The following is a 100,386-nucleotide window of genomic DNA, read 5'->3' on the forward strand; positions in this document are numbered from 1 at the left end:
GAGGAGGTGAACGACGAGCCCGGGTTGCAGTCCGTCGACAGGGCCACGGTGGCGCCCGCGTCCAGCAGCCGGCGGGCGTCGGGCCACGCGGCGCGGGTGGAGAACTCGGCGCCGGGCAGCAGGGTCGCGACCGTGTCGCTGTGGGCGAGGGCGTCGACGTCCGCGTCGGTGAGGTGGGTGCAGTGGTCGGCGCTGGCCGCGTCCAGTTCGACGGCGAGCTGGACGCCGGGGCCGTAGGAGAGCTGGTTGGCGTGGATGCGGGGGTGCAGGCCCTTCGCCCTGCCCGCGGTGAGGATGGCGCGGGCCTGGTCGCCGTCGAAGGCGCCCTTCTCGCAGAAGACGTCGATCCAGCGGGCGTGCGGCGCGCAGGCGTCCAGCATCTCGCCGGTGACCAGGGCGACGTAGGCCGCCGGGTCGTCGGCGCTCTCGGGGGCGACGATGTGGGCGCCGAGGAACGTCACCTCGTCGGTGTGCCGGGCCGCGATGCGCAGGGCGCGGGCCTCGTCGTCGACGGTGAGGCCGTAGCCCGACTTCGTCTCGAAGGTGGTGGTGCCCTGGCGGAGGGCTTCGGTGAGGTAGCGGGTGAGGTTCGCCTCCAGCTCCGCGTCGGTGGCGGCGCGGGTGGCCGCGACCGTGGTGCGGATGCCGCCCGCGCTGTAGGAGCGGCCGGACATCCGGGCGTTGAACTCCTGGGTGCGGTCACCGGCGAAGACCAGGTGGGAGTGGGAGTCCACGAAGCCCGGCAGCACCGCCCGGCCGCCCGCGTCGACCCGGTTGTCAGTGGCGGGTGCTTTCCTTGATTCACCGGTCCACGCGACGCGGTCGCCGTCGATGACGACGGCCGCGTCCTGGATCAGGCCGAGGGGGGAGTTGTCACCGAGGGAGGGGTCGTTGGTGACCAGCGTGGCGATGTTGGTGATGACGGTGCTGCTGCTCATGGTGTCCTCGTGGGTGGCCGGTCGGGGGTCGGCGGAACGCGGCGGCGCGGGCGTCAGCCGCGCAGGGCTTCGATGGCGTCCGCGAGCGCTTTCGGCACGTCGGGGACGAGCGCGTGGACCCCGTCCCGTACGACGTGACGACCGCCCACGATCGTGTGCCGCACGTCCGCCGCGGTCGCCGCGAATACGGCCGTCTCGGCGCCCAGCCGGGGCAGCGGCCCTGCCGTCCTGACCGAGTCGAGCGCGATCGTCGTCAGGTCGGCGAGCGCGCCCGCCTCGATGGCGCCGGCGTCCTGCCAGCCGAGGGCCGCGTGGCCGTCGGCGGTGGCGGCCCGCAGCAGTGCCGCGGCCGTCCAGTGGCCGCGGGTGCGGGTGCGCAGCCGCTCGTTCAGCTCCATGGCGCGCGCCTCTTCGAACAGGTCGATGACCGCGTGGCTGTCGGAGCCCAGGGAGAGCGGGGAGCCCGCCCGCTGCAGGGCGACGGCGGGGCCGATGCCGTCCGCCAGGTCGCGTTCGGTGGTGGGGCACATGCAGGTGCCGGTGGCCGAGCCGCCGAGCAGCGCGATGTCCTCGTCGGTGAGGTGGGTGCTGTGCACACCCGTGGTGCGCGGTCCGAGGACGCCGTGGTCGGCGAGCAGCCGGGTGGGGGTGCGGCCGTGCGCGGTCAGGCAGGCCTCGTTCTCGGCGGTCTGCTCGGACAGGTGCACGTGCAGCGGGGCCCGCCGCTCCTCGGCCCACTGCGCCACGGTCGCCATCTGGCCCGCGGGCACGGCCCGTACGGAGTGGATCGCCGCCCCGATCCGCGCGTGGTCCCGTTCCTTGAGAACTGAACAGCGTTCGGCCCAGGCCTCCGCGGTGCCGTCGGAGAAGCGCAGCTGGTGGGTGTTGGGCGGCTCGCCGCTGTGCTCGTTCCGGATACCGGAGGACAGGTAGGCGGTGTCCAGCAGGGTGATGCGGATGCCGGCTTCGGCGGCGGCCGCGATCAGCGCCTCGCCCATGGCGTTGGGCTCGGCGTAGGGGACGCCGCCGGGCGCGTGGTGCACGTAGTGGAACTCGCCCACGCAGGTGACGCCGGCCAGGGCCATCTCGGCGTACACCGCGCGGGCCAGGGCGTGGTAGGTCTCCGGGGTCAGCCGGTCGGCGACGGAGTACATCACCTCGCGCCAGGTCCAGAAGGTGCCGGTACCGACCTGGACGGTGCCGCGCAGCGCCCGGTGGAAGGCGTGCGAGTGGGCGTTCGCCAGGCCGGGCAGGGTCAGGCCGCGCAGCACCTCGGCGCCGGGCGGCGGCGTGGGCACGCCGGTGCGGACGGCGGTGACACGGCCGTCCGCGGCCGTCACCACCACTCCGGGTTCGACGTGGTCGCCGAGCCAGGCGTGCTCCAGCCAGTAGGTCGCGTCGGTCACGTGCAGGCCAGCCCTTCCAGTACGTCGGCGAGCGCGCGCACCCCGGCCAGGCAGTCGTCCTCGGCCGCGTGTTCGGCCGGGGAGTGCGAGACGCCGGTGGGGTTGCGCACGAACAGCATGGCGGTCGGGATGCGCCCGGAGAGGATTCCGGCGTCGTGTCCGGCGCCGGTTCCCAGCACGGGCACCGTGAGGCCGGTGTCCTTCCCGAGGAGGCGGCCGAGTTCGTCGCGCAGCGCGTGGTCGAACTCGACCACGGGGGTGAAGGACTCCCGGACGACGTCCAGGTCGATGCCGTGGGCGTCGGCGTACTCCCGCGCGGCCTTCTCGACGCCGCCGACGACGGTGTCCAGGGTCGCCTGGTCGGCGGCGCGGGAGTCGAGCCAGCCGCGCACCAGGGAGGGAATGGCGTTGACGCCGTTCGGCTCGACGGAGATCTTGCCGAAGGTGGCGACGGCGCCGGCGAGTTCGGCCTCGCGGCGGGCGGCGAGCACCGTCTCGGCGTACGACAGCATCGGGTCGCGCCGGTCCACCAGGCGGGTGGTGCCCGCGTGGTTGGCCTCGCCGCGGAAGTCGAAGCGCCAGCGGCCGTGCGGCCAGATGGCGCTGGCGATGCCGACCCGGTCGCCGGACAGGTCCAGCGCGCGGCCCTGTTCGACGTGGAGTTCCACGAAGGCGCCGATCCGGGCCAGCCGTTCCGGGTCGGCCCCGATGGCCCCGGGGTCGTAGCCGGCCGCCTCCATGGCCCTCGGGAGGGTGACACCGTCCGCGTCGGTGAGGCGGTGGGCCTGCTCGACGGTCAGCTGCCCGGCGGTGAGCCGGGAGCCGACGCAGGCGAGACCGAACCGGGCGCCCTCCTCGTCGCCGAAGTTGACGATGGCGAGGGGCTTGGTGAAACGCGCTCCCCTGGCCCGCAGTTCGTCGAGAGCCGCGAAGGAGGACACGACGCCGAGGGGGCCGTCGAAGGCGCCCCCGTCCGGCACCGAGTCCAGGTGCGACCCGGTGACGACGGCGTCCCCGGCGGCCGGGTCGCCCAGCCAGGCCCACTGGTTCCCGTTCCGGTCCACCTCGTGGGCCAGCCCGCGGGCCACGGCCTGCTCCTCGAACCAGGCCCGGCACTCCCCGTCGGCCCCGCTCCAGGCATACCGCCGGTACCCCCCGGAGTCGGGGTGCCGGCCGATGGGCAGCAGCTCCGCCCACATCTCCTGGAAGGAGGGTGGCCGGGGAGCGGCGGGTGCGGCCGCGGCCGCACCCGGGGACGGCGCCCCGGCCCCCGCCGAGGCGGCGCCGCCCCCGCCGCGAACGGAACTCACGCCTCGTCACCCTCACGCATCGGCACCCGCACGCCCCGCTCGTCCGCGACGGACTCCGCGATGTCGTAGCCGGCGTCGACGTGCCGGATGACACCCATGCCGGGGTCGTTGGTCAGCACGCGGCGGATCTTCTCCCCGCCCAGCTTCGTGCCGTCGGCCACCGTCACCTGGCCGGCGTGGATGGAGCGCCCCATGCCCACGCCGCCGCCGTGGTGGAGGGAGACCCACGACGCTCCGGACGCCACGTTGACCATGGCGTTCAGCAGCGGCCAGTCGGCGATCGCGTCGGAGCCGTCGAGCATGGCCTCGGTCTCGCGGTACGGGGAGGCGACGGAACCGCAGTCGAGATGGTCGCGGCCGATGGCGAGCGGAGCGGCCAGCTCGCCGGAGGCCACCATGTCGTTGAAGCGCTCGCCGGCCTTGTCGCGCTCGCCGTAGCCGAGCCAGCAGATGCGCGCGGGCAGGCCCTGGAAGTGGACGCGCTCGCCGGCCATCTTGATCCAGCGGGCCAGAGACTCGTTCTCCGGGAAGAGATCGAGGATGGCCTTGTCGGTCTTGGCGATGTCGGCGGGGTCGCCGGACAGGGCGGCCCAGCGGAACGGGCCCTTGCCCTCGCAGAACAGGGGCCGGATGTAGGCGGGGACGAAGCCGGGGAAGGCGAACGCGCGGTCGTAGCCGGCGAGCTGGGCCTCGCCCCGGATGGAGTTGCCGTAGTCGAAGACCTCGGCGCCGGCGTCCATGAAGCCGACCATGGCCTCCACGTGCCTGGCCATGGACTCGCGGGCCCGCGTGGTGAAGCCGGCCGGGTCCTTCGCGGCGGCGTCCGCCATGTCCTCGAAGGCGATGCCCACGGGGAGGTAGGCCAGCGGGTCGTGGGCGGAGGTCTGGTCGGTGACGATGTCGATCGGCGCGTCCATCGCCAGGAGCTGCGGGACCAGTTCGGCCGCGTTGCCGAGGACGCCGATGGACAGCGGGCGCCGGGCGTCGCGGGCCTCGGTGGCCAGCTGGAGCGCGTGGTCGAGGGAGTCGGCCCGCACGTCCAGGTACCGGTGCTCGATGCGGCGCTCGATGGCGCGCGGGTCGCAGTCGATGCAGATGGCGACGCCGTCGTTCATGGTGACGGCGAGGGGCTGGGCGCCGCCCATGCCGCCGAGGCCGGCGGTGAGGGTGATGGTCCCGGCGAGGGTGCCGCCGAACTTCTTCGCGGCGACGGCGGCGAAGGTCTCGTAGGTGCCCTGGAGGATGCCCTGGGTGCCGATGTAGATCCAGGAGCCGGCGGTCATCTGGCCGTACATGGTCAGGCCGAGGGCCTCCAGGCGGCGGAACTCCTCCCAGTTGGCCCAGTCGCCGACGAGGTTGGAGTTGGCGATGAGGACGCGCGGGGCCCACTCGTGGGTCTGCATCACGCCGACCGGGCGGCCGGACTGGACCAGCATGGTCTCGTCCTGCTTGAGCGTCCGCAGCGTGCGCACCATGGCGTCGAAGGAACGCCAGTCACGGGCGGCCTTGCCGGTGCCGCCGTAGACGACGAGCTTGTCGGGATGCTCGGCCACCTCGGGGTCGAGGTTGTTCTGCAGCATCCGCAGGGCGGCTTCCTGCTGCCATCCCAGGGTGCTCAGTTCCGTGCCGCGCGGTGCTCGAACGGGGCGGGGTCCCGACATCGTCTGCCTCCTCCTGTTACTACGTCTATTCACATCCTGACCTTCTGAATAGAACTAGTCAACACCTCCCCGCCCGTACACCGGTGCGCGCCGGATGTTTGGCTGGAAGCACACGAAGGCCGACAGGAGGGGAGAGGTCGTGGACCACGACACCGACGCAGAGGCCCGGGAGCGGGCCGCCCGGCGCGACGAGGCGGTACGCGCGGCGGTGGAGCGGGGCCTGCTGGGCCCGGACGCGGCCGTGGTGGGACTGCTCGACGTCACCGGCATCCGGGAGTCGGCGGCCGCGCTGCGCGCGGCCTTCGACGCGGTCGTGGCGCCGGGGACACCGGTGCTGCACGCCTTCGCGGTGAAGGCGAGCCCGCTGGTGCCGGTGCTGCGGCTGCTGCACGAGGAGGGCATCGGCGCCGAGGTGGCGAGCCCGGGCGAACTGGCGCTGGCCCGGGCGGCGGGACTGCCGCCGGAGCACACCGTCCTCGACTCCCCCGCCAAGACGCCGGCCGAACTGCGCGAGGCGCTGGCCCTGGGCGTCGCCGTGAACGCGGACAACCCGCAGGAGCTGGACCGGCTCGACGCGCTGGTGGGGCCGGCGGCCCCCCGGTCACCGCTCGGCATCCGGGTCAACCCGCAGATCGGCGGCGGCACCATCGGGGCGACCTCGACCGCGACCGAGACCTCGAAGTTCGGGGTGGCGCTGCGCGACGAGGGGGCCCGCGAGTGGGTCGTCCGGGCGTACGCCGAGCGGCCGTGGCTGACCCGGCTGCACGCGCACACCGGCTCCCAGGGCATCCCGCTGTCGCTGCTGGCGCGGGGCGTGGCGGAGACCTACGCGCTGGCCGAGGAGATCAACGCGCGGATCGGGCGGCGGCAGATCGACACGCTCGACATCGGCGGCGGGCTGCCGGTCAACTTCGACGGCGAGGCGACCGCGCCGACGTACGCGCAGTACGCGCGCACCCTCGCGGCGGAGGTGCCGGGGCTGTTCGACGGGCGGTACGGGATCGTCACCGAGTTCGGGCGGTCCCTGCTGGCCAAGCACGGCACGGTGGTGGCGCGGGTGGAGTACGCGAAGAGCTCCGGCGGGCGGCGGATCGCGGTGACGCACGCGGGCGTGCAGGTGGCGACGCGCACGGTGTACGCGCCGGGGGCCTGGCCGCTGCGGATCGCCGCCTACGACGCCAAGGGCCGGCCGAAGCCGGGCCCCGAGGTGACGCAGGACGTGGCCGGCCCGGCCTGCTTCTCCGGCGACCTGCTCGCCGAGGGGCGCGCGCTGCCGCTGCTGGAGCAGGGCGACTACGCGGCGGCGCTGGACACGGGCGCGTACTACTTCGCGCACCACTACGCCTACAACTCCCTGGTCCGGCCCGGGATCTACGGTTTCGCGCCGGACGGCTCCGGTGACCTGGCCTTCGCGACCGTGCGGGAACCGCAGACGGTGGCGGAGGTCGTGGCCGAGTCCGGAGGGGCGCACGCGTCCGCGCTCACCACCCTGCGCACACCCGGGAGCCGTTGACACACTCCCGCGCCGCATCGAACAAATGGACCAACTGGCGCGGAGTAGCCGTCAGTTGACCCACCCTAGTACGCCGGGCGCACGTTCCAACGGAAAATGCCAAAGCCCTCACTCGCCACGCACACGTTGCGTAGTGTCGCTGTCACTCAACCGGAGTACAGGCGGGGAGGGGAACCGGCGTGCCCGGAATCGACGAGTGCCTACTGGATGCGATGCGGCTGCCCGGCGCCCGGGGAGCCGCGCTGGTGGACTGGACGAGCGGACTGGCCCTGGGATCCGTCGGGGAAGCCCCGGGCGGCGACCACGAGACCACCGCCGCCGAGGCGGCCGAACTGGCGAGGCTGGCCGCCGAGCACGGCGCCTTCACGGCCGGCGACGCCGAGGACGGACGCCCGCCCGTCGAGGACGTGATCATCAGCAACCGCGACAGCTACCACCTGCTGCGGTTCGTGGTCACGTCCTTCGACAGCAGCGTCTTCCTCCACCTGTGGCTGGGCCGCGAGGAGGGCAACCTGGCCCTCGCCCGCATCCGGCTCGGCGAGATGGCCGACCGGCTGGTGCTGGGATGACCATGGTCAGCACACCTCCGCCGCTGCCGGTGCGGGACAGGTCGGTCGCGGCCGACCGGACCGCGGGCGCGCTGTCGCCGATGCTCAGGCGGCTCGCCGAGGAGCAGGCGACCGGCGTGCTCGTCCGGGAGCACGGCACCCTGCACCTCGCCCGGGGCCGGGTCGTGCACGCCGAGAGCCCCCTCGCGCCCGGCCTGAACGTGCTGCTCACCGCCCACGGCACCCTCGCGGCGGCCGCGTGGCAGCGAGCGGCCGAGCGGGCCGGCGGTCCGGCGGACGCCGCCCGGCTGCTGCTCGACGCCGGGCTGCTGCCCTCGGGCGCGCTGGAACTGTGCCACCTGGACGCGCTGTACGACGCCGGGTACTTCGCCCTGGCGCCGAGCAGCACCCCGGGCCGGTTCCGGTACGACGCCACGCCCCGGATCGGCCCGCTGCCCTCGGTCCCCGTCATCGCGCTGGAGCGGGAGACGCTGCGCCGCCGGCTGCTGCTGCACCGGCTGTGGCCGGACCCGGCCACCGACAGCGCCCCGCTGATCCGCGCCGACCCGGCCTCGGGGGCGCAGGTCCCACCGCGCCGACGGGCCGTCCTGGACCGGGTGGACGGCGTCCGCACGGCCCCGGAGATCGCCCGTGACCTGGGCCGGCAGGCATTCCACACGCTGGTGGACGTACGCCGGCTCACTGCGGCCGGGCTCGTCCGGCCGGTGCCCACGGCACCCGGCCCGCCGCTCCCGCCGGCTCCCCCGCTCACGGTCACCGACCCCGACATCGCGCTGCTGAAGAGGCTCAGGGATGCGCTGGAGGCGCTTTGAACGGCACCACCCCGCCGCCGAGAGGAGAGAGCTGATGGTGCCCGAACAGGACCTGGAGAGCGTGCTGGACGAGCTGCGCCGGCTGCGCACCCGCGTCCCGCAGCTCACCGGCGCCCTCGCGGCCGGCGTCGACGGACTCGTCGTCGCCCATGACACCCCCGGCGTCGACCCGGAGGGCCTGGCGGCCCTCACCGCGGCCGCCCTCGGCGTGGCCGTACGGGTCGCCGACGCCACCGGCAACGGCGGCTTCCGGGAGCTGCTGGTGCGCGGCGAACGCGGCTACGTCGCCACCTACGCGGCCGGCCGCACCGCCGTGCTGACCCTGCTCACCCAGGACCGGGTGAACGTCGGCCGGCTCCACCTGGAGGGCCGCCGGTCCGGCGCCCGCATCGGGGAGCTGCTCGACGCCGCCGAGGCCGCCGCCCGGGCCGCGGCGCCCGTCGCACGACCGCCCGCCAGAACCGCACCCGTACGTACTCGCACCCCGCGCGCGCCACGCACCACGGCCACCGAAGCGCGCACCACAACCGACAACTGAGAGGACCACCATGGCCAACACCGAGACCGCCCTGAAAGAGGCGCTGACCTCCATCGAGGGCGCCACCGGCGTCGCACTCGTCGACTACACCAGCGGCATGGCGCTGGGCACGATGGGCGGCGGCAAGACCTTCGACCTCAACGTGGCCGCGGCGGGCAACACGGACGTGATCCGCGCCAAGATGCGCACGATGGAGATGCTGGGCCTCAAGGCCGAGATCGACGACATCCTGATCACGCTGACGGACCAGTACCACCTGATCCGCCTGCTCAAGGGCCGCGGCGGGAACGGTCTGTTCCTCTACCTCGTCCTGGAGCAGAACCGGGCCAACCTGGCGATGGCCCGGCACCAGCTCAAGCGGATCGAGGAGGAGCTGGAGGTCTAGGCCGGGCCGTTCGAGGTCACACCAGTGCCGCGGTACGGCGGCGGGACCCGCCGGGGGTCGCGTCGCCGGCCGCGACGCCCGTGGCGCGCAGGCCCTTCACGGCCTTGCCCGCCGGGCCGCCGCCCCGCCGGTCGAGCCAGTCGACCCGCACCCACAGCAGCGTCTCCGCGGACCGCTCCCGGCGTCCCAGCCACGCCGCCTTCAGCCTGAGCCCGGTGCCGGCCCCGGCCAGCAGCATGCCCCCGGCCGCGGGCACCGCGAACGAGCTGCCGAGCGCCGCCGCGAACGCCAGCAGCAGCCACCACCGGTGTCCCCGGCGCCAGTTGCGCACGGTCACCGCCCGGTCCTGCAGCACGTCGTACTTGCTCGCCCGCGCGGCCCCTCGGGCGAGCGCGTCGTACCGCTTCCTGCGCACCAGCGCCACGACGGCCAGGGCGGCCACGAACAGCGCGGCCCCCGCCGTCACCCCGATCCGCCGCCCGGTCATCCCGGGCGGCAGCACTCCTACACCCGCGGCCACCGCCCCGCACCACCACAACGGTGCGGCGCCCGCCCGTACGACGACGGCCACCCGGGCCAGTCCCTGCCCTCCGCGCGCCACGTCAGCCTCCCGTGTCACGTCCGCGTGTCCACCCAGCACCTGGGTCCGGGCACCACGCTAACGGCGGAACGTGAGACGAGTCTGAGAGCGCGTCGGGTCACTCCACGAACAGCCCCCGGGCGGCGGCGTTCGCGTCGAACTGCTCCAACCGGGCCTGCGCGTCCGGCAGATCGTCGCACAGCGCCTCCAGCAGCACCCGCCCGAGCAGCATCGGCGCGCACGCGGTGTCGAAGGCGAGCCCGGTGCCGACCGCGGCGGGCAGCAGCAGGTCGGAGTGGCGGGCGACGGGCGCGAACGCGGAGTCGGCGACGGTGACGACGGTCAGGCCCGCCTCCTGGGCGTAGGCGAGGGTGTCGACCACCTCGCGCGGATGCCGGGGCAGCGCGAAGCACAGCAGGGCCGTGGCGCCCGCGCGGACGGCCGCGTCGATGCGGTCCTGGATCATCGTGCCGCCCTCGTTGAGCAGCCGGACGTCCGGGTGGACCTTGGCGGCGAAGTACGCGAAGCCGTACGCCTGGGAGGCGGCGGCGCGCAGCCCGAGCACCGGCAGCGGGCGCGAGGCGGCGAGGACGCGGCCCGCCTTCTGCACCGGCCGGGGGTCGGCGAGCAGCTCCGCGAGGTGCCTGAGGTTCTCGATCTCGGCCTCGACGGCCTGCTGGTACTCGTTGTACGAGCCCGGCCCGGCGGCGGCCTGCTCGGCGGGCACGACCTCGCGCAGGTGCCGGCGCAGGGCGGGGTACCCGTCGAAGCCCAGGGCGACCGCGAACCGGGTCACGGAGGGCTGGCTGACCCCGGCCAGTTCGGCCAGCTCCACGCTGGACAGGAAGGGGACGTCGGCGGCCCGCCGGACCATGCTGTGCGCGATGCGGCGCTGGGTCGGCGTGAGCCGGTGCCCCTCGAAGAGCGCCTGCAGACGGGTCGCCGCGGTGTCCGTGACGCCCGTGCTCCGGTCGACGCTCATGCTGTGCTCCCCCTCCGGATGTGAACCCATGGTCTATTCAGACATCTAGAACTCTGCATGAGCCTATACAGCCGGGCAAGGCCCGTCTCGTGATCCGGCCGGTCCTGGTCCCCGGGCGCCGAAGAGGGGGGTTTACCCCAGTGCGCGGGGCGCCGGCGCTCCCTACCGTGAAGCGCATGAGCGCACTGGACTCGCGGGACACCGACCTCAAGAAGGATCTGGACGCCACCGTACGGGCGCGTGGGGAACTGGGCGAGGAGTACGACTCCGCGCTCGTGGACTCCTTCCTGGAGAAGGTCGAGCAGCGGATCGACGACACCGTGGACCGCCGGGTGCGGCGGCACCTGGCCGAGCAGCGGATGGCGGACGCGCGCGGCGCCCGGCGGCCCGGGCCGGCCGGCTCCTGGGCGGACCGCTACGGCCTCGCGATCGTGTCGCTGGTGCTGGCCGTCCCGCTGTCCGCGATCTCCGGGGCCCTGGCCGGGATGGCCGGGATCGTGGCCACCTGGATCGGGATCGTGGGTGTGAACGCGGCCCAGGCGGTGCGTCTCAACCCGGAGCTGGTCACCGGCCGGCGCGATGCGGGGCGGTCCGGCCGGGACGACTGAGGCCGGGAAGAGGGGTTGTGCGCGGGGACCGCCGCACCCCCGTTTCCGGGGGGCGGGACGACGGCGGTCCCCGCGAGGGACGCGGGCCGGGTCAGGACCGGGCTTGCGCGTCCTGGGCGTCCATGGAGGTCCGGGAGCCGCTCCGGAGGTTCCTTGGCGCCGCACGGCGCCGGCCCGGGCGGGGAGCCGCTCCCGCCCCTGCCGACACCACCAATGTGCCCGACCCGTGTTAAGCGGGTGCTGCGCGCACGTGACACGCTCGTACCAGTTGCGGAACGGCCCGACCGGCCCAGGTCATCCCCGGTTCGCCGCCGTTGCCGGCGGTTCACCGCGGGTTCGGCTACTTGTTGCCGCCCTTGGCCAGGAAGGCCAGCAGGTCCTGCCGGCTGACCACGCCGGTCGGCTTGCCCTCGACCAGGACGATCGCGGCGTCCGCGGAGCCCAGCACCGACATCAGGTCGCCGACCGGCTCACCGGAGCCGACCTGGGGCAGCGGGGCGCTCATGTGCTTCTCCAGCGGGTCCTCCAGCGAGGCCCGCTGGGAGAACAGCGCGTCCAGCAGTTCGCGTTCCACCACGGAGCCGACGACCTCGGCGGCCATCACGTCCGGGTGGCCGGCGCCCGGCTTGACGACCGGCATCTGCGAGACGCCGTACTCGCGGAGCACCTCGATGGCCTCGCCCACGGTCTCCTCGGGGTGCATGTGCACCAGGGAGGGGATGGTGCCGGCCACCTTGTCCTGCAGGACGTCGCCGACGCGGGCGCTGGGGCCCTCGTCCTCGAGGAAGCCGTAGTCGGCCATCCACTCGTCGTTGAAGATCTTCGAGAGGTAGCCGCGGCCGCTGTCCGGGAGCAGCACGACCACGACGTCGTCCGGGCCGAGCCGTTCGGCGACGCGCAGCGCGGCGACGACGGCCATGCCGCAGGAGCCGCCGACCAGCAGACCCTCCTCCTTGGCCAGGCGGCGGGTCATCTGGAAGGCGTCCTTGTCGGAGACGGCCACGATCTCGTCGGCCACGGTGCGGTCGTACGCGGTCGGCCAGAAGTCCTCGCCGACACCCTCGATCAGGTACGGCCGGCCGGAGCCGCCGGAGTACACCGAGCCCTCGGGGTCGGCGCCGATGACCTTGACCGCGCCGTCGGAGGCGTCCTTCAGGTAGCGGCCGGTGCCGGAGATGGTGCCGCCGGTGCCGACGCCCGCCACGAAGTGGGTGATCTTCCCCTCGGTCTGCTCCCACAGCTCGGGGCCGGTCGAGTGATAGTGCGAGAGGGGGTTGTTGGGGTTGGAGTACTGGTCGGGCTTCCAGGCGCCCGGGGTCTCGCGGACGAGGCGGTCGGAGACGTTGTAGTACGAGTCCGGGTGCTCGGGGTCCACGGCGGTCGGGCAGACCACGACCTCGGCGCCGTAGGCCCGCAGTACGTTGATCTTGTCGGTGGAGACCTTGTCAGGGCAGACGAAGATGCACTTGTAGCCCTTCTGCTGGGCCACGATCGCCAGGCCCACGCCGGTGTTGCCGCTGGTCGGCTCGACGATCGTGCCGCCCGGCTTGAGCTCCCCGCTCTGCTCGGCCGCCTCGATCATGCGCAGGGCGATGCGGTCCTTCACGGAACCGCCCGGGTTGAAGTACTCCACCTTGGCCAGGACGGTCGCCTGGATGCCCTTGGTCACGTTGTTGAGCCGCACCAGCGGGGTGTCGCCGACGAGGCTGATCATCGAGTCGTGGAATCGCACCGTTGTCTCCGGTTGCTTGCAAAAACATTGGTCTTAGTGGTTCCGCCAGCCTACGGCCCCGCCGGCGGGGCCGGCCGGGCGTTCACTCCCCGTCGAGATTGGCACACGGGCTGTACGGGGCAAGGAGTGGGTGTACGGCTACGAGGAGGTGGCGGCGACGCATGACGAGCATGTCGAGGGCGAGAGTGGCCCGGCGCATCGCGGCCGGAGCGGCCTACGGCGGCGGCGGGGTGGGGCTCGTCGGGGCGGCGGCCGTCGGCCTGCTGCTGGCGGAGATGCAACTGGCCCGGCGCCATGTGGGCAACGGCAGCGTGGGCCGGGTGCCGGTGGCCGACGGGGTGTACGGCCACGCGTACGACGTCCCCGGTGAGCCGCCGCTGCGGCTGGCCCTGCTCGGCGACTCCACGGCCGCGGGGCAGGGCGTGCACCGGGCGGGCCAGACACCGGGCGCGCTGCTGGCGTCGGGGCTGGCCGCGGTGGCGGAACGGCCGGTGGAACTGCGCAACGTGGCGCTGCCGGGCGCCCAGTCGGACGATCTGGACCGGCAGGTGGCGCTGATCCTGTCGGCCGCCGGTCCCGTCCCGGACGTCTGCGTGATCATGATCGGCGCGAACGACGTGACCCACCGGATGCCGCCGACGCGTTCGGTACGGCACCTGTCGGCGGCGGTCCGCCGGCTGCGCACGGCCGGCGCGGAGGTGGTCGTCGGCACCTGCCCCGACCTCGGCACCATCGAGCCGGTGCAGCAGCCGCTGCGCTGGCTGGCCCGGCGGACCTCGCGGCAGCTGGCGGCGGCGCAGACGATCGGGGTGGTGGAGCAGGGCGGGCGGACGGTGTCGCTGGGCGACCTGCTGGGCCCGGAGTTCGAGGCGAACCCCCGGGAGCTGTTCGGCCCCGACAACTACCACCCGTCGGCGGAGGGCTACGCGACGGCGGCGATGGCGGTCCTGCCCACGGTGTGCGCGGCGCTCGGCCTGTGGCCGGCCGAGGAGGAACGGCCGGACGCGTCCCGGCGCGAGGGCTTCCTGCCGGTGGCGCGGGCGGCCGCGGAGGCCGCCTCGGAGCCGGGCACCGAGGTCACGGCGGCCATGCCCACGGGGCCCCGCGGCCCCTGGGCGCTCCTGAAGCGCCGCCGCCGGCGGCGCGTGAGCGAGGCGGAACCGGCCCGCCCCACGGCATGACGCACCACCCGCGGAGATCCGCCGACCCCCGGAGGCCCAAGCAAGCGCTTAGTAAATTGCGGCCAGTGTCACACCGCGACACCGGTGACCTGAACCATACGGCCGGGTAACTTCCCAACCGGCCCTGCCCAACTCCGTCCTCTGGAGCCGTGATGCCCGAAGCCGTCATCGTCTCGACCGCCCGCTCCCCCATCGGCCGCGCCTTCAAGGGCTCCCTCAAGGACCTGCGCCCGGACGACCTGACCGCCACGATCATCCAGGCGGCGCTGGCCAAGGTCCCGGAGCTGGACCCCCGGGACATCGACGACCTGATGCTCGGCTGCGGTCTGCCGGGCGGCGAGCAGGGCAACAACCTCGGCCGCATCGTGGCCGTGCAGATGGGCATGGACCACCTGCCCGGCTGCACGATCACCCGCTACTGCTCCTCCTCGCTGCAGACCAGCCGCATGGCCCTGCACGCCATCAAGGCCGGCGAGGGCGACGTCTTCATCTCGGCCGGCGTCGAGATGGTGTCCAGCTTCGCCAAGGGCAACTCCGACAGCCTGCCGGACACGCACAACCCGTTCTTCGCGGAAGCCGAGGCCCGCACCGCCGCCGTGGCCGCGCAGGAGGGCACCACCTGGCACGACCCGCGCGAGGACGGCCTGGTCCCGGACGCCTACATCGCGATGGGCCAGACCGCGGAGAACCTGGCCCGCTGGAAGGGCATCACCCGCGAGGACATGGACGAGTTCGGCGTCCGCTCGCAGAACCTCGCCGAGGAGGCCATCAAGAACGGCTTCTGGGAGCGCGAGATCACCCCGGTGACCCTCCCGGACGGCACCGTCGTCTCCAAGGACGACGGCCCGCGCGCCGGCGTCACGCTGGAGGGCGTCTCCGGCCTCAAGCCGGTCTTCCGCCCCGACGGCCTCGTCACCGCCGGCAATTGCTGCCCGCTGAACGACGGCGCCGCCGCCGTCGTGATCATGTCCGACACCAAGGCCCGCGAGCTCGGCCTCACCCCGCTCGCCCGCATCGTCTCCACCGGCGTCTCCGGCCTCTCCCCGGAGATCATGGGCCTCGGCCCGGTCGAGGCGTCCCAGCAGGCCCTGCGCCGCGCGGGCCTGACCGTGGACGACATCGACCTGGTCGAGATCAACGAGGCCTTCGCCGCCCAGGTGATCCCCTCCTACCGCGAACTCGGCTTCGACCTGGACAAGGTGAACGTCAACGGCGGCGCCATCGCCGTCGGCCACCCCTTCGGCATGACCGGCGCGCGCATCACCGGCACCCTGATCAACTCGCTCCAGTTCCACGACAAGCAGTTCGGCCTGGAGACGATGTGCGTCGGCGGCGGCCAGGGCATGGCGATGGTCATCGAGCGCCTGAGCTGACGCACCCTCGGTAGCGGGAGCGGCACCCTACGTCAGGAAGCGGCCCGGAACCCGGAAAAGCCCCGGGTTCTGGGCCGTTTTGTGATCCAATCTCCCTCAGGATGTGACCTATGTCCCTCGCGGAGGTTTCGTTGCAGGTCAGCGTGGTCAGTCGGGAAACGACGCCATGAAAGTCCTGTCCGTTTCGTGACGTTACGCACTGACAGCTGGTTAGTCCGCCCTTCAAGCTGATGTAGGAAGTCGGGGGTCGACTTTGAACCTGGGAGTACGTCAGTGAGCGCCATGCCTTTCGCCCTGCTGCTCACCACGGCCGCCACGGGCGCCGTGGGCGTCGCCGTCCTGCGGACCGTTCTCAAGCTGCGCCGCCAGCTCACCGAGCTGCAGGCGCAGCTCGCCGAGAATCAGGTCTCCGCCAGGCGCGCGCTGCTGCCCGCCGCCCGCGCCGCCGACGCGGACGAGATACGCGCGGCCGTGGCCGAGGCACTGGCCGAGGAACGGGAGCGGGAGCTGGCCGAGGCCCGGGCGTTCTGGGCCGCGCAGGAGGCCCGCGACGCCTCCGACGCGCCGTCCCTGCTGAACCTCGCCGAGAACGACCTGTTCCTGCCCCGGCAGACCGACTTCGCGGGTCTGGACTCGCTGGAGCCGGTCGCCGAGCCGGCCACGGAGACCGACGAGTTCTCCGGCGGCGAGTCCCCCGAGCTGGCCGCGGCCCGCCGCCGTCACCCCTCGCACCCGGACTTCGTGCCGGTGCAGTCGCCGGTGGTCAACGACCACGAGCGCACGGTGACCACCCTGGAGCAGCTCGCCGCCGACCAGGTCGAGCTGTCCGACGTCCGGCCCGGCCCCCTGGGCACCCTGGACGTCTACGTCTTCGCCGACGGCACCACCCTGTGCATGACCCCCGGCCACCGGGAGACGGCGGAGCGGCTGGCCGCGGCCGTGCGGGAGGGCGAGACGCCCTTCCTGCTCGGCGGCTCGGGCGTCTCCGGCGCCTACACGCTGACGTTCGCGTGCGGCGGCGACATGGTCTACATCCTGGCGGACCGGGTCATCGCGTCCCTGTGACGGCGGCGGAAGCCGTGGCGGCGCCTCAGACGCCCGCCCGCTTCCGCGCCTCCTCCACCAGCCCGACCGCCTCGCCGACCTCGTCGTCGGTGCGCAGCACCAGCGACAAGTCGTGCGCGGCCACCAGGATTTGGTCGGCGGCGGCGAACATTCCGGCATCCGGCATCTGCCGGGGTTCGGCGGCCGGCTCCTCCACGCGCTGCGCCCACTGGGCCAGTTCGTTGGCGAGGGCCAGCGCCTCGGCCGCGGCTCCCCGCTGCAGCCGGCTCTGCGGAGCCGCCCGCAACCGGTCGGCGAAGTGCTCCACTGCTCGGGTCAAGGGCGTCGTATCAACCACGGGCTGAGCGTAACGCGCCGCACTGTTGCCAATACGCGAACGCTCAGGCACGGTGACGTGAAGGACCGGCTTACATCCCCTTTGCGTCCGGAGGCGCCGATGTCCCAACTCTTCTCCGAGGAGACCCACCGCAACCTGCTCGCCCGCATCCCCCATTGCACCGGTCGTGAAGTCTCCGACTGGCTGCGCACCGTCGAAGAAGGCCCCGCCCTGTTCCGCTTCGAGGAGAAGGTCAGCTGGCTCCGGCACGAGTACGACCTCGCGTACGGCCACGCCAAGGCGATCGTTCATGAGTACGACCTGAGGAGGGCCGCCCGCAAGCTGCTCTGAGCACGCGCGGCGACCCGGTCACGGCAAAGGGCCCCTGCGATCCGCCTGCGACGGATCCGGGGCCCTTTCCCACGACTTCACCCGAACGGCGGCCCGGTCGGGGGCCGGCCGCTAGTCGTTGCTGCTGAAGATCGCCACCAGTCGCAGCATCTCGACGTAGATCCACACCAGGGTGAGGGTGAGACCGAACGCGGCGAGCCAGGACTCGCTGCGCGGGGCGCCGTAGGCGATGCCGTCCTCGATCTGCTTGAAGTCGAGGGTGAGGAAGAAGGCGCCGAGCACGATGGCGATGATGCCGACGATCGCGCCGAGCGGGCCGAAGCTGCGCAGGCCGCCGTCCTCGGCGACACCGAACGCGACCAGCAGCAGGTTGACTGCCATCACCAGGATGAAGGCCATGGCGATGGCCATGCCGATGCGGGCGTAGCGGGCCGTGACGCGGATCCAGCCGGCCTTGTAGACCAGCAGGGTCGCGGCCGAGACGGCCATGGTGCCGAGCACCGCCTGGAAGGGCGCACCGCTCCAGCGGCTGTTGTACATCTCGCTGATGACGCCGAGGAAGACGCCCTCGAAGGCCGCGTAGCCCAGGATCAGGGCGGGCGACGGCGTGCGCTTGAAGCTCTGCACGAGCGCCAGGACCATCGCGATGATGGCGGCGCCGAAGGCCAGGCCGTAGCTGGTCGTGGAGACCGGCAGCAGAACCCAGGCGAGTGCGGCGCCGACGGCGACCGTGCCCAGCGTGAGGGCCGAACGCATGACGACGTCGTCCATCGTCATCCGGCCGGTGGCGGCCGGGGCCTGCGGCGGGGCGCCCTGCTGCACGTCCTGCTGGGCGTAGGGGTTCTGCGCGTACGGGTTCTGCGCGTACGGGTTGCCCTGTGCGTACCCGGCCTGCGCTGCGGTGTTGAAGCCGGCGTAGCCGTTGTCGCGGCTGAACCCCCGTCGCGAGAAGACCGGGTTACTGCTCCTCATTTCACTCCTCCATGGCCACCGTGCGCGGCCTTGGCTCAAGAGTAATGGATTGGCAAAAGAACGGCCGTACTACTTGAGGGGGATCTTTCCCCTGCGGGTTGCCCAACACGCCACGCGATCCCCTGATTCCCCCGGCGGAACCGCTCACTCCAGCGGGAAGCCGGTGTAGGCCTCCGCCAGATCGGTCTCGGCCGCGCGGGAGGAGGTGACGCGTTCCAGCCGGGCCCGCTGGAGGCGGGCGTCGAAGGCGGTCGCGCCGGGCGCGCTGTGCAGCATGGTGGTCATGTCGTACGAGAACCGCTCGGCCTGCCAGATCCGGCGCAGACAGGTGGCGGAGTAGGCGTCGAGGGCTTCCGGCGACCCGGTGCGCCGCTCGTGGACGAGCGCGCGGGCGAACGTCACGACGTCGCCCACGGCGAGGTTCAGCCCCTTGGCGCCGGTCGGCGGCACGATGTGGGCGGCGTCACCGGCCAGGAAGAGCCGGCCGTGACGCATCGGCTCGTGCACGAAGGACCGCATGGGGGTGACCGACTTCTGGGTGATCGGACCGCGCTCCAGCTTCCAGCCGTCGTCGGTCTCCAGGCGCCGGTCCAGTTCCGCCCAGATCCGCTCGTCGCTCCACTCGCCGGCCTCGGTTCCGGCGGGCACCTGGAGGTAGAGGCGGGACACGGAGGGGGAGCGCATGGACAGCAGGGCGAAGCCGCGGTCGTGCCGGGCGTAGACGAGTTCGTCGTGCGAGGGCGCGACGTCGGCGAGGATGCCGAGCCACGCATAGGGGTAGGTCCGTTCGAACACCTGGGAGGCGTCGTCCGGGAAGGCCTTGCGGGCGACGCCCCAGAACCCGTCGCACCCGACGACGTAGTCGCACTCCAGGACGTCCTCGCGCCCCTGGTGCCGGAACGGCACCCGCGGCCGGTCGCCGTCCGCGCCCTCGACGGCCAGCGCCTCCGCCTCGAACAGCAGCGGGCCCCCCTCGGCCAGCTGGAGGGCGATGAGGTCCTTGCACACCTCCGTCTGGGCGTAGACGGTCACGGACCGCCCGCCGGTGAGCCCGGGGAAGTCGACGCGGTGCCGGCGCCGGTCGAAGCGCAGTTCGATCCCGTCGTGCCGCAGCCCCTCGCGGTCCATCCGGGCGCCGGCTCCGGCCTCGCGCAGCACGTCCACGGTGCCCTGCTCCAGGATCCCGGCCCGCTGCCGCTGCTCGACGTAGGCGCGGTCGCGGCTCTCCAGGACGACCGAGTCGATGCCGGCGCGGTGCAGCAGCCGCGCCAGGAGCAGCCCGGCCGGACCGGCTCCGATGATCCCGACGGTGGTGCGCATCGGTCGCTCCCTCTCCTCTGCCCCCGCGCCTGCGTTCGCGTGGTGAAGTTTCTTTCACTCTCTTGGCAGGTGAGTCTCCGCCGCACACATGCCGCTGTCAACGGTCACGGGGCAGAACATGGGGAACGAGGGAGCGGGCCGGAAAAGAGGGAATTGGTGCCCGGAGCCGGACTTGAACCGGCACGCCCGCGAAGGGGCAGCGAGGTTTAAGCTCGCCGTGTCTGCATTCCACCATCCGGGCAGGCCATGGGCACCGCTGCGAGGTCCTGAGCCTATCGGGGCACCTCCCTCGAACAGACGAGGAGCTGGCCCGATGTTGTCTTATTTTATTGATGTCTGAGGGTGCATCAGCACCCGGAACTCGCCATCCGCACTTACCACCAGCGTGACGGGGCGTGGGTGCGCACGTACGCGGAATGACGGAATTTCACCTACTGAACGAGGGCGCCCGTCCTGTTCTGACCGGCCGCCCGGGTCAGGGTCTTCCGTCCTCCCCAGGTATGACACGGGCCCGCTCCGTCCGACCGGAGTCGCCCCCAGGAACCGGAACAGCGGCTGACTACACGTGCGCCGGCGGCCGGGACGATGGATCAAGTCCCCGAAACAGACGCCGTCCCGACAGGAGCACCCTCCCGTGACCACCACACCCACCGCCGGCCGGACCACGGCCGTGGCCGCACGCGCCACCGAGCTGTCGAAGATCTACGGGCAGGGTGAGACCCAGGTGGTCGCCCTGGACCGGGTCTCGGTCGACTTCCGGCAGGCGGAGTTCACCGCGATCATGGGACCGTCCGGTTCCGGCAAGTCCACGCTGATGCACTGCGTGGCGGGGCTGGACACCTTCTCCTCGGGATCCGCGCGGATCGGCGAGACCGAGCTGGGCTCCCTGAAGGACAAGCAGCTCACCAAGCTCCGCCGGGACAAGATCGGCTTCATCTTCCAGGCCTTCAACCTGCTGCCGACGCTGACCGCCCTGGAGAACATCACCCTGCCGATGGACATCGCCGGGCGGAAGCCGGACAAGGCGTGGCTGGACCGGGTCATCCAGATGGTCGGGCTGTCCGGGCGGCTCGGCCACCGGCCCTCGCAGCTCTCCGGCGGTCAGCAGCAGCGCGTCGCCGTCGCCCGTGCGCTCGCCTCGAGGCCGGAGATCATCTTCGGCGACGAGCCGACCGGAAACCTCGACTCGCGCTCCGGCGCCGAGGTGCTGGGCTTCCTGCGCAACTCGGTGCGCGAGCTGGGCCAGACGGTGGTCATGGTGACCCACGACCCGGTGGCGGCGGCGTACGCGGACCGGGTGGTCTTTCTCGCCGACGGCCGGATCGTCGACGAGATCCACGGCCCCACGGCCGACTCCGTCCTGGACCTGATGAAGCAGTTCGACGCGAAGGGCCGTACCAGCTGATGTTCCGCACCGCCCTGCGCAACGTCTCCGCGCACAAGGCCCGGCTTCTGATGACCGTGCTCGCCGTCATGCTCGGCGTGGCCTTCGTGTCCGGGACCCTCGTCTTCACCAACACCATCTCCGACGCCTACCAGAAGAGCTCCGCCAAGGGCTTCGACCGGGTCGACGTCGCCGTACGGCCCGAGTACCAGGACTCCAAGGGTGACCGGGTCGGCAAGACCCCCGAGCTGACCCGGGCCCTGCTCGACCGGGCCGCCGAGGCGCCCGGCGCCGCCTCCGCGACCGGTGTCGTCACCGGCTTCACCGCGATCGCCGGCAAGGACGGCAAGCTGCTCGGCGACGGGTGGCAGTCCGAGGGCGGCAACTACTGGGGCGCCAAGGATGCCCGCTACCCCCTGGTCGCCGGGCACGCGCCCAGCGGCCGGGGCGAGATGCTCATCGACGCCAGGACCGCCGAGCGGGCCGGTTTCAAGGTCGGCGACACCGTCCGGCTCTCGGTGGACGGCCCCGTCCTCACCCCGCGCGTCAGCGGCATCTTCAGCACCGACGACGGCAACGTGGCCGCCGGCGGCAGCCTGGCCCTCTTCGACACCCCCACCGCACAGGCCCTGTTCGGCAAGAAGGGCACGTACGACGAGATCGACGTGCTGGCGAAGCCGGGAACCAGCCAGAGCGCGCTCAAGGCCTCCCTGGACAAGGCACTGCCCTCGCACCTGGTGGAGACCACCACCGGCAAGCGGCTCGCCGACGACCAGGCGGAGACGATCTCCGCCTCGATGAGCGGCCTGAAGCAGAGCCTGCTGGTGTTCGCCGGCATCGCCCTGTTCGTCGGCACGTTCATCATCGCCAACACCTTCACCATGCTGGTCGCCCAGCGCACCAGGGAACTGGCCCTGCTGCGGGCGGTCGGCGCGTCCCGCCGGCAGGTCACCCGCTCGGTGCTGGTCGAGGCGCTGGTGGTCGGCACGGTCGCCGGGGTGACCGGACTTGCCGCGGGCGTCGGCATCGGCGCGGGCCTGCGGTCCCTGCTGGGCTCGTTCGGCGCGAGCGTGCCGGACGGGCCGCTGGTGATCACGCCGGGCACCGTGCTGACCGCCCTCGCCGTCGGCGTCGTCGTGACCGTGCTGGCCGCCTGGCTGCCGGGCCGCCGCGCGGCGAAGATCCCGCCGGTGGCGGCGATGAGCAGCGTGCACGCCAAGGCGACCACCAAGTCGCTGGTGCTGCGCAACACGCTCGGCGCGCTGTTCTCGGCGGCCGGCGTCGCCGTGGTCCTCGCGGCCACGACGATGGACACCGACTCCGCCCAGGGCCCCATGGGGCTCGGCGCGGTGCTGCTCATCATCGGCGTGTTCATCCTGACCCCGCTGCTGTCCCGTCCGCTGATCGCTGCGGCCTCGCCCGTGCTGCGCGTGTTCGGCGTCTCGGGCAAGCTGGCCCGGCAGAACTCGGTGCGCAACCCGCGCCGTACGGCCGCCACGGCGTCCGCGCTGATGATCGGCCTGACGCTGATCACCGGCATGACGGTGATGGCGGGCAGCTTGCAGACGTCGATCGACCGGATGGCCAGTTCGGCGATCCGCGCGGACTACGTCGTGTCGATGGCCAACCGCGGCCCGCTCTCCCCGGACGTGGCGCGCCGGCTCGCCGGCGCCGACGGCGTCACCGCCAGCAGCCCGCTGCGCAACGGGGCGTCCCGGATCGGCGGCAAGACGGAGTACCTGACCGGTGTCGACGGCTCGGCGATCGGCAGGCTGACGGATCTGAAGGTGGACGACGGCTCCTTCACCGTGGGCGGCTCGCGGATCGTCGTGGACAAGGACCGGGCCGAGGAGCACGGCTGGCGGGTCGGCTCGCGGTTCACCGCGCACTTCGAGGACGGCGCGGCGCGCGGCCTCACGGTCGCCGGGATCTACGAGGGCAACGACATGCTCAACGGGATCATGCTCGACAACAAGGTCCTCACCCCGCACCTGACCGAACCGGCCGACATGCAGGTGATGGTCAGGACCGAGGGCGGCGCGTCCGACCGCGCGAAGGACGGGCTGGAGAAGGCCCTGGGCTCCAACCCGGCGATCCTGGTCCAGGACAAGAAGGACATCTCCAACGACATCGCGAAGATGTTCACGCTGATGCTGAACATGGTCTACGGCCTGCTCGGCATGGCGGTGATCGTCGCGGTCCTCGGCGTCATCAACACCCTGGCCATGTCGGTCTTCGAGCGCTCCCAGGAGATCGGCATGCTGCGCGCGATCGGCCTCGACCGCAGGTCGGTCAAGCGGATGGTCCGTCTGGAGTCGCTGGTGATCTCCCTGTTCGGCGGGGTGCTCGGCATCGGCCTCGGGGTGTTCTTCGGCTGGGCGGCCGGTGAGCTGCTGGGCACGAAGATGCCGACGTACGAACTGGTCCTGCCCTGGGGCCGGATGGCGCTGTTCCTGCTGCTGGCCGGGGTGGTCGGGGTGCTGGCAGCCCTGTGGCCGGCCCGGCGCGCGGCGCGGCTGAACATGCTGACGGCGATCAAGGCCGAGTAGCCGCACCGACGGCAGGGGCCCCGTTCCGCGTACCGGAACGGGGCCCCTCGTCGTGTCCCTCCGGGTCACGTGTTCCAGGTGCGGGTGCGCAGGGGGAGGCCGGAGTCGCCCGAGTCGGGGGTGCGGACGGCCAGGACCTGGTTGACGCCGATGCGGTTGCGTTCGAAGGCGAGCGCGCAGGCGGCCATGTACAGCAGCCAGACACGGGTCCGGCCGGGGCTGGTGAGGCGCATGGCGCGGTCCCGGCCGGCCTCCAGGCGGCTGACCCACTGGCGCAGGGTGCGGGCGTAGTGCTCGCGGATCGACTCCACGTCCCGGACCTCGAAGCCGGCCCGCTCGAGCTGGGTGACGGTGGTGCCGATCGGGGCGAGTTCCCCGTCGGGGAAGACGTAGGCGTCGATGAACGCGTCGACCTCGTACGAGGATTCGTCGCGCTGCGGGCGGCGGGCGATCTGGTGGTTGAGCAGCCGTCCGCCGGGCCTCAGCAGGGCGTACAGGTCGCTCGCGTACTCCAGGTAGCGCTCGGCGCCGACGTGTTCGGCCATGCCGATGGAGGAGATCGCGTCGTAGGGGCCGTCCGCGACGTCCCGGTAGTCCTGGACGCGGATCTCCACGCGGTCGGTCAGCCCCTCGTCGGCGACGCGCTTGCGGGCGTAGGCCGCCTGTTCCTGGGAGAGGGTGACGCCGACGACGCGCACGCCGTGCTCACGGGCCGCGTGGATGGCCATCGAGCCCCAGCCGCAGCCGACGTCCAGCAGCCGCTGCCCCGGCGTCAGGCCGAGCTTGGCGCAGACGAGTTCGAGCTTGTCGCGCTGGGCGGACTCCAGGGTGCCGCCGTCCTGCCAGTAGGCGCACGAGTAGACCATCGACGGGCCGAGGACGAGTTCGTAGAAGTCGTTGCCGACGTCGTAGTGGTGGCTGATGGCCCGCCGGTCGCTGTGCCGTGTGTGCAGGTGACGGCGTCTGCGGACCTCCTCGCGGGGCGGGGCGGGCGGGATCGGCGGCCCGGCGAGCCTCAGCAGTTCGCGCCCGGCGGCCCGCACCTCGGGGTCGCGCAGCGCCTCGGCGAGGCCGCGGGCGTCCTCGTCGCGCTCCCACACCTGCCCCGCGATGACCTCGAGGACCCGGTAGAGGTCGCCCTCCACGTCCAGGTCCCCGGAGACCCAGGCCCGGGCCAGGCCCAACTCGCCGGGCTTGAAGAGGAGCCGGCGCAGGGCCCGGCGGTTGCGGACGATGAGGGCCGGGGCGTCCGGCGGGCCGTCCTGTGAACCGTCCCAGGCGCGGATCCGCACCGGCAGCGGTGCTCCCAGCAGTTGCTCGGCAAGTTTCCTCAGCCGCGACGCGGCGTCGGCCATGGCGCACACCTCCAAGACGACGATCCCGGATGTCCGATACCACGTAAACACCGCGAGGCCCCCGGCGCAGTCCCGCAAAGGAGTTACAGGTGCGCGAACTCCCTCTCGCCGTGCGCCCGCCGGAACGCCGGAAGACCTCCCGCACCACGGATGGCGGGAGGTCTTCCAGGTGGTCCCCCCAACGGTGCGGCGACCGGTGGGGGACCGTGGGTCAGGAGGCCTTGGCCTTCTCGCCGGTCTTGGCGGCGGCGACCGGGGCCGGCTTGGCGGCCTCGTAGAACTCCTCGCGCGGGTTCTCCATGGCGCCCAGGGAGACGACCTCGCGCTTGAGGAACATCCCGAGGGTCCAGTCGGCGAAGACGCGGATCTTGCGGTTCCAGGTCGGCATCGCCATGCCGTGGTAGCCGCGGTGCATGTACCAGGCGAGGCGGCCCTTGAGCTTGATCTTCATCTTGCCCATGACGATCATCGCCACGCCCTTGTGCAGACCGAGACCGGCCACCGCACCCTTGTTGGCGTGCTCGTACTCCTTCTGCGGGAAGCCCCGCATGCCGGAGATCACGTTGTCGCCGAGGGCACGGGCCTGGCGCAGCGCGTGCTGGGCGTTCGGCGGGCACCAGGCGTTCTCGTTGCCCGCCTTGCGGCCGACGAGGTCGGGCACCTGGGCGTTGTCGCCGGCGGCCCAGATGTAGTCGGTGCCCTTGACCTGGAGCGTGGGCTCGCAGTCGACGTGGCCGCGCGGGCCGAGGGGCAGGCCGAAGCGGGCGAGGGCCGGGTTCGGCTTGACGCCGGCGGTCCAGACGATCGTGTTGGAGTCGACCTCAAGGCCGTTCTTCAGCACGACGTGGCCGTCCACGCAGGAGTCCATGGAGGTGGAGAGGTAGATCTCCACACCGCGGCTCTCCAGGTGCTCCTTGCCGTACTGGCCGAGCTTGGGGCCGACCTCGGGGAGGATCTTGTCGGCGGCGTCGACGAGGACGAACCGCATGTCCTCGCGGGAGACGTTCTTGTAGTACTTGGCCGCGTCCCGGGCCATGTCCTCGACCTCGCCGATGGTCTCCGCACCCGCGAAGCCGCCGCCGATGAAGACGAAGGTGAGCGCCTTGCGGCGGATCTCCTCGTCGGTCGTGGAGTCGGCCTTGTCCAGCTGCTCCAGCACGTGGTTGCGCAGGCCGATGGACTCCTCGATGCCCTTCATGCCGATGCCCTGCTCGGCGAGGCCGGGGATCGGGAAGGTGCGGGAGACCGCGCCCATCGCGATGACCAGGTAGTCGAAGGGCAGCTCGTACGCCTCGCCCACGAGGGGGGCGATCGTGGCGACCTTGCGGTCCTGGTCGATGGTGGTGACCCGGCCGGTGAGGACCTCCGCCTTCGGCAGGACGCGTCGCAGAGGGACGACGACGTGCCGAGGGGAGATGCTGCCGGCGGCGGCTTCGGGGAGGAAGGGCTGGTAGGTCATGTACGACCGGGGGTCGACGACCGTGACGGTCGCCTCGCCGTAGCGCATCTTCTTGAGGATGCGCCGAGCTGCGTACAGGCCTACGTACCCACCGCCTACTACGAGGATCCTGGGACGCTCCGTGGTGCTCATGGCATCGAGTATCCACCCGGCTCAGGGGGGTTGCTCGTGCGCCCCTTCACAAGCTCTTGCATGCCCTGTGCTAAACTCCGCGGCCCGCGTGACGCAGGTCATGCCGCGGAACCGGAACCGCTGGGCGGTCTGCCCCGTTGTCAAGGCCGCGTGAGCTGCCTCTCTGTCGATTCGGGTCGCTCGTGAGGAGTCGGAAACAGCCTCCGGGCGTCGCCCTCGGGCGCTTCGTGCGACCACCGCCTGAACATGTTCAAACGGCGGAAGAACCCCCGGAAGGGCCAACCGGCCCCTTTTCCCGGCCGTCCGGGACGGAATTCCTTGTGAAGAAGTTCACGAACTTTCCCGACGGGATGTCGCCGAGGGCGCCGAACGGCTCGCTCACACGTTATCCGAGCTGCTCAACAGAGGCTACTCATCAGTAGCATCCGACCGGAAAGCGCCCCCGGAGACGGGGTGTTGGCGCAGGACGCCGACGGTCTCCCGTTACGGCGCCGCGCTCCGGGCCGCGCTGAAGGCGATGCCGTCGAGGATGTCGTGCTCGCTGACGACCACCTCCTCGGCGCCGATCCGCTCCATGATCGCGAGCAGCACGAGGGCGCCCGCGCCGATCACGTCGACCCGGCCCGGGTGCATGGAGGGGATCCGCGCGCGCTCGGCGTGCGTGGAGTGCAGCAGCTCCCGGGTGATCTCGCGGACGCGCTCCCGGCTGACGCGGGAGTGGTGGATGCGCGCGGAGTCGTACTCGGGCAGTTCCTGGGCGATGGCCGACACGGTGGTGACCGAGCCGGCGAGGCCGACCAGGGTGCGCGCCTCGCGCAGCGGGACCGTCCGCTCGGCGAGGTCGAGGGCGGCCTCGACGTCCGCCCGTATGGCGGCGATCCGCTCCTCGGTCGGCGGATCGACGACCTCGCCCTCGTGCACCAGGTGCCGTTCGGTCATCCGCACGCAGCCGACGTCCACGGACCGCGCGGCCCGTACGTGGTCGTCGCCGACGACGAACTCGGTGGAGCCGCCGCCGATGTCCACGACGAGATAGGGGCGGCGCAGGTCGTCGCGGCCCCGGAGCTCGTTGGTCGCGCCGGTGAAGGAGAACTCGGCCTCCTGGTCGCCTGTGATGACCTCGGGTTCGACACCGAGGATGTCCACGACGCCGCGCACGAAGTCGTCCCGGTTCTCGGCGTCCCGGGAGGCGGAGGTGGCCACGAAGCGGATCCGCTCCGCGCCGTGCTCCTTGATGACCTCGGCGTACTCGCGGCAGGCCGCGAAGGTCCGCTCCAGCGCCTCGGGGGCGAGCCGGCCGGTGCGGTCGACGCCCTGGCCGAGCCGCACGATGGTCATCCGCCGGTCCAGCTCGACGAGCTCACCGGTCGCCGGATCGGCGTCGGCGACCAGCAGGCGGATGGAGTTCGTGCCGCAGTCGACGGCGGCCACGCGGGTCACTTCCCGTCCTCCCCGGCCGGCTCGCACGGCGTCACGCACGGTCCCTTGCTCCACCACTCGGGGAGCATCGCGATCGCCTCGTCGCCGAGCGGGTTCACGCCCGGTCCGGCGGCCAGCGAGTGGGCCACCAGCACGTGCAGGCACTTCACCCGGTCCGGCATGCCGCCGGCGCTCGGGAAGCCCGCCAGCACCTCGATCTCGTCGCGGCGCCGGATGTAGTCCTCGTGGGCGGCGCGGTACGCGGCGGCCAGCTCCGGGTCGGTCCCGAGCCGCTCGGTCATCTCCTTCATGACGCCGTCCGCCTCCAGCGTGCCGATCGCCGAGTTGGCGCGCGGGCACGTCAGGTAGTACGTCGTCGGGAAGGGCGTGCCGTCGGGCAGCCGGGGCGCCGTCTCCACGACGTCCGGCTGTCCGCAGGGGCAGCGGTGCGCGATGGCCCGCAGACCGCGCGGCGGGCGGCCCAGCTGCTGCTTGAAGGCCTCGACGTCCGCGTCGGTGGGCTCGGTGCGCGGAGTGGGCGGCGGAGGCGTTTCCATGACTGCTTTCAGGGTGGCTTTCTGTCGGTGGCCGGCCCGCGGGCCGGTTACTGGTGGCGGCCGGCTCCCGGCCGGGGTCCGGTCACTGGTCGGAGGCGTCGGCCTTGTCGACCCCGTCCCAGACGTTCGCGTACCAGGGCCGGTGGGCGGCCCCGAGGTCGGCGCGGGACTGCTTCGCCGCGCCCGGGTCGACGACCACGTAGCCAGTCTCCCCCGGCATCACGTAGTGCAGCCGGCGCCGGATCTGCTGCTCGGCGTAGGCGTCGTCCTGCCAGCGCGCCTTGAGGTCACGCAGCTGTTCGACGCGCTGCCGGGCCTCTCCCCGCTCCCGCTGGAGGTCGGAGATCTCGGCGCGCTGGGAGACGTACTGCCGCATCGGGTAGGCGAGGGCGACGATCAGCGAGCACAGCACCAGCGCCAGCAGGGCCGCGCGGCCGGTGAGCCGGGAGCGGCGGGCCTGCCGTTTGGTCTGGGAGCGGTAGACCCTGGCCGCTGTCTGCTCGCCGAGGGCGCGCAGCCTGGTGGCGGTGGAGAAACGGTCCCGGTCCTTGACGGCCATCTGGCTCTCCGCCTCCCCTTCCACGTGCGTACGTCCCCGCACACGGTACGGGACCGGGTACGGGGACGTACGTACGACTGGCTGATACCCGGGCCGTCCCGTTCGGATCGGCCCGGCCGGGGTCAGCCCTTGGAGACCCCGGTGTGGCCGCGGAAGCGCGGGAAGGCGCTGCGGCCGGCGTACACCGCGGCGTCGTCGAGGATCTCCTCGATGCGCAGCAGCTGGTTGTACTTGGCGACGCGCTCGGAGCGGGCCGGGGCGCCGGTCTTGATCTGGCCGCAGTTGGTGGCGACGGCCAGGTCGGCGATGGTGACGTCCTCGGTCTCGCCGGAGCGGTGGGACATCATGCACTTGAAGCCGTTGCGCTGGGCCAGCTCGACGGCGTCCAGGGTCTCGGTGAGCGAGCCGATCTGGTTCACCTTGACCAGCAGGGCGTTGGCGGCGCCCTCGTCGATGCCGCGGGCGAGGCGCTCGGGGTTGGTGACGAACAGGTCGTCGCCGACGAGCTGGACCTTGTCGCCGAGCTTGTCGGTGATGATCTTCCAGCCGGCCCAGTCGTCCTCGAACAGCGGGTCCTCGATGGAGACGAGCGGGTAGGCCGCGACGAGCTCCTCGTAGTACTCCGTCATCTCGGCGGCGGAGCGCTCCTTGCCCTCGAAGAGGTACTTGCCGTCCTTGTAGAACTCGGAGGCGGCGACGTCGAGCGCGAGGGCGATCTGCTCGCCGGGCGCGTAGCCGGCTTCCTTGACGGCCTCGAGGATGAGGTCGAGGGCCTCGCGGTTGGAGCCGAGGTTCGGGGCGAAGCCGCCCTCGTCGCCGAGGCCGGTGGACAGGCCCTTGCTCTTCAGGACCTTCTTCAGGGTGTGGTAGACCTCGGTGCCCCAGCGCAGGGCCTCGGAAAAGGACTCCGCGCCGATCGGCGCGATCATGAACTCCTGGATGTCCACGTTGGAGTCGGCGTGCGAGCCGCCGTTCAGGATGTTCATCATCGGCACCGGCAGCAGGTGCGCGTTCGGGCCGCCCAGGTAGCGGAACAGCGGCAGGTCGCTGGCCTCGGAGGCGGCGTGCGCGACGGCGAGGGAGACGCCCAGGATGGCGTTGGCGCCGAGCGAGCCCTTGTTGTCGGTGGCGTCCAGGTCGAACATGGCCTGGTCGATCAGGCGCTGCTCGGTGGCGTCGTAGCCGACCAGCTCCGGGCCGATCTGCTCGATGACGGCGAGGACGGCCTTCTCGACGCCCTTGCCCTGGTAGCGGTTGGGGTCGCCGTCACGGAGCTCGATGGCCTCGAAGGCACCGGTGGAGGCACCGGACGGAACGGCGGCACGACCCGTGCTGCCGTCGTCGAGGCCGACCTCGACCTCGACCGTGGGGTTGCCTCGGGAGTCCAGGATTTCCCGGGCTACGACGACGTCGATGGACGGCACGAGCATCTCCTTCTTGGATGTGACGCTGGAAGTGCGGGGCGGGGTGCCTTGCGGCTCTGCCTTGCGACTAGAGCCTAACCGTCCAAGGGGCGTCGGCCACCGACCGACCGTCCCGTGGACAGGGAGACGGTACCCATTGTTCCCGCCCGGAACAAAGGGGTTCGGTCAAGGTCCCGCCGACGAGGCGGGGAAGAGCCGGCGAAGAGCCGGGAAAAACACAGCCCCGCCCCGGTGCGTACGGGGGAACACGCACCGGGGCGGGGAGCCCGTGGGGGACGGGGGGAATGGCCCTCACGAGGCCTTCGGCTTGGGGGACGGCCTGGTGAGGGCACTGTGGTTCCGGTCGGAGCCAGGTGTCACTTCAGGTGAAGCTGCTGGCCCGGGTAGATGAGGTCGGCGTTCTCGACGATGTCCTTGTTCAGCTTGTAGAGCTTCTGCCAGCCGCCGTCGACCTTCTGCTTCTCGGCGATGGTGCCGAGGGTGTCGCCCTTGACCACCTTGTACTCGCCGTCGCCCTTCTTGACCTTCTTGCCGGTCGGGGTGGTGACGGTCTTCTTCGCGCTCGCGGCCGGACGCTCGCTGGAGCGGGAGGCGGCCTGCTGGTCGGTGGAGCGGGTGGCGGTGCTGCCCGAGGAGGTGTTCCCGGAGGAGGTGCTCGGGGCGGAGCCGTTGTTGGGGGTGCTCGACAGGCCCTTGCCGCACACCGGCCAGGCGCCCTTGCCCTGGGCGGCGAGGACCTTCTCGGCGACGGCTATCTGCTGGGCCTTGGAGGCCTGGTTGGCCTGGCCGGCGTACTGCGTACCGCCGTAGGCGGCCCAGGTGGAGGCGGAGAACTGCAGACCGCCGTAGTAGCCGTTGCCGGTGTTGATGGACCAGTTGCCGCCGGACTCGCACTGGGCGACCGCGTCCCACTCGGAGGTGGTGGCGGCGGAGGCGTTGCCGGCCGCCATGAGCGGGGCGGCGACGGCGGCGCCGGTGACACCGGCGAGCGCGATGGCACGGGTGGCCTTGGACGGACGACGGTGCTTGCCCTTGCTGGAGAACAGCATGGATGGATCCCCTCACCGACGCCTGCGAGGTGAGCTGTCGGGTTCGGGCCGAATGAGTTGCCCGGCCGCGGGCCCGCTTTCACGGGCCGCGGCTCCACCCCTAGCCGGTTCCAGCGCGTGCGCTGGTTCCGGCACTTACCTTGGGTCCCCCGCTCCTGCCTACGGCGCATTACGCGACGACTGTTCCCGGGCGGCCACTGGCAGGATTCGGCGTTGCGGCAGCCGGGGCTCGTGGTGACGAGCGGTCACGACCGTAGACACGCGATCGAGGGAATTTCAAAGACGATCAGGGCTTCTGAGACTCATCCCACACTTTCACCGAAAGGGACATCGGTGATCAATCCGGGCGTCAACTGCCGCTGCTTTTGGCCCGTTTAGCTACCGACTTCGAGGGTCTGACCGGCGGAGATGTGGTTCGGGTCGGCGCCGATGGCCTTCTTGTTCAGGGCGTACAGCTCATGCCATCCGCCGTCCACGTCAAGGGAGTCGGCGATGGAGGCGAGGGTGTCGCCTTCGTGGACCGTGTAGGCGTCCGCCCCGCGGGAGGCGTGCTTGCCGGACACGGTGGCGTTCTGACCGTTTGTCACGCTTTCGTCCGCACTGTCGCCGCGGTGACGTCCGCCACTGCCGAGCGCTCCGGTGTCGACGAGGCTCCAAGAACCGCCGGTCTGCCATGAATTGTCCGAGTCCTCCACGACAGGATCCGGAGTCGCGGACTCGCTCCCCTCCGACTCCTCGGCGCGAGGCGAGGCGGACTTGTCGGACTTGGGAGCTTCCGCACCCTTGTCCGTAGCCTTGGAGTCGGCGCCCTTGCCCGTGCCCGAGGACGGCTTGCCGGCCGAGTCCGAGGAGGAGTCGGACGACGGTGAGGAATCCGGCAGACCGGACGAGTCGGAATCGTCCGTGGAACCGGACGACGGGTCCGTGGAGCCGGAGGCGTCGCCGGACTGGTCGTGCCCCGAGTCGGACTTGCCCGGGCCCCCGACGCCCGTGTCGACGTCCAGGGAGCCGGAGTCCGAGGTCAGACCGGAGAGCAGGGCACAGGTCGTCCAGGGCGTGGTGCCCTTGTCGGCGAGGATCTTCTCGGCGACGGCGATCTGCTGCGAACGGCTGGCCAGGTCGGCGGTGGCGGCGTACTTGGTGCCGCCGTACGCGGCCCAGTCGTCCTGGGAGATCTGCAGCCCGCCGTAGTACCCGTTGCCCGTGTCGGCGCTCCAGGAGCCGCCGCTCTCGCACTCGGCGACCTTGTCCCAGGTGGTGCCGTCGGCCGCGTTGGCGCTCGCGGCGCCGAGGAGCGGGATGGCGATGGCGGAGCCGGTCACTCCGGCCGCGACGAGAAGTGCCGGAGCCTGACGGGGGCGACGGTGACGACCGTTCCCGGAGAGCATGCGGAAGCCTTTCGTGCGACAGCGGGACCGGCGCGGCCGATGGTGCTGGGGCCGCGCTGATGGGTGAACGTATAGGCATACGATCACTTGTCACAAGTTCATGCCGCACAGATCACGTGAAGATCACAGAGTTGAACGCCCGTCATGTTTACGGTTGTACGGCCTGTTCCGCGGCCGGGGTGAACTCCACGGGCAGGGTGCGCAGCCCGCGCATGATGAGCCCGCCGCGCCAGCGCAGTTCGGCCGGATCGGCCGCCAGCCGCAGGTCGGGGAGGCGGGTGAGGAGCGTGGCGAGCGCGGTCCGGCCCTCCAGCCGGGCGAGCGGGGCGCCGAGGCAGTAGTGGATGCCGTGGCCGTAGCCGAGGTGCTGGTTGTCCGCGCGGGCGAGGTCGAGGACGTCGGGGTCGGCGAACCGCTCCGGGTCACGGTCGGCCGCCGCGAGGACGACGAGCACCGGGTCGCCGGCCGCGATGTCCTGCCCGCCGAGGGTGAGCGGCCGGGTGGCGAACCGCCAGGTGGCCAGCTCGACCGGGCCGTCGTAGCGGAGCAGTTCCTCGACACCGGTCTCCAGCAGGCCCTGTTCGCCGCGGGCGAGGGAGTCCTGCAGCCGGTGGCGCTGCTCAGGGTGGGTGAGCAGCGCGTAGGTGCCGTTGCCGATGAGGTTGACGGTCGTCTCGAAGCCCGCGAACAGGAGGATGAAGGCCATCGCGGCGGCCTCGTTCTCGGTGAGGTGCTCGCCGTGGTCGGAGGCGCGGATGAGACCGGAGATCAGGTCCTCGCCCGGGGTGGGCTCGGCCGGCAGCGCCGCACGCTTGCGGTGGATGAGCTCGGCGAGGTAGCCGCGCATCTTCTTCACGGACCGGGCGACCCCGCCCCGCGGTCCCCCGCCGTGCCGGATCATCATCCCGGCCCAGTCGCGGAAGTCGTCCTGGTCCTCGCGCGGGACCCCGAGCAGGTCGCAGATGGCGTAGATGGGCAGCGGGAAGGCGAAGTCGTGGATGAGGTCGGCGGAGCCCGTCCTCGCGAACCGGTCGATGAGGTCGTCGGTCAGCTCCTGCACCCGGGGCGCGAACTCGGCGACCCTGCGGGGCGTGAACGCCTTGCTGACCAGTCTGCGCAGCCTGGTGTGGTCCGGCGGGTCGATGTTCAGCAGGTGCGTCATCAGCTCGGCCTTGCGCTCGCCCGGGATACCGGTCTTGCCCTTGGCGTGCGCGGGCTCGTCGTGGTGCGCGGGGTTCTTGCTCAGCCGCTGGTCGGCGAGGGCCTGCCGGGCGTCGCCGTACCGGGTGACCAGCCAGGCCTCGACCCCGCTGGGCAGCCGCGTCCGGCGCACCGGCTGGTGCTCGCGCAGCCAGGCGTAGGCGGGGTAGGGGTCGGCGGCGAACTCCCAGGTGAACAGTTCCGGGGCGGTGCTGGGCGGGGCGGGCTGGTCGGTCACTCCTCGACGGTATCGGTCGCGGACGCCGGCCCCGCCCCGGCCGGCGTGAACCGCCCCGGCCGGCGTGACCGCCCCGGCCGGCGTGACCGCCCCGGCCGCCGTGACCGCCCCGGCCGCCGTGACCGCCCCGGCCGCCGTGACCGCCCCGGCCGCCGTGACCGCCCCGGCCGCCGTGACTGCCCCGGCCGGCGTGAACCGCCGCGGCCCGTTTCCGCCGCGGCCGCCGCGGTCGTCCGCGCGCGCCTCGGGCCGGCGAGGCCGGACTGAGACGCCGTCACCGGGACGCTCGCGGCGGCTGTCAGCCCTCGGCCGCCCGTATCGCGTCCCGGTACACCCGCGCCGCCGCCCGCAGGGCCGCCTCCGGGTCGACGCCGTCGGCCTCCGCGCGGACCGCGAGGGCCAGCAGTTCGTAGCCGATGCCCTCGCCCTCGGGCAGCGGCACCTCCAGGCCCGCCGTGCGGGTGCGGGAGGCGAGCTTGGCGGCGAGGGCGAGGCCGGGCTGGCCGAGCGGGACGCCCTCGGTGACCGAGGTGCGCCGCTTCTCCTCGGCCTTGGTGCGCAGCCAGTGCTCCTTGACGTCCTCCGGGGTCTCGGCCGTCTCGTCGCCGAAGACGTGCGGGTGGCGGTGGATCAGCTTGGCGACGATGCCGCCGGCCACGTCGTCGACGGAGAACGGCGCCTCCGGGTCCTCCTCGGCGATGCGGGAGTGGAAGACGACCTGGAGCAGGACGTCGCCCAGTTCCTCGCGCAGCTCCTCGCGGTCGCCGGCCTCGATCGCCTCGACCAGTTCGTACGCCTCCTCGATGCCGTACTTCGCCAGACCCAGGTGGGTCTGCCGGGACGACCAGGGGCATTCGGCACGGATGCGGTCCATGACCTGGACGAGGTCGAGGAGGCGGGCGCCGGGCAGGTCGTAGGAGGCCGGCAGCAGCTCCAGCTCGGGCATCCGGATCCGACCGGAACCGGCGAGGCGGGCGAGGCCGTCGGTGAGGGCGGGCTCGCCCTCGCCCGTGGCCACGACCACCACCGTCCGCCCGCCCGCGCAGGCGTCGACCAGCTCCTGCGCGGTGGGCGACGCCTCCGTCACGGCTGTCCCGGCCTCCCGCAGATAGGGGAGCTGCGGGTGGGCGCCGTCCGCGCACAGCACGGCGTCGGCGGCGCGCAGCGCCTGCCAGGCGGGCCAGGACAGCAGGCCGGGCGCGACGCGGTGGCTGGTGGTGAGCAGGACGATGCGGCCGGGGGCGGCTTCGGGGCTGGTTGCGTTCACCATCCGAACGTAACCCACGGCGACGAGGGACGGGATCGGTTGTCCACAGGCCCGGAGGCGACGTGTGATCGTATGACCGACCGCCCGCTATGCCGGCTGCTGCGCCCCGGTCGCCGTGACCTCCCGCACCCAGGGCGTCTTGGCGTCCACGCGGCCGCTCTTCTGCACGTCCCAGGCGCCGTAGCGCGGGTTGAGGTCGACGTGGAGTTCCTGGGAGGCCCGGGACAGGGCCTTCCAGAAGGCGGGCTGCGTGGTGTCCGTGCCGAGCTTCTGGGCGAGCTTCTGCGCCTCGAGCTGGAGCCGGAGGTTGTCGTCCAGGCGGCCGGGCGCGATGCCGTACTTCTGCAGCCAGGCCGTCTGCAGGCCCTTGGCGCCGCCCGCCTGCTGCTCCAGGCCGGCCCGCATCCGCAGGACCTCCTTGCGGGTGACGGAGATGCCCTCGTCCCGCGCGGCACGGTGCAGCACCTGGTCCAGGACCATGTTGTGCAGGGTGTCGCGGGTCAGGCTGCCGGTGGAGGCGAGGACCTGCTGGTACTGGGTGTCGTCCTGCACCACGGCCCGCTGCGCCCGGCGTACCTCGTTGACCCGGCCCTCGAGCTGGGCGACGGTGATCCGCTCCCCTCCCACCACCGCGGCGGCGCCCGGGTGCGCCTCGCCTCCGCAGGCGGTGAGTGCGGGTGCCGCGGCGGCGATCGCGGCGGAGAGGAGGAGCGCGGTGCGACGGCGGCGGTGCAAGGAGACCTCCAGGGGGAGATTGCAATGACACTGCGGCGCGCCAGCGCCTCCGCCAGGGGTGGTGGTCGGGCGACGGGCGGGCGCACAAAGTCTTGCGGTGATCGATGTTAGGCAGTGGGGGGCCTGTGGCCAACCCATTCGACCAACGATTCGCACGCGCTTCGGGCACCGCCGCGCCTCCTCCCGCCGGAGGACGGGTCAGCCCGTGATGGCCACCGGCGCGTCCCACGCGTCACGGTCGACGGTGAGGGTGACCCCGCCGTGCGACTCCTTGCTGTTGACCATGTACTGGTGGGCGCGGCTGTGGTCGGTGAACTGGGTCGAACCCCACGGCCAGTCCGACGTCGTGGTGTTCTTCTTGTCCCACAGCGCGTACCAGAGGTTGCCCGGCAGGTCGGTCCTGTCGCTCGCGGTGGCCACGGCCTTGGCGCTGGAGCTGGTGAAGCCGTAGTAGCCGGCGCGGTACGTCTTGACGCGCAGTTCCTTGTCGAAGGCGCGGACGTAGGTGAGCACGGCGTCGTTGCACGACTTGTTGGTGACGTCGTACGGCTCCATGTCCAGGTAGATCGCGCTGCCGGCCTTCATGCCGAGCGCGGCGGCCTTGGCCACGGCGTCCTTGGCGTCGCTCGTGCCGAGGGAGGCGGCGGTGGACGCGGAGAGCTTCTCCGGGTTGGAGCCGGTCTGGCAGGGCGGCTGGGCGCCGACGTAGATCGGGACGAGCTTCCAGCCGAGGCCGCTGACGTACGTCACCCAGGAGGCCGTCAGGTTGGGCTGGGCGCAGCCGCGGTTCCTGCCGCCCACGTAGACGGCGGCCGCGCCGTAGAAGCCGGTGTGCCAGGCCTTCATCGTCGCCTTGGAGGGCGCGGTGCAGGTGTCGAAGGCGCGGCCGGTGAAGGTCTTCTGCGCGGGCCAGGAGGTGGCGGCCATCGAGGTCTGCGCGGCGATGCCCCCGCCCGCGACGACGGCCGCGCCCGCCACGGCCCACGTGATGTACCTGCGCCTCTTGGACTGCCGATGACCTGCCATGGAACCCCACCCTTGCTCGAACGTGCGTGGCGAAAACGAACCGCAACCTATCCCGGCCGGTCACACGTTCGGGAAACCCAACCTCTTGTAAGGGACAAGAATCTCCCGGGCGACGGCAAAGACTAGCCGCGCACCTGCCCCAGCCATTGCAGGGTCCGGCGGATCTCCACGGCCAGCGGGTCGCCGGGGCCGCGGAAGCGCTCGACGTCCACCAGCAGCCGCGCCAGCGTGTCGTGGGCGGCCGGCCGGTCGCCGAGGGCGAGCAGCAGGTGGCCGATGCGGCGGCGCACGTCGTGGGCGAGCTGCGGATCGCCGGAGACGTACTGGTTCTCGTAGTACGGCAGCAGCGCGCGGTACTCGGCGAGTGCCGCCGCCGGCTCCCCGAGCTGTTCGAGGCACTGGGCCGCCTCGTAGCGGAAGCGCAGGGACTGCGGGTCGGCCTGGCCGGCCTCGGCGGCGCGCTCGTCGGCGAGGCGGCGCAGTTCGGGCAGCGCGCGCCGGTACTGGCCGTCGTCCAGGAGGGTGGCCGCGTACTGCTTGCGCAGGGTGCGCACCACCGGGGAGCGCTCGCCGTGCTGTTCGGCCGCGGCGGGCAGGATCGCGCCGAGGATGTCCACGGCCTGGGTGATGCGGCCCTCCCCGAGCAGGCGCTTGACCTCGTCCACGGCGGCGGCGACGTCGGGCTTCCCGGCGACGGGCGGCGCGGGCGCGACGGGAGCGGGCTGCGGCGCGGGCGTGCGCGCGCGGTCCGGCCAGGGAGCGTGCGGCCGCAGGAAGGGGCGCGTCGGATCCAGCGGCGCCCCGGTGGGCATGCCGCGCGCGGGCAGCAGCAGCGCCAGGTGCTCGTACACCTCCTGCGCCGAGTCCGGCCGGTGCTGCGGGTCCTTGGCGAGCAGGCGCAGGACGAGCGACTCCAGCGCCTCGGGGACCTCGGGGCGGATGCGGCGCACCGGCACCGGCGGCTCGTACAGGTGCCGGTGCAGCACGCCGAGCGCGGTGGAGCCGGCGAACGGCACGTCGCCGCTGAGCAGTTCGTGCATCAGCACGCCGAGCGCGTACAGGTCGGTGTACGGGCCGACCGCGCCGCCCATGGCCTGTTCGGGCGCCATGTAGGCGGGCGAGCCGATCGGGGAGCCGGTGTGGGTGAGGCGGGTGGTGTCGGTGTCCATCACGGAGGCCACGCCCAGGTCGAGGACGGTGATGGTGCCGTCCTGCTTCACCATGACGTTGCGCGGCTTGAGGTCGCGGTGCACGATCGGCACCGCGTGCACCGCGCTCAGCACGGCGCAGAGCTGCGCGGCCACCGCCACCGCCCACTGCCACGGGTACGGGTCGTGCTCGGCGAGATGGTCGGAGAGGTCGGCGCCGTCGACGTACTGCATGACGAGGAACAGCTCCTCGCCCTCGCTGCCCGCGTCGTGCACCGTGACCAGACCCGGGTGGTCGACCTGCGCGGTCACCCGGCACTCGCGCACGAAACGGCGGCGCAGTTCGTCCGCCTCCTGTCCGGCCACCTTGTCCGGGCGCAGCAGTTTCACCGCGACCCGCCGGTCCAGCCGCTGGTCGTACGCCGTCCACACCTGGCCCATGCCGCCCTGGCCGATGAGCGTGGACAGTTCGTAGCGGCCGGCGACGACACGTCCCGCCGCCACGCTCACCGTCCGCCCTCGTGGCCGGCGTCCCGTATGCCGTCGCCGTCGTGCTTGCGCAGGTAGTCGCTCAGCTCGTCCAGCTCGGCGCGCACCTGGTCGATCCGGGCGGGCGCCGGGCGCTGCGGCGGCGGGGCGACCGGCGGGGGCTGCGGCACGGGCGTGTGGTGCGCCGGGGGCGTCGCGGGTACGGGGGTCTGCCGCATGGTCGTCGCGGGGAAGGGCGTCGCAGGCCCCGGGTAGCCGTAGCCCGACACCGTTCCGCTCGCGTACGTCTGACGCAGCCGCTGGTAGTGGCGGATCTCCGCGACCAGGTAGTACACGGTGATGACCACCAGGCCGCCGAGCAGCAGCGTCATGCCCACGTAGCCGCCGGGGGTGTGGACCTCGTCGCCGGGTTCGCTGCCCACCAGGACGATGGCGAGGATGTCGGCCGCCAGCCCGGCCACGAACAGGCCCCAGTCCAGCGACCTGCGGGTGACGGCGGCCAGCCGCAGCAGCATCGCCCAGGCCAGGAAACCGGCGCTGAGGACGCCGAACGCCACCAGCAGCACCCGCACGAGGACCAGCCACGCGTTGTGCGGCGGCTGCTTCACCGGCTGTGCGTAGCCGTGGCCTTGCATGGCTGCTCCTGATGCCTGAAATGGGCGTGCCTGTCCGCCCGGTGTGCTCCGCCGGGCTGACACCACTCGTGCGATGGTCGCTTCGAGCATATGGCCCGGCACGGACAAGCGGTCCGGGTTGTACCGAACCGTTGTCCGGCAGCACCGTCAATCCGGCGCGACGGTGCCGTCCGTGAGCCCGTCGTACATCCCGCGCACCAGCTGGTCGCCGAGCCGGCTCGCGTGCCGCACGGCCCGCTCGAACTCGTCCAGGGCGCGGAACCGCGCGCCGTAGCGCCGCTGTTCGTCGAACGGGAGCCGGGGCAGCTGGAGCCGGCGCACGTCCAGACGGGTGGCCGTGGAGGCATAGCTGCTGGCCTGGCGGTGGTTGGCGGTGCCGCGCAGGAAGCCGGCGAGGAACCACGGGTCCAGCGCGGCCGGATCGGGCCGCAGCAGCACCAGGTTGCGGCCAAGGGCGGCGCCCCGCGTCGCCTCGTCGATCACGCGCGCCATCGAGCCGCCGCCGAGCACCGGCACGACGACGTCGCCCGGTTCCGTGAGCACGGCCTCCTCGTCGCTCTCCGGCAGCGTCCCGGAGGGTGCCGTGCCGGCGAGCACGTCGTGGTCGGTGAGGACGGGCACGCGCGCGCGGCCGCCGTTCCCGCCGGTGCGCAGGACCAGCGTGCCGCCGCGCGCGAGTTCGCCGACGGTGGTGAGCGGCCAGCGCGCGGGGGGCGCCGGGTCCACGGGGGGCGGGGTGAGGTCGGCGGTCAGCCGCAGCGTCTCGCCGAGGCGCTCGCGCACCGCCGTGAGCTGCTCCGCGCCGTCGGCGGCCGCCGCGGGCGGCAGATGGCGGGCGGGGGCCAGGTCGACGTCGTCGTCGAGGAGTTCGATGACCGGGACGGACCGGGCCAGTCCCGGCAGCTCCGTCAGCCGCCCGGCGCGTTCGACGGCGCGCCAGGCGTCGAGCACGGCCTCCCGCACCGCCTGCCAGTCGGGGCCGCCACGCGCCGCACCGGCGAACCGGCCGGTGTCGGCGAGCAGCACCTCGGGCGCCGCGGGCGTCCGGTCGGGCCGGCGCAGCACCCACACGTGGAGCGGGATGTTGTAGGGCGGCGCCGCCCCGACCGGCAGCGCGACGACGGCGCGCAGCGCGCCCCGGCGCAGCAGGTCGGCGCGGATCCGGCGCCCGGAGCGGCGTGAGGCGGCGGCCGGCGGCATGAGCAGTACGGCGGTGCCGCCGTCGGCGAGGCGGGCCAGCGCGTGCTGCACCCAGGCCAGCTCGGACTCGGTGCGCGCCGGGAAGCCGTACTCCCAGCGGGCGTCGTAGGCGAGTTCGTCGTGGCCCCAGTTGCGCTCGTTGAACGGCGGGTGGCACAGCACGGCGTCGGCGCGCAGCTCCGGGTGGGCGTCGGCGCGCAGGGTGTCGCCGACGGCGGCGTGCACGCCGGCGCGGGACTGCAGCCTCAGGCGCAGTGCGGTGAGCGCGGCGAGGTCGGGGGCGCCGTCCTGGGCGTACAGCTCCTGGCCGGGGCGGGTCTCCACGGCGCGCAGCAGGGCGCCGGTGCCGCAGGCCGGGTCGAGGACGGTGCGGGCGGGGCCGGCGAGGTCGGCCATCAGCCGGGCGAGTTCGGCCGGGGTGAGCGTGTACTGGCGCGGGTTGGCGTCCAGATGGCGGCCCAGCAGGAACTCGAAGGTCTGCCGCGCTCCGGCCTCGGCGGCAAGTTCGGCGGCGCCGCGAAGGAGCGGGGCGGAAGGGAGGAGCCGGGGGCCGGACGGGGTGCGCAGCGCGGGGGTGTGAGCGGCGGCCGTGGTGTGAGCGGCGGACCCGGGGTGTGCGGCGGACGGAGTGTCTGCGGCGGACGCGGTGTGAGCGGAGCCGCCGGTGTTCACGGGGAGCGTTGTGTTCACACCCAGGACCTGCTCCAGCGCGCCCGGCAGCATCGCGGCCAGACGCTCGTCGGAACCGGCACTCACGTCCAGCCAGACAGTGGGCCGCTCATGGATGAGCAGCAGTACGCAGCCCGCGTGCACCAGCGCGGTGACCGGGCCGTCGGGATGGCCGGCGAGCTGCTGCCAGACGCGTTCGCGCAGCGGGACCTCGGCGAGTTTTCCCTGCTCACGCAGCCATGCCTCCACCTCGGCGAGCGCGAAGGACGGGCTGGTCTCGGTGCCGCCGACCGGCTTGGGGAAGTCGGCGTGCCGGCGGCGCCAGTTGCTGACGGCGGCACGGCCCACTCCGGCGAGCCGCGCGATACCGGCGGCGGTCACCTCTGTCGCGTTGTCCTGCACCGGTCCCGCTCCCCTCGTCCCGTTGTGCGCCGAGCATACCGGCGTACACAAGACCCGTGCATTCACGAACGTGTACGCACCCCTAACTGTGAATCGTGTTGACTCGGTTCACAGACTCTGGTCTTATTGACCCAGCGAACGAGCGGCCAGCCGGAGGGGGCGGCCGCCGCATCGGGGAGGGGTTCCGTCATGGGTATGGGCAAGATCGCGCTGGGCGCCGTCGTCGGGGTCGCCGTCATCGCCGCCGTGTCCGCCAACGCCGACGACGGCAAGGGCAGCGGCAGCGGCAGCGGCAGCGGCAAGGACACCTCGGCGTCCGCCGTTCACCGGCCGGGCTCGAAGCAGGACACGGGCGGCGGCAAGGACTCGGGCGGCAGGGCGGCGGCGAAGAAGGCCGCCTTCGCGGGGGACGGCGAGTTCCAGGTCGGCTCCGACATCAAGCCCGGCACCTACCGCACAACGGGCAACACGGACGGCATGTGCTACTGGGAGCGGGCCAAGGACGCCTCGGGCGAGATGGACTCCATCCTGGCCAACGACAACGTCTCGGGCACGAGTTACGTCACCGTCAAGGCCGGCGACAAGCTGTTCAAGTCGAACGGCTGCGCGGACTGGGAGGCCGTCGCCGCGAAGCCGAAGGGCTCGCCCGCCTCCTCCATGGACGGCGACGGCGGCATGTTCAGGGTCGGCGCCGACATCGCGCCGGGCACCTACAAGTCGGCCGGCAACAGCGACGACTCCTGCTACTGGGAGCGCACCAAGGACGCCGCGCACGGGCTCGACTCGATCATCGCCAACAACAACGTGAAGGGCACGGCCGTCGTCACCATCGGCGCCGGCGACGCCTACTTCAAGACGACCGGCTGCGGGAACTGGAAGAAGACGGCCTGACGGCCCCGTTCACCACCGCACCGCGCCACCACCGCACGGCGCCATCGCCGCGCCACGCACCGCTCCACTCCCCACCACATCTCACCCCACTTCTCTCAGCAAGGAACTGTCATGCGCCGAACCGCACTTGCCGCCGTCTGCCTCATCACCGCGGCCACCGCGGGAATCACCGGCTGCCTGCCGGGGCAGGACAAGGCGGACAGCAAGCCGAAGGGCCCGTTCGCCGGGCTGAGCGGCGGCCAGATCGCCGACCGCGCGCTGAAGGCCACCACCGGGGCCGCGTCGCTGCGGATGAAGGGCGAGGTCGCCGACGACGAGAGCACCGGCACCATCGGGCTCGACATGGCCCTGGACAAGAAGGGCGAGTGCGCCGGCACGATGAGCATGGGCGGCCAGGGCAAGGCCGACCTGATCAAGACCGGGAGCACCGTCTACATGAAGTACGACGAGGCGTTCCTGCGCGCCCAGAGCAAGGGCGAGTCCAAGGCCGACACCGACGCGGCCGTGGACATGCTGGCCGGGAAGTGGACCAAGATGGCGGTGAAGGGCCAGGACGCCAAGGACATCGCGGGCTTCTGCGACCTGAACTCGGTGCTGGCCGGCGCGGGCGACGTCAGCTCCGACGCCACCCGCGGCAAGACCACCACCGTCGACGGCACCCCGGCGATCGTGCTGCACGAGAAGGACGGCAAGGACCGCTACACGCTGTACGTGGCGACCGAGGGCAAGCCGTACCTGCTCCGCGTCGACAGCGCGGCCGGCGCCAAGGAGCCGGTGCACCTGGCCTTCGCCGACTACGACAAGCCGGTGCCGGCGCAGAAGCCCGCCGGGAAGGTCATCGACCTGGACGCCCTGGGCGGCTGAGCCGGGGCGAGGCCCGGCGCGGGGTCACAGCGGGTGCCGCATCCACACGTTGGGTTCGACGTAGACGGCGTACCCGCGCTCCGGTTCGCAGTGGACCGGGACCAGCGCGCCGGGCACCTCGACGTCCCCCCGGGTGTCGAAGGGCAGCCCGGTCCAGCGGCGCCACTCCTCGAGAGAGGCGCCGACGGTCATGGAGGCCGTCGCCACGGAGTCGATGGTGGCGCCGGCGCGGGCGTGCACGCGCAGCCACGGGTCCTGCGGCAGCCCGTCGGGGCGGACCCGGTGGGCGTACTCGGCGATCGGGGTGCGCGGTTCGCGGTGCTTGGCGCTGGGGCGGACGGGTGCGACGACCTCGCCGAAGCCGCGGGCGCGGGCGTTGTCCCGCATGGCCGAGAGCATGACGGCGGACAGGCCGTGCCCCTGGGCGTGCGGGGCGATGACGACGGAGATCGCGCTGACCGTGTCGGGGCGGGTGCCGCGGCGCAGGTCGGCGAAGGCCCACAGCAGGATCTGGTCCCAGCCCCGGGCGGGCAGGACGCCCCGGCCCTCGGCGGCGAGGGAGAAGGGGACGCTGAAGGCGTGGGCGACGACCTCACCGCGCTCGTCCTCGGCGAACAGCGCGTACTCGGGCAGTTCAACGGGGATGCGGCCGTAGTGGGCGTTGCCCACGGGGTCGTTGGTCACGAACTCGGGCCAGGTGTCGGCCATCTCGAACACCGCCGGCAGCCGGTCGGGCCGCTCGGCGACGCTGCTCACCTTCACGTCCATGCAGGTCACCGTAGGCGGTGCGGATCGCCCGGGAAACCGAATTGCCGCTCACCGGGCCTTGAAGCGCTCCGGGGCGTTCGTGGGGTTGCCGCCCGTGGGGAGCTTCTGGTCCGGGCAGCCGGCCAGCACCTTCTTCATCGCGGCCTTCTCGGCGGCGGTGACCCACAGGCCGTACTTCTTCTTCACCGCCACCTGGGCGGCGACGTAGACGCAGCGGTAGCCCTTGTTCGGCGGCAGCCAGGTGGCCGTGTCGCCGTCGCCCTTGCCGCGGTTGGTGCTCGCGTCGACGGCCAGCAGGTTGAGCGGGTCGTTGGCCAGGGCTATGCGCTTTCCGGGCGCCCAGTACTTGGCGCCCTTCTGCCAGGCGTCCGAGAGGGCGACGAGGTGGTCGATGTCGACCTGGCTGCGGCCGCGCCGGTAGGTGATGACCTTGCCGGAGTAAGGGTCGGGCTTCAGCAGGCCGTAGGAGACCTTGCAGTCCCCACCGGTGTACTTCACCTGCTCCAGGTCGCGCTTGAGGATGTCGTCGCGCGTGTCGCAGGAGTTGGAGTCGGTGTCCGCCCAGGCGGAGCCGAAACGCTCGCGGGAGTAGCCGGTCTTGGGGGCGCGCCCCTTGACGGTCAGCGAGTCGGCCGCGGACAGGGCCGCTCCCCCGTGCGCCTTCTCCTCGGGACCCGAGGACCCGCCGATCTCGTCGGTCTTGCAGCCGGCCACGGAGACCGCCATGACGACCGCCGCGGCGACCGCCCCGCCCCTCAGACGCGTCACGGTGCGTCCCCTTCGCTCGCCCTGTCCGCCCTGACGTGCGGGCGGATCGTGTCCGCGTCCACCGTAACGGGCGTACGGCGCACAGCAGATGGGGCTCAAAGGGGCACTCGGGCCGCTACCGGGACGATGGCCGCGAAATTCGGTGCTCCGTCATCGGCCGTCGCGGCACGGCAGCGGGGCGGGAGGTCTCACCCTCCCGCCCCGCGCCAGGCTCTTCTACGACCCCAGGACCGAGGCCAGGAACTCGCCGACCCAGCCCAGCAGTTCGCGTCCGACGAGCGGCTTGCCGCCGACCTTCGCGGTCTTCGGCCGCGGGACGAGGACCTGGTGCGCGGCCGGCTTGATGACCGTGCCCGGGTACAGCCGCTTGAGCCGCAGCTCCTGCGACTCGCGCAGCTCCACCGGCGCGAAGCGGATGTTGTTGCCCTGCAGCACGATCTCGCCGACGCCGCAGGCGCGCGCGAGCATCCGCAACCCGGCCACCAGCAGCAGGTTCTCCACCGGCTCGGGCAGCTTGCCGTAGCGGTCGGTGAGTTCCTCGCGGACGGCCTTGACGTCCTCCTCCGAGTTGGCGGAGGCGATGGCGCGGTACGCCTGCAGGCGCAGCCGCTCGCCGGGGGCGTAGTCGTGCGGGACGTGCGCGTCGACGGGCAGCTCGATCTTGACCTCGAGCGGCGGCTCCTCCTCGATCTCGCCGGTCTCCAGCTGCCGCCGGTAGTCGGCGACGGCCTCGCCGACCATGCGGACGTACAGGTCGAAGCCGACGCCCGCGATGTGCCCGGACTGCTCGCCGCCGAGGAGGTTTCCGGCGCCGCGGATCTCCAGGTCCTTCATGGCGACGTACATGCCCGCGCCCATCTCGGTGTGCTGGGCGATGGTGGCCAGGCGCTCGTGCGCGGTCTCGGTCAGCGGCTTCTCCGGCGGGTACAGGAAGTAGGCGTAGCCCCGCTCCCGGCCCCGGCCGACGCGGCCGCGGAGCTGGTGGAGCTGGGACAGGCCGAAGTTGTCGCCGCGCTCCACGATGAGGGTGTTGGCGTTGGAGATGTCGATGCCGGACTCGACGATCGTGGTCGACACCAGCACGTCGAACTTCTTCTCCCAGAAGTCGACGACGACCTGTTCCAGCGCGGACTCCGACATCTGGCCGTGCGCCGTGGCGATCCGCGCCTCGGGGACGATCTCGCGCAGCCGCGCCGCCGCCCGGTCGATGGACTCGACCCGGTTGTGGATGTAGAAGACCTGGCCCTCGCGCAGCAGTTCGCGGCGTACGGCGGCGCCGATCTGCTTCTCCTCGTACGGCCCGACGAAGGTGAGGACGGGGTGCCGCTCCTCGGGCGGGGTGGTGATGGTGGACATCTCCCGGATGCCGGTGACCGCCATCTCCAGGGTGCGCGGGATCGGGGTGGCGGACATGGTCAGGACGTCGACGTTGGCGCGGAGCTTCTTCAGCTGCTCCTTGTGCTCGACGCCGAAGCGCTGCTCCTCGTCCACGATGACCAGGCCGAGGTCCTTGAACTTGGTCTCGGAGGAGAACAGCCGGTGGGTGCCGATGACGACGTCCACCGAGCCTTCCTTCAGGCCCTCAAGGACGGCCTTGGCCTCGGTGTCGGTCTGGAAGCGGGAGAGTGCCTTCACGCTCACCGGGAACTGCGCGTACCGCTCGGAGAACGTGCCGAAGTGCTGCTGCACCAGCAGGGTGGTGGGGACGAGCACGGCGACCTGCTTGCCGTCCTGTACGGCCTTGAAGGCGGCGCGCACCGCGATCTCGGTCTTGCCGTAGCCGACGTCGCCGCAGATCAGGCGGTCCATCGGGACCGACTTCTCCATGTCCTCCTTGACCTCGGCGATGGTGGTGAGCTGGTCGGGGGTCTCCGCGTAGGGGAAGGCGTCCTCCAGCTCGCGCTGCCACGGGGAGTCGGCGCCGAAGGCGTGTCCGGGGGCGGCCATGCGGGCGCTGTAGAGCTTGATCAGGTCGGCGGCGATCTCCTTGACGGCCTTCTTGGCGCGCGCCTTGGTCTTGGTCCAGTCGGCGCCGCCGAGGCGGTGCAGGGTGGGCGCCTCGCCGCCGACGTACTTGGTGATTTGCTCGAGCTGGTCGGTGGGGATGTAGAGGCGGTCGCCGGGCTGGCCGCGCTTGGCGGGGGCGTACTCCACGACCAGGTACTCGCGGGTGGCGCCCTGGACGGTGCGCTGCACCATCTCGATGTAGCGGCCGACGCCGTGCTGCTCGTGGACGATGTAGTCGCCCGCCTCCAGGGTGAGCGGGTCGACCGACTTGCGGCGGCGGGCCGGCATCCGGGCGCCGTCGCGGCCGGAGGCCTTCTGGCCGGTGAGGTCGGTCTCGGTGAGGACGGCCAGCTTCAGCGCCGGGTCCACGAAGCCGTAGTCGATGCAGCCGCAGGAGACGTGCACCACGGAGGGGCTGAGCTCGCCGAGGTCGGCGTCCAGGCGGGCGGCGATGCCCTCGCCGCCGAGCACCTCGACCGTGCGGGCGGCGGGGCCGTGGCCCTCGGTGACGAAGACGGTGCGCCAGCCGTCGGCGAGCCAGCCCTTGGTGTCGGCGAGGGCCCGCGCGGTGTCGCCGCGGTAGGTCTCGGTGGCGTGCATGCCGAGCTTGAGGGTGTCCGCGTCGGCGTCGGCGAACGTCTCGTCGGCCGCGAACGGCGACACCGACCACCACATCATGTCCAGCTCGCGCGCCCGGTCGCGGACGTCGGCGATGGACCACAGGGAGGCCGCGCCGACGTCGATGGGCGCCTCGCCCCCGCCCGCCGTGGCGGCCCAGGAGGCCTGCAGGAACTCCTGGGAGGTGGCGACGAGGTCGGCGGCCCGGGTGCGCACCCGCTCCGGGTCGCAGACCACGGCCATGGCGCCGCCGGGGAGCACGTCGAGCAGCAGCTCCATGTCGTCGACCAGGACGGGGGCGAGGGACTCCATGCCCTCGACCGCGATGCCCTCGGCGATCTTGTTCAGCAGTTCGCCCAGCTCCGGGTGCTCCTCGGCGAGCGCACGCGCGCGCGTGCGGACGTCGTCGGTGAGCAGCAGCTCACGGCAGGGCGGGGCCCACAGACCGTGCTCGGCGACCTCAAGGGAGCGCTGGTCGGCGACCTTGAAGTAGCGGATCTCCTCGACGTCGTCGCCCCAGAACTCGACGCGCAGGGGGTGCTCCTCGGTGGGCGGGAACACGTCCAGGATGCCGCCGCGCACGGCGAACTCGCCGCGCTTCTCCACCAGCTCCACGCGCGCGTAGGCGGCGGCCGCGAGGGCTTCGACGACCTGGTTCAGGTCGGCGCTCCGGCCCGTTCTCAGGGACACGGGCTCCAGGTCGCCGAGGCCCTTGACCTGCGGCTGGAGCACGGAGCGCACGGGGGCGACGACGACGGAGACGGGGCCCGTCTCGGGGTCGTCGGAGCTGGGGTGGGCGAGGCGGCGCAGCACGGCCAGGCGGCGGCCGACGGTGTCGCTGCGCGGGCTGAGCCGCTCATGGGGCAGCGTCTCCCAGGAGGGGTACTCCGCGACCGTCTGCGGGGGCAGCAGGGTGCGCAGGGCGGCGGCCAGGTCCTCGGCCTCCCGTCCGGTGGCGGTGACCGCCAGCACGGGCCGGCCGGTCTCGCGGGCCAGGGCGGCGACCGCGAAGGGGCGGGCCGCGGGGGGACCGACCAGGTCGACGTGCATGCGGTTGCCGTCCGCCGCCGCCTCGATCGCTTCGGCGAGGGCGGGGTCCTTGACTACGGCGTCGAGCAGACCGTGCAGGCTCATGGAGAGGCTTTCCGTCCGGGTATGGGCAACGCGAACCACCCGACACGCGGGGCGGGCCGGGGGTTTCCAGGGTACGTCGCCCGGGCACCCGTCACCCGGCGGAGTGAACACGCCGGCCCGCTGGAGGGACCCGGCGCCGGCTCGTGTTCCACCGCGTGATCGCCGTCCGGGCCCGGCTCGGGGGCCTGACGGGCATCAGCGGAACGACCGGCTCCAGAAAGTACGACGTGAGAAGCGCCCCCGCATGAGAACACCCGGCGCCGAGAAGTCCCCCGTGACTTCTCGGCGCCGGGCCCCCGTGCCCCGTCTCCCCCGTCCGGGGCCGCTATTCGGTCGCGATGGCGTTCAGGACGTTCATCCGGCCCGCCCGGAACGCCGGGATCAGGGCGGCGAACAGGCCCACGAAGGCCGAGGCGACGAAGACCGTGATGATCGTCGGCCAGGGGATCTCCAGGACCTTCAGGCCCTCCAGCGCCAGGAGCTTCTGCGCGGTCGCGCCCCAGCCCATGCCCAGGCCCAGGCCGAGCAGGGCGCCGAAGACCGCGATCACCACGGACTCCAGGCGGATCATGCGGCGCAGCTGGCGGCGGGAGAGGCCGATGGCCCGCATGAGGCCGATCTCCCTGGTCCGCTCGACCACCGACAGCGCCAGGGTGTTCACCACACCGAGGACGGCGACGATGATCGCGAGCGCCAGCAGGCCGTAGATCATGTTGAGCAGCTGGCCGATCTGGTCCTTCAGCGCCTGCTTGTAGTCGGTCTGGTCGCGGACCGTCAGGCTCGGGTCGCTGTGCAGGGCCGCCTTCAGCGCCTTGTAGGCCGCGTCCTGCTGCCCGTCCTTGGCGGTGGCGAACACCAGCATGTCCAGCGGCATCCGGTCGGCGGGCACGTACTTCGCGACCGTCGGGATGGACACGTACATGGCGCCCTTGTCGACGACGGCCTCGTCGCTGGTGATCGCGCGGACCGTCAGCCTGGCCGTCGAACCGTTCTTGAAGTCGACGGCGACCTTGGAGCCGACCTTGATGCCGTGCTTCTCGGCGAACCCCTCGAAGACGGACATCGAGTCGGGCCGGTAGGCGTCGGCGAGCGTGCCGGCGACCGTCTTGGTGCGCAGGTCCTGCGCGTAGGTCGGATCGGCCGCGTTGATCGTCTCCTTCTTGGAGACCTTGCCGTCCGGGGTGGTCAGGGCCGCGTCCACGAGCTTGTACTCGGTGACCCGCTCCAGGCCCGGGGTGTCCTTCACGGCCCGTACGGACTGCGGGTTGATGAGCCCGCCCTGGTTGTCGTTCTGGATGATGAAGTCCGTGCCGACGGTCTTGTCGAGCTGGTCGGTGGCGGAGGCCACCATGGAGGAGCCGACCACCGACAGGCAGGCCACCAGTGCCAGGCCGATCATCAGCGCGGCGCCGGTTGCGCCGGTGCGGCGCGGGTTGCGCAGCGCGTTGCGCTCGGCCATCCGGCCGACCGGGCCGAAGACCCGCAGTATGACCATGCCGAGGACGCGGACCAGGCCGCCGGCGAGCAGCGGGCCGATGACGACGAAGCCGATGAGGGTGAGCACCACGCCGAGCCCCAGCCAGCCGGAGCCGCCCTTGGCCTGGTCGGAGGCGGCGGCCGCGAACAGGCTCGCGGTGCCCGCGCCGGTCAGGACCAGGCCGACGACGGCCCGGACGATCCCGGCCTTGGCGTCGGCCGGGGCGTGCGCGTCGCGCAGCGCGGCCATCGGCGAGACCTTGCCGGCGCGCCGGGCGGGCAGGTAGGCCGCGAGGACGGTGACGACGACGCCGAGGAGCAGGCCGAGCGCCGGGGTGGTCCAGGCGACGGTCAGGTCGTCGGTGGACAGGTGCATGCCGATCTGGCCCATGAGCTTCATCAGGCCGACGGCGATCCCGACGCCCGCCGCGACGCCGAGCACGGAGCCGATCACGCCGAGCAGCAGGGCCTCGATGAGCACCGACCGGTTGACCTGCTTGCGGGAGGAGCCGATGGCCCGCATCAGACCGATCTCGCGGGTGCGCTGGGCGACCAGCATGGAGAAGGTGTTGATGATCAGGAAGATGCCGACCAGGAAGGCGATCCCGGCGAAGCCGAGCATCGCGTACTTCATGACGTTCAGGAAGCTCTGGACCTGCTTCTGGTTGGCGTCGGCGACCTCCTTGGCCGTCTGCACCCGGTAGCCGCGCCCGAGTGCGGTGACCACGTTCTTCTTCAGCTGGACGTCGGTGACGCCCTTGGCGGCGGTGACGTTGACGTTGGTGTACACGCCGGTCCGGCCGACCAGGGTCCGCTGGGCGGTCTCCGTGTCCAGGTAGAAGATCGCCGCACCGGGGTTGGTGACGGTGAAGGCGGCGATGCCGGACACGCGCGCGTGGTGGGTGCCGACGACGGTGATGATGCCGATCTCGTCACCGATCTTCAGGTGGTGCTTCTTGACCGTGTCCGCGTCCACCATGACCTGGCCGGGCCCCTTGGGGGCCGCGCCCGAGGTGATCTTCATGGTGCGGGCGTCGTTGCCGTTCCAGCTTCCGACGATGGTCGGGGCGCCGCTGGTGGGCGAGAGCTTGTCGAGGTCCTGGTCGACCACGGTCACCGAGGTGGAGAAGACCGTTCCCTCGGCCGCGCCGACACCCCGCGCGCCGCGCACCTCGCCGACCACGGAGGCCGGCATCACGGGCGGCTTGCCGGTGTTCGAGGTGGTCTCGCCGGTGTCGGACGAGTCCTTGGCGCTGACCTGCACGTCGGACGACGTCGCCTGGAACAGGTTGTCGAACGTCGTGTTCATGGTGTCCGTGAACACCAGCGTCCCGCAGACGAAGGCCACCGACAGCAGCACCGCGATCGCCGACAGCGCCATCCGGCCCTTGTGGGCGAGGAAGTTGCGCATCGAGGTTCTCAGCACGGTCATGACGTGCGCCCCCGGGCGTCGAAGTCCTTCATGCGGTCCAGGACCTGCTCGGCCGTCGGCTGGTGCATCTCGTCGACGATCCGGCCGTCGGCGAGGTAGAGCACGCGGTCGGCGTAGGAGGCGGCCACGGGGTCGTGGGTGACCATCACGATGGTCTGCCCGAGCTCCGTCACGGAGCGGCGCAGGAAGCCCAGCACCTCGGCGCCCGCGCGCGAGTCGAGGTTTCCGGTGGGCTCGTCGCCGAAGATGATCTCCGGGCGGGCGGCGAGCGCGCGGGCCACCGCGACGCGCTGCTGCTGGCCGCCGGAGAGCTGGGAGGGCCTGTGCTTGAGCCGGCCGGCCAGCCCGACGGTCTCCACGACCCGGTCCAGCCACGCCCGGTCGGGCTTGCGGCCGGCGATGTCCATGGGGAGCGTGATGTTCTCGAGCGCGTTCAGCGTGGGCAGCAGGTTGAACGCCTGGAAGATGAAGCCGATGCGGTCCCGGCGCAGCTTGGTGAGCTTCTTGTCCTTAAGGCCGGTGATCTCGGTCTCGTCCAGGTAGATCTGACCACTCGTCACCGTGTCCAGGCCGGCGAGGCAGTGCATGAGGGTGGACTTGCCGGACCCCGAGGGGCCCATGATCGCGGTGAACTGGCCGCGGGCGATGTCCACGTCGACGTGGTCCAGCGCGACGACGCGGGTCTCGCCGGACCCGTACGCCTTGACGACCTGCCGGGCCCGCGCGGCGACGGCCGTAGGCCCTCCAGTGCCCCCGTGCCTGGGAATGGTCACAGCCGATGTCACGGTATGTCTCCTCTGTCGGTCGACAGGTCGGTGGGTGCGTCCGGTGTTCCGGTGCGCCTGTTCCGGGTACGACGCCGAGTCTGGCGTGCGGCGGGCGTGCCGCGCGCTGGTGCGAAGCCCCCAGTCGTGCGGGGGAAAACCCCACCCCCGCCGGTTCGGTCAGCCGCCCCCCAGCGGCGTAAAGCCAGGTTAAGGACGGCGGCGGGGCTTTCTCGTCCTCCGGCGGGACGAACCCTCCCCGACCCTGAGTACGGAGATACCCCTAGGGGTCGTCCACCGTCGGGTGGAGACCCGCCCGGCTCCGGCTCCACCCTCGGCCCCGGAAAGGCTCCACCCTCCCGTCGCGTCAGGTGCAAGTGCCGCGGCCACGCGGTGACTTCGCGGCGCCCCGAACGCGGGCGCCGCCTCGCGAACGCCCTGGTTAACGCGGGTAACAACACGGGCGGGACACGGTTCGGTGGAGTAAGCGCATACCGACCGGCCAGTTCGGTGAAAAGCACGCGCGGCCGTGGCCCCGCGAGTAGCGTGCGTGACCCGCTTCCCCAAGCCCTACCTCCCTGCGGTCCGCCGCCACGGACCCGAGCCACGCAAGGAGCCCCGGGATGTCCTACGACCCGCCGCCCTCCCCGACCTACCCCACCTACCCCTGGCAGCCGGCGCCCCCCGAACCGCCGCGCACGCACCGCGCCCCGGCCCACGAACCCCTCGGGCACCACAGCGACCTGCGCATGCTGCGCGGCGCCTACCGCTGGCAGCGCCGCACCGCCACCCTCACCGCACTCGGCTACTTCACGCTGTTCCTCGTGCTGTCCGCGTACGCCCCGCACGTCATGACGCGGGACCTCGCCGACGGCGTCCCGGCCGGCCTGCTGCTCGCCCTGCTCCAACTCCCGGTCACCTGGCTGGCGATCGCCCTGTACGAGCACACCGCGCGCCGCCATGTCGACCCGCTCGCCGACCGCATCCGCAAGGAGGCCGAACTGGACGCGCGGCGGGGGGCGATCCGGTGACCGCCCGCGCCCTCCCGCCGGACGTCTCCGGCTTCAGCGGCTCCGCCCAGGCCATGTCGCTGGTCGCGTTCTCCGCCGTGGCCACCCTCACCCTGCTGCTGTGCGTGATGACCGGCCCGGACCGCGACGACCTCGACGAGTTCTACACCGGCTACGGCACCCTGTCCCCGCTGCGCAACGGCCTGGCCATCGCCGGGGACTACATCTCCGCGGCCACCGTCCTCGGCACCGGCGGAGTGATCGCCCTGTGCGGCTACGACGGTGTCGTGCTCGCCCTCAGCACCGCCCTTTCCCTGCTGCTGCTGATGTTCCTGCTGGCCGAACCGCTGCGCAACGCCGGCCGGTTCACCATGGGCGACGCGCTGGCCCGCCGGATGCCGGGCCGCGCCGTGCGGATCACGGCCTGCGTGGTGACGATCGCCTCGCTGCTGCCGCTGATGCTGGTGCAGCTCGCCGGCACCGGACAGCTCATCGCCTTCATCCTCGGCTTCTCCAACGAGTCCCTGAAGACCGGCTGCGTCATGGGACTCGGCGCCCTGATGATCGCCTACGCCGCGATCGGCGGCATGAAGGGCACCGCGCTCATCCAGATCCTCAAGATCGTGATGCTGGTCGGCTCCGGCGCCGTCGTCGCCGTACTGATCCTGCACCGCTTCGACTGGGACCCGGGCGCCCTCTTCCAGGCGGCCGCGGCGCAGAGCGGCGCGGGACCCGCCTTCCTGCACTCCGGGCTGCAGTTCGCCGGGCATTCGAACGCCCGCCTGGACATGATCTCCTCCGAGCTGACCATCGTCCTCGGCGGGGCCTGCCTGCCCCACGTCACCATGCGCATGTACACCGCCTCCAGCGCCCGCCAGGTGCGCCGCTCACTGTCCTGGGCGGTGTCGCTCGTGGCACTGTTCGTGCTGGTCATCACGGTGGTCGGGTTCGGCGCCACGGCCCTCGTCGGCCGCTCGGCGATCGCGGCCGCCGACCAGCAGGGCAACACCGCCTACCTGCTGGGCTCGCGGGCGGCGTTCGGCGTGGACGTCTCAACCACGGAGAGCTTCCTGTTCACCCTGGTCACCACGGCGCTCTTCCTGACCCTGCTCGCCTCGGTCGCCGGGATGATCCTCGCCTGCGCCAACTCCCTGGCCCACGACGTGTTCGCCGCCCGGGTGCAGGAGATGCCGGCCCGCCGGGAGATGGCCCTGGCCCGCTTCTCCGCGCTCGCCATCGGCGTGCCCACGATCCTGCTGGCCACCCTGGTGCAGCACCACAGCCTGCAGCCGCTGGTGACGCTCTCCTTCTGCCTCGGCGCCTCCGCGCTCGCCCCCGCCCTCGTCTACAGCCTCTTCTGGCGCCGCTACACCCGCGCCGGGCTGATGGGCACCCTGCTCGGCGGTTCGCTGACCGTGCTGCTGCTCATGCCGGGCACCAACCTCGTCTCCGGTTCGCCCTTCTCGGCCTTCCCCGGCGCCGACTTCAACTGGTTCCCGTTCACCACGACCGGCATCGTCTCCATTCCGGCCGGCTTCCTCTTCGGCTGGCTGGGCACGGTCGTCTCCGGCCGCCGCAAGGCGGAGGAGCAGCGGCGCCAGTACGAGGCGGTGGAGGGCTGGATCCTGGCGGGCGCGGTCCGCAGGGGCGACTGACCCGACGCGGCAACGCACGCCTTCGCCCCGTCAGGGGGTGTCCTCCGGCTCACGCAGCCCCGACCCGGACGGCACCCCCTGCTCCTGCTCCACCCTCCCGGTCAGGGTGATCAGGCTGTTGCGCACGGAGTCCATGTGCGTCTGGACCTCGTCCCACATCTCGCTGTGCTCGCGCAGCACCCGCTCGGTCTCCTGGGCGATGCGCTTCTCCTCCGTGTGCGCCTCGTCGACGATCTCGACGGCACGCACCCGCGCCTGCTCCTCGCAGCGGCGCGCGGCCTCCTCGGCTTCGACGAGCGCCCGCTCCGCCTCGGCGACCCGGGCCTCGGCGGCGGCGATCCGCTCGGCCTGACAGGCCTCCAGCGCGACCAGCCGCTCGGCCTCCTCACGCTCCACGGCCGCCAGCCGCTCCGCCTGCTCCGCCGCCTGCTCGGCGGCGAGTCCGTCGATGCGCTCGCGCACCTCGCGCAGCGCGGCGAGCGCCTCCCCGCGCCGCTCCTTCACCCCGCGCCGCGCGCCGATCCGCAGCTCGTCGGCCTCGGCGCGCGCGGCGAGCACGAGCCGGCGGGCGTGCTCCACTGCCTCGGCGCGCGACGCGTCCGCCGCCTCCCGGGCCGCCTGGTGCACGTCCAGGGCGTACGCCTCGGCCTCCGCGATCTCCTCCTGCGCCGCCCGCCGCGCCTCCTCCCGGACCTCCTCCGCCTCCCGCAGCACCAGTCGGTACAGCTGCGCCGCGCGCTCCCCCAGCGACTCGTACGTCTGCGGCACCAGTTCCCCGACCGCCTCCCGCAGCCGCGCCGCCTCCGCCTCCATGTCCTTGGCGAGCACGGTCAGCCGCGCGGCGCGCTCCCATGCGGCGTCCCGGTCCTGCGACAGCGCCTCCAGGTACGCGTCGACCTGGTCGGGGCGGTAGCCGCGCCCCCGGACGGTCTCGATGCCGTACGGCGTCGCCGATGCGCTGCTCACCCTGGGAGCCCCTCTCCGCCGGACATACACGACATAATGATTTAGCGCATATCCTGCTAGACCAGGCCTGAGTGTTCATAACACGACACTCCGCAGAGATGTCACGGTCGAAATCGCCCCCGGCGACGCGCCCGGGAAAAAAATCGTGCCCTCCACGCACACGCGTGAAGGGCACGAGAGGAGCGGGCCTCAGCGGGCGCGGGCTACAACAGCCCGTCCCACATCTGCTCCAGCAGCACCGACCACCAGCTCTCCGGCGACCCCAGCGCCGCCGGGTCCAGCGCGGCAAGCTGCGCCTGGAAGTCCACCGTCCAGCGGCCCGCCTGCTCCTGGTTCAGCCCGTGCCTCAGCCGCCACATCCGACCCAGCAGCGCCAGGCACCGCGCGAACTCCGGCAGGCCGGTGTTCACGAACTGCGGCGGCACCGGAGCACCGCCCGGCCCGGCCTCCACCGGAACGGCCACGATGTTCGCCGTCCCGTACTGCACACACACCGCCCGGCCGAAGTCCGTGCCCATCACCAGGTACGACCCCGCGTCCGGCGCCGGCTGCACCCCGCGCTCCACCGCCAGCTCCGCCAGCGTCGGCACCGGACGGCCCGGCTGGGCCTGCGCCCAGAAGAACGGACCCAGGTCCACCGGAAGCCCGGCCACCACCAGCGTGTGCGCCACGACCGGCGGCACACCCTGCCGCGACACGGCCTGCTGCTCGAACCGGAAGACACCCGGCCCGAACGCCGCCGCCAGCTCCTGTGCGATCGCCTCCGGCGGGACGGGCGGCGCCGGCGGCACCGGCGGCAGCGGCGCCCGCACCGGCGCGGGCCGCGCCGGACCGTCGGCGACCTGATGCAGCTCACCCTGGTGCGCCAGCAACTGCCGCATGCCCTGCTGCCGGCTCGCGTGGTCGGTGCCGTACGGCGCGATGCTCGTGATCCGCGCCTGCGGCCACTGCTCCCGGATCATCCGCGCGCAGTACGCCCCCGGCAGCTCGCACGACTCCAGCTCCGTGTGCAGCTCCAGCACCTGGTCCGGCGGCACGTTCATCGCCCGCAGCTCATGGAAGATCTGCCACTCCGGATGCGGCGTGCCCGGCGCCGAACGCCGGATCAGCTGCTGCTCCGAACCGTCCTGCGCCCGGTAGCGCAGCACCGCCTGGTACCCCGGACCCACCGTCGGCTGCCCCTGCTGCGGATAGCCGTACGCCGGCGGCTGCCCCGGCAGCGGACCACCCGGCGGCGGCATCGCACCAGGCGGCGGCATCGGCTGCGGGTGCGGATGCGGCTGCGGCTGCGGCTGCGGCTGCGGCTGCGGCGGGGCCATCGGCGCCGGAACGCCGGGGGCGCCCGGCGGCATCCCGGGCGGACCGGGCACCGGCGGCGGGGGCGGCGGCGCTCCCGGACCGCCCACGGGCGGCGCCGCCAGCACGGTCTCCGCGTGGTGCACCGCACCACGGCCACCGCCCGGGGCACCGGGAGCGGCGGGCGCGCCGGGAACACCGGGAGCGCCCGGAGGCTGCGGGGCGCCGGGAGCGGGAGGCATCGGCATGCCCGGGGTGGCCAGCACCGTGGCCGCGTGGGGAGCGTCGCCCGGCGGCGTACCCGGCGCACCGGGCGGCTGAGGAGCACCCGGAGCACCGGGGCCCTCCGGGCCGAGCGCCGACACGAGCTGCGTCGGCACGTACCCGCCCGCGGGCGCGCCGGGAGCGCCCGGCGCGGGCGGCGGGGGCGCACTGCCCGGACGGGCGCCCGGCGTACCCGGGGCGCCCGGCGGCGGAGGCGGCGCGCCCAGCCCGGCGCGCGGCTTGCGCGGCGGCGGCGCCGCCTTGCTCGTCGCCGCGTCCGCGATGTCCCCGGCGTTCGGCGCGAGCGGCCGCTCGCCACCGGCCGGCGGAGGCGGCGCGTCCGGCACCGCACCCGGCGCCGGCGGATAGCCGTACGTCGGCGCACTGGGAGGCGCCGCGCCCGGAGGCGGCGGAGTCGCGCCCGGCCCGGCCGGCGGCGGCGTACCCGGCGCCGCGGGGGGCTGCGGATGGCCGTAGGACGGCACACCCGCGGGCGGCGGAGGCGTGGCGCCCGGCACACCCGGCGCGGCGGGCGGGGTGCCGGGGGCGCCCGGCGCCCCCGGCCCGCCCTGCGAGTCCAGCGCCGGCGCCACCGTCGTGGACGGCAGCGCGCTGCCCCCGGACATCAGCGCCGTCTTGGCGTCCGGCGCGGCGGCCGGCGGCCGCGGCGCGTCGCCGTCCGAGTCGCTCAGCGGCGGCGCGAACACGGTCGCCGGCAACGGCACCGAACGATCCTCGCCGGAATCCGCGTTGGTGTCCGTACCCGCCCACGGCGTGGCCCCCGCGGGAGCCTCCGGCGCACCCGGCACACCAGGCGCACCGGGCGCGACCGGCCCGCCCGCGGGCCCACCCGGCGCACCCGGCGCCCCGGCCGGCCCCGCGCCCGGTGTGGCGCCCGCACCGGCGGACGGCCACGAGGCACCGCTCCCGGAGCCCGGCCCCGCGGCCGGCGCGCCCGGCACCGCGTCCGAGGGCCCCGCCGCCGGCACCCCGGCCTGCGTCTCGGCGAGCGCCCCGCCGCCCCCGCCCGAACCGGCGGCGGCAGCACCGGAGTCCGCAGCGGCCGCGGCCCCCGAGGACTCCCCCGAACGGCGATCCGGGATGCCCAGCTTGTCCGCCGCCTCCTGCAACCACTCCGGCGGACTCAGCAGGAACGACGTCTGGTTCAGGTCCACCCGGGCCGGAGCCTGCGCCGGCACCGCGTCCCGCACCTCGTCGACCCGCCCGTACTCCTCCTCGTACCGGCGGATCACCTCGCCCACCGGCAGCGCCGGCCACAGCGTCGCCTCGCCGCTGTCCCGGGCGATGACGAGCCGCTGCCCGCCCGCGTCCGACCGCGGCCCCTCGGCACGGTCCTCGCCCCACACCACGAAGCCCAGCTCGAACTCCCGCACCCGCACCTCACGATGCTGGTACGCGGGCACATCCCCGTTGATCCACTCCTCAGCGCGCTCCTGCGCCTGCGCAAAGGTCACCATCGCTCGCAGCTCACTCCCCCACCGGCACGGACGACACCGGAACGGCACGCGCGAAACCGCCGTCCACCATCAGGCTCGCCACCGTCTCCAACTCCGGCGGATCGCCCGCCAGCCGCGACAGGAACGCGTCGAAGTCGTCACCGCACGGCAGCAGCAACCGCTCCACCCGCTCCGCCGGCGACCACGACGCGTCCACGTCCCGCACGTCGTCGTACGCGCAGAACCACACCGAACCCACCCGCTCGCCGCGCACCTTCACCGCGAGCAGACCACCCTGCACGAAACCGACGCCCAGGTAATCCTTCGTCAGGTGGTCGCGCAGGCACTTGTTGACGTACACCAGGTCGTTGACCGCGGCCTCGTCCCGCACCGTGAAGAACGGCTGGTCCAGCAGCAGCCCCAGCTCGGCGTCCAGCGCGGCGCCCACCGGCGCACAACCGCCGGCCGCCTTGAGGAACGACCGGTACGCGCCCGGCAGGCGGTACCCCAGCTCCTCCTCGACGCCCTGCACCTGCGACTCCGTCACCGCCACACCCGACTTCGGCAGCCCGAAGTGCGCCGGACGCGTCTCCTGCAACGGCCGCGTACCGCGCTTGCCGTGATCCACCCGGGTCGTCGCCACCCCGCCGTGATGCCGCAACAGCGCCTTCACCTCGACCGGCACCAACTCCAGCCGCCGCGAACCCACCACGTGGTGCCACGTCCAGCCGTGCGGCGTCGCCACATCCGGCACCGTGTCCCACAACTCGTGCCCCGTCGCCGCCAACGCCGCGTTCGCCGACACGTAGTCCGTCAGCCTCAGCTCGTCGACCCCGAAACCCTCCGGCGGATCGGCGATCTCCGCCGCCGCGCGCGCGTACGCCGAGAAATCCGGGTAACCATGCTCATCGACCCGTACCCCTCTCGGGTGACGTGCCGCCCGGACCGGATCCGGGAAGTGCACGACCTGCCCGGCATAGGCCGCGTTCGGCGGCGCGGCTTGTCCCCCGGCCTGGCGGCTGGGCGGTGCCCCCAGCCCGAGCCGACCTGTCGTCATGGCGGTTGCCCCCTGAGGCGTTCTCTCTGGCCTGAACGGCGGTGTCGATCGCGGATGCCGACAGCCTAAGCGGTACGCGCACACCGGTCACCGGCCCGCCGCCCCACCCCGCCACATCCCGCCCCCACTTCCGTGACCAGCCGTCACCCCAACGTCACAGCACCACCCGACCCGGGCGTGTCGCGCCGCCCCAGCTTCCCGACGAGCCACGGCATTTGGCACTCTGTGTCCTTCGGGGGCACCCCCGGGGAGGGAAAACGCACATGAACGCGACGCAGACCGGAGGCGCCGACGTGCGGGCCGGCGACCCGCGCATCGGCTGGAGCGGCACCCCCACGCCCGCCGCCCCCACCCTCCACCACCGCCGCGACGGCATCCTCCCCACCATCGCCGCCGCCCTCTCCGTACGCGGCACCACCCTCACCGGCACCGCCGCCCGCGGCGACCAGCCACCGGTCCTGCACCCCCTCGTACAGGACTTCCTCGACACCCTCACCAGCACTCAGCGCGACCGCTTCACCGGCCGCTGCGCCGAGACCATCCTCATCTCCCGGCACATCACCGCCGCCGACGCCGCCCGCACCAAACGCGCCGCCCGCAAGCCCATGACCAACGGCGAAGCCCGCAAAGTCCTCAAGCAGGCCAAGCTCACCACCCGCCGCATACGCGAGGACGGCGACCCCCTCCACGGGAACTTCGCCACGCCCTGCCGCGCCTGCACCGCCCTGAGCGCCCACTTCGGCGTCCGCGTCGTCGACCCCACCGCCGGCGACTGAACCCACCCCACCCCGCACGGCGAGACCCACCGGAACGCCCCGCACCACCCGCACAGCACGCACGACGATCGAAGGGCAGATGCACCCCGACCGCACCTCCACCACCCGCTTCCCCGTCCCCGTCGACGCCGCCCTGCGCGCCGCCGGCTGGCAGCCCGGGCGCTGGGACATAAAGCAAGCGGAGTACTGGGCCGACACCCTGCGCGAGCACACCTCACCCGCCGGACACGAGCACACCGTCTTCCCCGCCGCCGTCGAGGCCTGGGCCGAGTTCGGCGGACTGCGCATCGCCCCCACCGGACCCGGCCGCCAGGTCGCCCCCGCGACCCTGCACCTCGACCCCCTGCACGGCCTCCACCTCGCCCGCACCCTCGGCGACCTCGGCCGCGCCCTCGGCACCGAGGTCAGCCCCCTCGGCGAGGAGACCGACACCTCCGCCCTCCTCGCCATCGACGCCGAAGGCCGCGTCTACGCCCTCGACCACACCGGCGACTGGTACCTCGGCCCCGACATCGACCAGGCCCTGACGACCCTCGTCACCGGCGCCATACCCGCCCGCCTCACCACCGCCTGACCCCACCCGGCACCGACCGGCCCGGTCGGCAACGGCGGCGCCCGTCACACCGCGGCGGCCGCGCCCCTCACACCGCCGGGATCACCGCCGACACCCGGAAACCCCCCACATCCGTCGGCCCCGACACGAACACGCCCCCCAGCGCCAGCACCCGCTCCCGCATCCCCACCAGACCGTTGCCGCCCGACGGCAACCCCGCCGCCAACGCGGAGCCCGGCTCCGGCGGCGGACCGTTCTCCACCTGCATCGCGATCTCCCCGACCCGATGCGCGAGCCGCACGTACGTCTTCGCGCCCCCCGCGTGCTTGTGCACGTTCGTCAGCGCCTCCTGCACCACCCGGTACGCCGTCTGCTCCACCTCCGCCGCATACGACCGCACCTCCCCCTCCACCGACAGATCGACCACCATCCCCGCCGCGGCCGACTGCCCCACCAGCTCCTCCAGCTCCGACAGACACGGCCCCTCCTCCTCGGCCGCCTTCGAAGCCGCCCGCACCACGGCCGCCCCCACCGCGGCCAGCGGCACCGCCGCCGCCCGCCGCCCCGCGTCCTCCCCGGCCCGCAGCACCCCGAGCATCTCCCGCAGCTCCGTCAGCGCCTGACGCCCCATGTCCCCCACCAGCGCGGCGTTCTTCACCGCCTTCTCCGGGTCCTTCCGCGCCACCGCCTGCAACGCCGCCGCATGCACCACCATCAGACTCACCCGGTGCGCGACCACGTCGTGCATCTCACGGGCGATCCGCGTCCGCTCCTCGTTGCGCGCCCACTCGGCCCGCTCCTCCGCCCGCTCCGCGAGCAACTGCAGCTCCCGCTCCAGCGAGTCCGCCCGCTCCCGCAGGCTTTCCATCAACCGGCGCCGCGCGCCCACGTACAGACCGAGCAGCACCGGCGGCGCCGTCAGACCCAGCGAGGTCGTGATCGAGGCGAACGGCACGAACCAGTCGCCCAGCGTCAGATCACCCCGCGCCATGTCCTGCCGCACCCGCACGAACGTCACGACCATCGTGCCCACCAGCGACATCCCCGCCAGCGCCACGATGATCCGCCGCGGCAGCTCGCACGCCGCCAGCGTGTACAGGCCGACGATGCCCATCAGGAAGCCCATCTGGGCCGGCGTGATCGCGATCGCGACCAGCACGACGGCGATCGGCCACTTCCTGCGCACCAGCAGGACCGAGCCGGCGATCAACCCGAACACGATCCCCACCGACACCGGGACACCCGCGTCCCGGGCGAACGGAATCCCCTCCGCCCCGCACTCCACGGCCGACACCAGCGCGAGACTCCCGTCGAGCACCGCACTGCGCCACCTGGCCCACCACCACGGGCCGGTCAGGGCCCTGGTGTGCTCTTCCCCCGTCGTGGTCATGCCCCCAGCCTACGGGCGGCGGCCATGCCATTTCCGGTGACTTTCGCCTACCGCCGCACACCACACTCCGTAATCGAATGACACCTGATCCCCCCGAGATCCCTCGAACAGCTGAACCCCATCCGTTCGACCCCGGACCCGATCATTCCGCCCGGACGGTATGCGTATGACACATTCACCCGGCAAGAGCAGCAGGTACGAGGACTTCGAAACGTTGCGGAAGCGAGCGGTCGCGCTGCGGCGGGAGGGGTACAGCCTCCGGCAGATCCGGGACGAGCTGAGGGTCTTCAACAACGACATCCTCAACCGGCTCGTGAAGGGCGAACCGCCCCCGGAATGGACGAAACGCCCGAACGCCAAGGACGACCTCCGGGAGAGGGCCCGGGAACTGCGCCTGAAGGGGTGGACGTACGACCGGATCCAGGCGGCACTGGGCTGCTCCAGGAGCTCGGTCTCGCTGTGGGTGCGGGACCTGCCGAGGCCGGCTCCGCGCTACACACCTGAGGAGCAACAGGAGCTGATGCGCGCGGGTCTGGCCCACAGATACGCAGCCGTGGACCGCGAGCGTGAAGCAACGAAGCGGGCCGCGGCCGGCTCGGTCGGCAAGCTGTCCGAACGGGATCTGTTCCTGACAGGCGTCGCTCTCTACTGGGCCGAGGGCGCGAAGGACAAGCCGTATGCCCGGCGCGAGACCGTGCAGTTCGTCAACAGCGATCCGGGCGTGATCCGGGTCTATCTCGCCTGGCTGGATCTGCTCGGCGTGGAGCCCGAGCGGCGCCGGTGCCGTCTCATGATCCACGCGACGGGTGACGTCGAGGGCGCCATCCAGTACTGGGCCGACATCGTGGGCGTGGAGGCCGACACCTTCCAGCGGACGACCATCAAGAAGCACAACCCGAAGACCGTCCGCAAGAACGTGGGCGAGAACTACCGGGGCTGTCTTGTGATCAATGTTCTGCAGGGGGCAGAGCTGTACCGTCGCATCGACGGCTGGTGGCAGGGCATCGTGAAGGGTGTCTCCGGGATCACACCACCACGCTCCTCGGGTATGGTCTGAGGCGCTGTCCCCCGTGGTGTAACTGGCAGCACACTGGTTTTTGGTACCAGCAGGACAAGGTTCGAATCCTTGCGGGGGAGCCACAGCACACACGATCCAGGTTCGGGTCCTGACCGGTGACAGTACCGTCAGGGCCCGCACTCATATCCGCCACAACGCGCCCCGGTATCCTGCGGCTGTCACCCCCACCCATCCAGAGCCGAAGGGCAACCCCGTGAGCGCCATTCGCCCGGCAGCCGTCGTCGTTCTCGCAGCGGGTGAGGGCACCCGTATGAAGTCGGCCACACCGAAGGTCCTGCACCAGATCTGCGGTCGTTCCCTCGTGGGCCATGTGCTGGCCGCCTCCCGTGAGTTGGATCCGGCGAACCTGGTCGTGGTCGTGGGGCACGCCCGTGAGCAGGTCGCCGCGCACCTCGGTGAGATCGACCCCGGCGTCCGCACGGCCGTGCAGGAGCAGCAGAACGGCACCGGGCACGCGGTGCGGATGGGTCTCGAGGAGCTGGGCGGCCCGGTCGACGGGACCGTGGTCGTGGTGTGCGGGGACACTCCGCTGCTGACCGCGGACACGCTGCGGCGGCTCGCGGAGACGCACGCCGCCGACGGCAACGCCGTGACGGTGCTGACCGCGGAGGTCCCGGACGCGACCGGTTACGGCCGGATCGTGCGCGACGAGGCGTCGGGCGCGGTGACGGCGATCGTGGAGCACAAGGACGCGTCGGACGCGCAGCGGTCGATCCGGGAGATCAACAGCGGGGTGTTCGCGTTCGACGGGCGGCTGCTGGCGGACGCGCTGAAGAAGGTGCGGACGAACAACAGCCAGGGCGAGGAGTACCTGACGGACGTGCTCGGGATCCTGCGTGAGGCGGGGCACCGGGTCGGTGCGTCGGTGGCCGGTGATCACCGGGAGATCGCGGGGATCAACAACCGGGTGCAGCTCGCGGAGGCGCGCCGGATTCTGAACGACCGTCTGCTGACGCGGGCGATGCTGGACGGTGTGACGGTGGTGGATCCGGCGTCGACGTGGGTGGACGTGACGGTGACGTTCGAGCGGGACTCGGTGGTGTATCCGAACACGCTGCTGTCGGGTGCGACGCTGATCGGCGAGGGTGCCGAGGTGGGTCCGAACAGCCGGCTCAACGACACCCGGGTGGGTGCGGGGGCGCGGGTGGACAACACGGTGTCGGACGGCGCGCGGATCGGCGCGGGGGCGTCCGTGGGGCCGTACGCGTATCTGCGGCCGGGTACGCGTCTCGGTGCGAAGGCCAAGATCGGTACGTACGTGGAGACGAAGAACTCGTCGATCGGTGAGGGGACGAAGGTTCCGCATCTGTCGTACGTGGGTGACGCGACGATCGGCGATTTCTCGAACATCGGTGCGGCGAGTGTGTTCGTGAACTACGACGGGGAGAGCAAGCACCACACGACCGTCGGCTCGCACTGCAAGACGGGGTCGGACAACATGTTTGTGGCTCCTGTCACGGTCGGGGACGGTGCTTACACCGCCGCCGGGTCCGTGATCACGAAGGATGTGCCGCCCGGTTCGCTGGCCGTGGCCCGTGGTCAGCAGCGGAATATCGAGGGTTGGGTGGCTCGCAAGCGTCCTGGGAGCGCGGCCGCGAAGGCGGCCGAGGCGGCGTCCCGGCAGGGCGCTGACGAGGACTGACGGGAAACGGGTGCGCCGAACACGGCGTACCGTGATAAGTGGACATCCGCACCCCTACCAGCTGATTCGGCCTCTCGCGCCCAGCCGAGTGGTGGCTTGGGCAGCCGGCTGGCTTTTAGAGACCTCTGAGGAGACTGTGCTGTGACCGGGATCAAGACGACCGGCGAGAAGAAGATGATGTTCTTCTCCGGCCGCGCCCACCCCGAGCTTGCCGAGGAGGTCGCCCAGCAGCTGGGTGTCGGGGTCGTCCCGACGAAGGCCTTCGACTTCGCCAACGGCGAGATCTACGTCCGTTACCAGGAGTCGGCGCGTGGCGCCGACTGCTTCCTGATCCAGAGCCACACGGCGCCGATCAACAAGTGGATCATGGAGCAGCTGATCATGATCGACGCGTTGAAGCGCGCGTCGGCCCGTTCGATCACGGTGATCGTGCCGTTCTACGGTTACGCGCGGCAGGACAAGAAGCACCGGGGCCGTGAACCGATCTCGGCGCGTCTGATCGCGGATCTGATGAAGACCGCGGGCGCGGACCGGATCCTGACCGTGGATCTGCACACGGACCAGATCCAGGGCTTCTTCGACGGTCCGGTGGACCACCTGTTCGCGCTGCCGCTGCTGGCGGACTACGTGGGCGGCAAGGTGGACCGGCAGAAGCTGACGGTCGTGTCGCCGGACGCCGGCCGGGTGCGGGTGGCGGACCGCTGGTGCGACCGGCTGGGCGCGCCGCTGGCGATCGTGCACAAGCGGCGGGACAAGGACGTGGCGAACCAGGTCACGGTGCACGAGGTCGTCGGTGATGTGAAGGGCCGGATCTGCGTCCTGGTGGACGACATGATCGACACGGGTGGCACGATCTGCGCCGCGGCGGACGCGCTGTTCGCGCATGGTGCGGAGGACGTCATCGTGACGGCTACGCACGGTGTGCTGTCGGGTCCGGCGGCGGACCGGCTGAAGAACTCGCGGGTGAGTGAGTTCGTGTTCACGAACACGCTGCCGACGCCGGGTGAGCTGGCGGGGGACCTGGACAAGATCAAGGTTCTGTCGATCGCTCCGACGATCGCGAGCGCGGTGCGTGAGGTGTTCGAGGACGGGTCGGTGACCAGCCTCTTCGACGAGCAGTGAGGTTTCTGCAGTTCGCCTTCGCGGGCTAGCTGAAGATCCTTTTGGAGGCGGCCTCCCCTGCCGAGTAGACTGCTGCAGTTGCTCGGCGAGGGAGGCCGTTCCCGTTTCCACGGGGTACGGCGATCCGTTATCGACGCGCTCTTCGTAGCAGGCCGTTCGTGGCCGGGTGACCACGTCCGTCTCTGTTTCCGAGGAGTGATCAACATGTCCGAGGTCAAGCTCACCGCCGCCACGCGCAGCGAGTTCGGCAAGGGTGCCGCCCGTCGTATCCGCCGTGAGGACAAGGTTCCCGCCGTTCTCTACGGTCACGGCTCCGACCCGCTGCACCTGACCCTTCCGGGCCACGAGCTGCTGCTGGCGCTGCGCACGCCGAACGTCCTGATCTCGCTGGACATCGACGGCAAGACCAACGAGCTGGCGATCCCGAAGTCCGTGCAGCGCGACCCGATCAAGGGCTTCCTGGAGCACGTCGACCTGCTGCTGGTCAAGCGCGGCGAGAAGGTCACGGTCGAGATCCCGGTGCAGACCGAGGGCGAGCTGGCCCCGGGCGGCAACCTGCTCGAGCACGTGCTGAACGCGCTTCCGGTCGAGGCCGAGGCCACGCACATCCCCGAGGCCGTCACCGTCTCCGTCGAGGGCCTGGAGGCCGGCGCCTCCATCCACGCCAAGGACATCACCCTGCCGTCCGGCGTGACCCTGGCCGTCGATGAGGACGCGGTCGTCCTGCAGGTCCTGGCCGCGCAGGCCGAGGAGGCCCCGGAGGGCGAGGAGACCGAGGGCGCCGAAGAGGTCGCCGAGGCCTGATCCTCGTAGTCGTCGTTTCGTCAGCCGCTGTTCCCCGTGGGGGACGGCGGCTGGCGCGTATCAAGGAGACATGGACGTGAGCACTCCCGCAGGCGCCCCCTGGCTGATCGTGGGGCTCGGTAATCCCGGGCCGGAGTACGCCATGAACCGGCACAACGTCGGTTTCATGGTGGTGGACCTGCTCGCCGGGCGGATCGGGGGGAAGTTCAAGCGGGCGGGCAAGGCGCAGGCGCAGGTGCTGGAGGGGCGGATCGGTCCGGTGGGGCCGGCGAGCCGCCGGGTGATCCTGGCGAAGCCGATGTCGTTCATGAACCTGTCGGGTGGGCCGGTGAACGCGTTGCGGGACTTCTACAAGGTGCCGCCGGCGAACGTCGTCGCGGTGCACGACGAGCTGGACATCGACTACGGCGTGCTGCGGCTGAAGCTGGGCGGCGGGGACAACGGGCACAACGGTCTGAAGTCGATGACGAAGGCGATGGGCGCGGACTACCACCGGGTGCGGTTCGGGATCGGCCGGCCGCCGGGGCGGATGCAGGTGGCGGACTTCGTGCTGAAGGACTTCTCGTCGTCGGAGCGCAAGGAGCTGGACTACTTCGTGGACCGGGCGGCGGATTCGGTGGAGTGCCTGGTGACGGAGGGTCTGGAGCGGGCGCAGAGCGCCTACAACTCCTGACTTGTCCGGTCTTGGCTCCCCCCGGAGTTGACCGGCAGTAGGGGTATGGCCAATGATCCCCGCCATGCCTGCCTCAGCCACCACCGCCCGCCAGGCCTCCGTGACCGCGCTGCGGTTCGGGCGGGTCGCGTCGACGGGTGTCCTCGCCGCGCTGATCCTGTTCGCGGGGGTGTGGGGTTCCTGGGGGACCGCGCAGCACGTGATGCTGACCAAGGGGCGGGAGCGGGGCACGGTCCGGGTGGCGGACTGCGCGGGGGACGTCTGCTCCGGTCCGTTCACGCCGGCCTCCGCGGGGGCCGGTGCGCACGCGCGCGTGAAGATCGAGCGGTCGGTCGCGGTGCGCGCGGGGCGGACGTACGACGTGGTGCTGAAGCCGGGGTCGGCCGAGGCGGTGCGGTCGGGTCCCGCGGGTGTGCTGTACGCGTGGGTGCCGTTCGGCGGGGCGCTGCTGCTGGCGTCGGTCGTGGTGGCGGGCGGGATGCGGCGGACCCGGCCGGCGTGGGCGCTGGCCGGGGCGGGTGCGGCGCTGCTGACGGCGGCGTTCGTGGCGCTGTGACGGGGTTGGGGCGTTCTTCACATGTGTAGGGGCCCTGTGTGTTGTCCGTTCGTGATTGACCGGGCCCCGGGCCGGGCCGGAAGCTGAACCGCCCCCTCCACATCTTCCCGTCCCTGTCGCGTAGATGGACTGCCCTATGCCCACCCCCACCCGCGTCGGCGTTCTGACCGCCGTCGCCTCGGCGGCGCTGTTCGCCGTCCCCGCCGCCGCCCACGCCGCTCCCGGCGACAACGGCACCGTCAAGATCCACGATGCCCGCACCGGCGAGGAGCTGCGCCGCAACGAGCCGCACGTGTGCACGTTCTACCTGGACGCCTTCGGCTTCGACGGCGTGCAGCGGGTCGACTGGCACATCGAGGCCTGGGCGCCGACGGCGTCCGTGAAGGGCGAGACGGTGAAGTCCGGCGCCCTCACGCTGGACACCGGCGGTCACGGCCGCACGGACGACCTGTCACTGCCGGACGGTCACTACAAGCTGTTCTGGAACTTCGAGGGCGAGAAGGGCGCGGCGAAGCACAAGGTGTTCTGGACGGACTGCGCCGGTTCCGAAGGGGGCGCGGGCGCGCCGTCCGGTTCGGCGTCGCCGTCCGCTTCGGCGCCGGGCTCCTCGACCGCGTCGCCGGGTTCCTCGTCCGCCGCGTCGCCGTCGTCCTCGTCCGGCTCGGTGCCGGGTGCGCCGGCGTCCGGTTCGCCGTCCCCGGCGGTGTCCTCGTCGCCGTCCGCCCAGGGCGGCGGTGACCTGGCGGAGACGGGCAACGGTGCTCCGGTGGGGCTGCTGTCGGCCGGTGCCGCGGTGCTGGTCGGCGCGGGCGGCTTCCTGGTGGCCCGGCGCCGGCGGGCGCTGCGCGGCTGAGGCCGGCGTAGACGGACGGGTGCCCCCGTGGTCGTGCGACCGCGGGGGCACCCGTGTGTGCGGTGGGGCTGTCAGCCGGTGTTGCGCAGGCCCGCCGCCACGCCGTTGACGGTGAGGAGCAGGGCGCGGGAGAGCAGCGGGTCGGCTTCGGCGCCCGCGGCGGCCGCGTCGCGCTGCCGCTTGAGCAGGGTGACCTGGAGGTAGGAGATGGGGTCGAGGTAGGCGTCGCGGATGGCGAGCGTCTGCTTGAGGACGGGGGTGGCGTCGAGGAGTTCGTCCTCGCCGGTGATCTTCAGGACCTCGCGGACGGTGAGTTCGTGTTCGGCCTTGATGGTGTCGAACACGTGCTTGAGCTCGTCGGGGACGAGGGTGTCGACGTAGTGCTGGGCGATCCGCAGGTCGGTCTTGGCGAGGGTCATCTCGACGTTGGAGACGAAGTTGCGGAAGAAGTGCCACTGTTCGTGCATCTCGCCGAGCACGGTGTCCAGACCGGTTTCGCGCAGTGCCTTGAGTCCGGAGCCGACGCCGAACCAGCCGGGCACGATCTGCCGGGACTGAGTCCAGCCGAACACCCACGGGATGGCGCGCAGACCGTCGAGCGAGACGCCGGAGCCGGGGCGGCGGGAGGGCCGCGAGCCCAGGTGCAGCTCGGCGAGCTGGTCGACGGGCGTGGAGGCGAGGAAGTACGTCGGCAGGTCGGGGTCCTCGACGAGCCGGCGGTAGGCGGCGTGGGCGGCGTCGGAGACGACGTCCATGGCGGCGTCCCAGCGGGCGAGGGCCTCGTCGGACTGGCGGGGCGCGGTGTGCAGGGCGGAGGCCTGCAGGGTGGCCGCGACGGTCAGTTCGAGGTTCTCGCGGGCGAGGGAGGGGATGAGGTACTTGTCAGAGATGACCTCGCCCTGTTCGGTGACCTTGATCTCGCCTTCGAGGGTGCCCCAGGGCTGGGCGAGGATGGCGTCGTGGGAGGGGCCGCCGCCGCGGCCGACGGTGCCGCCGCGGCCGTGGAAGAGGCGCAGCCGCACGCCGTAGCGGTGGGCGACGTCGCGCAGCCGGCGCTGGGCGCGGTGGATCTCCCACTGGCTGGTGGTGATGCCGCCGAACTTCGAGGAGTCGGAGTAGCCGAGCATGACCTCCTGGACGTCGCCGCGCAGCGCGACCAGGCGCCGGTAGGACGGGTCGGAGAGCATGTCCTCCAGGATGGTGTCGGCGGCGCGCAGTTCGTCGGTGGTCTCCAGCAGCGGCACGATGCCGATCTTCGCCCAGCCGGCGTGCAGGTCGACGAGGCCGGCCTCGCGGGCGAGGACGGCGGCGGCGAAGACGTCGTCGGCGCCCTGGCACATGGAGATGATGTAGGACTCGATGACCTCGGGTCCGAAGACCTCCAGGGCCTTCTTCACGGTCTCGAAGACGCCGAGGGTCTTCTGCCCGGCGGCGTCGACGGGGGCCGGGGTGGGGGCGAGCGGCCTGCGGGAGCGCAGTTCCTTGGCGAGGAGCCTGGCCCGGTAGTCGCGGGGCATGTCGGCGTACCGCCAGGACTCCTCGCCGAGTCGGTCGAAGAGCTGGCCGAGGGCGTGGTGGTGGGCGTCGGCGTGTTCGCGGACGTCCATGGTGGCGAGCTGGAGGCCGAAGGCGGCGAGGGTGCGGATGGTGCGGGCGAGGCGGCCGTCGGCGAAGAGGGCGCCGCGGTGCTCGCGCAGGGAGGTCTGGATGATGCGCAGGTCGGCGAGGAGTTCGCCGGTGCCGAGGTAGTCGCGGCCGTCCTGGTGGGGGGTGCCCTTGGCGAGGCGCTCCTTGGTGTTCTCCAGCTTCTGCCGGATGCAGGTGGCCTTCAGCCGGTAGGGCTCCTCGGCGTTGAGGCGCTTGTAGCGGGGGCTGATCTCGGGCAGCTGTTCGAGGTCGCGGTGCAGGGAGTCCAGCAGTTCCTCGGTGGCTCCGGCGTAGCGGATGGAGTTGGAGAGCAGGCCGCGCAGTTCGTCGATCATCTCCAGGGCGTCGTTGATGCCGTGCTCGTGCTGGAGGATGAGGACGTCCCAGGTGACCTGGGGGGTGACGTTGGGGTTGCCGTCGCGGTCGCCGCCGATCCAGGTGCCGAAGGTGAGCGGGCGGGTGGCGTCGGGCAGTCTGACGCCGACGCGCTCCAGTTCGGCGGTGAGGTCCTCGAGGACGTCGCCGACGGCGTCGGCGTGCAGTTCGTCGAGGTAGTAGATGGCGTTGCGGGCCTCGTCTGCGGGTTCGGGGCGGACGACGCGCAGTTCGTCGGTCTGCCACACGAGGTCGATGTTCTCGGCGAGGCGGATGTCGTGGCGGCGGCGGTCGGAGTCGAGGACGGGGGCGTCCAGGAGCGCGGCGACGCGCCGGAGCTTGTTCAGGACCGACCGGCGTGCGGCCTCGGTGGGGTGCGCGGTGAACACGGGGCGGACGTTGAGGTGCTCGACGGTCTGCCGCAGGTGCTCGGGGTCGGCGTCCTTGAGGCGGTCCGCGGTGCGGGCGAGGAGGCCGCCCTCGGCGGCGCGGCGGGCGCGCAGCTCGCGGCCGCGGTGCACCTGCTCGGTGACGTTGGCGAGGTGGAAGTAGGTGGAGAAGGCGCGGACCAGCTTGGCGGCGGTCTCCAGTTCGGTGCCGCGCAGCAGCTCGGCGGCGGCTTCGCCGTCCTCCCGGGTGAGGCGGCGGACCTTTTCCACCAGGTCGAGGAGTTCGGGGCCTTCCTGGCGTACGAGGGTCTCGCCCAGGAGGTCACCCAGCCGGCGGATGTCGGCTCGCAGCTCGCTGCCGGTCGTGGTGGTCTGGTCGTCGGCACTGCTCACAGGTGCGGCTCCTTGCAGTGTTGAAGCTCGTCTGGAGGGAACCCGGACGTCCGTCCACCGCGCGGCGGGTGCCGCATACGGGCCGAGGCGTCCGGGAAGGAATCAGAGCGGACCGCGCTGTCCGACCGACTACAAGGATAGGTGTCCACTCGGACGCGCAGGCTCGCGGGCTCTTGCCGCCGGACGGCACGCTGACATACTTACGACGCCGTAGGTTACGGAACCGTAGGGAACGGTCGCTCCATCTCCCGCCGGTTCCGGCGGCCCGGCATCTGCCTCGACCCTAGACCCCACAGGGGACGCGCATGACCTCTAGTTCCGATGTGATCGACGAAGCCCGTAAGGCCAACGACACCTCCATCTCCTCCGCCACGCTGGGCGGCGAGCAGAAGCGTTCGATCGAGCAGATCACGCTGCTCCTGTTCATCACGGTGCCGTTCCTGGCACTGGTGGCGGCCGTGCCGCTGGCCTGGGGCTGGGGGGTGAGCTGGCTCGACCTGGGCCTGCTGGTGTTCTTCTACTTCCTGGGATGCCACGGCATCACGATCGGTTTCCACCGGTACTTCACCCATGGCTCGTTCAAGGCGAAGCGGCCCCTGCGGATCGCGCTGGCGATCATGGGTTCGCTGGCGGTCGAGGGGCCGCTGGTGCGCTGGGTGGCCGACCACCGCAGGCACCACAAGTTCTCCGACGCGGAGGGCGACCCGCACTCGCCGTGGCGGTTCGGGGAGACGGTCCCGGCTCTGATCAAGGGCCTGTGGTGGGCGCACATCGCCTGGATGTTCGACGAGGAGCAGACCCCGCAGGAGAAGTACGCCCCGGACCTGATCAAGGACCCGGCGCTGCGGGCGATCTCCCGCCAGTTCGTGCTGTGGACGGCCGTGTCCCTGGCGCTTCCGCCGCTGATCGGCGGGCTGGTGACGATGTCCTGGTGGGGCGCGTTCACCGCGTTCTTCTGGGGTTCACTCGTCCGGGTGGCCCTGCTGCACCACGTGACGTGGTCGATCAACTCGATCTGCCACGCGGTGGGCAAGCGGCCGTTCAAGTCGCGGGACCGCTCCGGCAACGTGTGGTGGCTGGCGGTCCTGTCGTGCGGGGAGTCCTGGCACAACCTGCACCACGCCGACCCGACCTCGGCCCGGCACGGGGTGATGCGCGGGCAGGTGGACTCCTCCGCGCGGTTCATCCGCTGGTTCGAGCTGCTCGGCTGGGCGTACGACGTGCGCTGGCCGTCACGCTCGCGTATCGATTCACGGCGCGACACCGGTGAAGGCGGCTCCCGGCGCCGGAAGGAAACCGTCGAGGCGGCATGATTGACGCCGTGGCGACCGACTCCAGCAGCACTCCGGGCAACGACAAGCAGCGGCGGACCCGCCGGACCCGTATGACCGGCGCCGAGCGTCGCCAGCAGCTGCTGGAGATCGGTCGCACCCTGTTCGCGGCGAAGGGCTTCGAGGGCACGTCGGTGGAGGAGATCGCGGCGAAGGCCGGGGTGTCCAAGCCGGTGGTGTACGAGCACTTCGGCGGCAAGGAGGGGCTGTACGCGGTGGTGGTCGACCGCGAGATGCGGCGGCTGCTGGACATGGTGACCGGCTCGCTGACCGCCGGGCATCCGCGTGAGCTGTGCGAGCAGGCGGCGTTCGCGCTGCTGGACTACATCGAGGAGTACACGGACGGGTTCCGCATCCTGGTCCGCGACTCCCCCATCCCGCAGTCGACGGGCACCTTCGCGTCCCTGATCTCCGACATCGCCACGCAGGTGGAGGACATCCTGGGCCGCGAGTTCAAGTCCCGCGGCTTCGACCCGAAGCTGGCCCCGCTCTACGCCCAGGCGCTGGTCGGCATGGTCGCGCTGACCGGCCAGTGGTGGCTGGACGTGCGCCGGCCGAAGAAGGCGGAGGTCGCGGCGCACCTGGTGAACCTGGCCTGGCACGGCCTGGACGGCCTGGAGCAGCGGCCGCGGCTGATAGGGCACCGGAAGGCCTAGCGGGGGTCCCGCGGGACGGCCTGGCCGGGTTCCAGGAACTCGAGCCGGTTGCCCGCCGGGTCCTCGGAGAAGAAGCGCCGGTGGCCCGGCAGGTCGTCGTCCCAGGTGACCGGCGCTCCGTGGGCGGCGAGCCGGGCCGCATAGGCCTCGATGTCCGTGACCCGCAGCCCCGGGTGGGCCTGCCGGGCGGGCCGGAAGTCCGTCTCGGCGCCCAGGTGGAGGTGGACCGGGCCGGCCCGGAACCAGCAGCCGCCGCGCGCGGCCAGCACCGGCGGCTTGGGGATCTCGGTCATGCCGAGGACGTCCACGTAGTAGGCCCGCGCGGTGTCCTCGGAGCCGGGCGGGATGGCGAGCTGGACGTGGTCGAGCGCGGCGAGCACGGCTCACTCCCCCTTCTTCACGGCGACCGCGAACAGCCGGCGGAACGGCAGGACCGTGCCGTACGGCGCGCTCGGGTAGGCCGCGCGGAGCAGGTCGCGGTACTCGGCGACGAAGGCGTCGCGGGCCTCGGGATCGTCGGCGAGGGCGGTCAGGGCGGGGCGCAGGCCGGTGCCCTTGACCCAGTCGAGGACGGGGTCCTCGCCGGTCAGCACGTGCAGGTACGTCGTCTGCCACACGTCGGTGGCGCAGCCGAGGCGGGCGAGGCGGTCCAGGTAGGCGGCGGGGGTGTGCACGGAGTCCTCGTGGCGCAGCACGTCGCCGAGGAGGGGCTTCCAGCGGGGGGCGGCGGCGAGTTCGCGCATCAGGGCGTGCAGCGGGGCGTCGATGTTGTCGGGGACCTGGAAGGCGAGGGCGCCGCCCGGCGCGAGGCCCGCGATCCAGTCGGCGAAGCGGTCGGCGTGGCCGGGCACCCACTGCAGGGTGGCGTTGGAGACGATCAGGTCGTACGGCTCGCCGGGCGTCCAGGTGCGGGCGTCGGCGTGGGCGAAGTCGAGCCGGCCGCCGCCCGCGGTGGGGCCCTCGTGGTCGACGTGCGCCTTGTCGAGCATCTCGGGCGAGTTGTCATAGCCGGTGATGCGGGCGGTGGGCCAGCGTCCGGCGAGCAGGGTGGTGACGTTGCCGGGGCCGCAGCCGAGGTCGGCGATCCGGGGCCGGCGGGAGGGGAGCTCCGGGACGCGGGCGAGGAGGTCGGTGAAGGGGCGGGCGCGGTGGCCGGCGTGACGGAGGTACTGGGCTGGGTCCCAGGCGGGTGTCGTCATGTCGTTCACTCTCCCGGGAATATTGTCTTGATGTCAAGAGACTCGACATCAAGAGACTTCATGTCGACACAACCACTACACTGATCTCCATGGAGGACGAGGTCGATCGGCTGGTCGCAGCGTGGCGCCGGGAGCGCCCGGACCTCGACGTGGAGCCGCTCGAGGTGCTCAGCCGGGTGAGCAGGCTGGCCCGGCACCTGGACCGCGCACGCCGGCTCGCCTTTGCCGAACACCAGCTCGAACCGTGGGAGTTCGACGTGCTGACCGCACTGCGGCGCGCGGGAACCCCGTACCAGCTCTCGCCGGGGCAACTGCTGACGCAGACCCTGGTCACCTCGGGCACGATGACCAACCGCATCGACCGGCTCGCCAAGAAGGGCCTGGTGGAGCGGCTGCCCGATCCGAGCGACCGGCGGGGCGTGCTGGTCCGGCTGACCGACACCGGACGGGACCGCGCGGACCAGGCGCTGGCGGGCCTGCTGGAGCAGGAGCGGGCGATCCTCGCCGAACTCTCCCGCGCCCAGCGAGCCGAACTCGCCGGCCTGCTACGCCAGTTGACCGCCCCGTTCGACAACATCCCCGGCTGAGGCCTGCCGGGCGGACCGGGGCGGAGACACGGGGTCCGGCACGCACGCCCGAATCGGTCAGGCGCTGCTGCTCTCCTCCACCCCGATCCGCCCGGCAGGGCCCAGGTCGGCCGGCCCCACGCCCGCCCTGCGGGCGAGGGCGACGGCGGCGAGGGTGGAGTGGACGCCCAGCTTGCCGAGGACGTTCTGCATGTGGGTGCGCACGGTGTGCGGGGAGAGGAACAGCCGCTCGGCCACGGCCTTGCGGCCGAGCCCCGCGACCATGCACCGCAGCACTTCCCGCTCCCTCGGGGTCAGCGACTCCACCAGCCGCTCGCTCTCGGTGCGGTGCTTGCGGGCGGCCGTCAGCTCCTTGAGGACGCCGGTGAGCAGGGCGGGCGGCAGATGCGTCTCGTCGCGCAGCACCCCCCGGATCACGGTCAGCAGCCGGGACAGCGAGCAGTCCTTGGCGACCCAGCCGGAGGCGCCGGCCTGCAGGGCGAGGGCGGCGCGGCGGGGGTCGTCCCTCTCGGCGAGGACCACCGTCCGCACCCCGGGCTGCGCCGAGCGGACGCCCGCGACCAGCGAGATCCCGTCGACCAGCCCCTCCTCGTCGCCGTCGTGCACGGGCACGGCCGGGCGGACGCCGGGCAGGGCGCCGCCCAGGTCGGCGTCCACGAGGAGGACGTCGTAACGGCGGCCCTCGGCGGCGGCGCGGTCCAGACAGCGCAGCGCGGCCGGGCCGCTGCCCGCGGCGAAGACGTCGACGTCCGGCTCGGCGGCCAGCGCGGCCGCGAGCGACTCGGCGAAGATACGGTGGTCGTCGACGACCAGCACTCGGATGCGAACCACGAAACCCCCTTCCCCAGGCTCCTCATGGAGCAGGGGACGACCAAGGTCCGGAGAACGACGACCCGCGCGGATCCGGCACCCGTGGTGAGAAACGCCGGCCGCACGGCCAGCGCCGTTGCGGACACTGCTACCCCCACCACGGGTGTCGTACCCGTCTGTCTCGCCCCCTGATCAGCACCGGCCCCCACCGGCGCTGCTCCACAGAGTACGGATGCGGGCACGCGGCGGAAGTCGATTTGCAGAACTGGCCGTCCGGCACGTTTATGGTGTGCCGCATGTTTCGTATTGAGGCGGAAGTAGACAAAGGCCGACGTGATCTGCTCCGTTCCCGGCTGCGGGACACCAACACCGCGGCGTCCCCGGTGCTGGCGGCCCTGCGCGGCACGCCCGGCGAGCGCGACGTCCCGCTGCACGTGTGGGCGCTGGACGAGTCGGGGGAACTGGCCGCCGGCCTGGTCGGCCACACCTGGGCGACCTGGCTGCACGTCACCTACCTGTGGGTCGACGCCCGCCACCGCGGCGCGGGCCTCGGCTCCCGCCTGCTGGCCCGCGCCGAGCACCTCGCCCGCACGGACCGCGCCTGCGCCAACGCCCGCCTGGAGACCTGGGACTTCCAGGCCCCGGACTTCTACAAGAAGCGGGGCTACGACGTGGTGTGCGTGATCCCCGACTACCCGCCGGGCCTCACGGAGTACACCCTGACGAAGCGGCTCGGCTGACGCCGGGTCACCGCGCGGGCGGCGGAGGCGGATGCGCCGGCCGGGGCGGAACCCGCGGCCGGGGCGGCCCCGACGGCGGAGGCGGCTGCGGCTCCATCGACCGCCGGGGCCGGGGCGCGGGCGGCCGGTGCACGAGGGGCGGCGGCGGACCCGGCGGAGCGGGCGGCGGCTCGTCGTCCGCCGCCACCGGCCCACCCGCCCGCAACCGCTCGACGGTCCGCTCGGCCCGGCGCCGGGCCCGGGGATCGTCGTCGCGGCGGAAGAACAGACGCACGGTGACGGGAGCCGGAAGGCCGAAAACACCGCCGGGACCACGGCTGCGCTCGACGCGGACCAGCTCGTACCCCGACGCGTACGCGATCCGCTCGGCCCCCTCCCGCACGGACGCCCCACCCCTGATCTCGACCCACCCCCGCCCGTCGAAACGGGACCGGATCTCGTCCTCGTCCATCAGTGATTCCCGTACTGCGGCAACTGGGCGGGAAAGCGGCGGGGAGCAACGCACTCGTCCACGCCGTAGGCGCGCACGGTGAGCTGGTAGGCGAAGTCGGTCAGGACGACCCTCGCGTTGGACCGGAAGGCGACTCGTGTTCCGCCGGTCGGTGACTCCTCGCCCACGGACGCTCCTCCATGTCGGTCGGGTACCGCGTGCAGCCTACTGACCCTCAAGTGCCTGGTGCTCTCTAGCCGTTGCCTGGCCTCATCCCCGCGTCACGGCCTCCCCCACCGCTCGGTGTACCGCTCGGGCCAGGCGGGCGCCCCATAGGGAGCGGGGGCCGGCGAAGGGGTGGGGGGGTGCGCCGGGGGCGGGGGTGCGGGAGGCCACGCAGACGGCGTCCGTGGGGGTGCCGGAGCAGTCGTGGCCGGCGTCCAGCAGGGCCTGGACCTTGGCCTCGGTGGCGGTCGCCACCGCGTTGACCAGGGCGGCGTCGGTCAGCGCCACGGGGAGGACGGCGATGATGTTGATGGTGCCCGGCTGCGCGGGCAGCGCGGTGCCCTCCGCCGGGGTCGCGGCCCAGCCGCGCACGCTGATGCCGGCCGTGACGACCGCCTCCGCCCCGCCGTCCTCCGCGCGGCCGTGGCGGGAGACGTCGGCCGCCGTCATCAGCCCGACGCCCGGTCCGGCGGCGCCCTCCCGGGCGGCCAGTCCGGCGAGGTGGCGGTCCGGGTCGGTGCGCCGGTAGCCGTGCGCCACCTGGGCGTTGAGGACCCAGCCGCGCTCGCCGATGCCGCCGCCGAGCACGGCGCTGCTGATCATGCGCCAGCCCGGGCCCGCCCGCCACAGCAGCGCGTGCAGCCGCTCGCCGTCCTCGGAGCGGGTCAGCAGCCGCACGTCGTGCGGTCCGGTGGTCGGGGTGGGCGGGGGCAGGACGGCGGTCACCGGTTCTTCGCTCCTCGGGGTGAGAACCGGCCGATCGTATCGAGGCCGGTCCCGCCGCTCCGCCCGGCCGTCAGGCCAGCCGGCGCGCCCCCGCCGCGGGCACCGCCTCGAAGACCCGCGGGGCCGTGAAGCCGGCCCCGGCGAAGGCCTCCCGCACCGCCTTCGTCACCGTGTCCACGTCCGCCGCCTCCGCCAGGACGATCGCCGAGCCGCCGAAGCCGCCGCCGGTCATCCGGGCGCCCAGCGCGCCCGCGGCCAGCGCCGTGTCGACGACCAGGTCCAGCTCCGGGCAGGAGATGCGGAAGTCGTCGCGCAGGGAGGCGTGGCCCTCGGTGAGGACCGGGCCGATGGCGCGGGTCTCGCCGGAGTGCAGCAGGGCGACGGTCCGCTCGACCCGCTCGTCCTCGGTCACCACGTGCCGGACCAGGCGGACCACCTCCTCGTCGTCGCCGAGACGGGCGAGGGCCGCGTCCAGGCCGGCGTAGGGGATGTCGCGCAGCGCGTCGACGCCGAGCAGGGCGGCGCCCTTCTCGCAGCCGGCCCGGCGCTTGCCGTACTCGCCGCCGCTGTGGGCGTGCTTGACCTGGGTGTCGACCACCAGCAGGCGCAGCCCCTCGGCGGCCAGGTCGAAGGGGATCTGCCGCTGGGACAGGTCGCGGGTGTCGAGAAACAGGGCGTGGCCCTGCTCGCAGCAGGCCGAGGCCGTCTGGTCCATGATCCCGGTGGGCGCGCCGACGTAGACGTTCTCGGCGCGCTGGCACAGGCGGGCCAGCTGCCAACGCTGCAGGCCGAGGCCGTACAGGTCGTTCAGGGCCAGGGCGACGACGACCTCCAGGGCGGCGGAGGAGGACAGTCCGGCGCCGGTCGGGACCGTGGAGGCGAGGTGGATGTCGGCGCCCGTGACGTCGTGGCCGGCCTCGCGCAGGGCCCAGACGACGCCCGCCGGGTACGCCGTCCACTCCTTGTCGCTCTGCGGTGCGAGCGCGTCCAGCGTCAGCTGGACGGCCTCGCCGCCGATGTCCTGCGAGTGCAGGCGCAGCACGCCGTCGGTGCGGCGGGAGACCGCGGCCGTGGCCTGGTGCGGCAGGGCGAAGGGCATGACGAAGCCGTCGTTGTAGTCGGTGTGCTCGCCGATGAGGTTGACCCGGCCGGGCGCCGCCCACACCCCTTCCGGGGCGGCGCCGTACAGCTCGGTGAAACGCCCGGTGACCTGTTCTGCCCCCACTACCGCTCCTCGGAGATGTGCTGTGCGAACTCCCACGCGTCCGCGACGATCCCCGCGAGGTCCGCGCGGGACGGGTTCCAGCCCAGCTTCTCGCGGGCCGTGTCCGCCGAGGCCACCAGGACCGCCGGGTCGCCGCCGCGGCGCGGCGCGACGACCTCGGGGATCGGGTGCCCGGTGACCTTGCGGACGGTCTCGACGACCTCGCGGACGGAGAAGCCGCTGCCGTTGCCGAGGTTGCAGATCAGGTGCTCGCCCGGCCGGGCGGCGTCGAGGGCCAGCAGGTGGGCCTCGGCGAGGTCGGCGACGTGGATGTAGTCGCGGACGCAGGTGCCGTCCGGGGTCGGGTAGTCGTCGCCGTAGACGGAGATCGCGTCGCGGCGGCCCTGGGCGACCTGGAGGACCAGCGGGATCAGGTGCGACTCGGGGTCGTGGCGTTCGCCGCAGGCGCCGTAGGCGCCGGCCACGTTGAAGTAGCGCAGGGACACCGCGGCCAGGCCGTGGGCGTTCGCCTCGCTGGTGATCATGTGGTCGACGGCCAGCTTGGTGGCCCCGTAGGGGTTGGTCGGCCGCGTCGGGGCGGTCTCCACGATCGGGACCTGCTCCGGCTCGCCGTAGGTGGCCGCCGTGGAGGAGAAGACCAGCTTGCGCACGCCCGCCTCGCGCATGGCGCCGAACAGGGCCAGGCTGCCGGCGACGTTGTTCTCCCAGTACTTCTCCGGCTTCACCACCGACTCGCCGACCTGCGAGGAGGCGGCGAAGTGCAGGACGCCGTCGTAGGACGGGTCGAGCCACTTCGCGGCGTCCCGGATGTCGCCCTCGACGAACGCGGCGCCGGCGGGCACGCCCGCGCGGAAGCCGGTGGAGAGGTTGTCGAGGACGGTGACCTCGTGGCCGGCCTCCAGCAGGTGCTGGGCCACGACGCTGCCGACGTACCCCGCCCCACCCGTCACCAGGTACTTCATGAACTCGCTACCTCTCGCAGTCGCTCGGCCGCGGCTTCCGGCGGCACGTCGTTGATGAACACGTTCATGCCGGACTCGGAACCCGCGAGGAACTTCAGCTTGCCGGAAGTGCGGCGGATGGTGAAAAGCTCGAGGTGCAGCGCGAAGTCGTCCCGCGTCACGCCGTCGAACTCCTCCAGCGCGCCGAACGGGGCCTGGTGCCAGGCCGCGATGTACGGCGTCGGAGGCTCACCCTCGCCGAAGATACGGTCGAAGCGCCGCAAGAGTTCCAGATAGACCTGAGGGAACTCTGTGCGCGCCGCCTCGTCCAGGGCGAGCAGGTCGGGCACGCGCCGCTTGGGGTACAGGTGGACCTCGTACGGCCAGTGCGCCGCGTAGGGCACGAAGGCCGCCCAGTGTTCACCCTCAAGGACGACCCGCTCGCCGGCGAGTTCCCGGGCCAGGACGTCGTCGAACAGGTTCTGTCCGCCGCTGGCCTCCTTGTGGGCGGCGAGCGAGCGGAGCATCAGCGCGGTGCGCGGCGTGGTGAAGGGGTAGGCGTAGATCTGTCCGTGCGGGTGCTGCAGGGTCACGCCGATCTCGGCACCCCGGTTCTCGAAACAGAACACCTGCTCGACGGAGGGCAGATGCGACAGCTCGGAGGTGCGGTCCGTCCAGGCGTCCAGCACCAGCCGCGCCTGGTCCTCGGTGAGGCCGGCGAAGGAGGCGTCGTGGTCGGAGGTGAAGCAGACCACCTCGCAGCGGCCGGAGTCGCCGGCGAGCGAGGGGAAGCGGTTCTCGAAGACGACCACGTCGTACGAGGAGTCGGGGATCTCGCTGAGCCGCTCGCCCCGGGTCGGGCACAGGGGGCACTGGTCGGCCGGCGGGTGGTAGGTGCGGCCCTGGCGGTGCGAGGCGACGGCGACCGCGTCGCCGAGCAGCGGGTCACGGCGGATCTCGGAGGTGGTGACCGTGGCGTCCAGCGGGCGGCGGTCGGCGGCGTCCCGCACGGTGTCGTCCCGGAGGTCGTAGTAGATCAGCTCACGACCGTCGGCCAGCCGGGTCGAGGTCTTCTTCACGTCGGACTCCTAGTTCCGCGCCCACTTGAGGCGTGTCCGCACTCCATCACTCAACACAATCAAACATAACAGATCACAACTCGACAGCACCTCGTACGATCACAATCAAACAAAGAACACCATCAGAAGTGTTCAATTGCTGAACACAGAGGCGTAGGTTCCGCTCTGGATCAGTTCGCGCGACGAAGCGAGTTCTCATGCAAACCCCCACATACGCCCCCACCTATCTGGCGGCGGAGCTACGGCTCCCCACCAACTGGCTGGACTACACGATCCTGGCGATCTACTTCATCGTCGTTCTCGGCATCGGCTTCGCGGCCCGCCGGTCCGTCAAGACCAGCCTCGACTTCTTCCTCTCCGGACGCTCGCTGCCCGCCTGGATCACCGGCCTCGCCTTCATCTCGGCGAACCTGGCGGCCACCGAGATCCTGGGCATGGCCGCCAACAGCGCCCAGTACGGCGCGTACACCGTGCACTGGTACTGGATCGGCGCCATCCCCGCCATGGTCTTCCTGGGCCTGGTGATGATGCCCTTCTACTACGGCAGCAAGGTCCGCTCGGTCCCCGAGTTCCTGCTGCTGCGCTTCGACCGGGCCGCGCACCTGCTCAGCTCGATCCTGTTCGCCTTCGCCGCCATCCTGATCGCGGGCGTCAACCTCTACGCCCTCGCGATCGTGGTGGAGGCCCTGCTGGGCTGGCCGCAGTGGGTCGCCATCGTGGTCGCCGGCGCCTTCGTGCTCGCGTACATCACGCTCGGCGGTCTGTCCTCGGCGATCTACAACGAGGTGCTCCAGTTCTTCGTGATCCTGGCCGCCCTCATCCCGATCACGGTCCTCGGCCTGAAGAAGGTCGGCGGCTGGGGCGGCCTGACCGACAAGCTCACCGCCACGCACGGGCAGAACTTCACCACCGCCTGGGGCGGCACCGGCATCGGCAGCGCCAACCCGCTGGGCGCCAACTGGCTGACCATCGTGCTCGGCCTCGGCTTCGTGCTCTCCTTCGGCTACTGGACCACCAACTTCGCCGAGGTGCAGCGCGCCCTGTCCGCCAAGAACCTCTCCGCGGGCCAGCGGACGCCGCTGATCGCCGCCTACCCGAAGATCTTCATCGTCTTCCTGGTGATGATCCCCGGCCTCGTCGCCGCCGCGATCGTGCCGAACTTCGGCACCTCGGGCTCCGGCTACCAGTACAACGACGCCATCCCGTACCTGATGCAGGAGCTGCTGCCCAACGGCGTGCTCGGCATCGCGGTCACCGGTCTGCTGGCCGCCTTCATGGCGGGCATGGCGGCCAACGTGTCGTCGTTCAACACGGTGTTCACCACCGACATCTGGGAGAAGTACGTGGTGCCGGGCCGGGAGGACGAGTACTACGTCCGCTTCGGCCGCTGGATCACCGTCATCGGCGTGTGCGCCTCCATCGGCACGGCGTTCCTGGCGTCCTCGTTCTCGAACATCATGTCCTACCTGCAGACGCTGTTCTCGTTCTTCAACGTGCCGATGTTCGTCGTCTTCATCGTCGGCATGTTCTGGAAGCGCGCGTCCGCCAAGTCCGGCTTCTGGGGGCTGCTCGCCGGCACCGTGACCGCGATGGTCAACTACTTCGTCTTCTACAAGAAGGGCATCATCTCCCTTCCCTCCGACCAGGGCGCGAACTTCGTCTCCGCGATCGCCGGCTTCGTCGCGGGTGCGATCGTCATGTTCGCCGTGTCCCTGTTCACCAGGCCCAAGCCGGCGCAGGAGCTGCAGGGCCTGGTCTACGGCACCCGCTCCCCCGGCATGGCCGAGCCGCCCGCCCCGGGCGACGACGCCTGGTACCGCAAGCCGGCCCTGCTGGGCTGGGGCGCGGTCGTGCTCGCCGCCGCCTGCTACATCCCGTTCTCGTTCTGACGCGGGAGGACCGAGGAAATCATGACCGAACAGCCTGGACACCCCGACCACCCCGGCCGGCACCACCACTACACCGAGGACGACCTCTCGCGTGACGTCGCCGACCTCGAGACCAAGTCGGCGACCGCCGCCCGCATCTTCGACCTGCGCCGCATCATCGGCGGCCTGTTCGTCGTCTACGGCGTCATCGTGACGATCGTCGGCATCACCGACTCGCAGTCCGCCATCGACAAGGCCCAGGGCGTCAACATCAACCTGTGGACCGGGATCGGCATGCTGCTGCTGGGCATCTTCTTCCTGGCCTGGCTGAAGCTGCGGCCCACTCCGCCGCCGATCCCGCCGGAGGGGCTGCCGGAGGAGAAGGAGTCGGCCTAGCGGCCGTACTCGTCCGCGGCCGCGTGGGGGCCGGCCGGGCCGCACCGGCCCGGCCCCGCACCCTAGGCCGGGCCGGCGTCCAGGTACGGGGCCGCCCGGTCCAGCAGGCCGGTGCGGGCGGCCAGGGCCGCCGCCTCCAGGCGGGAGCCCACGCCCAGCTTCATCAGCACCCGCTGGACGTGCGTGCGCGCGGTGCTCGGCGCGATGCCCATGCCGGCCGCGATGACCCGGGTGTCCTCCCCGTCGGCGACCCGGACCAGCACCTCCACCTCGCGGGGCGTCAGCATCTCCAGCAGCCGCTGCCCCTCGTCGTCCGGCTGGGCCGCCGGGTTCAGCAGCTCGGCGAAGGCCCCCTGCAGGAGCTGCGGCGCCACCGCCGCCTCACCGGCCCGCGCCTTCATGATCGCCCGCTCGACGCCCTCGATGCGCTCGTCGTGCCGTACGTAGCCGGAGGCCCCCGCCGCGAACGCGGCCGCGATGCCCCGCGGCGACGGGACCGGGCCCAGCACCAGGAGCGCCACCTGCGGCCGCTCCCGCTTGATCTTCGCCACCGGGTCGAAGGCCCCCGGCTCGGCCGGCGCCGCCGTGCCCAGCAGGCACACCTCGGGCGCCCGCGAGATCACCAGGTCCGCCGCGCCCGCGGCCGGCGCCGCCGCCGCGAGCACCCGGTGCCCGCGCAGCTTCAGTGCCGACGCCAGCGCCTCCGCGAGCAGGCGATGGTCGTCGACGACCATGAGCCGCACTCCCATAGAGCAACCCCCCAGCCCTCCCCCATGGATGCCCCACTACGGACGCCCACCGGTCCACCGTGACAGAGGGCCCCCCGGCACCCCGCCCTTCATGCCCCCGGAAGCTACACGCTTGTTCGACGTCGCGCTCCCCCTACGCAGCAGAAGTGCCCCGGATAGTGAAATCCGGGGCACTCCCTGGTAATCCCTCGCATTCGCCCCGGCGCCCGCGGGCGCGCCGGGGCGGACGGTCAGCCGCCCGCGCCGAACGCGATCAGCAGGTACTCCTTGCCGTACGTGGTCTTGTGCGCGTAGACGGCCGACATGTAGAGCCGGCCCTTCCCGTACAGGATCTCCGCGTACTCGGGCAGCATCGTGGTCTCGGCCCGCCGCACGCTCTCGGTGGCCGGGTTCTCCAGCAGCGTGGTCGCCTTGAAGGACGGGCCGCCGAGGGTGACGACCTGGCCGCCCTTGTTGTACGGCGGGTGCTTGTAGGCGATCAGGTTGCCGCCGTCCGTGCGCAGCGGGGAGAGCGTGTAGCCGTCGCCGGCCTCGGCGCGCTGGCCGGTCTCCTTGCCGGTGGCCAGGTCGAAGCCGATGATCTCGTTGGTCTTGCTGTAGTCGCCGTCGCCGTCGTGCTCCTCGGTCGGCACGTACAGCCTGCCGTTGCCGGCGACGACCTCCCGGCAGTCCTCGACGCGGGTGATGCTGTCGCAGCGTCCGGCGTAGGTGTCGGAGGGCGCGGAGATCCGGGTGAGCAGCTTGCCGGTCTTGTTGTCGATGGAGAAGTAGTCCGAGATGCCGCTGCCGTCGTCGGCGCTGTCACCGACGTCGGCGGCCACCACCAGCGGGTCGGTGGAGACGATGCCGGCGTACTCGATGCCCTCGGTCATCTTGTAGTCGGAGATGACCTTCCCGGACGTCGGGTCGATGGTCTGGATGTGGAGCTGGCGCTCGCCGTAGCTGCCGCACTTGCGCACCGCGACCAGCTTGGGGCCCCCGCCGTAGCCGGCGTCCTCGCAGGTGTCCTCCGGCTTGGGCTGCCAGAGCACCTTGCCGGTGCCGATGTCGAACGCGGCGCCGCCGTTGCTGCTGCCGACCGCGACGGTGTGCTGGGAGACCGTGACGTTCTGCAGGTTGGCCGCGTAGTCGCCGTTCTTGACCGTCTTGGTCCAGAGCCTGGTGCCCTTGTCGAGGTCGATGGCGGCGACCTGGCTGCAGCCCTCGCTCGAGCCCTTCTTGGGCATCTTCGGCTGGAAGACGACCGCGGTCTTGTTGTCCTCGGTGACGTGCTTGCTGGCCGTGCACACCGGGCCGGGCAGCTTGACGGTCCACATCTTGGTGCCCGCGGCGGGGTTGTAGCCGACGATCTCCGCGACGCCGCTCTTGGCGTACACCGAGTCGGTCAGCCAGGAGCCCGAGGTGACGACGGTGTCCTTCGTCTGGGGCATGCCGACCTGGAAGAGCATCTTGGACGCGGGGTCCGACGGCACCTTCTCCTCGCTGCCGGTGGTCGTGCCGCCGGTGGTGTCGTCCTTGCCCTCCGTGCCGCCCTTGCCGCCGCTGGAGCTGGCCGTCTCGTCCTTCTTGCCGTCGCCGCCGGAGGACTTGGCGTACCAGAAGCCGCCGCCGACGATCAGCGCGATGGCGACGACGGCCGCGACGATGATGACGAGGCCGGTGTTGTTCCGGCCGCCGCCGGGCTGCGCCGGCATCGGCACGGTGGGTCCGCCCGGGTAGCCGTACCCGGGCTGCTGGGCGTACGGGCCCATGGGCTGGGTCGGCTGCGCGTACGGGTTCGGCTGCGCGCCGGGGTAGCCGTAGCCGGGCTGCGGCTGGGGCGGCTGCGGGGCCTGGGGCGGGGGCGTCTGGGGGAAGCCGTAACCCGGCTGCGGGGGCTGCGGGTAGCCGTAGCCCGGCTGGGGCTGGGGCGGCTGCGGGGCCTGGGGCGCCGGGGGCTGCTGCGGGTAGCCGTAACCGGGCTGCGGGCCCTTCTGCAGGCTGGGCGGCGTCGCGGGCGCCGGCGGGGCGGCGGGGCTCTGCGGGGCGGCCGGGGACTGCGGGGGCGCCGGGGTCTGCGGGTCGGCGGGCGGCTGGTCCTGGGGCGGACCGAAACCACCCTGCTGCGGGGGCTGGTTGGGCGGCGGAGGAGGCGGCTGGGTCATGGCGGGGATACCTCGGTGAAGCTGTCTGGGCCTGGCGGCGAGGGGACGGTGGGAGAGAGGCCGGGACTCACTTGCCGAAGGCCATCATCAGCTTCTCCTTCGCGTCGTCGTTGCCGGACAGCCGGGTGGTGGAGATGTAGAAGCGCCCGTCGGTCCAGCTCACGGCGCCGCTGTAGAAGCCGTTCTCGATCTGGGCCGTGCCCGCCGGGTTCTGCAGCAGCTTCGTCGTCGTGTGCGACCCGCCGGCGGTGGGGATCGACACGATCTGGCCGCCCGTGTCGTACGACGGGTCCACGTAGGCGATGAGCTTGCCGTTCTCCACCGTCAGCGGGGACATCGACTCGTCCGCCGGCGACTTCACGCGCCACTTCTCCTTGCCGTCGGACAGGCCGATGGCGACGATCTCGTTGGCGCCGCTGGTGGCGCTGGTGGGCAGGTAGAGCGTGTCGGAGTCGACGGCCACGCCCTGGCAGCCCTGCAGGTCGCGTTCGAGGCTGGCCCAGCCGCACTGCGGGGCGAACTTCTCGTTCACCTTGACCTCGGAGCGGAACTTGCCGTCCTTGGTGAAGGTGGAGATGTTCCAGGCCTTCTTGCTCTCGTTGGTCAGGTAGACCACGAGCGGGTTCAGCGAGTAGGTCCGGGCGACCCGCCAGCCCTTCTTGACCGGCTGCGTCCACCGGACCTTGCCGGTGGCCGGGTCGAGTTCCTGGATCTCCTCGTGCGCGTTGCTTCCGCCGGCGTTGCAGGAGGCCACCTGGACCAGGCGGTCCGTGCCGCCCGCGAACGCGGTCGGGAAGCAGGCGTCGCCGTACTTCTTCTTGTCGTACAGCTTCTTGCCGCTGTCGAGGTCGTACGCCGTGCCCGACTGCGAGCGGCCCACCATCAGCGTCCTGCCGCTGACGCTCAGCTCGACGCTGAGCGCGCTGTCGAACAGCGCGCCGTCGGCGACCTCGGTGCTCCAGCCCTTCTTGCCGGTGGCCAGGTCGACCTGCTGGAGCTGGTTGCACTTGGCGCGGTCGCTGACGCCGCTCATGTAGGCGACGACGATCTTGTCGTCGGCCGACTTCTGCGAGGTGACCGAGCAGATCTTCTGCGGGAAGGTGATCGGGTCCCAGGTGGGCCTGCCGTCACCGACGTCGTAGGCGAAGAGCTGCTTGTACGCCGCCTTCACCGCGGTCTTGTCGGTGATCCACATGCCGGGGGCGTCGGCGCCGGAACCGGGGGCGTCGGGCGCCGACTTGTACCAGAGCACCTTGGCCTCGCCGGGCTTGCGGCCCTCGTTGAGGTTGTCCGGGTCCGCGCCGCCGTCGCCGCTGCCGTCGCCGGGGTCGACCGGCGCGTCGGAGGCGGACTTCTTGCCGTCGTCGCTCTGCTGGGCGACCGGCTTCTTCTCGCCGTCGTCACCGCCGCTGGTGACGGCGTAGACGGTGCCGCCGACGACCAGCAGCGCGGCCGCGGCGGCGCCGATGATCAGGGCGGTCTTCTTCTTGTTCGCGGGCGGCTGCGGCCCGCCGCCGGGGGCGCCGGGGTACTGGGGCGGCTGCTGCGGGTAGCCGTAGCCGGGCTGCGGGGCGTACGGGCCGGGCTGCTGGGGCTGCCCGTAGGGGCCGGGGGCGCCGGGCGCGGGCGCGCCGTAGGGACCCGGCTGCGCGTAGGGGCCGGGCTGGGCGTACGGGCCGGGCTGCTGCGGGTAGCCGTAGCCGGGCTGCGGCTGAGGAGGCTGGGCCGGTGCCTGCGGCGGCTGGGCCGGCGGCGGGGGCGGCGACTGCGGGGCGCCGAATCCTCCGCCCTGCGGCGGCTGCTCCTGCGGTGCTCCGAATCCGCCCTGCGGCGGCTGGTCGGGCGGCTGGGTCATCAGCGCTCTTCCCCCTCGTTCACTGATTTTTAGCCACGCCCCGAGGTTCGCTCACGGACCCAGGTCGTACTCATACGGTTCTCAGACGGCTCTTTCTATCACCCGGCACCGACAGCGCAGGGGCCCGGATCCAGGCCTGTTCCCAAGGGAGAACCGGGCCGTGATGCCGCCGTTACGCGCCTTCACGCCCTCTTCACGCGGCGCACGCAACAGCGGCGCGCGCGGCGGTTTCACGCCGCGCGCGCCGAAGAGGTGCGCCCTGACTACGGGTTACGCGTCCTCCGCCAGTTCCAGCCAGCGCAGCTCCAGCTCCTCGCGTTCGCCCGCCAGGTCGCGCAACTGGGCGTCCAGTTCGGCGACCTTGGCGAAGTCGGTGGCGTGCTCGGCGATCCGCGCGTGCAGCTTGGACTCCTTCTCGGAGACCTTGTCCAACTGGCGCTCGATCTTCTGGAGTTCCTTCTTGGCGGCACGCTGGTCGGCGGCGCTCTTCTCCTGCGCGGCCGGCTTGGGGGCCGCGGCGGAGGCCTGGGCGGCGACCGCCTCCTCCATGCGCAGGCGCCGCTCCAGGTACTCGTCGATGCCGCGCGGCAGCATCCGCAGGGCGCCGTCGCCGAGCAGCGCGAACACCCGGTCCGTGGTGCGCTCGACGAAGAACCGGTCGTGGGAGATGACGATCATCGAGCCGGGCCAGCCGTCGAGGACGTCCTCGAGCTGGGTCAGGGTCTCGATGTCGAGGTCGTTGGTGGGCTCGTCGAGGAAAAGGACGTTGGGCTCGTCCATGAGCAGGCGCAGGAGCTGCAGGCGCCGCCGCTCACCGCCCGACAGGTCCCCGACCGGCGTCCACTGCTTCTCCTTGCCGAAGCCGAAGGTCTCGCAGAGCTGACCCGCGGTCATCTCGCGCCCCTTGCCCAGGTCGACGCGCTCGCGCACCCGCTGCACGGCCTCCAGGACCCGCCAGGTGGGGTCGAGTTCGTCGACCTCCTGGGAGAGGTAGGCGAGCTTGACGGTCCGGCCGACGGCGATGTGCCCGCCGGCCGGCTGGGTCTCGCCCTCGGTGCGCGCGGCCTCGGTCATGGCCCGCAGCAGCGAGGTCTTCCCCGCGCCGTTGACGCCGACCAGGCCGATGCGGTCGCCGGGGCCGAGCTGCCAGGTGACGTGCTTGAGCAGCACCTTGGGACCGGCCTGCACGGTGACGTCCTCGAGGTCGAAGACGGTCTTGCCCAGCCGCGAGGAGGCGAACTTCATCAGCTCGCTGCTGTCCCGGGGCGGCGGCACGTCCGCGATCAGCTCGTTGGCGGCCTCCACCCGGAACCGGGGCTTGGAGGTGCGGGCGGGCGCCCCGCGCCGCAGCCAGGCCAGCTCCTTGCGGACCAGGTTCTGCCGCTTGACCTCCTCGGTGGCGGCGATCCGCTCGCGCTCCGCCCGCGCGAACACGTAGTCGGAGTAGCCGCCCTCGTACTCGTACACGTCGCCGCGCTGCACGTCCCACATGCGGGTGCAGACCTGGTCGAGGAACCACCGGTCGTGGGTGACGCAGACCAGCGCCGAGCGCCGCTCGCGCAGGTGCCCGGCGAGCCAGGCGATGCCCTCGACGTCGAGGTGGTTGGTGGGCTCGTCGAGGACGATGAGGTCCTGTTCCTCGATGAGCAGCTTGGCCAGCGCGATACGGCGCCGCTCACCGCCGGAGAGGGGTCCGATGACGGTGTCCAGGCCCTTGGGGAAGCCCGGCAGGTCGAGCCCGCCGAACAGCCCGGTCAGCACGTCCCGCACCTTGGCGTTGCCGGCCCACTCGTGGTCGGCCATGTCGCCGATGACCTCGTGGCGGACGGTGGCGTCCGGGTCGAGGGAGTCGTGCTGGGTGAGCACCCCGAGCCGCAGCCCGCCGGAGTGGGTCACCCGTCCGGAGTCGGCCTCCTCCACCTTGGCCAGCATCCGGATGAGGGTGGTCTTGCCGTCGCCGTTGCGCCCGACGACCCCGATCCGGTCCCCTTCGGACACACCGAGCGAGACGCCGTCCAGCAGGGCACGGGTGCCGTACACCTTGCTGACGTTCTCGACATTGACCAGGTTGACGGCCATTTCACTCCTGTGCGCGGGACTGTGTCGACACGCGGCCGCGCCGCCTGTCAGCCTTCTAGCCTACGGGGCGCCGGTTTGCTCAGAGCACCGTCGCTCCGGGTACCGGCCCCGCCGCCGTCCGCACCGTCCGGCACGTTCCCGACGCCCGCAGCGCCCCGGCGACCTTCTGGGCCGCCTCGGCGTCACGGGTGAGGAACGCCGTCGTCGGGCCCGAGCCGGAGACCAGCGCGGCGAGCGCGCCGGCGCCGCGTCCCGCCGCCAGGGTGTCGGCCAGCTCGGGGAAGAGGGACAGGGCGGCCGGCTGGAGGTCGTTGGTGAGGGCGGCGGCCAGCGCCTCGGCGTCGCCCTTGGCCAGCGCCTCCAGCAGCTCGGGCCTGGCCACCGGCTCCGGGATCTCCCGCCCCTCGGCGAGCCGGTCGAACTCGCGGAACACCGCCGGCGTGGACAGGCCCCGCCCGGCCATCGCGAACACCCAGTGGAAGGCGCCGCCGGTCTCCAGGGCCGTCAGCAGCTCACCGCGCCCGATGCCGAGTGCGGCGCCGCCGACCAGGCTGAACGGCACGTCGCTGCCCAGCTCGGCGCAGATGGCGAGCAGCTCGGCGCGTGAGGCGCCCGTGCCCCACAGCGTGTCGCAGGCGAGCAGCGCGCCCGCGCCGTCCGCGCTGCCGCCCGCCATGCCGCCGGCGACCGGGATGTCCTTGGCGATGTGGATGTGCACGGCCGGCTCGATGCCCCGGCGTGCGGCGAGCGCGATCGCCGCGCGCGCGGCGAGGTTGGTGCGGTCCAGCGGGACCTGGTCCGCGTCCGGGCCCTCGCAGGTGACGCGCAGCTCGTCGGCCGGGGTGACGGTGACCTCGTCGTACAGGCCGACCGCGAGGAAGACGTTGGCGAGGTCGTGGAATCCGTCGGGGCGGGCGGCGCCGACCCCGAGCTGGACGTTGACCTTCGCGGGGACGCGGACGGTGACGCTCACTTCCCGGCCTCCTCGTTCGGGGCCGCGGGGGCCGTTCCCCGCGCCGGCGCCGACTCGGCGATCCGCGCGAACTCCTCCACCGTCAGCGACTCGCCCCGCGCCTGCGGCGACACCCCGGCCGCGACCAGGGCGGCCTCGGCGGCCGCCGCGGAGCCCGCCCAGCCGGCGAGCGCGGCCCGCAGGGTCTTGCGGCGCTGCGCGAACGCCGCGTCGACGACCGCGAAGACCTCCTTCTTCGACGCCGTCGTGGCCGGCGGCTCGGTCCGCCGGACCAGCGACACCAGTCCGCTGTCCACGTTCGGGGCGGGCCAGAAGACGTTGCGTCCGATGGCCCCGGCCCGCTTGACCTCGGCGTACCAGTTGGCCTTCACGGAGGGCACGCCGTACACCTTGGAGCCGGGCGCGGCGGCCAGCCGGTCGGCGACCTCGGCCTGCACCATCACCAGCGTCCGCTCGATGCCGGGGAAGGTGTCGAGCATGTGCAGCAGCACGGGGACGGCCACGTTGTACGGCAGGTTCGCCACCAGCGCCGTCGGGGCGGGGCCGGGCAGCTCGGTGACGTGCATGGCGTCGGAGTGGACGAGCGCGAACCGGTCGGCGCGCTCCGGCATCCGGGCGGCGATGGTCGCGGGGAGGGCCGCGGCGAGCACGTCGTCGATCTCGACGGCGGTGACCCGGTCGGCGACCTCCAGCAGCGCGAGGGTGAGGGAGCCGAGCCCCGGGCCGACCTCGACGACCACGTCGTCGGGGCGGACCCCGGCGGTGCGGACGATACGGCGGACCGTGTTGGCGTCGATCACGAAGTTCTGGCCGCGCTGCTTGGTGGGACGGACACCGAGCGCGGCCGCGAGCTCGCGGATGTCGGCGGGGCCGAGGAGGGAGTCGGAGGTGGGGCTGGTCACGGGACAAGGGTACGGGGCTGCCGGGACGCCCTCGCCCGGCTCCCCGTCCTCACCGGTGGTGCAGCCGTGGGCCGCAGTGCGGCCAGGGGCTGGCGCCGCGGCGCACGTACAGCTTCTTCGCGCGGTTCGTCTGCTCCCGCACGGACGCGTCCTGCGGGCGCCCGCTGCCGCCGAGGCTGCGCCAAGTGCTCGTGTCGAACTGGTAGAGCCCGCCGTACGTGCCCGAGGGGTCGACCGCGTTGGGCCGGCCGCCGGACTCGCAGGCGGCGAGGGCGCGCCAGTTCAGGCCGTCGGCGCCGCGGCCGGAGGCGGGGCGGGCCTTGGTGCCGACCTTCACCACCTGGGTGCGGGGCTTGCGCACCACCTCGGAGGACTCACGGCGCGGCTTCTCGCGGACGCCGTTGACGGTGCGCAGGTAGTAGGTGACCTGCCGCAGGCCCGGCCGCCCGGGCCGTTCGACGACCTCGGTGCCCCGGAAGAGGGAGTGGTCCTTCACCCGCTTCACGTGGAACGGGATCCGCTCCTCGCGCACCTCGCGGAAGCCGTGCACCCGCAGCACGGTCACCGTCTGCCCGTCGCGCGGGAAGCTCTCCAGCGGGACCGAGGTGGTGTCCTGGCCGCGCAGGGCGATGCCCGCCTCCTCGATGGCCTCGCGGACGGTGGCCGCGTTGGTGCGGATGGTGCGGGCGCGGCCGTCCGCCATGACGGTGACGGCGCGCTCGGTGCGCACGTCCAGCGAGAGTCCGGCGCGTCCGATGGTCCGTGAGCGCGAGGACGACAGATACGCGCCCTCGGCCCGCACGCCCAGCTCGCGCAGCGCCCCGTCCACGGTGGGGGACGTCGTCCACACCTGGCGCTCCTGGCCGTCCAGCTTGAGCCGTACCGGGCGGCCGTAGCGCACCGCGACCTCGTCACCGCCGGCGAGCGCCGTGCCGGGGGCGGGGGCGACCATGTCGTGGCCGCCGACCCGCAGCCCCTCCTCGGCGAGCAGCCCGGAGACGTCGTCGGCGAAGGTGTGCAGGGTGCGGTGCCGGCCGTCGACGCTCAGCTGGACCGCCTTGTCCTCGGCGACGAAGGCGGTGGTGCCGCCGGCGAGGAACGCGACGACCAGCGCCTGCGGCAGCAGCCGGCGCACGGCGGAGTCCGGGCGCTCGCCGAAGCGCCTGCGGCGCCGCCGGTCGGCCCGCCGGCCGCCCCGCGCGGGCGCCTCGGGTTCCCGGTACGCCGCCCCGGCCACGTCACTCACCGTGACGGGCAGGGTGGGCGTCGGGGACGGCGGCCGCTCGGCGGCGACGTACGCCTCGGCCTCGTGGGCGGGCCGGTAACCGTCCTTGTGGACGCCGGACGGAAGCGTCTCCGCCGTGTGGACGGAGGCGTCATGGCCGGTAGGGCCGTACGTCTCGTGCTGGGGGTTGCTCACGCCGACACGCTCCAGAGGCCAGAGGGGTCCGGTTTCGGGCCCCCAGAACCTAGCTGAGCGTTCGTCACTCTCCAAAGCGACGCGACTACGTACTGTTGCGCTTCCGAACGCACACGCGGTTGTCCGGGTGATCAGTAACCGAACGCGCGAGCGGTGTTCGCACCCAGGGCCGTGGCCAGCGCGTCCTCGTCGATGCCGCGCACGGCGGCCATCGCGCGCACCGTGACGGGGACGAGATACGGGGCGTTGGGCCGGCCCCGGTACGGCGCCGGGGTCAGGAAGGGGGCGTCGGTCTCCACGAGGACCAGTTCCAGCGGGGCGACGGCGAGGGCGTCGCGCAGGTTCTGGGCGTTCTTGAAGGTGACGTTGCCGGCGAAGGACATGAAGTAGCCCTCGCGGGCGCAGATCTCCGCCATCTCGGCGTCGCCGGAGTAGCAGTGGAAGACGGTGCGCTCGGGGGCGCCCTCCTCCCGCAGCACGCGCAGGACGTCGGCGTGGGCGTCGCGGTCGTGGATGACGAGGGCCTTGCCGTGCCGCTTGGCGATCTCGATGTGGGCGCGGAAGGACCGCTCCTGCGCCTCCTTGCCCTCCGGCCCGGTGCGGAAGTGGTCGAGCCCGGTCTCGCCGACGCCCTTGACCTGGGGCAGCGCGGCGAGCCGGTCGATCTCGGCGAGCGCCTCGTCCAGCGCGGCGTCGCCGCCGGGCTCGCGGGCGCCCTGCCGGGACCAGCCGTCGGGATCGCCGTGCACGATGCGCGGTGCCTCGTTGGGGTGCAGGGCGACGGTGGCGTGGACGCTCTCGTGGGCCGCGGCGGTCTCCGCGGCCCACTGGGAGCCCTTGATGTCGCAGCCGACCTGGACGACCGTCGTCACCCCCACCGACGCGGCCTTGGCGAGGCCCTCGTCGACCGTGCCCGACTGCATGTCGAGGTGGGTGTGGGAGTCGGCCACGGGGACCCGCAGCGGCGGCGGGAGCGGCGGTGCCGCGTTCTTGTCGGCGTTCGAAGGCATGCCCCCGATCCTACGAAAGGGGCAGGCCCGGGCGGTCGGCCCGTCGGCTCAGCTCGCCCTGCGCTGGAAGGGGTGGAGGAGGTCGGACAGGTGCCAGTGGTGCGGTTCGGCGGCGTCACCGGGGACCCGGGGCGCCTCGACGGGACCCGCCGGCGGCACCCGGTGGTGGCGCCCCTCGGCCACCCCGCGCACCGAGGAGACCTGTCCGGCGCGCATGATCCGCACGACACGGCCGTCGCAGTTGTGGCAGGCGGGGCGGCTCAGCGGGGACGGCACGACCCGGCCCTCGGCCACGTACATCACGTACTCCTGGCCGTCGCCGTCCAGGTGGTGCTCTATCTCGTACGACTGCTCCCAGCCGAACCCGCACCTCATACAGGCGAAGGCGTACGACTCGTAAACGACGGCGGTGGCGGTGCCGCGAAGGCCTGTCCGTCCTGCGATCTCACTCATGCCAGCTCCAGTTGTCCGCTGGACAGGCACCCCGGCGAGGGTTCCCTGCGGTCCCGGGGTGCGGGACGGGGTGCGTCCCTGCGACCAGTGGACGCCCTCACCGGCGCGAACGCATCAGGCCTGTCGAGTGTTGGAGGCGTTTTGGGCACTCCTTGCCGGAACGGGCCCGGACGGGCGCTTCGGGCTTTGCCTTGTGTGCCGCCCCTTTGCCCCGCGTTGGGGCGTGCGCTCAGCGGAGAAGAGCCCTGCTCAGAGCGCGAGTGCGCTCCGGTGCGGCCGTCGCCGCCCGCGGGCGTCCGCGTGACGCCGGGCCGCCCCGGTACACCTGCTCGGCGTTGGGGCGCGGTGCGGGCGCTGCCGTGAAGTACGCCGAGTCGCTGTAGCTGCACCTGGCACCGCCGGGCGCCAAGCCGTAACCGGGTCGGGCCGGCTAGACGGTCCCCTCCCTCTTGGCCTCGACCACCGCGTCGAAGACCACCCTCTTGGGCAGGCCGGCCTCCGTCGCCACCGCCGCGATCGCCTCCTTGCGCCGTTCCCCGGCCTCCTCGCGGATGCGCACCCGGCGGACCAGCTCGCCGGCGTCCAGCTCCTCGGGGCCGGTCTCTGCGGCGCCCTCCACCACGACGGTGATCTCCCCGCGGACGCCGTCGGCGGCCCACTGCGCCAGCTCGGCGAGCGGGCCGCGCCGCACCTCCTCGTACGTCTTGGTCAGCTCGCGGCAGACGGCGGCCCGCCGGTCCGCGCCGAACACCTCGGCCATCGCGGCGAGGGTGTCGTCGAGCCGGTGCGGGGCCTCGAAGTAGACGAGCGTGCGCCGCTCACCGGCGACCTCGCGCAGCCGGGACAGCCGCTCGCCCGCCTTGCGCGGCAGGAAGCCCTCGAAGCAGAACCGGTCGACGGGCAGCCCGGACAGGGCGAGGGCGGTGAGCACGGCGGACGGCCCCGGCACGGCGGTGACCTTGATGTCCTGCTCCACCGCGGCGGCGACCAGCCGGTAGCCGGGGTCGGAGACCGACGGCATGCCCGCGTCCGTCACCAGCAGCACGCGCGCGCCGCCGAGCAGCTCCTGGACCAGTTCGGGTGTGCGGGCGGACTCGTTGCCCTCGAAGTACGACACGACGCGGCCCTTGGGGGTGACGCCCAGCGCCTGGGTGAGCCGGCGCAGCCGCCGGGTGTCCTCGGCGGCGACGAGGTCGGCGCCGGCCAGCTCCTCGGCCAGCCGGGGCGGCGCGTCCGCGATGTCGCCGATGGGGGTACCTGCGAGGACAAGGGTTCCAGTCACTCCCCCATCCTCGCAGGGACCGCCGGGCGGACGGGAAGGCGACCGTGTCCCGACCGGTACCGGCATGCACGGGACTCACACAGAACGTTTCCCTACGATGGCGCGGTGACCAGTACCGCGTCCTCCATGGACCTCCGGCCGGGCCAGGCACCGCACGACCAGCGGCCGACGTGGCAGCAGCGGCTGCGCCGATTCGGGTACGCACCGGCGGGGGACGTGCCCGCGGGCGACGTGCGCGACCGGCTGGTTCCGCCGTACAACGAGCCGAGCCCGCGCCTGTGGCAGGTGCTGGGCGTGCCGCCGGTCCTGGCCGGGCGGCTCACCCGGTGGTCGGGCTGGGGCGGTCCGCTGCTGGTGACGCTGATGGCGGGCCTGATGCGGTTCTGGCACCTGGGCAGCCCGCGCGCGGTGATATTCGACGAGACGTACTACGCCAAGGACGCCTGGGCGCTCGTCCACCACGGCTTCGAGGTGAACTGGGACAAGAACGCCAACGACGCGGTGCTGCAGACGCACGGGCACCTCGCGATCCCCACGGACGCGGCGTACGTCGTGCACCCGCCGGTCGGCAAGTACGTCATCGGCCTGGGCGAGCTGGTGTTCGGGTTCGACCCGTTCGGCTGGCGGTTCATGACCGCCCTGCTGGGGACGCTCTCCGTGCTGCTGCTGTGCCGGATCGGGCGCCGGATGTTCCGTTCGACGTTCCTCGGCTGCCTGGCGGGCGCGCTGATGGCGGTGGACGGCCTGCACTTCGTGATGAGCCGTACGTCGCTGCTGGACGGCGTGCTGATGTTCTTCGTGGTGGCCGCTTTCGGCTGCCTGGTCGTCGACCGGGACAGGTCCCGGGCGAGGCTGGCCGCCGCGCTCCCGGTCGACGCGGACGGCCGCGCCCGCCCGGACGCGGACGTCGCCGACACCCTGCGCCTCGGCTGGCGGCCCTGGCGCTGGGGCGCGGGGCTGATGCTGGGCCTGGCGATCGGCACCAAGTGGAACGGCCTGTACATCCTGGCCGCGTTCTGCGTGCTGGCGGTGCTGTGGGACGTCGGCGCCCGCAAGGTGGCCGGCGCCCACCACCCGTACCTGGCGGCGCTGAAGCACGACACGGGCATCACGTTCCTCGCGACGGTCCCGGTCGCGATCGGCGTCTACCTGCTCTCGTGGCTCGGCTGGATCCTCTCCCCGGCCGACGGCACCGGCGGCTACTTCCGCAACTGGGCGGCGACCGACGGCAGGGGCGGCCACTTCACCTTCCTGCCGGACTGGCTGCGCAGCCTGTGGCATTACGAGCACGAGGTCTACAAGTTCCACGTGGGCCTGTCGACGCCGCACACCTACCAGTCCAACCCGTGGAGCTGGCTGGTCCTGGGCCGCCCGGTCTCGTACTTCTACGAGTCCCCGTCCCCCGGCGCCGACGGCTGCCCGGCCGACGCGGGCGAGAAGTGCGCCCGCGAGGTACTGGCCATCGGCACCCCCGTGCTGTGGTGGGCGGGCATCGCCGCCCTCCTGTACGTCCTCTGGCGCTGGGCGTTCCGCCGTGACTGGCGGGCGGGCGCGATCGCCTGCGGCATCGCGGCCGGCTACCTGCCCTGGTTCATGTACCAGGAGCGGACGATCTTCCTCTTCTACGCGGTCGTCTTCCTCCCCTTCCTCTGCCTGGCCCTCGCCATGCTCATCGGCGCGATCATCGGCCCCCCGGGCTCCACGGACACCCGCCGCCTGATCGGCGCCTCCACGGCGGGCGTACTGGTACTGCTGATCGCCTGGAACTTCATCTACTTCTGGCCGCTGTACACGGGCACGGCGATCCCGATCGACGACTGGAGATCGCGGATGTGGCTGGACACGTGGGTCTAGCCGGGAAGACACGCTACGAGGGCACGGCCGCCGGCCGTGCCCTCGTGGTCGTTGTTGGTCGTTGGCGTCAGCTGGCCGCCCTCGCACGGCCCAGGCACGGCCCAGGCACGGCCAAGAGGTGGCCAACGGCAGATTTGTCTGTCTCTGACCAGGGATTTGAGTGACCACACAGGTTGCCCCACCTTTGCCCCACCAAGTGAGGACCGTTGGGGCCGGCAGCTCTCATGTCGCGCATTTGGCCTGAGTGCTGAACACGGCAGGAACACAACTTGCATGCACACCGCAGAAAATAACCTTGATCTACCGTCGCCTTTTCCGACTAAAGCGGCCTTTGCCACTTTTCGACTTCTCGCCAGTCAGTTGCTGTGCCTCATACGTCCTTCCCATCGCAGTCAGCGCGGCGACGAGGTCCTGGATCACGCGTGCATTTTTTGGATGTTTCACGCCAAAGAGGCGCAGATAGCTGGCGCGTACTTCCTTCAAGAGGGCAACCGCCTCCGGATACCGACGGAGGGCGTACAGGGTGATGGCGAGATTGTGAGCGGCAGAGAGAGCGCGGGGATGCCCCTTGCCCAGAGCACGGCGGCGCCGCGCGAGCACGTCCTCCTTCATGCGGCAGGCCTCCGCGTACTCCCTCAAGTCGTGCAGGGTGGTGGCGAGGTTGTTCGCGGCTGTGAGGGTTTCGGGATGGTCCTCGCCCAGAACACGACGACGACGTGCGAGAAGATCCTCCTGTATCCGGCGAGCCTCCCCCAAGTCACGCAAGGTGCCAGCGAGGTTGCCAGCAGAAGTGAGGGTGTCCGGATGATCCTCGCCCAGAACACGACGACGACGCGTGAGAACGTCCTCCTGCATCCGGCGAGCCTCCGCATACTCCC

Annotated in this window: 87 protein-coding genes, 2 tRNA genes and 1 riboswitch (1 of these 90 running past the window's edge); of the genes, 33 read left to right on the forward strand and 56 right to left on the reverse strand. The window is 72.2% G+C overall.

Going from position 1 to position 100,386, the window contains the following annotated elements:
• The 4 genes from hutI to hutU form a co-directional block, all read right to left on the reverse strand.
• Positions 1-938: the 5' portion of an imidazolonepropionase gene (hutI, locus tag ACZ7JA_RS20595; protein ID WP_351664708.1), read on the reverse strand. The gene continues 238 nt to the left of window position 1, outside the view; 938 of the gene's 1,176 nt are visible here — the first part of the coding sequence; the start codon lies at positions 936-938; its stop codon lies beyond the left edge, outside the window.
• Between the two features lie 53 nt (positions 939-991).
• The gene (locus ACZ7JA_RS20600; protein WP_351664710.1) at positions 992-2,344 is read right to left on the reverse strand and encodes a formimidoylglutamate deiminase; all 1,353 of its coding nucleotides are present in this window, start codon (positions 2,342-2,344) and stop codon (positions 992-994) included.
• Positions 2,341-3,543: an allantoate amidohydrolase gene (locus ACZ7JA_RS20605; protein WP_389303641.1), complete on the reverse strand. Its 1,203-nt coding sequence runs from the start codon at positions 3,541-3,543 to the stop codon at positions 2,341-2,343. The genes ACZ7JA_RS20600 and ACZ7JA_RS20605 overlap by 4 nt, the downstream gene beginning before the upstream one ends.
• A 107-nt stretch (positions 3,544-3,650) precedes the next feature.
• Positions 3,651-5,315: a urocanate hydratase gene (gene hutU / locus ACZ7JA_RS20610; RefSeq protein ID WP_389303591.1), complete on the reverse strand. Its 1,665-nt coding sequence runs from the start codon at positions 5,313-5,315 to the stop codon at positions 3,651-3,653.
• A gap of 94 nt (positions 5,316-5,409) precedes the next feature.
• Here hutU and ACZ7JA_RS20615 point away from each other — a divergent pair, with 94 nt between their 5' ends.
• The 5 genes from ACZ7JA_RS20615 to ACZ7JA_RS20635 all read left to right on the forward strand — a co-directional run bounded on the left by ACZ7JA_RS20615 (position 5,410) and on the right by ACZ7JA_RS20635 (position 9,132).
• Positions 5,410-6,828 (forward strand): type III PLP-dependent enzyme domain-containing protein, encoded by a 1,419-nt coding sequence (locus tag ACZ7JA_RS20615; protein ID WP_470809623.1) that lies wholly within the window; start codon positions 5,410-5,412, stop codon positions 6,826-6,828.
• Positions 6,829-7,007: 179 nt separating this feature from the next.
• Positions 7,008-7,397: a hypothetical protein gene (locus ACZ7JA_RS20620; RefSeq protein ID WP_199210805.1), complete on the forward strand. Its 390-nt coding sequence runs from the start codon at positions 7,008-7,010 to the stop codon at positions 7,395-7,397.
• Positions 7,394-8,209 (forward strand): transcriptional regulator, encoded by an 816-nt coding sequence (locus tag ACZ7JA_RS20625; protein WP_389449817.1) that lies wholly within the window; start codon positions 7,394-7,396, stop codon positions 8,207-8,209. The genes ACZ7JA_RS20620 and ACZ7JA_RS20625 overlap by 4 nt, the downstream gene beginning before the upstream one ends.
• A gap of 34 nt (positions 8,210-8,243) precedes the next feature.
• Positions 8,244-8,747 (forward strand): roadblock/LC7 domain-containing protein, encoded by a 504-nt coding sequence (locus tag ACZ7JA_RS20630; protein WP_351664718.1) that lies wholly within the window; start codon positions 8,244-8,246, stop codon positions 8,745-8,747.
• 10 nt (positions 8,748-8,757) lie between these two features.
• The gene (locus tag ACZ7JA_RS20635) at positions 8,758-9,132 is read left to right on the forward strand and encodes a roadblock/LC7 domain-containing protein (protein WP_199210808.1); all 375 of its coding nucleotides are present in this window, start codon (positions 8,758-8,760) and stop codon (positions 9,130-9,132) included.
• A gap of 16 nt (positions 9,133-9,148) precedes the next feature.
• Here the strand turns inward: ACZ7JA_RS20635 and ACZ7JA_RS20640 are convergent, their stop codons facing one another.
• Positions 9,149-9,733: a hypothetical protein gene (locus tag ACZ7JA_RS20640; RefSeq protein ID WP_389303581.1), complete on the reverse strand. Its 585-nt coding sequence runs from the start codon at positions 9,731-9,733 to the stop codon at positions 9,149-9,151.
• Positions 9,734-9,830: 97 nt separating this feature from the next.
• The gene (locus tag ACZ7JA_RS20645; protein ID WP_351664723.1) at positions 9,831-10,694 is read right to left on the reverse strand and encodes a MurR/RpiR family transcriptional regulator; all 864 of its coding nucleotides are present in this window, start codon (positions 10,692-10,694) and stop codon (positions 9,831-9,833) included.
• A gap of 176 nt (positions 10,695-10,870) precedes the next feature.
• On the opposite strand from ACZ7JA_RS20645, the gene ACZ7JA_RS20650 reads away from it, so the two are divergent.
• On the forward strand, positions 10,871-11,302 hold the full coding sequence (locus ACZ7JA_RS20650) for a hypothetical protein (RefSeq protein ID WP_351664725.1): 432 nt from the start codon (positions 10,871-10,873) through the stop codon (positions 11,300-11,302).
• A gap of 340 nt (positions 11,303-11,642) precedes the next feature.
• Here the strand turns inward: ACZ7JA_RS20650 and ACZ7JA_RS20655 are convergent, their stop codons facing one another.
• A complete protein-coding gene (locus tag ACZ7JA_RS20655; RefSeq protein ID WP_351664726.1) occupies positions 11,643-13,034 on the reverse strand; it encodes a cystathionine beta-synthase in 1,392 nt (463 codons plus the stop codon).
• 161 nt (positions 13,035-13,195) lie between these two features.
• Here ACZ7JA_RS20655 and ACZ7JA_RS20660 point away from each other — a divergent pair, with 161 nt between their 5' ends.
• The 3 genes from ACZ7JA_RS20660 (at position 13,196) to ACZ7JA_RS20670 (ending at position 16,653) form a co-directional block, all read left to right on the forward strand.
• Entirely contained in the window at positions 13,196-14,215 is a 1,020-nt protein-coding gene (locus ACZ7JA_RS20660) for an SGNH/GDSL hydrolase family protein (RefSeq protein ID WP_351664728.1), read from the forward strand.
• Positions 14,216-14,367: 152 nt separating this feature from the next.
• The gene (locus ACZ7JA_RS20665) at positions 14,368-15,588 is read left to right on the forward strand and encodes an acetyl-CoA C-acetyltransferase (RefSeq protein ID WP_389303574.1); all 1,221 of its coding nucleotides are present in this window, start codon (positions 14,368-14,370) and stop codon (positions 15,586-15,588) included.
• Between the two features lie 273 nt (positions 15,589-15,861).
• Positions 15,862-16,653: a hypothetical protein gene (locus ACZ7JA_RS20670; RefSeq protein ID WP_351664732.1), complete on the forward strand. Its 792-nt coding sequence runs from the start codon at positions 15,862-15,864 to the stop codon at positions 16,651-16,653.
• 25 nt (positions 16,654-16,678) lie between these two features.
• Here ACZ7JA_RS20670 and ACZ7JA_RS20675 read toward each other — a convergent pair whose 3' ends face one another.
• The gene (locus ACZ7JA_RS20675; RefSeq protein WP_351664734.1) at positions 16,679-16,990 is read right to left on the reverse strand and encodes a hypothetical protein; all 312 of its coding nucleotides are present in this window, start codon (positions 16,988-16,990) and stop codon (positions 16,679-16,681) included.
• Between the two features lie 99 nt (positions 16,991-17,089).
• Here ACZ7JA_RS20675 and ACZ7JA_RS20680 point away from each other — a divergent pair, with 99 nt between their 5' ends.
• Complete coding sequence (locus ACZ7JA_RS20680) at positions 17,090-17,320, forward strand: DUF4287 domain-containing protein (RefSeq protein WP_020940491.1); 231 nt, start codon at positions 17,090-17,092, stop codon at positions 17,318-17,320.
• Positions 17,321-17,431: 111 nt separating this feature from the next.
• Here ACZ7JA_RS20680 and ACZ7JA_RS20685 read toward each other — a convergent pair whose 3' ends face one another.
• The 3 genes from ACZ7JA_RS20685 to ACZ7JA_RS20695 form a co-directional block, all read right to left on the reverse strand.
• Entirely contained in the window at positions 17,432-18,292 is an 861-nt protein-coding gene (locus ACZ7JA_RS20685; RefSeq protein WP_351664736.1) for a Bax inhibitor-1/YccA family protein, read from the reverse strand.
• Between the two features lie 144 nt (positions 18,293-18,436).
• Positions 18,437-19,612 (reverse strand): 4-hydroxybenzoate 3-monooxygenase, encoded by a 1,176-nt coding sequence (locus ACZ7JA_RS20690; protein WP_389449827.1) that lies wholly within the window; start codon positions 19,610-19,612, stop codon positions 18,437-18,439.
• A gap of 154 nt (positions 19,613-19,766) precedes the next feature.
• Positions 19,767-19,853: transfer RNA gene (locus ACZ7JA_RS20695), tRNA-Leu, on the reverse strand.
• Between the two features lie 393 nt (positions 19,854-20,246).
• Between ACZ7JA_RS20695 and ACZ7JA_RS20700 the strand changes: the two genes are divergently transcribed.
• Together ACZ7JA_RS20700 and ACZ7JA_RS20705 are read left to right on the forward strand one after the other, a co-directional pair.
• A complete protein-coding gene (locus ACZ7JA_RS20700) occupies positions 20,247-21,017 on the forward strand; it encodes an ABC transporter ATP-binding protein (RefSeq protein ID WP_351664740.1) in 771 nt (256 codons plus the stop codon).
• Positions 21,017-23,545 carry an ABC transporter permease gene (locus tag ACZ7JA_RS20705; RefSeq protein ID WP_470809630.1) on the forward strand — a complete coding sequence of 843 codons (2,529 nt, stop codon included), beginning with the start codon at positions 21,017-21,019 and terminating at the stop codon, positions 23,543-23,545. Before ACZ7JA_RS20700 ends, ACZ7JA_RS20705 begins: the two co-directional genes overlap by 1 nt.
• Before the next feature lie 65 nt (positions 23,546-23,610).
• On the opposite strand, the gene ACZ7JA_RS20710 is transcribed toward ACZ7JA_RS20705, so the two are convergent.
• From ACZ7JA_RS20710 to ACZ7JA_RS20780, 15 genes are all read right to left on the reverse strand, one after another.
• Positions 23,611-24,900, reverse strand: a complete 1,290-nt coding sequence (locus ACZ7JA_RS20710) for a cyclopropane-fatty-acyl-phospholipid synthase family protein (protein WP_351664744.1) — start codon at positions 24,898-24,900, stop codon at positions 23,611-23,613.
• 211 nt (positions 24,901-25,111) lie between these two features.
• On the reverse strand, positions 25,112-26,491 hold the full coding sequence (locus tag ACZ7JA_RS20715) for an NAD(P)/FAD-dependent oxidoreductase (protein ID WP_351664746.1): 1,380 nt from the start codon (positions 26,489-26,491) through the stop codon (positions 25,112-25,114).
• A 483-nt stretch (positions 26,492-26,974) separates the two neighbouring features.
• The gene (locus ACZ7JA_RS20720) at positions 26,975-27,931 is read right to left on the reverse strand and encodes a Ppx/GppA phosphatase family protein (protein ID WP_470809632.1); all 957 of its coding nucleotides are present in this window, start codon (positions 27,929-27,931) and stop codon (positions 26,975-26,977) included.
• Positions 27,928-28,467 carry a DUF501 domain-containing protein gene (locus ACZ7JA_RS20725; protein WP_351664750.1) on the reverse strand — a complete coding sequence of 180 codons (540 nt, stop codon included), beginning with the start codon at positions 28,465-28,467 and terminating at the stop codon, positions 27,928-27,930. Before ACZ7JA_RS20725 ends, ACZ7JA_RS20720 begins: the two co-directional genes overlap by 4 nt.
• Positions 28,468-28,549: 82 nt before the next feature.
• Complete coding sequence (locus ACZ7JA_RS20730; RefSeq protein WP_351664752.1) at positions 28,550-29,026, reverse strand: FtsB family cell division protein; 477 nt, start codon at positions 29,024-29,026, stop codon at positions 28,550-28,552.
• 122 nt (positions 29,027-29,148) lie between these two features.
• Positions 29,149-30,456, reverse strand: coding sequence for a phosphopyruvate hydratase (eno, locus tag ACZ7JA_RS20735; RefSeq protein WP_351664754.1), 1,308 nt, complete (start codon positions 30,454-30,456; stop codon positions 29,149-29,151).
• A gap of 350 nt (positions 30,457-30,806) precedes the next feature.
• Entirely contained in the window at positions 30,807-31,499 is a 693-nt protein-coding gene (locus ACZ7JA_RS20740; RefSeq protein WP_351664756.1) for a transglycosylase family protein, read from the reverse strand.
• A 4-nt stretch (positions 31,500-31,503) separates the two neighbouring features.
• Positions 31,504-31,676, reverse strand: a riboswitch (cyclic di-AMP (ydaO/yuaA leader).
• 197 nt (positions 31,677-31,873) lie between these two features.
• Positions 31,874-32,887 (reverse strand): transglycosylase family protein, encoded by a 1,014-nt coding sequence (locus tag ACZ7JA_RS20745; RefSeq protein ID WP_470809636.1) that lies wholly within the window; start codon positions 32,885-32,887, stop codon positions 31,874-31,876.
• Positions 32,888-33,035: 148 nt separating this feature from the next.
• Complete coding sequence (locus tag ACZ7JA_RS20750) at positions 33,036-34,325, reverse strand: cytochrome P450 family protein (RefSeq protein ID WP_389303558.1); 1,290 nt, start codon at positions 34,323-34,325, stop codon at positions 33,036-33,038.
• A gap of 298 nt (positions 34,326-34,623) precedes the next feature.
• Positions 34,624-35,592, reverse strand: coding sequence for a nucleoside triphosphate pyrophosphohydrolase (locus ACZ7JA_RS20755; protein ID WP_403682346.1), 969 nt, complete (start codon positions 35,590-35,592; stop codon positions 34,624-34,626).
• An 87-nt stretch (positions 35,593-35,679) separates the two neighbouring features.
• Positions 35,680-36,327, reverse strand: a complete 648-nt coding sequence (locus ACZ7JA_RS20760) for a SurA N-terminal domain-containing protein (protein ID WP_351664764.1) — start codon at positions 36,325-36,327, stop codon at positions 35,680-35,682.
• Between the two features lie 198 nt (positions 36,328-36,525).
• Positions 36,526-37,353: a glycoside hydrolase domain-containing protein gene (locus ACZ7JA_RS20765; protein ID WP_351664766.1), complete on the reverse strand. Its 828-nt coding sequence runs from the start codon at positions 37,351-37,353 to the stop codon at positions 36,526-36,528.
• 122 nt (positions 37,354-37,475) lie between these two features.
• The gene (locus ACZ7JA_RS20770) at positions 37,476-38,969 is read right to left on the reverse strand and encodes a protein kinase domain-containing protein (RefSeq protein ID WP_351665049.1); all 1,494 of its coding nucleotides are present in this window, start codon (positions 38,967-38,969) and stop codon (positions 37,476-37,478) included.
• A 38-nt stretch (positions 38,970-39,007) separates the two neighbouring features.
• Entirely contained in the window at positions 39,008-39,625 is a 618-nt protein-coding gene (locus ACZ7JA_RS20775) for a hypothetical protein (RefSeq protein WP_351664768.1), read from the reverse strand.
• A gap of 147 nt (positions 39,626-39,772) precedes the next feature.
• On the reverse strand, positions 39,773-41,896 hold the full coding sequence (locus ACZ7JA_RS20780) for an N-6 DNA methylase (RefSeq protein ID WP_470809639.1): 2,124 nt from the start codon (positions 41,894-41,896) through the stop codon (positions 39,773-39,775).
• Between the two features lie 189 nt (positions 41,897-42,085).
• On the opposite strand from ACZ7JA_RS20780, the gene ACZ7JA_RS20785 reads away from it, so the two are divergent.
• Positions 42,086-42,787, forward strand: a complete 702-nt coding sequence (locus tag ACZ7JA_RS20785; RefSeq protein WP_470809641.1) for a hypothetical protein — start codon at positions 42,086-42,088, stop codon at positions 42,785-42,787.
• A gap of 111 nt (positions 42,788-42,898) precedes the next feature.
• Complete coding sequence (locus ACZ7JA_RS20790; RefSeq protein ID WP_351664774.1) at positions 42,899-43,651, forward strand: hypothetical protein; 753 nt, start codon at positions 42,899-42,901, stop codon at positions 43,649-43,651.
• A gap of 24 nt (positions 43,652-43,675) precedes the next feature.
• On the opposite strand, the gene ACZ7JA_RS20795 is transcribed toward ACZ7JA_RS20790, so the two are convergent.
• From ACZ7JA_RS20795 to ACZ7JA_RS20815, 5 genes are all read right to left on the reverse strand, one after another.
• Complete coding sequence (locus tag ACZ7JA_RS20795) at positions 43,676-44,419, reverse strand: N-acetyltransferase (protein WP_389449849.1); 744 nt, start codon at positions 44,417-44,419, stop codon at positions 43,676-43,678.
• Between the two features lie 48 nt (positions 44,420-44,467).
• Positions 44,468-45,187 (reverse strand): HNH endonuclease family protein, encoded by a 720-nt coding sequence (locus ACZ7JA_RS20800; protein ID WP_351664778.1) that lies wholly within the window; start codon positions 45,185-45,187, stop codon positions 44,468-44,470.
• Between the two features lie 216 nt (positions 45,188-45,403).
• Complete coding sequence (mfd, locus tag ACZ7JA_RS20805; protein ID WP_351664780.1) at positions 45,404-48,946, reverse strand: transcription-repair coupling factor; 3,543 nt, start codon at positions 48,944-48,946, stop codon at positions 45,404-45,406.
• 325 nt (positions 48,947-49,271) lie between these two features.
• Positions 49,272-51,854 carry an ABC transporter permease gene (locus ACZ7JA_RS20810; protein ID WP_351664782.1) on the reverse strand — a complete coding sequence of 861 codons (2,583 nt, stop codon included), beginning with the start codon at positions 51,852-51,854 and terminating at the stop codon, positions 49,272-49,274.
• Entirely contained in the window at positions 51,851-52,639 is a 789-nt protein-coding gene (locus tag ACZ7JA_RS20815; protein WP_470809645.1) for an ABC transporter ATP-binding protein, read from the reverse strand. Before ACZ7JA_RS20815 ends, ACZ7JA_RS20810 begins: the two co-directional genes overlap by 4 nt.
• 602 nt (positions 52,640-53,241) lie before the next feature.
• Here ACZ7JA_RS20815 and ACZ7JA_RS20820 point away from each other — a divergent pair.
• Both ACZ7JA_RS20820 and ACZ7JA_RS20825 read left to right on the forward strand, forming a co-directional pair.
• Positions 53,242-53,649 (forward strand): DUF485 domain-containing protein, encoded by a 408-nt coding sequence (locus tag ACZ7JA_RS20820; RefSeq protein WP_351664786.1) that lies wholly within the window; start codon positions 53,242-53,244, stop codon positions 53,647-53,649.
• A 53-nt stretch (positions 53,650-53,702) separates the two neighbouring features.
• A complete protein-coding gene (locus ACZ7JA_RS20825) occupies positions 53,703-55,283 on the forward strand; it encodes a sodium/solute symporter (RefSeq protein ID WP_389303638.1) in 1,581 nt (526 codons plus the stop codon).
• Between the two features lie 30 nt (positions 55,284-55,313).
• Here ACZ7JA_RS20825 and ACZ7JA_RS20830 read toward each other — a convergent pair whose 3' ends face one another.
• From ACZ7JA_RS20830 to ACZ7JA_RS20840, 3 genes are all read right to left on the reverse strand, one after another.
• Positions 55,314-56,249 (reverse strand): cellulose-binding protein, encoded by a 936-nt coding sequence (locus ACZ7JA_RS20830; RefSeq protein ID WP_351664788.1) that lies wholly within the window; start codon positions 56,247-56,249, stop codon positions 55,314-55,316.
• Between the two features lie 203 nt (positions 56,250-56,452).
• Entirely contained in the window at positions 56,453-59,287 is a 2,835-nt protein-coding gene (locus ACZ7JA_RS20835) for an SUKH-4 family immunity protein (protein ID WP_470809648.1), read from the reverse strand.
• Positions 59,288-59,297: 10 nt separating this feature from the next.
• On the reverse strand, positions 59,298-60,323 hold the full coding sequence (locus tag ACZ7JA_RS20840) for an SMI1/KNR4 family protein (RefSeq protein ID WP_470809650.1): 1,026 nt from the start codon (positions 60,321-60,323) through the stop codon (positions 59,298-59,300).
• A gap of 263 nt (positions 60,324-60,586) precedes the next feature.
• On the opposite strand from ACZ7JA_RS20840, the gene ACZ7JA_RS20845 reads away from it, so the two are divergent.
• Entirely contained in the window at positions 60,587-61,099 is a 513-nt protein-coding gene (locus tag ACZ7JA_RS20845) for a YwqJ-related putative deaminase (protein WP_389449867.1), read from the forward strand.
• Between the two features lie 79 nt (positions 61,100-61,178).
• Positions 61,179-61,673, forward strand: a complete 495-nt coding sequence (locus ACZ7JA_RS20850; RefSeq protein WP_351664796.1) for an SUKH-3 domain-containing protein — start codon at positions 61,179-61,181, stop codon at positions 61,671-61,673.
• Between the two features lie 67 nt (positions 61,674-61,740).
• Here ACZ7JA_RS20850 and ACZ7JA_RS20855 read toward each other — a convergent pair whose 3' ends face one another.
• Positions 61,741-63,042 (reverse strand): sensor histidine kinase, encoded by a 1,302-nt coding sequence (locus tag ACZ7JA_RS20855; protein ID WP_470809652.1) that lies wholly within the window; start codon positions 63,040-63,042, stop codon positions 61,741-61,743.
• A gap of 166 nt (positions 63,043-63,208) precedes the next feature.
• Here ACZ7JA_RS20855 and ACZ7JA_RS20860 point away from each other — a divergent pair, with 166 nt between their 5' ends.
• From ACZ7JA_RS20860 to ACZ7JA_RS20895, 8 genes are all read left to right on the forward strand, one after another.
• Positions 63,209-64,099 (forward strand): hypothetical protein, encoded by an 891-nt coding sequence (locus tag ACZ7JA_RS20860; RefSeq protein WP_470809654.1) that lies wholly within the window; start codon positions 63,209-63,211, stop codon positions 64,097-64,099.
• Between the two features lie 7 nt (positions 64,100-64,106).
• Positions 64,107-64,182 (forward strand) — tRNA-Gln (locus ACZ7JA_RS20865).
• Positions 64,183-64,313: 131 nt separating this feature from the next.
• Complete coding sequence (glmU, locus tag ACZ7JA_RS20870) at positions 64,314-65,762, forward strand: bifunctional UDP-N-acetylglucosamine diphosphorylase/glucosamine-1-phosphate N-acetyltransferase GlmU (protein WP_351664802.1); 1,449 nt, start codon at positions 64,314-64,316, stop codon at positions 65,760-65,762.
• A gap of 141 nt (positions 65,763-65,903) precedes the next feature.
• Positions 65,904-66,884 (forward strand): ribose-phosphate diphosphokinase, encoded by a 981-nt coding sequence (locus ACZ7JA_RS20875; protein ID WP_351664804.1) that lies wholly within the window; start codon positions 65,904-65,906, stop codon positions 66,882-66,884.
• A 204-nt stretch (positions 66,885-67,088) separates the two neighbouring features.
• Positions 67,089-67,688 carry a 50S ribosomal protein L25/general stress protein Ctc gene (locus tag ACZ7JA_RS20880; RefSeq protein ID WP_351664806.1) on the forward strand — a complete coding sequence of 200 codons (600 nt, stop codon included), beginning with the start codon at positions 67,089-67,091 and terminating at the stop codon, positions 67,686-67,688.
• Positions 67,689-67,758: 70 nt separating this feature from the next.
• A complete protein-coding gene (pth, locus tag ACZ7JA_RS20885) occupies positions 67,759-68,361 on the forward strand; it encodes an aminoacyl-tRNA hydrolase (RefSeq protein WP_351664808.1) in 603 nt (200 codons plus the stop codon).
• 52 nt (positions 68,362-68,413) lie between these two features.
• On the forward strand, positions 68,414-68,917 hold the full coding sequence (locus ACZ7JA_RS20890) for a hypothetical protein (RefSeq protein ID WP_470809657.1): 504 nt from the start codon (positions 68,414-68,416) through the stop codon (positions 68,915-68,917).
• Positions 68,918-69,053: 136 nt separating this feature from the next.
• Positions 69,054-69,770 carry an LPXTG cell wall anchor domain-containing protein gene (locus ACZ7JA_RS20895; protein ID WP_351664812.1) on the forward strand — a complete coding sequence of 239 codons (717 nt, stop codon included), beginning with the start codon at positions 69,054-69,056 and terminating at the stop codon, positions 69,768-69,770.
• 71 nt (positions 69,771-69,841) lie between these two features.
• On the opposite strand, the gene ppc is transcribed toward ACZ7JA_RS20895, so the two are convergent.
• Positions 69,842-72,574 (reverse strand): phosphoenolpyruvate carboxylase, encoded by a 2,733-nt coding sequence (ppc, locus tag ACZ7JA_RS20900; protein ID WP_351664814.1) that lies wholly within the window; start codon positions 72,572-72,574, stop codon positions 69,842-69,844.
• Positions 72,575-72,879: 305 nt separating this feature from the next.
• Between ppc and ACZ7JA_RS20905 the strand changes: the two genes are divergently transcribed.
• Both ACZ7JA_RS20905 and ACZ7JA_RS20910 read left to right on the forward strand, forming a co-directional pair.
• Positions 72,880-73,887, forward strand: a complete 1,008-nt coding sequence (locus ACZ7JA_RS20905; protein WP_389449879.1) for an acyl-CoA desaturase — start codon at positions 72,880-72,882, stop codon at positions 73,885-73,887.
• Positions 73,884-74,561 (forward strand): TetR/AcrR family transcriptional regulator, encoded by a 678-nt coding sequence (locus tag ACZ7JA_RS20910; RefSeq protein ID WP_351664818.1) that lies wholly within the window; start codon positions 73,884-73,886, stop codon positions 74,559-74,561. Before ACZ7JA_RS20905 ends, ACZ7JA_RS20910 begins: the two co-directional genes overlap by 4 nt.
• On the opposite strand, the gene ACZ7JA_RS20915 is transcribed toward ACZ7JA_RS20910, so the two are convergent.
• The gene (locus tag ACZ7JA_RS20915; protein WP_470809660.1) at positions 74,558-74,941 is read right to left on the reverse strand and encodes a VOC family protein; all 384 of its coding nucleotides are present in this window, start codon (positions 74,939-74,941) and stop codon (positions 74,558-74,560) included. The genes ACZ7JA_RS20910 and ACZ7JA_RS20915 overlap by 4 nt on opposite strands.
• Before the next feature lie 3 nt (positions 74,942-74,944).
• Positions 74,945-75,760 carry a trans-aconitate 2-methyltransferase gene (locus ACZ7JA_RS20920; RefSeq protein WP_351664822.1) on the reverse strand — a complete coding sequence of 272 codons (816 nt, stop codon included), beginning with the start codon at positions 75,758-75,760 and terminating at the stop codon, positions 74,945-74,947.
• Between the two features lie 89 nt (positions 75,761-75,849).
• Between ACZ7JA_RS20920 and tamR the strand changes: the two genes are divergently transcribed.
• Positions 75,850-76,347: a MarR family transcriptional regulator TamR gene (gene tamR / locus ACZ7JA_RS20925; protein ID WP_069780386.1), complete on the forward strand. Its 498-nt coding sequence runs from the start codon at positions 75,850-75,852 to the stop codon at positions 76,345-76,347.
• Positions 76,348-76,404: 57 nt separating this feature from the next.
• Here tamR and ACZ7JA_RS20930 read toward each other — a convergent pair whose 3' ends face one another.
• A complete protein-coding gene (locus ACZ7JA_RS20930) occupies positions 76,405-77,178 on the reverse strand; it encodes a response regulator transcription factor (protein ID WP_351664824.1) in 774 nt (257 codons plus the stop codon).
• A 263-nt stretch (positions 77,179-77,441) separates the two neighbouring features.
• On the opposite strand from ACZ7JA_RS20930, the gene ACZ7JA_RS20935 reads away from it, so the two are divergent.
• Positions 77,442-77,897 (forward strand): GNAT family N-acetyltransferase, encoded by a 456-nt coding sequence (locus ACZ7JA_RS20935; RefSeq protein WP_389303635.1) that lies wholly within the window; start codon positions 77,442-77,444, stop codon positions 77,895-77,897.
• 7 nt (positions 77,898-77,904) lie between these two features.
• Here the strand turns inward: ACZ7JA_RS20935 and ACZ7JA_RS20940 are convergent, their stop codons facing one another.
• The 6 genes from ACZ7JA_RS20940 to galT all read right to left on the reverse strand — a co-directional run bounded on the left by ACZ7JA_RS20940 (position 77,905) and on the right by galT (position 82,523).
• A complete protein-coding gene (locus ACZ7JA_RS20940) occupies positions 77,905-78,348 on the reverse strand; it encodes a hypothetical protein (protein WP_470809663.1) in 444 nt (147 codons plus the stop codon).
• On the reverse strand, positions 78,348-78,515 hold the full coding sequence (locus ACZ7JA_RS20945) for a hypothetical protein (RefSeq protein ID WP_470809665.1): 168 nt from the start codon (positions 78,513-78,515) through the stop codon (positions 78,348-78,350). The genes ACZ7JA_RS20940 and ACZ7JA_RS20945 overlap by 1 nt, the downstream gene beginning before the upstream one ends.
• A gap of 82 nt (positions 78,516-78,597) precedes the next feature.
• The gene (locus ACZ7JA_RS20950) at positions 78,598-79,278 is read right to left on the reverse strand and encodes an adenosylcobinamide amidohydrolase (protein ID WP_470809667.1); all 681 of its coding nucleotides are present in this window, start codon (positions 79,276-79,278) and stop codon (positions 78,598-78,600) included.
• 70 nt (positions 79,279-79,348) lie between these two features.
• On the reverse strand, positions 79,349-80,503 hold the full coding sequence (galK, locus tag ACZ7JA_RS20955; RefSeq protein WP_470809669.1) for a galactokinase: 1,155 nt from the start codon (positions 80,501-80,503) through the stop codon (positions 79,349-79,351).
• A complete protein-coding gene (galE, locus tag ACZ7JA_RS20960) occupies positions 80,503-81,465 on the reverse strand; it encodes a UDP-glucose 4-epimerase GalE (protein WP_351664836.1) in 963 nt (320 codons plus the stop codon). The genes galK and galE overlap by 1 nt, the downstream gene beginning before the upstream one ends.
• Entirely contained in the window at positions 81,462-82,523 is a 1,062-nt protein-coding gene (galT, locus tag ACZ7JA_RS20965) for a galactose-1-phosphate uridylyltransferase (protein ID WP_470809671.1), read from the reverse strand. The genes galE and galT overlap by 4 nt, the downstream gene beginning before the upstream one ends.
• A 197-nt stretch (positions 82,524-82,720) precedes the next feature.
• Here galT and ACZ7JA_RS20970 point away from each other — a divergent pair, with 197 nt between their 5' ends.
• Both ACZ7JA_RS20970 and ACZ7JA_RS20975 read left to right on the forward strand, forming a co-directional pair.
• Positions 82,721-84,412: a sodium:solute symporter family protein gene (locus ACZ7JA_RS20970; RefSeq protein WP_351664839.1), complete on the forward strand. Its 1,692-nt coding sequence runs from the start codon at positions 82,721-82,723 to the stop codon at positions 84,410-84,412.
• Positions 84,413-84,433: 21 nt separating this feature from the next.
• Positions 84,434-84,787, forward strand: coding sequence for a hypothetical protein (locus tag ACZ7JA_RS20975; protein WP_351664840.1), 354 nt, complete (start codon positions 84,434-84,436; stop codon positions 84,785-84,787).
• A 62-nt stretch (positions 84,788-84,849) separates the two neighbouring features.
• Here ACZ7JA_RS20975 and ACZ7JA_RS20980 read toward each other — a convergent pair whose 3' ends face one another.
• The 10 genes from ACZ7JA_RS20980 to rsmI form a co-directional block, all read right to left on the reverse strand.
• Complete coding sequence (locus ACZ7JA_RS20980; protein WP_470809674.1) at positions 84,850-85,536, reverse strand: helix-turn-helix transcriptional regulator; 687 nt, start codon at positions 85,534-85,536, stop codon at positions 84,850-84,852.
• A gap of 230 nt (positions 85,537-85,766) precedes the next feature.
• A complete protein-coding gene (locus tag ACZ7JA_RS20985; protein ID WP_470809676.1) occupies positions 85,767-87,680 on the reverse strand; it encodes an outer membrane protein assembly factor BamB family protein in 1,914 nt (637 codons plus the stop codon).
• 67 nt (positions 87,681-87,747) lie between these two features.
• Positions 87,748-89,535 carry an outer membrane protein assembly factor BamB family protein gene (locus ACZ7JA_RS20990; RefSeq protein WP_470809680.1) on the reverse strand — a complete coding sequence of 596 codons (1,788 nt, stop codon included), beginning with the start codon at positions 89,533-89,535 and terminating at the stop codon, positions 87,748-87,750.
• A 270-nt stretch (positions 89,536-89,805) separates the two neighbouring features.
• Positions 89,806-91,614 (reverse strand): ABC-F family ATP-binding cassette domain-containing protein, encoded by a 1,809-nt coding sequence (locus ACZ7JA_RS20995; RefSeq protein WP_351664845.1) that lies wholly within the window; start codon positions 91,612-91,614, stop codon positions 89,806-89,808.
• Between the two features lie 79 nt (positions 91,615-91,693).
• On the reverse strand, positions 91,694-92,587 hold the full coding sequence (locus ACZ7JA_RS21000; protein WP_351664847.1) for a 4-(cytidine 5'-diphospho)-2-C-methyl-D-erythritol kinase: 894 nt from the start codon (positions 92,585-92,587) through the stop codon (positions 91,694-91,696).
• Positions 92,584-93,489: a 16S rRNA (adenine(1518)-N(6)/adenine(1519)-N(6))-dimethyltransferase RsmA gene (gene rsmA / locus ACZ7JA_RS21005; protein WP_351664849.1), complete on the reverse strand. Its 906-nt coding sequence runs from the start codon at positions 93,487-93,489 to the stop codon at positions 92,584-92,586. Before rsmA ends, ACZ7JA_RS21000 begins: the two co-directional genes overlap by 4 nt.
• A gap of 49 nt (positions 93,490-93,538) precedes the next feature.
• A complete protein-coding gene (locus ACZ7JA_RS21010) occupies positions 93,539-94,909 on the reverse strand; it encodes a ubiquitin-like domain-containing protein (protein ID WP_470809683.1) in 1,371 nt (456 codons plus the stop codon).
• Between the two features lie 131 nt (positions 94,910-95,040).
• Complete coding sequence (locus tag ACZ7JA_RS21015; protein WP_389303476.1) at positions 95,041-95,919, reverse strand: TatD family hydrolase; 879 nt, start codon at positions 95,917-95,919, stop codon at positions 95,041-95,043.
• A 48-nt stretch (positions 95,920-95,967) separates the two neighbouring features.
• On the reverse strand, positions 95,968-96,372 hold the full coding sequence (locus ACZ7JA_RS21020) for a hypothetical protein (protein WP_470809685.1): 405 nt from the start codon (positions 96,370-96,372) through the stop codon (positions 95,968-95,970).
• Positions 96,373-96,802: 430 nt separating this feature from the next.
• Positions 96,803-97,654, reverse strand: coding sequence for a 16S rRNA (cytidine(1402)-2'-O)-methyltransferase (rsmI, locus tag ACZ7JA_RS21025; RefSeq protein ID WP_351664857.1), 852 nt, complete (start codon positions 97,652-97,654; stop codon positions 96,803-96,805).
• Positions 97,655-97,759: 105 nt separating this feature from the next.
• Here rsmI and ACZ7JA_RS21030 point away from each other — a divergent pair, with 105 nt between their 5' ends.
• Entirely contained in the window at positions 97,760-99,508 is a 1,749-nt protein-coding gene (locus ACZ7JA_RS21030; protein ID WP_470809687.1) for a dolichyl-phosphate-mannose--protein mannosyltransferase, read from the forward strand.
• 300 nt (positions 99,509-99,808) lie between these two features.
• Here ACZ7JA_RS21030 and ACZ7JA_RS21035 read toward each other — a convergent pair.
• The coding region (locus tag ACZ7JA_RS21035; protein ID WP_470809689.1) for a tetratricopeptide repeat protein at positions 99,809-100,386 on the reverse strand (578 nt) is incomplete at its 5' end.

Source organism: Streptomyces sp. NPDC038135, from assembly GCF_055601245.1.

What these genes read in the sequence shown, in the direction of transcription:
- ACZ7JA_RS20605 (WP_389303641.1), bottom strand. Translation starts at nt 3,543, where the DNA reads ATGTGGGCGGAGCTGCTGCCCATCGGCCGGCACCCCGACTCCGGGGGG.
- hutU (WP_389303591.1), bottom strand. Translation starts at nt 5,315, where the DNA reads ATGTCGGGACCCCGCCCCGTTCGAGCACCGCGCGGCACGGAACTGAGC.
- ACZ7JA_RS20615 (WP_470809623.1), top strand. Translation starts at nt 5,410, where the DNA reads ATGTTTGGCTGGAAGCACACGAAGGCCGACAGGAGGGGAGAGGTCGTG.
- ACZ7JA_RS20625 (WP_389449817.1), top strand. Translation starts at nt 7,394, where the DNA reads ATGACCATGGTCAGCACACCTCCGCCGCTGCCGGTGCGGGACAGGTCG.
- ACZ7JA_RS20630 (WP_351664718.1), top strand. Translation starts at nt 8,244, where the DNA reads ATGGTGCCCGAACAGGACCTGGAGAGCGTGCTGGACGAGCTGCGCCGG.
- ACZ7JA_RS20635 (WP_199210808.1), top strand. Translation starts at nt 8,758, where the DNA reads ATGGCCAACACCGAGACCGCCCTGAAAGAGGCGCTGACCTCCATCGAG.
- ACZ7JA_RS20645 (WP_351664723.1), bottom strand. Translation starts at nt 10,694, where the DNA reads ATGAGCGTCGACCGGAGCACGGGCGTCACGGACACCGCGGCGACCCGT.
- ACZ7JA_RS20650 (WP_351664725.1), top strand. Translation starts at nt 10,871, where the DNA reads ATGAGCGCACTGGACTCGCGGGACACCGACCTCAAGAAGGATCTGGAC.
- ACZ7JA_RS20660 (WP_351664728.1), top strand. Translation starts at nt 13,196, where the DNA reads ATGACGAGCATGTCGAGGGCGAGAGTGGCCCGGCGCATCGCGGCCGGA.
- ACZ7JA_RS20665 (WP_389303574.1), top strand. Translation starts at nt 14,368, where the DNA reads ATGCCCGAAGCCGTCATCGTCTCGACCGCCCGCTCCCCCATCGGCCGC.
- ACZ7JA_RS20680 (WP_020940491.1), top strand. Translation starts at nt 17,090, where the DNA reads ATGTCCCAACTCTTCTCCGAGGAGACCCACCGCAACCTGCTCGCCCGC.
- ACZ7JA_RS20685 (WP_351664736.1), bottom strand. Translation starts at nt 18,292, where the DNA reads ATGAGGAGCAGTAACCCGGTCTTCTCGCGACGGGGGTTCAGCCGCGAC.
- ACZ7JA_RS20690 (WP_389449827.1), bottom strand. Translation starts at nt 19,612, where the DNA reads ATGCGCACCACCGTCGGGATCATCGGAGCCGGTCCGGCCGGGCTGCTC.
- ACZ7JA_RS20705 (WP_470809630.1), top strand. Translation starts at nt 21,017, where the DNA reads ATGTTCCGCACCGCCCTGCGCAACGTCTCCGCGCACAAGGCCCGGCTT.
- ACZ7JA_RS20710 (WP_351664744.1), bottom strand. Translation starts at nt 24,900, where the DNA reads ATGGCCGACGCCGCGTCGCGGCTGAGGAAACTTGCCGAGCAACTGCTG.
- ACZ7JA_RS20715 (WP_351664746.1), bottom strand. Translation starts at nt 26,491, where the DNA reads ATGAGCACCACGGAGCGTCCCAGGATCCTCGTAGTAGGCGGTGGGTAC.
- ACZ7JA_RS20725 (WP_351664750.1), bottom strand. Translation starts at nt 28,467, where the DNA reads ATGGAAACGCCTCCGCCGCCCACTCCGCGCACCGAGCCCACCGACGCG.
- ACZ7JA_RS20730 (WP_351664752.1), bottom strand. Translation starts at nt 29,026, where the DNA reads ATGGCCGTCAAGGACCGGGACCGTTTCTCCACCGCCACCAGGCTGCGC.
- eno (WP_351664754.1), bottom strand. Translation starts at nt 30,456, where the DNA reads ATGCTCGTGCCGTCCATCGACGTCGTCGTAGCCCGGGAAATCCTGGAC.
- ACZ7JA_RS20740 (WP_351664756.1), bottom strand. Translation starts at nt 31,499, where the DNA reads ATGCTGTTCTCCAGCAAGGGCAAGCACCGTCGTCCGTCCAAGGCCACC.
- ACZ7JA_RS20745 (WP_470809636.1), bottom strand. Translation starts at nt 32,887, where the DNA reads ATGCTCTCCGGGAACGGTCGTCACCGTCGCCCCCGTCAGGCTCCGGCA.
- ACZ7JA_RS20765 (WP_351664766.1), bottom strand. Translation starts at nt 37,353, where the DNA reads ATGGCAGGTCATCGGCAGTCCAAGAGGCGCAGGTACATCACGTGGGCC.
- ACZ7JA_RS20775 (WP_351664768.1), bottom strand. Translation starts at nt 39,625, where the DNA reads ATGCAAGGCCACGGCTACGCACAGCCGGTGAAGCAGCCGCCGCACAAC.
- ACZ7JA_RS20785 (WP_470809641.1), top strand. Translation starts at nt 42,086, where the DNA reads ATGGGTATGGGCAAGATCGCGCTGGGCGCCGTCGTCGGGGTCGCCGTC.
- ACZ7JA_RS20790 (WP_351664774.1), top strand. Translation starts at nt 42,899, where the DNA reads ATGCGCCGAACCGCACTTGCCGCCGTCTGCCTCATCACCGCGGCCACC.
- ACZ7JA_RS20795 (WP_389449849.1), bottom strand. Translation starts at nt 44,419, where the DNA reads ATGGACGTGAAGGTGAGCAGCGTCGCCGAGCGGCCCGACCGGCTGCCG.
- mfd (WP_351664780.1), bottom strand. Translation starts at nt 48,946, where the DNA reads ATGAGCCTGCACGGTCTGCTCGACGCCGTAGTCAAGGACCCCGCCCTC.
- ACZ7JA_RS20810 (WP_351664782.1), bottom strand. Translation starts at nt 51,854, where the DNA reads ATGACCGTGCTGAGAACCTCGATGCGCAACTTCCTCGCCCACAAGGGC.
- ACZ7JA_RS20820 (WP_351664786.1), top strand. Translation starts at nt 53,242, where the DNA reads ATGTCCTACGACCCGCCGCCCTCCCCGACCTACCCCACCTACCCCTGG.
- ACZ7JA_RS20825 (WP_389303638.1), top strand. Translation starts at nt 53,703, where the DNA reads ATGTCGCTGGTCGCGTTCTCCGCCGTGGCCACCCTCACCCTGCTGCTG.
- ACZ7JA_RS20835 (WP_470809648.1), bottom strand. Translation starts at nt 59,287, where the DNA reads ATGGTGACCTTTGCGCAGGCGCAGGAGCGCGCTGAGGAGTGGATCAAC.
- ACZ7JA_RS20840 (WP_470809650.1), bottom strand. Translation starts at nt 60,323, where the DNA reads ATGACGACAGGTCGGCTCGGGCTGGGGGCACCGCCCAGCCGCCAGGCC.
- ACZ7JA_RS20845 (WP_389449867.1), top strand. Translation starts at nt 60,587, where the DNA reads ATGAACGCGACGCAGACCGGAGGCGCCGACGTGCGGGCCGGCGACCCG.
- ACZ7JA_RS20850 (WP_351664796.1), top strand. Translation starts at nt 61,179, where the DNA reads ATGCACCCCGACCGCACCTCCACCACCCGCTTCCCCGTCCCCGTCGAC.
- ACZ7JA_RS20855 (WP_470809652.1), bottom strand. Translation starts at nt 63,042, where the DNA reads ATGACCACGACGGGGGAAGAGCACACCAGGGCCCTGACCGGCCCGTGG.
- ACZ7JA_RS20860 (WP_470809654.1), top strand. Translation starts at nt 63,209, where the DNA reads ATGACACATTCACCCGGCAAGAGCAGCAGGTACGAGGACTTCGAAACG.
- ACZ7JA_RS20880 (WP_351664806.1), top strand. Translation starts at nt 67,089, where the DNA reads ATGTCCGAGGTCAAGCTCACCGCCGCCACGCGCAGCGAGTTCGGCAAG.
- pth (WP_351664808.1), top strand. Translation starts at nt 67,759, where the DNA reads ATGGACGTGAGCACTCCCGCAGGCGCCCCCTGGCTGATCGTGGGGCTC.
- ACZ7JA_RS20890 (WP_470809657.1), top strand. Translation starts at nt 68,414, where the DNA reads ATGATCCCCGCCATGCCTGCCTCAGCCACCACCGCCCGCCAGGCCTCC.
- ACZ7JA_RS20895 (WP_351664812.1), top strand. Translation starts at nt 69,054, where the DNA reads ATGCCCACCCCCACCCGCGTCGGCGTTCTGACCGCCGTCGCCTCGGCG.
- ACZ7JA_RS20905 (WP_389449879.1), top strand. Translation starts at nt 72,880, where the DNA reads ATGACCTCTAGTTCCGATGTGATCGACGAAGCCCGTAAGGCCAACGAC.
- ACZ7JA_RS20910 (WP_351664818.1), top strand. Translation starts at nt 73,884, where the DNA reads ATGATTGACGCCGTGGCGACCGACTCCAGCAGCACTCCGGGCAACGAC.
- ACZ7JA_RS20920 (WP_351664822.1), bottom strand. Translation starts at nt 75,760, where the DNA reads ATGACGACACCCGCCTGGGACCCAGCCCAGTACCTCCGTCACGCCGGC.
- tamR (WP_069780386.1), top strand. Translation starts at nt 75,850, where the DNA reads ATGGAGGACGAGGTCGATCGGCTGGTCGCAGCGTGGCGCCGGGAGCGC.
- ACZ7JA_RS20935 (WP_389303635.1), top strand. Translation starts at nt 77,442, where the DNA reads ATGGTGTGCCGCATGTTTCGTATTGAGGCGGAAGTAGACAAAGGCCGA.
- ACZ7JA_RS20940 (WP_470809663.1), bottom strand. Translation starts at nt 78,348, where the DNA reads ATGGACGAGGACGAGATCCGGTCCCGTTTCGACGGGCGGGGGTGGGTC.
- galE (WP_351664836.1), bottom strand. Translation starts at nt 81,465, where the DNA reads ATGAAGTACCTGGTGACGGGTGGGGCGGGGTACGTCGGCAGCGTCGTG.
- ACZ7JA_RS20970 (WP_351664839.1), top strand. Translation starts at nt 82,721, where the DNA reads ATGCAAACCCCCACATACGCCCCCACCTATCTGGCGGCGGAGCTACGG.
- ACZ7JA_RS20975 (WP_351664840.1), top strand. Translation starts at nt 84,434, where the DNA reads ATGACCGAACAGCCTGGACACCCCGACCACCCCGGCCGGCACCACCAC.
- ACZ7JA_RS20980 (WP_470809674.1), bottom strand. Translation starts at nt 85,536, where the DNA reads ATGGGAGTGCGGCTCATGGTCGTCGACGACCATCGCCTGCTCGCGGAG.
- ACZ7JA_RS20985 (WP_470809676.1), bottom strand. Translation starts at nt 87,680, where the DNA reads ATGACCCAGCCGCCTCCTCCGCCGCCCAACCAGCCCCCGCAGCAGGGT.
- ACZ7JA_RS20990 (WP_470809680.1), bottom strand. Translation starts at nt 89,535, where the DNA reads ATGACCCAGCCGCCCGACCAGCCGCCGCAGGGCGGATTCGGAGCACCG.
- ACZ7JA_RS20995 (WP_351664845.1), bottom strand. Translation starts at nt 91,614, where the DNA reads ATGGCCGTCAACCTGGTCAATGTCGAGAACGTCAGCAAGGTGTACGGC.
- ACZ7JA_RS21015 (WP_389303476.1), bottom strand. Translation starts at nt 95,919, where the DNA reads ATGCCTTCGAACGCCGACAAGAACGCGGCACCGCCGCTCCCGCCGCCG.
- ACZ7JA_RS21020 (WP_470809685.1), bottom strand. Translation starts at nt 96,372, where the DNA reads ATGAGTGAGATCGCAGGACGGACAGGCCTTCGCGGCACCGCCACCGCC.